The 111,049-nt window shown below is 65.4% G+C and carries 117 protein-coding genes, 1 tRNA gene, 3 pseudogenes and 1 riboswitch (2 of these 122 running past the window's edge); of the genes and pseudogenes, 41 read left to right on the top strand and 80 right to left on the bottom strand.

The genetic code is table 11. The features are described from left to right. The 15 genes and pseudogenes from AYK61_RS20255 to dacB form a co-directional block, all read right to left on the bottom strand. A protein-coding gene (locus AYK61_RS20255; RefSeq protein WP_121872144.1) for a type III pantothenate kinase crosses the window boundary here: on the bottom strand, positions 1-454 show its 5' portion. 347 nt of this gene lie to the left of the window's left edge; 454 of the gene's 801 nt are visible here — the first part of the coding sequence; it begins with the start codon at positions 452-454; its stop codon lies beyond the left edge, outside the window. A gap of 4 nt (positions 455-458) precedes the next feature. After that, positions 459-890, bottom strand: a complete 432-nt coding sequence (panD, locus tag AYK61_RS20250) for an aspartate 1-decarboxylase (protein WP_121872945.1) — start codon at positions 888-890, stop codon at positions 459-461. 4 nt (positions 891-894) lie between these two features. After that, positions 895-1,803 (bottom strand): pantoate--beta-alanine ligase, encoded by a 909-nt coding sequence (panC, locus tag AYK61_RS20245; protein ID WP_121872143.1) that lies wholly within the window; start codon positions 1,801-1,803, stop codon positions 895-897. Further along, a complete protein-coding gene (locus AYK61_RS20240) occupies positions 1,800-2,711 on the bottom strand; it encodes a Rossmann-like and DUF2520 domain-containing protein (RefSeq protein ID WP_121872142.1) in 912 nt (303 codons plus the stop codon). Before AYK61_RS20240 ends, panC begins: the two co-directional genes overlap by 4 nt. A gap of 114 nt (positions 2,712-2,825) precedes the next feature. Further along, positions 2,826-4,160, bottom strand: a complete 1,335-nt coding sequence (locus tag AYK61_RS20235) for a DUF6779 domain-containing protein (RefSeq protein WP_121872944.1) — start codon at positions 4,158-4,160, stop codon at positions 2,826-2,828. Positions 4,161-4,250: 90 nt separating this feature from the next. Further along, positions 4,251-4,721 (bottom strand): DUF3180 domain-containing protein, encoded by a 471-nt coding sequence (locus AYK61_RS20230; protein WP_121872943.1) that lies wholly within the window; start codon positions 4,719-4,721, stop codon positions 4,251-4,253. A gap of 107 nt (positions 4,722-4,828) precedes the next feature. Next, positions 4,829-5,326 (bottom strand): annotated as a pseudogene (gene folK / locus AYK61_RS20225) (2-amino-4-hydroxy-6-hydroxymethyldihydropteridine diphosphokinase); the annotation flags it as partial. After that, positions 5,323-5,727: a dihydroneopterin aldolase gene (gene folB, locus AYK61_RS20220; protein ID WP_121872140.1), complete on the bottom strand. Its 405-nt coding sequence runs from the start codon at positions 5,725-5,727 to the stop codon at positions 5,323-5,325. The pseudogene folK and the gene folB, both read right to left, overlap by 4 nt. Further along, positions 5,724-6,572: a dihydropteroate synthase gene (folP, locus tag AYK61_RS20215; RefSeq protein ID WP_183130369.1), complete on the bottom strand. Its 849-nt coding sequence runs from the start codon at positions 6,570-6,572 to the stop codon at positions 5,724-5,726. The genes folB and folP overlap by 4 nt, the downstream gene beginning before the upstream one ends. 19 nt (positions 6,573-6,591) lie before the next feature. Beyond that, complete coding sequence (gene folE, locus AYK61_RS20210) at positions 6,592-7,191, bottom strand: GTP cyclohydrolase I FolE (protein ID WP_037195562.1); 600 nt, start codon at positions 7,189-7,191, stop codon at positions 6,592-6,594. 219 nt (positions 7,192-7,410) lie between these two features. Further along, positions 7,411-10,311 carry an ATP-dependent zinc metalloprotease FtsH gene (ftsH, locus tag AYK61_RS20205; RefSeq protein WP_121872139.1) on the bottom strand — a complete coding sequence of 967 codons (2,901 nt, stop codon included), beginning with the start codon at positions 10,309-10,311 and terminating at the stop codon, positions 7,411-7,413. 289 nt (positions 10,312-10,600) lie between these two features. After that, positions 10,601-11,152, bottom strand: a complete 552-nt coding sequence (hpt, locus tag AYK61_RS20200; protein ID WP_032395535.1) for a hypoxanthine phosphoribosyltransferase — start codon at positions 11,150-11,152, stop codon at positions 10,601-10,603. 11 nt (positions 11,153-11,163) lie between these two features. After that, positions 11,164-12,120, bottom strand: a complete 957-nt coding sequence (gene tilS, locus AYK61_RS20195) for a tRNA lysidine(34) synthetase TilS (RefSeq protein WP_121872138.1) — start codon at positions 12,118-12,120, stop codon at positions 11,164-11,166. Further along, a complete protein-coding gene (locus AYK61_RS20190; protein ID WP_121872137.1) occupies positions 12,120-13,217 on the bottom strand; it encodes a zinc-dependent metalloprotease in 1,098 nt (365 codons plus the stop codon). The genes tilS and AYK61_RS20190 overlap by 1 nt, the downstream gene beginning before the upstream one ends. Further along, positions 13,202-14,605: a D-alanyl-D-alanine carboxypeptidase/D-alanyl-D-alanine-endopeptidase gene (gene dacB / locus AYK61_RS20185; RefSeq protein ID WP_121872136.1), complete on the bottom strand. Its 1,404-nt coding sequence runs from the start codon at positions 14,603-14,605 to the stop codon at positions 13,202-13,204. Before dacB ends, AYK61_RS20190 begins: the two co-directional genes overlap by 16 nt. Before the next feature lie 142 nt (positions 14,606-14,747). Here dacB and AYK61_RS20180 point away from each other — a divergent pair, with 142 nt between their 5' ends. Both AYK61_RS20180 and AYK61_RS20175 read left to right on the top strand, forming a co-directional pair. Next, positions 14,748-15,239, top strand: coding sequence for an inorganic diphosphatase (locus tag AYK61_RS20180; protein ID WP_121872135.1), 492 nt, complete (start codon positions 14,748-14,750; stop codon positions 15,237-15,239). Positions 15,240-15,302: 63 nt separating this feature from the next. Next, positions 15,303-15,752 (top strand): PAS domain-containing protein, encoded by a 450-nt coding sequence (locus tag AYK61_RS20175; protein WP_121872134.1) that lies wholly within the window; start codon positions 15,303-15,305, stop codon positions 15,750-15,752. Between the two features lie 49 nt (positions 15,753-15,801). Here the strand turns inward: AYK61_RS20175 and AYK61_RS20170 are convergent, their stop codons facing one another. From AYK61_RS20170 to AYK61_RS20160, 3 genes are all read right to left on the bottom strand, one after another. Next, a complete protein-coding gene (locus AYK61_RS20170) occupies positions 15,802-16,878 on the bottom strand; it encodes a diguanylate cyclase (RefSeq protein WP_259468131.1) in 1,077 nt (358 codons plus the stop codon). Between the two features lie 100 nt (positions 16,879-16,978). Continuing rightward, a complete protein-coding gene (locus tag AYK61_RS20165) occupies positions 16,979-17,443 on the bottom strand; it encodes a MarR family winged helix-turn-helix transcriptional regulator (RefSeq protein ID WP_121872132.1) in 465 nt (154 codons plus the stop codon). Between the two features lies 1 nt (position 17,444). Next, positions 17,445-18,272 (bottom strand): crotonase/enoyl-CoA hydratase family protein, encoded by an 828-nt coding sequence (locus AYK61_RS20160; protein ID WP_121872131.1) that lies wholly within the window; start codon positions 18,270-18,272, stop codon positions 17,445-17,447. 119 nt (positions 18,273-18,391) lie between these two features. Between AYK61_RS20160 and AYK61_RS20155 the strand changes: the two genes are divergently transcribed. Continuing rightward, positions 18,392-18,889, top strand: coding sequence for a 2-oxo-4-hydroxy-4-carboxy-5-ureidoimidazoline decarboxylase (locus tag AYK61_RS20155; protein ID WP_121872130.1), 498 nt, complete (start codon positions 18,392-18,394; stop codon positions 18,887-18,889). A gap of 13 nt (positions 18,890-18,902) precedes the next feature. On the opposite strand, the gene AYK61_RS20150 is transcribed toward AYK61_RS20155, so the two are convergent. Both AYK61_RS20150 and AYK61_RS20145 read right to left on the bottom strand, forming a co-directional pair. Continuing rightward, entirely contained in the window at positions 18,903-19,127 is a 225-nt protein-coding gene (locus AYK61_RS20150) for a DUF6480 family protein (RefSeq protein ID WP_121872129.1), read from the bottom strand. 28 nt (positions 19,128-19,155) lie between these two features. Continuing rightward, positions 19,156-19,800, bottom strand: coding sequence for a TetR/AcrR family transcriptional regulator (locus tag AYK61_RS20145; protein ID WP_121872128.1), 645 nt, complete (start codon positions 19,798-19,800; stop codon positions 19,156-19,158). A gap of 52 nt (positions 19,801-19,852) precedes the next feature. Between AYK61_RS20145 and AYK61_RS20140 the strand changes: the two genes are divergently transcribed. The 3 genes from AYK61_RS20140 to AYK61_RS20130 are packed head-to-tail and all read left to right on the top strand — an operon-like array spanning position 19,853 to position 22,328. After that, entirely contained in the window at positions 19,853-20,857 is a 1,005-nt protein-coding gene (locus AYK61_RS20140; protein ID WP_121872127.1) for a hypothetical protein, read from the top strand. A 4-nt stretch (positions 20,858-20,861) separates the two neighbouring features. Beyond that, complete coding sequence (gene alc, locus AYK61_RS20135; protein ID WP_121872126.1) at positions 20,862-21,827, top strand: allantoicase; 966 nt, start codon at positions 20,862-20,864, stop codon at positions 21,825-21,827. 27 nt (positions 21,828-21,854) lie between these two features. Then, complete coding sequence (locus AYK61_RS20130) at positions 21,855-22,328, top strand: YbaK/EbsC family protein (protein ID WP_121872125.1); 474 nt, start codon at positions 21,855-21,857, stop codon at positions 22,326-22,328. Between the two features lie 20 nt (positions 22,329-22,348). On the opposite strand, the gene AYK61_RS20125 is transcribed toward AYK61_RS20130, so the two are convergent. Then, complete coding sequence (locus AYK61_RS20125) at positions 22,349-22,849, bottom strand: hypothetical protein (protein WP_121872124.1); 501 nt, start codon at positions 22,847-22,849, stop codon at positions 22,349-22,351. A 160-nt stretch (positions 22,850-23,009) separates the two neighbouring features. Then, positions 23,010-24,341, bottom strand: a complete 1,332-nt coding sequence (locus AYK61_RS20120; protein ID WP_121872123.1) for an aminotransferase class V-fold PLP-dependent enzyme — start codon at positions 24,339-24,341, stop codon at positions 23,010-23,012. Between the two features lie 54 nt (positions 24,342-24,395). Then, positions 24,396-24,511, bottom strand: a riboswitch (SAM riboswitch). A 196-nt stretch (positions 24,512-24,707) separates the two neighbouring features. Here AYK61_RS20120 and AYK61_RS20115 point away from each other — a divergent pair. Next, the gene (locus AYK61_RS20115; protein ID WP_259468208.1) at positions 24,708-28,652 is read left to right on the top strand and encodes a Pls/PosA family non-ribosomal peptide synthetase; all 3,945 of its coding nucleotides are present in this window, start codon (positions 24,708-24,710) and stop codon (positions 28,650-28,652) included. Between the two features lie 5 nt (positions 28,653-28,657). Then, positions 28,658-29,995 carry a M1 family metallopeptidase gene (locus AYK61_RS20110; protein ID WP_121872940.1) on the top strand — a complete coding sequence of 446 codons (1,338 nt, stop codon included), beginning with the start codon at positions 28,658-28,660 and terminating at the stop codon, positions 29,993-29,995. 87 nt (positions 29,996-30,082) lie between these two features. Here the strand turns inward: AYK61_RS20110 and AYK61_RS20105 are convergent, their stop codons facing one another. The 3 genes from AYK61_RS20105 to AYK61_RS20095 all read right to left on the bottom strand — a co-directional run bounded on the left by AYK61_RS20105 (position 30,083) and on the right by AYK61_RS20095 (position 31,600). Continuing rightward, on the bottom strand, positions 30,083-30,277 hold the full coding sequence (locus tag AYK61_RS20105; RefSeq protein WP_121872122.1) for a hypothetical protein: 195 nt from the start codon (positions 30,275-30,277) through the stop codon (positions 30,083-30,085). Positions 30,278-30,287: 10 nt separating this feature from the next. Continuing rightward, on the bottom strand, positions 30,288-30,830 hold the full coding sequence (locus AYK61_RS20100) for a hypothetical protein (protein WP_121872121.1): 543 nt from the start codon (positions 30,828-30,830) through the stop codon (positions 30,288-30,290). Between the two features lie 149 nt (positions 30,831-30,979). Next, complete coding sequence (locus AYK61_RS20095) at positions 30,980-31,600, bottom strand: hypothetical protein (RefSeq protein WP_121872120.1); 621 nt, start codon at positions 31,598-31,600, stop codon at positions 30,980-30,982. A gap of 68 nt (positions 31,601-31,668) precedes the next feature. Here AYK61_RS20095 and AYK61_RS20090 point away from each other — a divergent pair, with 68 nt between their 5' ends. Continuing rightward, positions 31,669-32,358 carry a DUF6518 family protein gene (locus tag AYK61_RS20090; protein WP_183130367.1) on the top strand — a complete coding sequence of 230 codons (690 nt, stop codon included), beginning with the start codon at positions 31,669-31,671 and terminating at the stop codon, positions 32,356-32,358. Here AYK61_RS20090 and AYK61_RS20085 read toward each other — a convergent pair. The 10 genes from AYK61_RS20085 to AYK61_RS20040 all read right to left on the bottom strand — a co-directional run bounded on the left by AYK61_RS20085 (position 32,279) and on the right by AYK61_RS20040 (position 40,253). Beyond that, the gene (locus AYK61_RS20085) at positions 32,279-33,529 is read right to left on the bottom strand and encodes an MFS transporter (RefSeq protein ID WP_121872119.1); all 1,251 of its coding nucleotides are present in this window, start codon (positions 33,527-33,529) and stop codon (positions 32,279-32,281) included. The two genes, AYK61_RS20090 and AYK61_RS20085, sit on opposite strands and share 80 nt — an antisense overlap. Continuing rightward, the gene (locus tag AYK61_RS20080) at positions 33,526-34,155 is read right to left on the bottom strand and encodes a GntR family transcriptional regulator (RefSeq protein WP_183130468.1); all 630 of its coding nucleotides are present in this window, start codon (positions 34,153-34,155) and stop codon (positions 33,526-33,528) included. The genes AYK61_RS20085 and AYK61_RS20080 overlap by 4 nt, the downstream gene beginning before the upstream one ends. 158 nt (positions 34,156-34,313) lie before the next feature. Further along, positions 34,314-34,511 carry a hypothetical protein gene (locus AYK61_RS20075; RefSeq protein ID WP_032395188.1) on the bottom strand — a complete coding sequence of 66 codons (198 nt, stop codon included), beginning with the start codon at positions 34,509-34,511 and terminating at the stop codon, positions 34,314-34,316. Between the two features lie 112 nt (positions 34,512-34,623). Next, on the bottom strand, positions 34,624-35,034 hold the full coding sequence (locus tag AYK61_RS20070; RefSeq protein ID WP_121872117.1) for a DUF2752 domain-containing protein: 411 nt from the start codon (positions 35,032-35,034) through the stop codon (positions 34,624-34,626). A gap of 19 nt (positions 35,035-35,053) precedes the next feature. Continuing rightward, positions 35,054-35,401, bottom strand: a complete 348-nt coding sequence (locus AYK61_RS20065; protein WP_259468130.1) for a plastocyanin/azurin family copper-binding protein — start codon at positions 35,399-35,401, stop codon at positions 35,054-35,056. Between the two features lie 23 nt (positions 35,402-35,424). Then, positions 35,425-36,399 carry a HEAT repeat domain-containing protein gene (locus AYK61_RS20060; protein WP_121872115.1) on the bottom strand — a complete coding sequence of 325 codons (975 nt, stop codon included), beginning with the start codon at positions 36,397-36,399 and terminating at the stop codon, positions 35,425-35,427. A gap of 9 nt (positions 36,400-36,408) precedes the next feature. Next, complete coding sequence (locus AYK61_RS20055) at positions 36,409-37,080, bottom strand: HEAT repeat domain-containing protein (RefSeq protein ID WP_121872114.1); 672 nt, start codon at positions 37,078-37,080, stop codon at positions 36,409-36,411. Positions 37,081-37,093: 13 nt separating this feature from the next. Continuing rightward, entirely contained in the window at positions 37,094-38,386 is a 1,293-nt protein-coding gene (locus tag AYK61_RS20050; RefSeq protein WP_121872113.1) for a GAF domain-containing protein, read from the bottom strand. Between the two features lie 44 nt (positions 38,387-38,430). Continuing rightward, positions 38,431-39,198: an acetoin reductase gene (locus AYK61_RS20045; protein ID WP_121872112.1), complete on the bottom strand. Its 768-nt coding sequence runs from the start codon at positions 39,196-39,198 to the stop codon at positions 38,431-38,433. Next, positions 39,195-40,253 carry a 2,3-butanediol dehydrogenase gene (locus tag AYK61_RS20040; RefSeq protein ID WP_121872939.1) on the bottom strand — a complete coding sequence of 353 codons (1,059 nt, stop codon included), beginning with the start codon at positions 40,251-40,253 and terminating at the stop codon, positions 39,195-39,197. Before AYK61_RS20040 ends, AYK61_RS20045 begins: the two co-directional genes overlap by 4 nt. 228 nt (positions 40,254-40,481) lie before the next feature. Between AYK61_RS20040 and AYK61_RS20035 the strand changes: the two genes are divergently transcribed. Continuing rightward, entirely contained in the window at positions 40,482-42,323 is a 1,842-nt protein-coding gene (locus tag AYK61_RS20035) for an NAD(P)/FAD-dependent oxidoreductase (RefSeq protein ID WP_121872111.1), read from the top strand. A gap of 15 nt (positions 42,324-42,338) precedes the next feature. Here the strand turns inward: AYK61_RS20035 and AYK61_RS20030 are convergent, their stop codons facing one another. The 4 genes from AYK61_RS20030 to AYK61_RS20015 form a co-directional block, all read right to left on the bottom strand. Further along, positions 42,339-42,713: a VOC family protein gene (locus AYK61_RS20030; protein WP_121872110.1), complete on the bottom strand. Its 375-nt coding sequence runs from the start codon at positions 42,711-42,713 to the stop codon at positions 42,339-42,341. Positions 42,714-42,726: 13 nt separating this feature from the next. After that, entirely contained in the window at positions 42,727-44,097 is a 1,371-nt protein-coding gene (locus AYK61_RS20025) for an NAD(P)/FAD-dependent oxidoreductase (RefSeq protein ID WP_121872109.1), read from the bottom strand. A 63-nt stretch (positions 44,098-44,160) separates the two neighbouring features. Then, positions 44,161-45,633, bottom strand: coding sequence for a carboxylesterase/lipase family protein (locus AYK61_RS20020; protein WP_121872108.1), 1,473 nt, complete (start codon positions 45,631-45,633; stop codon positions 44,161-44,163). Between the two features lie 45 nt (positions 45,634-45,678). Next, positions 45,679-46,683 carry an aldo/keto reductase family protein gene (locus tag AYK61_RS20015; RefSeq protein WP_121872107.1) on the bottom strand — a complete coding sequence of 335 codons (1,005 nt, stop codon included), beginning with the start codon at positions 46,681-46,683 and terminating at the stop codon, positions 45,679-45,681. Between the two features lie 104 nt (positions 46,684-46,787). On the opposite strand from AYK61_RS20015, the gene AYK61_RS20010 reads away from it, so the two are divergent. Next, positions 46,788-48,344 carry an amidase gene (locus AYK61_RS20010; RefSeq protein ID WP_121872106.1) on the top strand — a complete coding sequence of 519 codons (1,557 nt, stop codon included), beginning with the start codon at positions 46,788-46,790 and terminating at the stop codon, positions 48,342-48,344. A 68-nt stretch (positions 48,345-48,412) separates the two neighbouring features. Here the strand turns inward: AYK61_RS20010 and AYK61_RS20005 are convergent, their stop codons facing one another. The 4 genes from AYK61_RS20005 to AYK61_RS19990 are packed head-to-tail and all read right to left on the bottom strand — an operon-like array spanning position 48,413 to position 51,385. Beyond that, positions 48,413-49,633 carry a hypothetical protein gene (locus AYK61_RS20005; RefSeq protein ID WP_121872105.1) on the bottom strand — a complete coding sequence of 407 codons (1,221 nt, stop codon included), beginning with the start codon at positions 49,631-49,633 and terminating at the stop codon, positions 48,413-48,415. A gap of 7 nt (positions 49,634-49,640) precedes the next feature. Beyond that, the gene (locus tag AYK61_RS20000; RefSeq protein WP_121872104.1) at positions 49,641-50,105 is read right to left on the bottom strand and encodes a MarR family winged helix-turn-helix transcriptional regulator; all 465 of its coding nucleotides are present in this window, start codon (positions 50,103-50,105) and stop codon (positions 49,641-49,643) included. After that, positions 50,102-50,701, bottom strand: a complete 600-nt coding sequence (locus AYK61_RS19995; RefSeq protein WP_121872103.1) for a DJ-1/PfpI family protein — start codon at positions 50,699-50,701, stop codon at positions 50,102-50,104. Before AYK61_RS19995 ends, AYK61_RS20000 begins: the two co-directional genes overlap by 4 nt. A 33-nt stretch (positions 50,702-50,734) precedes the next feature. Continuing rightward, a complete protein-coding gene (locus AYK61_RS19990; protein ID WP_121872102.1) occupies positions 50,735-51,385 on the bottom strand; it encodes a uridine kinase in 651 nt (216 codons plus the stop codon). Positions 51,386-51,478: 93 nt separating this feature from the next. Here AYK61_RS19990 and AYK61_RS19985 point away from each other — a divergent pair, with 93 nt between their 5' ends. Beyond that, on the top strand, positions 51,479-51,838 hold the full coding sequence (locus AYK61_RS19985) for a helix-turn-helix transcriptional regulator (protein ID WP_121872101.1): 360 nt from the start codon (positions 51,479-51,481) through the stop codon (positions 51,836-51,838). Continuing rightward, positions 51,835-52,872 (top strand): SRPBCC domain-containing protein, encoded by a 1,038-nt coding sequence (locus AYK61_RS28205; RefSeq protein ID WP_121872100.1) that lies wholly within the window; start codon positions 51,835-51,837, stop codon positions 52,870-52,872. The genes AYK61_RS19985 and AYK61_RS28205 overlap by 4 nt, the downstream gene beginning before the upstream one ends. An 8-nt stretch (positions 52,873-52,880) precedes the next feature. Here AYK61_RS28205 and AYK61_RS19975 read toward each other — a convergent pair whose 3' ends face one another. The 3 genes from AYK61_RS19975 to AYK61_RS19965 all read right to left on the bottom strand — a co-directional run bounded on the left by AYK61_RS19975 (position 52,881) and on the right by AYK61_RS19965 (position 55,843). Continuing rightward, positions 52,881-54,086: an acyl-CoA dehydrogenase family protein gene (locus AYK61_RS19975; protein ID WP_121872099.1), complete on the bottom strand. Its 1,206-nt coding sequence runs from the start codon at positions 54,084-54,086 to the stop codon at positions 52,881-52,883. A 9-nt stretch (positions 54,087-54,095) separates the two neighbouring features. Next, on the bottom strand, positions 54,096-54,917 hold the full coding sequence (locus AYK61_RS19970) for an SDR family oxidoreductase (RefSeq protein ID WP_121872098.1): 822 nt from the start codon (positions 54,915-54,917) through the stop codon (positions 54,096-54,098). A gap of 71 nt (positions 54,918-54,988) precedes the next feature. Further along, positions 54,989-55,843 (bottom strand): sulfurtransferase, encoded by an 855-nt coding sequence (locus AYK61_RS19965; protein ID WP_121872097.1) that lies wholly within the window; start codon positions 55,841-55,843, stop codon positions 54,989-54,991. 65 nt (positions 55,844-55,908) lie between these two features. Between AYK61_RS19965 and AYK61_RS19960 the strand changes: the two genes are divergently transcribed. Beyond that, positions 55,909-57,054, top strand: coding sequence for an NADH:flavin oxidoreductase (locus AYK61_RS19960; RefSeq protein ID WP_183130366.1), 1,146 nt, complete (start codon positions 55,909-55,911; stop codon positions 57,052-57,054). A 33-nt stretch (positions 57,055-57,087) separates the two neighbouring features. Here the strand turns inward: AYK61_RS19960 and AYK61_RS19955 are convergent, their stop codons facing one another. Beyond that, positions 57,088-57,297: a hypothetical protein gene (locus AYK61_RS19955; RefSeq protein WP_121872096.1), complete on the bottom strand. Its 210-nt coding sequence runs from the start codon at positions 57,295-57,297 to the stop codon at positions 57,088-57,090. Positions 57,298-57,334: 37 nt separating this feature from the next. Here AYK61_RS19955 and AYK61_RS19950 point away from each other — a divergent pair, with 37 nt between their 5' ends. Further along, positions 57,335-57,634 carry a hypothetical protein gene (locus AYK61_RS19950; RefSeq protein WP_121872095.1) on the top strand — a complete coding sequence of 100 codons (300 nt, stop codon included), beginning with the start codon at positions 57,335-57,337 and terminating at the stop codon, positions 57,632-57,634. 239 nt (positions 57,635-57,873) lie between these two features. Next, complete coding sequence (locus AYK61_RS27070; RefSeq protein ID WP_128645961.1) at positions 57,874-58,077, top strand: hypothetical protein; 204 nt, start codon at positions 57,874-57,876, stop codon at positions 58,075-58,077. A gap of 338 nt (positions 58,078-58,415) precedes the next feature. Here AYK61_RS27070 and AYK61_RS19940 read toward each other — a convergent pair whose 3' ends face one another. Beyond that, complete coding sequence (locus AYK61_RS19940; RefSeq protein ID WP_121872093.1) at positions 58,416-59,408, bottom strand: DUF222 domain-containing protein; 993 nt, start codon at positions 59,406-59,408, stop codon at positions 58,416-58,418. Between the two features lie 143 nt (positions 59,409-59,551). On the opposite strand from AYK61_RS19940, the gene AYK61_RS19935 reads away from it, so the two are divergent. After that, the gene (locus AYK61_RS19935) at positions 59,552-59,824 is read left to right on the top strand and encodes a hypothetical protein (protein ID WP_121872092.1); all 273 of its coding nucleotides are present in this window, start codon (positions 59,552-59,554) and stop codon (positions 59,822-59,824) included. Here AYK61_RS19935 and AYK61_RS19930 read toward each other — a convergent pair. Continuing rightward, complete coding sequence (locus tag AYK61_RS19930; RefSeq protein ID WP_183130365.1) at positions 59,821-60,597, bottom strand: IclR family transcriptional regulator; 777 nt, start codon at positions 60,595-60,597, stop codon at positions 59,821-59,823. The genes AYK61_RS19935 and AYK61_RS19930 overlap by 4 nt on opposite strands. 143 nt (positions 60,598-60,740) lie before the next feature. Between AYK61_RS19930 and AYK61_RS19925 the strand changes: the two genes are divergently transcribed. Together AYK61_RS19925 and AYK61_RS19920 are read left to right on the top strand one after the other, a co-directional pair. Then, positions 60,741-61,502: a CoA transferase subunit A gene (locus AYK61_RS19925; protein WP_121872091.1), complete on the top strand. Its 762-nt coding sequence runs from the start codon at positions 60,741-60,743 to the stop codon at positions 61,500-61,502. Next, positions 61,499-62,140 (top strand): 3-oxoacid CoA-transferase subunit B, encoded by a 642-nt coding sequence (locus tag AYK61_RS19920; RefSeq protein ID WP_121872090.1) that lies wholly within the window; start codon positions 61,499-61,501, stop codon positions 62,138-62,140. Before AYK61_RS19925 ends, AYK61_RS19920 begins: the two co-directional genes overlap by 4 nt. Positions 62,141-62,206: 66 nt before the next feature. Here AYK61_RS19920 and AYK61_RS19915 read toward each other — a convergent pair whose 3' ends face one another. Continuing rightward, the gene (locus AYK61_RS19915; RefSeq protein ID WP_121872936.1) at positions 62,207-63,055 is read right to left on the bottom strand and encodes an aldo/keto reductase; all 849 of its coding nucleotides are present in this window, start codon (positions 63,053-63,055) and stop codon (positions 62,207-62,209) included. Between the two features lie 54 nt (positions 63,056-63,109). Here AYK61_RS19915 and AYK61_RS19910 point away from each other — a divergent pair, with 54 nt between their 5' ends. The 3 genes from AYK61_RS19910 to AYK61_RS19900 all read left to right on the top strand — a co-directional run bounded on the left by AYK61_RS19910 (position 63,110) and on the right by AYK61_RS19900 (position 66,288). Then, positions 63,110-64,783: a phospholipase D-like domain-containing protein gene (locus tag AYK61_RS19910; protein ID WP_121872089.1), complete on the top strand. Its 1,674-nt coding sequence runs from the start codon at positions 63,110-63,112 to the stop codon at positions 64,781-64,783. 175 nt (positions 64,784-64,958) lie between these two features. Further along, positions 64,959-65,996, top strand: coding sequence for a M4 family metallopeptidase (locus AYK61_RS19905; protein ID WP_121872088.1), 1,038 nt, complete (start codon positions 64,959-64,961; stop codon positions 65,994-65,996). A 10-nt stretch (positions 65,997-66,006) separates the two neighbouring features. Beyond that, complete coding sequence (locus AYK61_RS19900; RefSeq protein WP_121872087.1) at positions 66,007-66,288, top strand: protealysin inhibitor emfourin; 282 nt, start codon at positions 66,007-66,009, stop codon at positions 66,286-66,288. A 30-nt stretch (positions 66,289-66,318) separates the two neighbouring features. Here the strand turns inward: AYK61_RS19900 and AYK61_RS19895 are convergent, their stop codons facing one another. The 3 genes from AYK61_RS19895 to AYK61_RS19885 are packed head-to-tail and all read right to left on the bottom strand — an operon-like array spanning position 66,319 to position 69,399. Next, complete coding sequence (locus AYK61_RS19895) at positions 66,319-66,978, bottom strand: NADPH-dependent F420 reductase (protein ID WP_121872086.1); 660 nt, start codon at positions 66,976-66,978, stop codon at positions 66,319-66,321. Between the two features lie 37 nt (positions 66,979-67,015). Continuing rightward, a complete protein-coding gene (locus AYK61_RS19890; protein ID WP_121872085.1) occupies positions 67,016-68,506 on the bottom strand; it encodes an NAD(P)/FAD-dependent oxidoreductase in 1,491 nt (496 codons plus the stop codon). A gap of 26 nt (positions 68,507-68,532) precedes the next feature. Further along, entirely contained in the window at positions 68,533-69,399 is an 867-nt protein-coding gene (locus AYK61_RS19885) for an SDR family oxidoreductase (protein WP_121872084.1), read from the bottom strand. A gap of 73 nt (positions 69,400-69,472) precedes the next feature. Between AYK61_RS19885 and AYK61_RS19880 the strand changes: the two genes are divergently transcribed. Then, positions 69,473-70,117: a TetR/AcrR family transcriptional regulator gene (locus AYK61_RS19880; RefSeq protein WP_121872083.1), complete on the top strand. Its 645-nt coding sequence runs from the start codon at positions 69,473-69,475 to the stop codon at positions 70,115-70,117. 7 nt (positions 70,118-70,124) lie between these two features. Here AYK61_RS19880 and AYK61_RS19875 read toward each other — a convergent pair whose 3' ends face one another. Next, positions 70,125-71,126 carry a DMT family transporter gene (locus AYK61_RS19875; RefSeq protein WP_121872082.1) on the bottom strand — a complete coding sequence of 334 codons (1,002 nt, stop codon included), beginning with the start codon at positions 71,124-71,126 and terminating at the stop codon, positions 70,125-70,127. A 39-nt stretch (positions 71,127-71,165) separates the two neighbouring features. Here AYK61_RS19875 and AYK61_RS19870 point away from each other — a divergent pair, with 39 nt between their 5' ends. Together AYK61_RS19870 and AYK61_RS19865 are read left to right on the top strand one after the other, a co-directional pair. Then, positions 71,166-71,699, top strand: a complete 534-nt coding sequence (locus AYK61_RS19870; RefSeq protein WP_121872081.1) for a CGNR zinc finger domain-containing protein — start codon at positions 71,166-71,168, stop codon at positions 71,697-71,699. Positions 71,700-71,768: 69 nt separating this feature from the next. Then, positions 71,769-72,080, top strand: coding sequence for a hypothetical protein (locus AYK61_RS19865; RefSeq protein ID WP_128645236.1), 312 nt, complete (start codon positions 71,769-71,771; stop codon positions 72,078-72,080). 33 nt (positions 72,081-72,113) lie between these two features. Here the strand turns inward: AYK61_RS19865 and AYK61_RS19860 are convergent, their stop codons facing one another. Together AYK61_RS19860 and AYK61_RS19855 are read right to left on the bottom strand one after the other, a co-directional pair. After that, complete coding sequence (locus AYK61_RS19860) at positions 72,114-73,211, bottom strand: PQQ-binding-like beta-propeller repeat protein (protein ID WP_121872935.1); 1,098 nt, start codon at positions 73,209-73,211, stop codon at positions 72,114-72,116. Beyond that, on the bottom strand, positions 73,208-74,530 hold the full coding sequence (locus AYK61_RS19855) for a hypothetical protein (protein WP_121872934.1): 1,323 nt from the start codon (positions 74,528-74,530) through the stop codon (positions 73,208-73,210). Before AYK61_RS19855 ends, AYK61_RS19860 begins: the two co-directional genes overlap by 4 nt. A gap of 199 nt (positions 74,531-74,729) precedes the next feature. On the opposite strand from AYK61_RS19855, the gene AYK61_RS19850 reads away from it, so the two are divergent. Genes AYK61_RS19850 through AYK61_RS19830 form a run of 5 tightly spaced genes read left to right on the top strand, consistent with a single transcriptional unit; the run spans position 74,730 to position 79,893 of the window. Further along, positions 74,730-75,851: an ABC transporter ATP-binding protein gene (locus AYK61_RS19850; RefSeq protein ID WP_121872079.1), complete on the top strand. Its 1,122-nt coding sequence runs from the start codon at positions 74,730-74,732 to the stop codon at positions 75,849-75,851. A gap of 47 nt (positions 75,852-75,898) precedes the next feature. Then, on the top strand, positions 75,899-77,263 hold the full coding sequence (locus AYK61_RS19845; protein ID WP_121872933.1) for an ABC transporter substrate-binding protein: 1,365 nt from the start codon (positions 75,899-75,901) through the stop codon (positions 77,261-77,263). Then, positions 77,260-78,135, top strand: coding sequence for a metallophosphoesterase (locus AYK61_RS19840; protein WP_121872078.1), 876 nt, complete (start codon positions 77,260-77,262; stop codon positions 78,133-78,135). The genes AYK61_RS19845 and AYK61_RS19840 overlap by 4 nt, the downstream gene beginning before the upstream one ends. 35 nt (positions 78,136-78,170) lie before the next feature. Further along, complete coding sequence (locus AYK61_RS19835; RefSeq protein WP_259468206.1) at positions 78,171-79,094, top strand: carbohydrate ABC transporter permease; 924 nt, start codon at positions 78,171-78,173, stop codon at positions 79,092-79,094. Beyond that, positions 79,084-79,893, top strand: coding sequence for a carbohydrate ABC transporter permease (locus AYK61_RS19830; RefSeq protein ID WP_121872077.1), 810 nt, complete (start codon positions 79,084-79,086; stop codon positions 79,891-79,893). The genes AYK61_RS19835 and AYK61_RS19830 overlap by 11 nt, the downstream gene beginning before the upstream one ends. Here the strand turns inward: AYK61_RS19830 and AYK61_RS19825 are convergent, their stop codons facing one another. The 6 genes and pseudogenes from AYK61_RS19825 to AYK61_RS19800 form a co-directional block, all read right to left on the bottom strand. Further along, on the bottom strand, positions 79,894-80,787 hold the full coding sequence (locus AYK61_RS19825) for a LysR family transcriptional regulator (RefSeq protein WP_121872076.1): 894 nt from the start codon (positions 80,785-80,787) through the stop codon (positions 79,894-79,896). It lies immediately after the preceding gene. 105 nt (positions 80,788-80,892) lie between these two features. Next, positions 80,893-82,119, bottom strand: a pseudogene (locus AYK61_RS19820) (AGE family epimerase/isomerase). Between the two features lie 28 nt (positions 82,120-82,147). Then, positions 82,148-83,854, bottom strand: coding sequence for a diguanylate cyclase domain-containing protein (locus AYK61_RS19815; protein WP_121872075.1), 1,707 nt, complete (start codon positions 83,852-83,854; stop codon positions 82,148-82,150). A gap of 175 nt (positions 83,855-84,029) precedes the next feature. Continuing rightward, positions 84,030-84,587, bottom strand: coding sequence for a dihydrofolate reductase family protein (locus AYK61_RS19810; protein ID WP_121872074.1), 558 nt, complete (start codon positions 84,585-84,587; stop codon positions 84,030-84,032). An 87-nt stretch (positions 84,588-84,674) separates the two neighbouring features. Continuing rightward, positions 84,675-85,574, bottom strand: coding sequence for an alpha/beta fold hydrolase (locus AYK61_RS19805; RefSeq protein WP_121872073.1), 900 nt, complete (start codon positions 85,572-85,574; stop codon positions 84,675-84,677). Positions 85,575-85,584: 10 nt separating this feature from the next. Beyond that, positions 85,585-86,268, bottom strand: coding sequence for a TetR/AcrR family transcriptional regulator (locus AYK61_RS19800; protein WP_121872072.1), 684 nt, complete (start codon positions 86,266-86,268; stop codon positions 85,585-85,587). 132 nt (positions 86,269-86,400) lie between these two features. Between AYK61_RS19800 and AYK61_RS19795 the strand changes: the two genes are divergently transcribed. The 4 genes from AYK61_RS19795 (at position 86,401) to AYK61_RS19785 (ending at position 88,525) form a co-directional block, all read left to right on the top strand. After that, positions 86,401-87,513 carry a DUF2087 domain-containing protein gene (locus AYK61_RS19795; RefSeq protein WP_121872071.1) on the top strand — a complete coding sequence of 371 codons (1,113 nt, stop codon included), beginning with the start codon at positions 86,401-86,403 and terminating at the stop codon, positions 87,511-87,513. 102 nt (positions 87,514-87,615) lie between these two features. Beyond that, the gene (locus tag AYK61_RS27985) at positions 87,616-87,744 is read left to right on the top strand and encodes a hypothetical protein (RefSeq protein ID WP_259468129.1); all 129 of its coding nucleotides are present in this window, start codon (positions 87,616-87,618) and stop codon (positions 87,742-87,744) included. A 122-nt stretch (positions 87,745-87,866) separates the two neighbouring features. Continuing rightward, the gene (locus tag AYK61_RS19790) at positions 87,867-88,103 is read left to right on the top strand and encodes a type II toxin-antitoxin system Phd/YefM family antitoxin (RefSeq protein WP_183130364.1); all 237 of its coding nucleotides are present in this window, start codon (positions 87,867-87,869) and stop codon (positions 88,101-88,103) included. 20 nt (positions 88,104-88,123) lie between these two features. Then, positions 88,124-88,525, top strand: coding sequence for a type II toxin-antitoxin system VapC family toxin (locus tag AYK61_RS19785; RefSeq protein ID WP_121872930.1), 402 nt, complete (start codon positions 88,124-88,126; stop codon positions 88,523-88,525). Positions 88,526-88,549: 24 nt separating this feature from the next. Here AYK61_RS19785 and AYK61_RS27660 read toward each other — a convergent pair whose 3' ends face one another. Together AYK61_RS27660 and AYK61_RS19780 are read right to left on the bottom strand one after the other, a co-directional pair. After that, complete coding sequence (locus AYK61_RS27660) at positions 88,550-88,729, bottom strand: spore photoproduct lyase family protein (RefSeq protein ID WP_220709135.1); 180 nt, start codon at positions 88,727-88,729, stop codon at positions 88,550-88,552. Further along, positions 88,726-89,457, bottom strand: a complete 732-nt coding sequence (locus AYK61_RS19780; RefSeq protein ID WP_397485283.1) for a spore photoproduct lyase family protein — start codon at positions 89,455-89,457, stop codon at positions 88,726-88,728. The genes AYK61_RS27660 and AYK61_RS19780 overlap by 4 nt, the downstream gene beginning before the upstream one ends. A 114-nt stretch (positions 89,458-89,571) precedes the next feature. On the opposite strand from AYK61_RS19780, the gene AYK61_RS19775 reads away from it, so the two are divergent. From AYK61_RS19775 to AYK61_RS19760, 4 genes are read left to right on the top strand one after another with little or no spacing between them, the layout of a single operon-like run. Beyond that, positions 89,572-90,669 (top strand): DNA alkylation repair protein, encoded by a 1,098-nt coding sequence (locus tag AYK61_RS19775; protein WP_121872070.1) that lies wholly within the window; start codon positions 89,572-89,574, stop codon positions 90,667-90,669. Positions 90,670-90,726: 57 nt separating this feature from the next. Beyond that, positions 90,727-91,818, top strand: a complete 1,092-nt coding sequence (locus AYK61_RS19770) for a transcriptional regulator (protein ID WP_121872069.1) — start codon at positions 90,727-90,729, stop codon at positions 91,816-91,818. Next, a complete protein-coding gene (locus AYK61_RS19765) occupies positions 91,815-92,765 on the top strand; it encodes an ABC transporter ATP-binding protein (protein WP_121872068.1) in 951 nt (316 codons plus the stop codon). Before AYK61_RS19770 ends, AYK61_RS19765 begins: the two co-directional genes overlap by 4 nt. Beyond that, positions 92,762-93,574, top strand: coding sequence for an ABC transporter permease (locus AYK61_RS19760; RefSeq protein ID WP_121872067.1), 813 nt, complete (start codon positions 92,762-92,764; stop codon positions 93,572-93,574). The genes AYK61_RS19765 and AYK61_RS19760 overlap by 4 nt, the downstream gene beginning before the upstream one ends. Here the strand turns inward: AYK61_RS19760 and AYK61_RS19755 are convergent. From AYK61_RS19755 to AYK61_RS19740, 4 genes are all read right to left on the bottom strand, one after another. Further along, positions 93,564-94,373, bottom strand: coding sequence for a triacylglycerol lipase (locus AYK61_RS19755; protein WP_121872066.1), 810 nt, complete (start codon positions 94,371-94,373; stop codon positions 93,564-93,566). The two genes, AYK61_RS19760 and AYK61_RS19755, sit on opposite strands and share 11 nt — an antisense overlap. Positions 94,374-94,394: 21 nt before the next feature. Beyond that, on the bottom strand, positions 94,395-95,438 hold the full coding sequence (locus AYK61_RS19750) for a zinc-binding dehydrogenase (RefSeq protein WP_220709133.1): 1,044 nt from the start codon (positions 95,436-95,438) through the stop codon (positions 94,395-94,397). A 102-nt stretch (positions 95,439-95,540) separates the two neighbouring features. Next, a tRNA-Thr gene (locus AYK61_RS19745) sits at positions 95,541-95,616 on the bottom strand. A gap of 68 nt (positions 95,617-95,684) precedes the next feature. After that, entirely contained in the window at positions 95,685-96,380 is a 696-nt protein-coding gene (locus AYK61_RS19740; protein ID WP_121872928.1) for an SDR family oxidoreductase, read from the bottom strand. A gap of 88 nt (positions 96,381-96,468) precedes the next feature. On the opposite strand from AYK61_RS19740, the gene AYK61_RS19735 reads away from it, so the two are divergent. After that, a complete protein-coding gene (locus AYK61_RS19735; RefSeq protein ID WP_121872065.1) occupies positions 96,469-96,987 on the top strand; it encodes a CGNR zinc finger domain-containing protein in 519 nt (172 codons plus the stop codon). Here the strand turns inward: AYK61_RS19735 and AYK61_RS19730 are convergent. From AYK61_RS19730 to AYK61_RS19715, 5 genes and pseudogenes are all read right to left on the bottom strand, one after another. Then, positions 96,984-98,120 carry a DNA polymerase III subunit delta' gene (locus tag AYK61_RS19730; RefSeq protein ID WP_397485500.1) on the bottom strand — a complete coding sequence of 379 codons (1,137 nt, stop codon included), beginning with the start codon at positions 98,118-98,120 and terminating at the stop codon, positions 96,984-96,986. The genes AYK61_RS19735 and AYK61_RS19730 overlap by 4 nt on opposite strands. Then, positions 98,117-98,155 (bottom strand): annotated as a pseudogene (locus AYK61_RS28300) (hypothetical protein). Before AYK61_RS28300 ends, AYK61_RS19730 begins: the two are co-directional and overlap by 4 nt. A gap of 116 nt (positions 98,156-98,271) precedes the next feature. Further along, on the bottom strand, positions 98,272-101,280 hold the full coding sequence (gene topA, locus AYK61_RS19725; protein WP_121872063.1) for a type I DNA topoisomerase: 3,009 nt from the start codon (positions 101,278-101,280) through the stop codon (positions 98,272-98,274). 109 nt (positions 101,281-101,389) lie between these two features. After that, entirely contained in the window at positions 101,390-101,977 is a 588-nt protein-coding gene (locus AYK61_RS19720; protein ID WP_121872062.1) for a hypothetical protein, read from the bottom strand. 148 nt (positions 101,978-102,125) lie between these two features. Beyond that, positions 102,126-102,329, bottom strand: coding sequence for a cold-shock protein (locus tag AYK61_RS19715; protein WP_005248460.1), 204 nt, complete (start codon positions 102,327-102,329; stop codon positions 102,126-102,128). A 400-nt stretch (positions 102,330-102,729) separates the two neighbouring features. Here AYK61_RS19715 and AYK61_RS19710 point away from each other — a divergent pair, with 400 nt between their 5' ends. Next, positions 102,730-105,099, top strand: coding sequence for a DEAD/DEAH box helicase (locus tag AYK61_RS19710; protein ID WP_121872061.1), 2,370 nt, complete (start codon positions 102,730-102,732; stop codon positions 105,097-105,099). A gap of 334 nt (positions 105,100-105,433) precedes the next feature. Then, the gene (locus AYK61_RS19705; RefSeq protein WP_121872060.1) at positions 105,434-106,696 is read left to right on the top strand and encodes an alpha-hydroxy acid oxidase; all 1,263 of its coding nucleotides are present in this window, start codon (positions 105,434-105,436) and stop codon (positions 106,694-106,696) included. 190 nt (positions 106,697-106,886) lie between these two features. On the opposite strand, the gene AYK61_RS19700 is transcribed toward AYK61_RS19705, so the two are convergent. From AYK61_RS19700 to ssd, 7 genes are all read right to left on the bottom strand, one after another. Continuing rightward, positions 106,887-107,234: an Rv3654c family TadE-like protein gene (locus tag AYK61_RS19700; RefSeq protein ID WP_121872059.1), complete on the bottom strand. Its 348-nt coding sequence runs from the start codon at positions 107,232-107,234 to the stop codon at positions 106,887-106,889. Next, the gene (locus AYK61_RS19695) at positions 107,231-107,563 is read right to left on the bottom strand and encodes a TadE family type IV pilus minor pilin (RefSeq protein WP_237669192.1); all 333 of its coding nucleotides are present in this window, start codon (positions 107,561-107,563) and stop codon (positions 107,231-107,233) included. The genes AYK61_RS19700 and AYK61_RS19695 overlap by 4 nt, the downstream gene beginning before the upstream one ends. A 2-nt stretch (positions 107,564-107,565) precedes the next feature. Then, positions 107,566-107,769 (bottom strand): DUF4244 domain-containing protein, encoded by a 204-nt coding sequence (locus AYK61_RS19690; RefSeq protein ID WP_032380048.1) that lies wholly within the window; start codon positions 107,767-107,769, stop codon positions 107,566-107,568. Positions 107,770-107,832: 63 nt separating this feature from the next. Continuing rightward, complete coding sequence (locus tag AYK61_RS19685) at positions 107,833-108,405, bottom strand: type II secretion system F family protein (RefSeq protein WP_259468128.1); 573 nt, start codon at positions 108,403-108,405, stop codon at positions 107,833-107,835. Then, on the bottom strand, positions 108,402-109,181 hold the full coding sequence (locus AYK61_RS19680; protein ID WP_121872057.1) for a type II secretion system F family protein: 780 nt from the start codon (positions 109,179-109,181) through the stop codon (positions 108,402-108,404). The genes AYK61_RS19685 and AYK61_RS19680 overlap by 4 nt, the downstream gene beginning before the upstream one ends. After that, positions 109,178-110,362, bottom strand: coding sequence for a TadA family conjugal transfer-associated ATPase (locus AYK61_RS19675; RefSeq protein WP_121872926.1), 1,185 nt, complete (start codon positions 110,360-110,362; stop codon positions 109,178-109,180). Before AYK61_RS19675 ends, AYK61_RS19680 begins: the two co-directional genes overlap by 4 nt. Next, positions 110,359-111,049: the 3' portion of a septum site-determining protein Ssd gene (gene ssd, locus AYK61_RS19670; protein WP_121872056.1), read on the bottom strand. The gene runs 425 nt beyond the window's last position; 691 of the gene's 1,116 nt are visible here — the last part of the coding sequence; the start codon falls outside the window, past its right edge; it ends in the stop codon at positions 110,359-110,361. Before ssd ends, AYK61_RS19675 begins: the two co-directional genes overlap by 4 nt.

Raw genomic sequence — 111,049 nt, 5'->3', positions numbered from 1 at the left:
TGGCACCGCCGAGAAATTCGCCCTTGGCCGAGACGACGTCGACACAGGTGGTGGTTCCGAAATCCACCACGATGCACGCCGTGCCGTACAAGTCGTGTGCAGCAAGGGTATTGACGATACGATCGGCACCGACCTCCTTGGGATTGTCGACCAGCAACGGCACACCGGTCCGCACACCGGGTTCGACCATCACGTGGACCACGTGATCCCAGTAGCGCGCGAGCATCGTCCGCATCTCCCGCAGCACCGACGGCACAGTCGACAGCGCAGTCACTCCGGTGATCCCTTCGGCGTCCTCACCCAGCAGACCGCGCAGCATCAAGGCCAGTTCGTCGGCCGTCACATGCGGGTCGGTTCGAATTCGCCAATCTCGCAGCAGTTTCGAGTGATCGCCCGTGCCGGTGAACAGACCGACCACGGTGCTGGTGTTGCGCACATCGATCGCGAGGAGCATCGAATCAGACCAGCACGGAATCGGCTCGCAGATCGCGCGGCGTGATCAGACCCGAGCCCGCAGGCGCATGAGCCGGATCGCTGCCGAGTTCGACAGACCGGTTCTTCTCGTCGACGAACACCACCCGCGGCGCGTACTCGGCAACCTCCTGCTCGTTCATCACCCCGTAGGCGATCAGGATGACCAGGTCACCCGGGTTCACCAGATGCGCTGCAGCCCCGTTGATTCCAATGACACCGCTGCCACGCTCACCGGTGATCACGTAGGTTTCCAGCCGCGCACCGTTGTCGATGTCGACGATGGTTACCTGCTCGCCTTCGAGCAGGTCGGCCGCATCCATAAGATCCTGGTCGACGGTCACCGAACCGACGTAGTGCAGGTCTGCGTGCGTGACCGTGGCGCGATGGATCTTGGACTTCATCATGGTGCGAAACATCGTGTCACTCTCCACTTTTCGGATCATCCGGGTACTCCAAGAAGCCTGTGCCGACGGCGACACCGACGTTGTCGATCAATCTCGTGGTGCCCACTTTGGCGGCCACGAGCAGTCTTCCGTCTCCACGCTCGGGAGCCGGGCCGAGATGCGGGTCGCGCACCTCCAGGTAGTCGACCTGCACCAGCGGTGCCTCGTCGAGGACGGCACGCGCGGTGGCGATGATGGCCTCCGCACCGCCGGCCGCAGCGTGTGCCCCGGCGACCAATGCCGCCGACAGCGCCATCGCCGCGTCGCGCTGCTCGGCATCGAGATACCGGTTGCGCGAGGACAGTGCGAGACCGTCCTGCTCGCGAACCGTCGGGACCCCGATGACGGCAACGTCGAAGTTCAGATCGCGCACCATCTGCCGGATCAACGTGAGCTGCTGGTAGTCCTTCTCGCCGAAGTACGCGCGATGCGGTGCGGCGATCTGCAGCAGCTTGGCCACGACGGTGAGCATTCCTGCGAAATGAGTTGGCCTGCTGGCACCTTCGAGTTCTGCGCCGAGCGGACCGGGATGGACCGTGGTGCGCGGACCCGACGGGTACATGTCCGACGCCGACGGCGCGAAGACCAGTTCGACGCCCTCGTCACGCAGCAGCGCGACATCGGCGTCGAGGGTGCGCGGGTAGGCATCGAGGTCCTCGCCCACTCCGAACTGCAGCGGGTTGACGAAGATCGACACGATCACCACGGCACCGGTGAGCTTGGCCTGCCGCACCAGCTGCAGGTGCCCGGCGTGCAGCGCGCCCATGGTCGGAACCAGAGCGACCTGCTTCCCGACGCCTCGCAGTGCTTTCGACACCGACGTGATCACCGCAGGATCGTGGTGAACCGTCAACTGCCCCTTGGTGTAGCTGCCCGCGAGGGTCATCGATTCCCTTCCAGAAGTTCGATCAGGTCTGCCTTGGCACCGATGCGCTGCGCTGATCGCAACGACAGCGCGCGGTATCCGGCTGCGATCCGCGAATCCACGGACTCGAGCACGTCGAGATGCTTGCCGACTGCAGCGGTGTCGCCGCGGGCCACCGGCCCCGTGAGCGCCGACTGCCCGTTGCGCAGCGCATTGTCCAGCGCGGCTTCGAGCAGTGGAGCCAGAACACGCTCGGGCACACCGCGTTCGGAGTCCGAACCGGGGAAACCCGGTCCGGCCAATGCAACTCGGAGCGCTTCGACCGCGTCGACCACCAGAGTGACGAGGTGATTGCTGCCGTGCGCGAGCGCGGCGTGGTAGAGCGCTCGATTGTTCTCGGGCACGTGAACCGGCTCGCCACCTATCTCCAGGACGAGAGCCTGCGCCACCGCGTAGCCGATCTCGTCGCCTGCAGTGATGCCGAAGCATGCCGCCGTCATCCGGTCGGTGTCCTCGACTCCGCCGCTGAACGTCATGGCCGGGTGGATCGCCAACGGCACGGCACCGAGAGCCGCCAGAGGCTCGAGCACCGAGATCCCGTTCGCGCCGGAGGTGTGCACCACCAACTTTCCCGGTGCAACCGCCCCGGTGGACGCCAGACCCGCGACGATCGACGCCAACTCACTGTCCGGTACGGCCAGAATCAGCAGCTCTGCGCGACGAGCAACCTCGTCGACGGGCAGAACTTGGGACTCGGGCAACCGCTCACGCACCCGCGCGATGGACGCATCCGACACGGCAGCGGCACCGACGACAACATGCCCGACGCGTTCGAGCGCCTCACCGAATGCGGTGCCGACCCGACCTGCCGAGACGACACCAACCGTCAAGCGAGCCGGAGACAGACCACCGGTGCCAGAGAAGGTCACCGAAAATTTCCTCTCGTTCGTTCCAGTCCCGCTCGGCGGGTACCAGACGTCCTGCACGGAACAATAGCGACCGCGACCCCTCGCAGGCCATGGGAGAGCTGTGTGATCTGGTTCTCAGTCTGCGCGACGGCGACGGCGACGGGTTCCCGGATCGGTCATGGCCGCATCGCCGGAACCTCCGCCTTGCAGTCCGGCCATGATCTCGGCGACGGATCGACCGTTCGAGTGTGCACCCGACGCATCCTCGTCGTCGGCCGACTCCGCGCGCCTACGACCGCGTCGAGGCGAGACGGATGTGTCCTCGGCCGGTGTCTCGTAGTCGTGATCGGCCGCGAAGAACGCGTCGGCCGATTCACGCAACGAGGCGCGAGACGTCGAGAAGGCGTCACCGTTCCGGTCCGCGGCAGGCTCGGTTTCGTACTGCTGGTCCGGCTCCGCCGAATACGACTCCGCCGGAAACGACTCTGCGGAAAACGAACTCGTGGAATACGAACCGACCGAGTCTGCCTCCGCATGCCCGCTCTCGTAGGTCTCTTCGGTGGCCTGCGGCTCGAACTCCGCCGCCGGTTCCGGCTCTGCGGCAGGTCGACGCGTCTGCTCGAAGTCGTATGCGGTGAAAGGCGAGCTGGGCGGCGTGACGCGCCCCGCCGGTCTCGGTGCGCCGTAGGGACGTGCTTGCGCTGCAGGTCGCTCGAACGGGTCCTCGTCCGCATCGGCCGCGTCCGTGTCGTAGCTCGTCTCCTCGAACGAATCCTCGGCGTACGAATCCTCAGTCGACTCGGAGGCCGCTGCGGAGGCCGTGGCCTGCGGCATCTCGTCCGGATCCTCGGGGTACACCACCGACGTCTCGGCCGTGACCGGCTCGTCGTAGGGAGTTCCGACACCGTTGAGGCCGGTTCCCGGTGCCATCGAGCCGTTCCCGCGACCGGGAACGTAGAGGCCGGACGGCGCAGGTTGGTAGCTGTCGTAACCGCGTCCGCCGAGTTCTTGCATCCTCATCGCTTCGGCACGCAGTGCGACACGTTCGGTGGGCAGATCGCCGTCGAAGAGCACCTGCAGGTTCTGGCGAAGGGCAGCGAGTTCGTTGCGCAGCGCTGCTACCTCGTCGAGCTCGAGCTGCGATTCACCGCGAACCCGAGCTTCGACGCTCATCTCGTACTCGCGCCGCGCCGAGATCTCCCGAGCCAACTGCAGCTCGTAGACCGTCTGCAGGTCCTTGGCCTTGGTCTGATCGGCGGCCGCCTCGCGCCTGTACTTGGTCATCGCGAACGCACCGATCACCGCAGCCCACAGCGCCGAGAGAACACCGACCCTCATCCACTGCACGCTCTCGGTGAAGAGCAACAACACACTGGCGATGATGCCGAACACGACGAGCGCCGCGAGGAACAGCTGGCTCGCACTGCGCCTCTTACGGCGCCCCTTCTTTGCGCGAGTCTGATCTGTCATGTTCACAAGGGTAACCGGCAAATCGTTCGCAAATAGTCATCCTCGACCGATCACTTACACAACCGAGGTAACAATCAAAAGTTTCGAGCGCTACCGAGAACGCTCGTCGTCACGGTCCTTCGGGGTACGGCAGCACTGTTCGAGCCATACCGCGGCAGCGACGACGGCCAGTCCTGCCACGAGCGCAACGACGGCTCCGGCCCGATCCGACGACGCTGCCCGCACCGTCGCCGCACGCGGCATCACGTACACCAGAAATCCGACGCACACTCCGACGACAGCGGTTCCCACCAGCATCGATGCCTTCGCCAACACCAGCGCCCTGAACACCGTCAACGGGTGTAGATCGTGCAGACCGCTGCCCACTCGATGCTCGGCGATGCGATTGCGAACGATCACGGCAGTCACCACTTGCACCACCGCGACCAGATACAACGACGCCCCGGCGTACACCGGAATCGGTGGCAACGAGCCGTAGAAGACCCGGACCAGCAGCCACGTGCCGATCGAGGCGACCAGGAAAAGACCCAAGACATCCCAGACCTTGGTGGGATTGGTCACCACAACCCATCACCGACGCCTTCTTGCTCTTCTGGTCGTTCCTGCAGGCTCCACTCCTGCTTTTCTGGTCGTTCCTGCAGGCTCCACTCCTGCTTTTCTGGTCGTTCCTGCAGGCTCCACTCCTGCTCGATCACTCCCGCACGCTCCTCCGGGCTCAGTCTCCCGAGTAACTCGGTCACCGGAACGTCGTCGTCGCCGACGCGCAGGGTGGCGTCCGGCTCGACGTCCAGCCACGGCAGCAGGACGAACGCTCGCTCGTGCGCGCGCGGGTGCGGAAGGATCAAACGAGGGTCCTCGCTGATCATGTTCTCGCACACCACCACGTCGACGTCGAGGCTCCGCGGCCCCCACCGCTGCACTCGAACGCGATCGGCCGCCTCCTCGAGGCGCTGACCGAAGCGCAACCAATCCCAGGCGTCGAACGCGTCGTCCTCGGCCACGACGACGGCGTTGAGGAAGTCCTGCTGCTCGACGCCACCCCAGGGAGCGGAGCGGTACACCGGCGAGCAGGCCACCAGCCGCGTACCCAATTCGGCTGTGACAGAGCGCAAGTGGGCGAGCGAATCACCGATGTTGCTGCCGATGGACAGCACGGCCCTGGTCACGGCCGCTCCCGGTACGCCACCACGGCAACGTCCCCGAACGTCAGCGGAATGGGGGCCGACGGCTTGTGCAGCACCACTTCCACCGCGTCGACGCGCGAGTCGTACGCCAGCACGACCTCGGCGATCTCGGCCGAAACCGTCTCGATCAGATCCCTGGACGGGCCCGCGACGACGGCCGCGGCGTGCTCGGCCAGTTCTCCGTAATGCAGGGTTCGGGTCAAATCGTCGGTCTCGGCCGCGGGCCGCAGGTCCATCCACACGGTGATGTCGACGACGAAGTCCTGCCCGTCTCGCTTCTCGAAGTCGAAGACGCCGTGATTGCCGCACACCGTCAGGCCACGCAGTTCGATGCGGTCGCCGCGACGCGTCCCGGCACCGACGCGGCTGCTGATCTCGCTCATGCCCGATCACCCTGCCATGCCCGTACGACGGCGACCGCGTCGAGTGATGCTCGGGCGTCGTGCACGCGAACACCCCACGCTCCCCCGGCGACGGCGAGCGCCGACACCACGGCCGTGGCGATCTCTCGCCCGTCCGGCGGCCGCGGAGAACCGTCGTCGTCCGCCAACAGCGATCCGAGAAAACGCTTCCTGGAAGCACCGACGAGAACCGGAAAGCCGGCCGACACCAGGTCGGGAAGGCCACGCAGCAGTTGCCAGTTGTGATCGGCGTTCTTGGCGAATCCGAGGCCGGGGTCGAGCACGAGCATCGCGGAGTCCACTCCCGCGGCCACTGCGTGATCGACCTGTTCGAGCAGTTCGCTGCGGACGTCGGCGACCACGTCGTCGTACCGGTCGGCTGGACCGGCGTGCCGGTATTCGGATCCGGCGGCTCGCCAGTGCATCAAGATCCACGGCAGTCCGCCGTCCGCAACCACCCCGGCCATGGCCGGATCCGCCCGACCGCCCGAGACGTCGTTGACGATAGAGACCCCGGCCTCGATCGCGGCCTCGGCGACCGAGGCGCGCATGGTGTCGACGCTGGTGGTCACACCAGCTTCGGCCAGCGCGGCGATGACCGGGACGACGCGCTGCGCTTCGAGAGTCGGATCGATCCGGTCTGCTCCGGGACGCGTCGACTCACCACCGACATCGACGATGTCGACTCCGCGACGATGCATCGCCAGCCCGTGTTCGACGGCAGCATCGACATCGAGGTACCGGCCGCCGTCGGAGAACGAATCGGCAGTGACGTTGAGGACACCCATGACGACGGGTGCCGGGGGGATACTCCGCGCCGGGTTCATCGGGAATCGACCGGTCGCGTCATTTCCGCAGAATCAGGTCCAGAGCTTCCGAACGCGATGCCGCGCTGGACTGCAACAGACCCCGCACCGCGGAGGTGGTGGTGCTTGCACCCGGCTTGCGAATCCCGCGCATGGCCATGCACAGGTGCTCGGCCTCGATCACGACGATCGCACCGCGCGGGTCGAGCTTGCGCATCAACGCGTCGGCGATCTGGCTGGTCAAGCGTTCCTGCACCTGGGGGCGCTTGGCGTACATGTCCACCACGCGCGCGAGCTTCGACAGGCCGGTGACCTTGCCGCTCTTGCCGGGGATGTAGCCGACGTGTGCAACGCCGTGGAACGAGACCAGGTGGTGCTCGCACGTTGAGAACATGGGGATGTCGCGGACGAGAACCAGTTCCTGGTGCCCCTCGTCGAACGTCGTGTTCAGCGCCGTGTCCGGGTCGGTGTACAGCCCGGCGAAGATTTCGCGGTAGGAACGCGCAACGCGGGCCGGGGTGTCGAGCAGACCTGGACGGTCGGGATCCTCGCCGACGGCGATCAACAGCTCACGCACGGCGGCCTCGGCGCGAGGCTGGTCGAAGACCGCGCCGGTGGCGTAGGCCACTGTCTGTTCCACTGCCTGCTGCTGCGCTGCTGGGACTTCTGCCGAGTCGATTGCCGACTCGTCGGTCCGGTTGACTGACACGAGAACGTACCTCCGGTTGGGCTCCGCGAATGTGACAGCTGGGCCGAACTGCACCTGTTCTTCGCAGAGCAGCTGCGCCGACCTGCAGCACGGTTCGAACGACGGACTGGGCCGACCGAAAGGGTCGACCCAGCCAGCCTAATGATGGACCTAGCGGTACGAACCGCCCGGCCCTTCCCAGCGTTGGGTCCGCGGACCTTCGTCGCCGTCGTCCTCGGCTCGCTCGTCTCGCCGCGAGTCCTCGGACGGGCTGTTCGAGGGACGATCGTCTCCGGGCAGCGGATAGCTCTGCGACGGAGTCGGAACCTCCCAGGTGGGAGGCGACGCCTCGGCCGGTGCAGCACCGTCCTGGTTCTGGCCGTACGGGGGCTCGTGTCGAGAGGTTCGACCCTGGTCCCGAGCGTCCGGCCGGAACGGATCCGGCTGATACTGCGGCTGCTGATATTCCGGCGGTTGGTTCGACGGCGGCTGGTTCGACGGCGCAGCGGTGGGCGGTTGATATGCCTGTGGCTGCTGATAGGTGGGGTGCTGTCGGTACGTCGGCGGCTGTCCCTGCGGCGGCTCGTACCGATTCTGGTCCGGTCGATCCGATTCCGGCTGCTCGCGGTTCGGTTGGTTCGCAGCCGGCGGCGTGGTCGGTCCCTGGTAACGGGGAACCGAGGACTGGTCACGCGGGGGCCATCCCGGAGCCGACCATCCGGCCGGGGCACCGTAATCGGGACGCGAGCCCTGGCTTGGACCGCTCGGGCGAGGTTCCTGTCGGCGATAGCCCTCGGAGTATCCGCCCCCGTTGGGAGCACCTCCGTTGACCGGGCCGCCGTAACCTCCGTTGTAGCCACCGCCGTTGAAGCCACCGGTTGCGGGGGCGCTGCGTCGACCACCACCGGTGTTCGGCGCATCGACATCACCATTGGTGGGCGCGCCGTTCACCGGTCCACCGTTCGACGGGGCACCGTTCGACGGAGCACCGTTGGTGGGCGTGCCGTTGGTCGGGGCACCGTTGTATCCGTTGCTTCCGTTCGGGTAACCACCCTTGCTCAGCTGCGGCGAACCGGCGTAGCTGGGCTGCGGAAACTGTTGCGGCGGAAGCTGCTTAGGGGCCGGCGGCACCGGAGGCCACGGCTCGCCGCGCTCGGCGGCGAGTTCGCGCGGAGTCTTGACCGGCGGCTTGTCCGAGGGCTTGCGATCACCGAAGTCGTTGAACAAGGTGATGCGCGGCCGCTTGGTGACGCTGTGGAAGATCTTCTCGAGGTCCTTGCGGGTGAGCGTCTCACGTTCGAGCAGCTCCGAGGCAAGGGTGTCGAGCAGGTCGCGGTACTCGTTGAGGATGGCCCACGCCTCGGTGTGCGCCGCCTCGATGAGCTTGCGCACCTCCTCGTCGATCTCGCGGGCGACCTCGTGCGAGAAGTCGGACTGCTGTCCCATCGAACGGCCGAGGAACGGGTCGCCCTGTTCCTGCCCGTACCGGACTGCTCCGAGCTTGCTGCTCATGCCGTACTCGGTGACCATCGCGCGAGCGATCTTGGTGGCCTGGTCGATGTCCGAGGACGCACCGGTGGTCGGCTCGTGGAAGACGAGCTCCTCGGCCGCACGGCCACCCATGGCCATGACGAGACGAGCGATCATCTCCGACCGCGTCATCAGGCCCTTGTCGTCCTCGGGCACCGTCATCGCGTGGCCGCCGGTGCGACCGCGAGCGAGGATGGTGACCTTGTAGACGGGCTCGATGTCGGGCATCGCCCACGCTGCGAGGGTGTGTCCACCTTCGTGATACGCGGTGATCTTGCGCTCGTGCTCACTGATGATGCGGCTCTTGCGGCGCGGGCCACCGACGACGCGGTCCACCGACTCCTCGAGGGACGCCTCGGTGATGACGGTGCCGTTCTCGCGAGCGGTGAGAAGTGCTGCTTCGTTGATCACGTTGGCCAGGTCGGCACCGGACATTCCGACGGTTCGCTTGGCGAGACCTTCGAGGTCGGCGTCCTGGGCAACGGGCTTGCCCGCCGAGTGCACCTTCAGGATCGCCCGACGGCCGGCCAGGTCGGGGGCACCGACCGGGATCTGGCGATCGAAGCGGCCCGGACGCAGCAGCGCGGGGTCGAGGATGTCGGGCCGGTTGGTGGCGGCGATGAGGATGACGCCGGTGCGCTCACCGAAGCCGTCCATCTCGACGAGGAGCTGGTTGAGTGTCTGCTCGCGCTCGTCGTGACCGCCGCCCATGCCTGCGCCGCGCTGACGACCGACGGCGTCGATCTCGTCGACGAAGATGATGCAGGGGCTGTTCTGCTTGGCCTGCTCGAACAGGTCACGCACACGGGACGCACCGACACCGACGAACATCTCGACGAAGTCCGAACCGGAGATGGTGAAGAACGGCACGCCGGCCTCGCCCGCGACGGCGCGCGCGAGCAGCGTCTTACCGGTTCCGGGAGGGCCGTACAGCAGCACACCGCGGGGAATCTTGGCACCGAGCGCCTGGTAGCGCGCCGGGTTCTGCAGGAAGTCCTTGATCTCGTAGAGCTCTTCGACTGCCTCGTCCGCGCCTGCGACGTCGGCGAAGGTGGTCTTGGGCATGTCCTTCGTCAGCTGCTTGGCCTTGGACTTGCCGAAGCCCATGACGCCACCGCGTCCGCCACCCTGCATGCGGCTCATCACGAAGATGATCACGCCGAGGATCAGCACCATCGGGAGGATCAGGAGCAGGAAGGAGCTGAACCAGCTCTCCTGGGTGACGGTGGTGTTGTAGCTGTCCAGGCCCTGCGAGTCGACCTTGTCGAAGATCTGCTCGGACGCGGAGTCCGGATACTTCGCGATGATCTGAGTCTGGTTGTCCGAGGCCTCGTTGGCCTCTTTCAGCGTGAGTCGGATCTGCTGTTCGCGGTCGTCGATCTGCGCGGATGCGACGTTTCGGTCGTCGAGCTGGGCGATCGCCACCGAGGTGTCGACCGTCGTCCAGTCCCGCGTGTCGTTACCGAAGTAACTGAAGGCATAGATCACCAACAGAATGCCGAAAACGATGGCAAGATTTCGTATTACTGTCTTCCGATTCATACAGCTTCAGCCGAGTCGGCCGTGTCCTTTCAGTCCGCTCCCGCGCGCTGGCTGCTCCCTGCCCGCCGGATACTCCAGGCTAGCGCGAGACTCGGACATCTGACTCGCTCATACCTGGCGCTGTGCGTCCACGCACCTGTTTGCGTCGACGCTTCTTCCCCTCCAACGACTGCACTCCCCCGGCAGTTCCCCACCTGATGGGCACCCTATCCGCATCGATGGACCATTGCATACGTCTCGGCGCGGCAATGGTCCATTCACGCGGACGGGGTGGACCGAAGGAACGGACTCAGCTGTAGACCTTCGGATCGAGCAGGCCGATGTACGGCAGGTCCCGGTAGCGCTCGTTGTAGTCGAGGCCGTAGCCGACGACGAATTCGTTGGGGATGTCGAAGCCCACGTTCGCGACCTCCACGTCGACCTTGATCGCGTCGGGCTTGCGCAGCAGCGTCACCACCGACAGCGAGGCAGGTGAGCGGGTCGCGAGGTTGCGCTTGAGCCAGCTCAGGGTCAGACCGGAGTCGATGATGTCCTCGACGATCAGCACGTGGCGTCCGGTGATGTCGCGGTCGAGGTCCTTGAGGATCCGGACGACGCCCGACGACGAGGTGGACGACCCGTAGGAACTGACCGCCATGAACTCGAGCTGCGCCGGAATGGGCAGAGCCCGGGCGAAGTCGGTCATGAACATGATCGCGCCCTTGAGGACGCCGACCAGGAGCAGATCACCTTCCGGTGAGCCTTCGGGATACCGCTGGGCGATCTCTTCTGCGAGTTCCGCAGTGCGTGCTTTGATCTGTTCCTCGGAAATGAGAACCGATTCGATGTCGCCCTCGTACACGGGGTTTCCCTTCATTCGTTCTCCAGGCCGACGCTCAGCCTGCCATGCCGACGCGAGCACACCAACCTGGCGTCGGGCGTTCCTCCTGGCAGCGCGACTCCGCCCTGACCCGTCCACCGTCCGACGAGGGCATCGACGGCCCGGATCTGCCGGTCGGTCAGCGACGTCACACCTCGGCCGAGCAACCATCGGCGCAGTACTCGCCGGCGAACGGCGGGATCGAGCGGGTCGAGCGTCGCGACCTCGAGGTCGGGGGTATCGGCGTCGACGACGGATTCGGCGAGCGCGTCGAGCACCCGGCCGTCCTCGCGCAGCTGCTCGGCGGTCCGCGCGAGCGCAGCGGCGACGCCACCGCCGAGCACGTCCTCGAGCAGGGGCAGCACCTCGTGACGCAACCGCACCCGAGTGAAGTCGGTGTCGGTGTTGTGCGGATCCTCGAACGGTTCGATCCCCAACTCGACGCAGGCGGCCCGGGTCACGCTTCGCCTGACTCCGAGCAGCGGCCGACCCCACGGCGCATCGAAGGCCGCCATCCCCGCGATCGACCGCGCCCCCGATCCGCGCCCCAACCCGAGCAGCACCGTTTCGGCCTGATCGTCGAGGGTGTGCGCCACCAGCACCGACGCGTCGCCGCGGGCCCGGTTCAGCGCGTCGTACCTGGCTCGGCGGGCGGCTGCTTCCATCCCTCCCGAACCGTTCACCTGCACCGTCAGAACACGTGCGTCCTCGACGCCGAACTCGAGAGCTCGCGCCGCCGCGGTCGAGGCCACCTCCGCCGAGCCGGCCTGCAGACCGTGATCGACGATCAATGCCAGCACGTTCGGAGCCTCGGCCACGGTTGCCGCGGTCAAGGCCAACGAGTCCGCTCCACCGGACAATGCAACGGCCACCGGCCCGGGATGGACCGCGAGCCAGCCACGCACCGCATGCCTGATCTCCAGCAGCGCGGGGCCTTCAGGGAAGAGCACTAGCCCAGAACTCGGGCGATCCAGGCGTCGGGGTCCTCGATCTCCGACAGCAACGGCAGGGTGTCGGGCCCGGTCCAGACCGTGTTGAAGCGTTCCATCCCCACCGTGGCGACGACGTGATCGACGAACGCCTTACCGCGCACGTACTGCGCCATCTTCGCGTCCATGCCCAGCAGTGCTCGGATGACGCGTTGCAGTGGGTTCACCTTGCGCCGACGGCGCTGATCGAACGCACTGCGGATCTGCGTCACGGTCGGCACGACGGCCGGTCCGACGGCGTCCATCACGTGGTCGGCGTGGCCCTCGAGCAGGGTTCCCAGCACCAGAAGTCGGTCGATGGCGTCGCGTTGGGGCTGCGGTTGGGTGGCGCGCAGGAGTCCGACGATGCCTGCGTCCTCGGACTTGGACGACCCGCTCGGATTCTTGCGGGCCTTCAGTGCGCCGGTCAGCCGGTTGGCGACATCGGTGAGCGGCTCGTCGGTGCCGTCGGAGAACACCCCTACGTTCTCGCGCATGTAGCCGCCGAGCCAGGGAGCGGAGGAGAACTGCACTCGGTGCGTCACCTCGTGCAGGCACACCCACAACCGAAAATCGCTCGGCGACACACGAAGCGCGCGCTCGACGGCAATCACGTTGGGCGCGACCAGAAGCAGGGTTCCGTTCTCGCCGGTGAACGGGTCGTACTGGCCGAGAATGGCACTGGACAGAAATGCCAGCATCGCCCCCGCCTGCAGTCCGGCCGGCTTTCCGCCGAGCAGACCGGACGGCGGCGTACCGTCGTCGTCTCCGGTCAGGTGCTTCATCGACGACGCGGCCGCGGCGATCCAGCCGGCGCGGTCGACCACCTGGGCATCGGGCACGGGGAGTCCGTCGGCCAGGCCGGTGGTCTCGCGAACCGGTCCCTCGGCCCGAATCGATGCGGCGGCGAGCTCTTCCACGGCTGCAGCGGCGGTGTAGCGAGATGTGGCCGGGCCCTTGCGGGCCAGCTTCGCTCCGGTCTTCGCCGCCACGGACCAGTCGACGGCACCGGCGAAACCGGAGGTGGCTTCGCTGTCGTCGGCCTTCGCTGCTGCGTCCGTGTTCACTGGCAACCACACAATCTCAGGGTCGATGCGACGGCATCGAGGGCGGGGCGACTGACGTCGGGCGGCCGGTCGTTGGACATCAGGGCGAAGGTCAGGATTCGGCCGTCGACGTCGACGACATATCCAGCCAAAGCACTTGCAGCAGAAAGGGTTCCGGTCTTCGCACGAACCCAGCCCGCTCCGGTTCGGTTCCCCGAGGCGTACCGATCCGTCAGAGTTCCGGTGGCACCTGCGACGGGAAGATAGTCGAGCATCGGACGCAGCGACGGCTGCTCGGTTCCGGCTGCCGAGGTCAACACCTGGTCGAGCAGCCTGGCCGGTATCTTGCCGTCGACCGACAGCCCGCTGGCGTCCTCGAGCGTGAGTCCGGCCATGTCGAAGCCTGCGGAATACAGGGTCTGCCCGATCGATGCCACTGCACCGGAAAAGCTTGCGGCCGTGTTCATCTCGAGCGAGAGTTCGCGTCCGACGGCCTCGGCGAGGACGTTGTCGGAGCGATAGATCATCTGCTGCAAGCGGTTTCGCAGCGGCGCGGATTCGACGGATGCGATCTGATCGGCTCCGTCGGTGGCCTTGCCGGTCGTCACCGCTGCCGGGTCGACGCCCAGTCCCGCGGCCAGTGCGCGGCCCGCGTCCAGCGCCGGGGTGGTGCTGCGCGGCGACTCGTCGACGAGTGGGTCCGATCTTCCGCCGTCGAGCATGATCGGTTCGATCGGCGTGATCGAACCGGCGGCGATGTCGGCGGGAAACCAGCCCTGCGCCATCGTGTCACCGGAATAGATCGAGGTGTCGACGCCGATGCTGCGCACCACCGTTCCGCTGCGCCGAATCTGCTCCACCAGGTCGTCGATACGCGCCGCGCCTGGATAGAACCCGTCGGTTCCGACCGGAAGCGCGGTGAGAGTGGGGTCGCCGCCCGCGATCAGCACGATGTTGCCCTCGCCGCTGCCCTGGACCACGCGGGTGGTGACGCGGTGATCCGCCGGGAGCCCGAGCATCGCGGCCGCTGCGGTCAGCACCTTGGTGGTCGAGGCAGGCGTCATCGGATTGTCGGGGTTCTGGGACCAGAGCACCTGCCCGGTCTGCGCGTCGGCGACGGTTCCGGTGAACGTGCCGAGGGCAGGATCGTCGACCACTCGGGCCAGCGCAGCTGCCAGACCCGCCGCGTTCGGCATCGGAGCCGATTCCGGGAACGGGGTGATCGCAGGGTTGGGCAAGACCGTCTCGGGCGGGGGCTCGATTGCCGTCTCGGCTCCGTCGGACACCGACGGCAGCACCAGGGCGGCGGTCGTCACTGCGAGGATCACCACGAACAGAGCGCACAGCGTCAGAGTCACGCGCTTCTTCCTGCGCCGTCGGCCCGCTGTGGGGCCGAGGAACCGCCGTGTCAGCCCCGCCACTGTTCCTCCGTATCTGCCGTGGTCGTACCCATGATCGTTCAGTCAACAGTATCCTCGGGTCCGGTAGCCTTGCGCCGCCACCATCTACACATTCGCAACGACTCGAGCCGCTCCGGCTCGACGACGACAGTGAGGACTGCACGTGCCGTTCGACGTCACCATCGAGATCCCCAAGGGGCAGCGCAACAAGTACGAGGTAGACCACGTCACCGGACGTGTTCGCCTCGACCGCTACCTCTACACCGCGATGGCGTATCCAGCCGATTACGGCTTCATCGAGAACACCCTCGGCGAGGACGGCGACCCGCTCGACGCACTGGTTCTGCTGCCCGAGTCGGTGTTCCCCGGCGTCATCGTCGAAGCACGCCCCGTGGCGATGTTCAAGATGGTCGACGAGGCCGGCGGCGACGACAAGGTGCTGTGCGTTCCGGCAGGCGACACCCGCTGGGACCACATCCAGGATCTTTCCGACGTCTCGACGTTCGAGCTCGATGCGATCAAGCATTTCTTCGTCCATTACAAGGATCTCGAACCCAACAAGCACGTCACCGGGGCAGACTGGGTGGGGCGCGCAGAGGCAGAGGCCGAAATCGCTGCATCATTCAAGCGCTTGGCGGACAATCCGGATCACTGATCGTTTCGGCATCACACACCTCGTCTCGGCCGAGCGCCGACGAAACATAGTTTGGGGAGACGTATGACCGACAGCACTGCCAACGGTGATCGGCGCAATCTCGATTCGCGACCGATCTCGGATCCGACGCAGTTTCCCGATCTGCCGGTGACGGTCGTCCTCGACCGAATCCCGGTGCCGATCCTCGCAGTCGATCCCACCGGTGCCATCGTGTTCGCGAACGAGGCCTTCGACGATCTGTTCGGCCTCGACCGCACCGAGCGGGAGGACTTCCACCTGCACGACATCTTCCCCGACCGGGCACCGGAGGGCGTCAATGTCGCGGACATGTTCCTCACCACGGTGGCCACCCGCGCAGATTCTCTGTGGCGGATGACCGACAAGACCGGCGATATCGTGCAGGTGCGCGCCAGCAAGTCGATCCTGCGCCGCACCGAGGACACCATCGTGCTCGTCGCGTTGGAGGACTTCACCGATCAGCTGTGGAACGACCCCAAAAGCGCTTTGCGCTGACGCACGGCACACGTTCTTCCCCGAACGACTGACGGTGTACGCAGGCGAATCATTCGCCGGCGTACACCGTTGCTCTGTTTCCGCCCGCGTGCTTGGACTCGTACATCGCCGTGTCTGCGTCGAGCAGCACGTTGTGGACGAGCTCGGCACCGTCACCGGACTCGGCGGCGGTGAACCATCGGCTTCCCTCCAACAGCGCGACCCCCACGCTGACCGTCACCGGCACGTCGTCGGCGGGGTCGTGAATCGACTCGAGAATGTCGTGGGCTACGCGGTGCACGGCGGCATCGTCGACCGGTAGCGCGATGGTGAACTCCTCACCGCCGGTGCGTGCGACACACGGGCGGGCACCCGTGACCGCAGTGAGCCTGCGGGCCGTGCGACGCAATACTCGGTCCCCCACCGCGTGGCCGTACGTGTCGTTGACTCGTTTGAACTGATCGAGATCGAGAACCATGAGAGCAACCGAGCGTTCCGCGTCCAACGAGTTCATCATGCGTTGGAGCCGCAATTCCAGGCCGCGTCTGTTGAGAAGGCCGGTCAGCGAGTCCGTGTTGGCGAGATCGAGCTGGCGCTGAATCACCGCCCTGAACGCGAGCACCGAGTTCACCACCAGCAGTGTCGCCAGCGTCCTGGTGACCGTCGACGCAGGATCGTGCGTGTCCGCGGCGAACAACAGCACTGCCAGCACGACGACAACCGCGTTGACGAACAGTATGTGGAATTCGAGCACTCGTCTCCTGGAGAAGTAGACGATGTAGATCCCGATCACCGTGAACAGAATCGCCCCGTTCAGAGCCAGGTCGCGTCCGGCGAAAGTGAGCAGCATCGCTGCGACGCCCACATCTGCGTACACGACGAACCACCCGGGCATGTGCGACGAGTCCGCCGAACGACGAAACCACCACATCCCCACGGGGACGGTGGAAATCAGCACCAGCAAGCAGGCACTCTTGGCGATAGCGCCTTCTGGTCCGTCCACCGAAAGCATCGCGATGACCCCGATCAGACCGAACGAGGGAACGAAGGCGGCGATTCCCAGGGCAACGCGGCGCTCGAGTCGCACCGAGCCGGTTCGCAGCCCGTTCGCCCGACTGTGCGGCGGTCGATCGCGATTGGATGGCACCGCGTTCCCTCCGTCCGTTCTGACTGTTCGGGCGAGCATGCGGACCTGGGCAGCGGCCGGTCGTCGAGCGAGTCAGGTGATGCGATCGTTCATTTGCGCATCAGACGTTACCGGCGCGCCGCTCGGGCAGGTCCGGCCTGATCATTTCGTAATCGGTCAAGAAACGATCGAGCAACGCGACGAGCGATTCTCGGTCCTCCCGTGTCCACCCCTCGATCACCCGGCCGAGATTGTCGGTGCGTCGTTGCTGGATCGCCGCCGCCGCTTCCTGACCCGACGCAGTGACCGCGAGTACGAACGCTCGACCGTCACGTTTGTCGGGCAGCCGCTCGACGTGCCCCCGTTCGACCAGCTGAGCCACCTGCCTGCTCACCGTCGACGGATCGGAATTCACCATGGCGGCGAGTTCACTTGACCGCATCGGTCCGTCGCGCAGGAGCCTGAACAAGCATACGTACGCAGCGCCGTCGACACCGCCCGAGGACGAGATCGCAGCTATGTTGCGCTCACGCAGGCGTTGCAGCCGAACCAGCTGCGTGCCCAGCTCCTCGGCGAACTCGACCACGTCAGCTACCGGTGAACTGCGCAGGTCGCTTCTCGAACACCGAGGTGATCGCCTCGGTGAGGTCGTGCGAGGCGAGGAAGGCGGCGTTCCAGGCCGCGACGTAGCGCAGCGAATCGTCGACGCTCGAAGATCGGGAATGATCCAGCACGGTCTTGATGCCCTGCACCACCAGAGGCGGATTGGCGGCGATGGCGGCGGCGCATTCGCGAGCAGCGGCGAGGGTGGCGTCGTGGTCCTCGAACACGTCGTTGACCAGGCCGATCTTCTCGGCGCGCGCGGCATCGATGTCCTTGCCCGTCAGGGCGAGCTCACGCATGTGGCCATCGCCGATGATCGCGGGCAGCCGGGCCAACGAGCCCATGTCCGCGACGATCGCGACCCGCACCTCACGCACGCTGAACTTCGCGTCGGCGCTCGCGTAGCGCACGTCCGCGGCGGTGATGAGGTCGACGCCTCCGCCGATGCACCAGCCCTGAACCGCCGCGACGACGGGCTTTCGGCAGTCCGCAACCGCGTTGATCGCCTTCTGCATCGTCTTGATGGTGTCGTGGAACGACGTTCGGGGACCGGCCAGTGCCTTGTCGGCCATGAGCGGACCGAACGTGCCTGCCATCGCGGCGAGGTCGAGTCCGTAGGTGAAGTTCCTACCCGAGCCCGCCAGCACGACTGCACGAACCTCGGGATCGGCGTCGAGCTGCGCGAACAGCTCGGGGCTTTCGCTCCAGAAGTCCGGCCCCATGGCGTTGCCCTTGCCCGGGCCGAGGAGTGTCACGTGCGCGATGTGGTCCGCGATCTCGACGGAGAAGGCTTTCCAGGTTCGTTCGGTCATGCCTGCGAGCCTAGCGGCAGCGTCGCACATTCCCGCACCGCATGTTACGGCGCGTAACGTCTGCGCTAAGTCCCTGCTCAGCTCTGGTACGTACGCCGAATCGGGCCCATCATCGACTCATGCTGATGCATCAGGGACTAGGCCTGGAGACGTTCAACGATCTGCCGCGCCGCAAGGCGGTGCATGCGCTGTACGAGTGCTGTTGCTCGGTGGCGTGGGCGTCCAGGGTGGCGGACGGCCGCAGGTATCGCTCTCGCGCAGACCTGTTCTCCGCCGCAGACGCGGAACTGACCGAACTGTCGGACCGCGATGTGGATTCGCTCGCCGCGACGCTGCCGGAGCCGAGCAAGGTGTGCGCGGCCATGGACACCGACACTCGCAGGGCATTGGGGACTGCGGCCAGGGCGTACGAGGACCGGTTCGGCTACCCGTACGTGTCGAGCCGATTGTTCGAGCCCGAGGGCTTCGAGCCGCGCGACATCCTGGTCGATCTGGGTCATCGACTCGACAACGACGACCAGACCGAGCGCAAGGTCATGCGCGACGAGCTGGCGAAGATCAACCACATCAGATTGGATCGCCTGCTGGGGCCCGAAGGCGGTTGGCCGGAGTACTGAGATCGGTCGGGATTCAGCCGAACAGGCCGACGACGCGGCCGATCAATCCACCGGCGATCAGGATTGCCAGCAATGCCACGACGCAGATGACGACGATCGGCATCACCCGGTTGCGCTGCGGGGGCTCGTGGTTCGGGCCGCCGATTCCGGTTTCGGCGGGCGGAGTATCTCCGGGGGTGACCCCGCCTCCGGCTTCGAGTCCTGTGGTGACGTCGGGGTCTGGATTCTGAGCGTTCATCTTCTGCGGTTACCCGGTGCGGTATCCCTCAACCGAGATGTGTCCTGGCTATCGCTCCCGCGAACAGTTCGGACACCGCGTCGGCGATGACGCCCTCGTCGATTTCCTCCGGATCCACCGAATGTTCGACGGCCAATCCGGAGATCAACGCCGCCAGTGACGTCGCGAGGCGTCGGGCATCGAAGTTCTTGCCGACGCCCCACCGGTCCGCGTGCTCGTCGATGAGGCGTTCGAGTTCGCTGCGTAGTGCGCGACGGTCGGTGCGGTAGCGCTCGGCGACGGCGGGGTCGCGTCCGGCGAGGATGCCGAATTCGACGGTCAGCAGCGGCCACCGGGGTTCGGCCACCACCCAGGACGCGATCTCTCCGCCGCCTGCTCCTGCCGCTGCACCGGAGTCCAGATCGGATACGTGGGCCAGCACGCGGGCGGCGAGGTCGAGGGAACGCCGGGCGAGCAGTTCGGCGAACAGCGCTTGCTTGGACTCGAAATTGGAGTAGACGGCACCCTTGGTGAAGCCGGCCCGGTCTGCGATGTCGGTGAGTTTCGCTGCAGCATAACCACGTTCGGTGAATTCGTCGGCTGCCGCGGCGAGCAGTCGGTCGCGTACGTCGGTGCGTTGGGGTCGTCGCCGGTCCTGTGTCGACCCCCACTTTTCTTGCTCGTTGGCATTCACGATACCTAGAGTATTGAATACCTCGGGTATCGACAAGATTCAGGAGTCACCCATGCGCAAGATGTCACTGCTCGCCGCCGCGGTACTGGTACTGCAGCTCGGCTTCATCCTCAGCTACGTCTCGGCGTTCCATCAGCCGACGCCGCACGCGATCCCCATCGCGGTGGTCACCGAGGCCGGTCTCCCCGAGGGGCTGGACCAGCAGACCGCCGACCGCCTCGACGCCATCGACGGAACCCCACTCGCGGCACGCACCGCAGCCGACACCGCGGAGGTCCGGGCACTGCTCCGCGATCGGGACATTCTCGGGGCCTACGTCGTCGGTGCCGACGGAACGGACACCCTCATCACCGCCAGCGCCGCGGGCAGTTCGGTGGCCACCGCGCTCGAGTCGATCTTCACCGAGGTGGACGCCGCACAGGGACGCCAGTTCGTGGTCCGCGACGAGATTCCGGTCGGCGTGCACGACAACCGAGGACTGTCCGGCTTCTACCTCTCGGTCGGCTGGGTCGTCGGCGGGTACCTGTTGGCCGCCGCCTTCGGGCTGCTCATCGGCGCACCGACCTCGCGCCGCGAAACCTGCTTCCACGTCGGCATTCTCGCGGTCTACGCGGCCGCATCGGGTGTGCTCGGAGCCTTCCTCACCACCCATGTCCTGGAAACCTTTGCCGGCCACTGGTTTCCGCTCACCCTGCTGGGCACCGCGGTGGTCTTCGCCACCGGGTTGTTCACCATGGGCCTGCGCGCACTGATCGGCGTCGCCGCGGTTCCAGCCGCGATCGTCCTGTTCGTGATCCTCGGAAACCCAAGCGCAGGAGGCGCTTTCGGGGCAGACGTCCTACCGTCCCTCTACGCCTCGATCGGTCGGTGGATCACCCCGGGCATCGGCACCGAGGGCGTACGCAGCATCGTCTACTTCTCGGGCACCGGGCTGGGGCAACCCGCACTCGGCCTGACGCTCTACATCGCGATCGGCGCACTGCTCATGGGCGCGGCAGCAGTGCGCCGCCGGTCCGCACACAACCCGGTGCACCAACACGAAACCAGTAAAGTGTGATTCCATGACCTCCACTTTCCCTCTGCCACTGCCCGATCTCGCCGTCCGCACTCTCGGAGGCGCAGTCGTGTGGGCGAACGACGAGACGTTCGCGGAGAAGGAGAATCTCGTCAGGCCGGGCAAAGCCGACTACTCGACCGCGACGTTCGGACACAAGGGCCAGATCTACGACGGGTGGGAGACGCGACGCCGACGCGAGGCCGGCTACGACGAGGCGATCGTGCGTCTCGGCGCGCCGGGGGTCGTCTCGGCGGTCGTCGTCGACACCGCCTGGTTCACCGGAAACTATCCGCCGGAGATCTCGATCGAGGCCGCCGAGGTCGACGGATTTCCCTCCCCGGAAGAGCTTCATACCCAGACCGAGTGGACCACCATCGTCCCGCGCAGTGCGGTCAACGGCGACAGCGAGAACAGGTTCACTGTCGCCTCCGATGCGCGGTGGACGCACGTGAAACTGTCGATCTATCCCGACGGCGGAGTGGCGCGGTTGCGAGTGCTGGGTCGCGGTAAGCCCGACCCCAAGTTCCTCGCCGCCGGGCCGGTGGACCTGGCTGCACTCGAGAACGGCGCGTACGTCTCGGCGTGCTCCAACATGTTCTACAGCTCGCCCAACAACCTGCTCTTCCCCGGACCCCCGCGCTCGATGGGTGAGGGCTGGGAGACCTCGCGTCGACGCAACGACGCGAACGACTGGGTTCAGGTGCAGCTCGCGGGTACCGGGCACATCTCTCTCGCCGAACTCGACACCACCTGCTTCCTCGGAAACGCGCCCGGTGCGGCATCGCTGCGGGGCCGGCTCGGCGACGGCGAATGGATGGAACTGTTGCCGCGCACGACGCTGCAGCCCGACACCCGGCATCGCTTCGTACTCACCCACGACACCCCGGTCTCCGAGGTGCGCATGGACATCTTCCCCGACGGCGGCATGGCGCGATTGAGACTGTTCGGTGATCTCGTCAGTTCCACGTAAGGAGCGTCAGGGCAATAGGGTTGGTTCATGTCCCGGCTACTTCATCCGAATGCAGCCCATGTTGCCGACACTCTGATTTCTCGCGGCCATCACGGTGTGGTGGTCAGCAGCCCGGAGGGCACACACACCGCCGCCGATGCTGCCGCGGCGCTGGGCGTCGAAGTAGGCGCGATCGTGAAGTCGATGGTGTTTCTGCTGGGCGACGAGCCGGTGCTGCTGCTGGTCTCCGGTGCCCACAACGTTCATCTCGAGCGCACCGGCGAACGTCTGGGCGGGACGTTGATGCGTGCGTCTCTCGACACGGCCAAGCATGCAACCGGGCAGCCGATCGGGGGGATCGCCCCGGTCGGCCACCCCACCAACCTGGACACGTTCGTCGACCAGGACCTGGCCGGCTACGCCGAGGTGTGGGCGGCCGCCGGTCACACCAACACGATCTTTCGGTCCACGTTCACCGAGTTGGTGCGCATCACCGCAGGTCTGGCGATCGACGTCACCTGACCCCTGCTTCTTTACCGGGGTCAGGACGCGAGAGTCGGGGCGATCGGTGCGCCGAGGACCGCGTCGACGACGTCGATGTCGAGTCGGGTGCCGCGGGATTCGAGCAGCGGCAGTACCCCGTCGTTGATCAGAACCGACTGTCGAGCGACATCGCCGAGCACTGTCAACGTCACGCCGTCGGCCACATCGGCCGCGGTGACATCGGAGATCAAACTGGCCAATCCAGCCGGCGTTCCGACGTAGCGGATCGACGACGGTCCGGTCGGCGCATCCAGTGCGGCGAATTCCCGACGGGCAGTCCTGGCATCGGCCGCGATGTGGATCTCGAGGTCGAGAAACACTGCTGCGCTGTCGGCAGATTCGCCGCGGTCGACTGCCTCGGCCCGCACCCGGGCCCGATGTTGCTGGGATTCCCGCAGGTCGGAGGCCTGGATTCGGACTACGTCCCCGTCCGGTGACACGGTCAGTTCGGTCCAACCTGCAGAGAATTCGACGGCTACGCGGGTGAAGTTGTGCGACATGAGTGGTGGTCCTGGTTCTAGAAGTCGGTGAACTCATTCGGTCGGAGCGGAGCGGAGCCGAACTCGAACACGACCCGGACGCAGTGCGGCACAGATCCACGTATCTGTTGCACCAGTGGCGGTTGCCCGTCCACACGACACTCACGGTCATGACGCCATGCTAACGGTCTGCGGGGCTGCACGGGGATCCAACCCCGGCGGCCCCATCAGCCAGCTCGGGGAAGGGTCGCGGGTCGGGTACAGGGTTCCACCAGCCGGCGTCCTCCGCGTAGTGCCAGCTCGGTCCCGACTCGACCAGGGCTGCGAGGGCGTCGACGAGTCGGTCCACATCGGCCGACGAGCTGCCGAGCCCGATACTGGCTCGAACCGCTCCGGCCGCGTGCCCCAGCCTGCTCAGCAGTGGGTGTGCGCAGAACTTTCCGTCGCGCACGCCGATGCCATGTTCGGCGGACAGGTATGCAGCCACCTCACCGGGATCGCGTCCGGCAACGGTGAAGGTGACGATGCCGACACTGTCGGGTGCGTCGGCCCACGCCTGGAGCTGCTCGACGCCGTCCAGTGCGGCCAGCCCGTCGCGCAAGCGGGACGACAGTTCATGTTCGTGCGCCTGCAGCTCGGCATCGTCGAATCCGGCGATTGACTCGCAGGCCGCAGCGAGTGCGGCAACGCCGAGCACGTTGGGGGTGCCCGCCTCGTGCCGTTGCGGTGCCGGAGCCCAATCGGTGTGGTCGATGCTCACGCTGCGCACCGCGCCGCCGCCGGCCAGGTGCGGCCCACCCTCGTCGAGCCAATCACGTTTGCCCACAAGCACTCCCGCGCCGAACGGGGCGTAGAGCTTGTGTCCGGAGAACGCCAGGTAGTCCACACCGAGTGCCGCGATGTCGACCCGCCGATGCGGAACCAGCTGGGCACCGTCGACCGCGATGCGTGCGCCGTGCCGATGCGCCAGAGCGGCGAGTTCCGCGATGGGCAGCACCTCACCGGTGACGTTCGATGCGCCCGTGATCGCCAGCAGCGCAGCAGGTTTCGCGGCAAGCTCCGCGTCGAGACGCGTGATGGTCTCGGCCAGGGTCGACGCGGCCACCACCACTCGTCGATCACGCCACGGGAGCAGGTTGGCGTGGTGCTCGATGTCGAGTACCACGGTCTCACCCGGCACGCATGCGGCCAGCAGGTTCAGCGAGTCGGTGGTGTTCCGCGTGAACACCACCACCGAATCGTTCTGCGCACCAACGAAATCGGCGACCGTCACCCGCGCCTTCTCGTACGCGGCCGTGGAGACCCGTGAGGCGTAGCCGGCACCGCGATGCACACTCGAGTAGAACGGCAGCAGTTCCGCGATCCGATCGGTCACCGCGTCCAGTGCAGGCGCGCTGGCGGCGTAATCGAAGTTCGCATAGGTGCAGGTGCCGCCGTGGACCAGCGGTACCTGTAGATCCGTGCCCGAAACAGGGGCAAAAGGAGCACAGGGGCGGGAAAGTACAGATGTCATGACAGATCGAGCCCTCACGTTCGAGGGACCCGCAACCGAAGGATGTGGTGAGCGAGTCCGCGCTTGCCGCGCCGGTTTTCCGGAGTCGGCCTGGTCGTCACCCGGAGCACCCCACCGCGGAGGAGGGTTGCCGACCAGCTAGCCGGGGCTTGATGCTGGTACTCGTGACCGTGAAGAAGACATTTGCAAACTCGCTGCGGTTTTGTCAAGCCGGGACTCACCCGTAGGCCGCAGTAGGATTCCCGCGGTGGGAAGGCGCGCTCGTTCACCTGCTGGCAAACAGAACGTGAGATAACCAACGGCGCTGCTGCTCACCAGCACCACAGAGTCATCACAAGAAGAAACGAGAAGGGCGCCCGGTTGTCTGTGCATCAAGAGAACGATCTGCCGGGTTCGAGCGCGGACATCGCACCTGCACCGGCGGCGTTTCTTCGCTCACCCCAGGCTCCACCCGCCCGGACGCTCATCGACATTCTCCGCGACACGGCCCATCGTTTTCCCGACGCACCCGCGATCGACGACGGTGCCGTGTCGGTCAGTTACTCGGAGTTGTTGGACGACATCGCCGAGGGCGCTCAGTGGCTCGCCAATGCCGGTGTCAGGCGCGGCGATCGCGTCGGGATCCGCATGCCGTCGGGTTCCTTCTCCCTCTACGTCGCGATCTTGTCGATCCTTCAGGTCGGTGCGGCATACGTGCCGGTGGACGCGGACGATCCCGAGGAGCGCGCCGAGTTGGTCTTCGGCGAGGCACAGGTGACCGCCATCGTCACTGCGGGCGGAATCGCCGCCGGTACTGCCCCCAAGCAGGACATTCCCCAGCACGATCTTTCCGAACACAATGCCGGACCACCGACCCCGCAGGACGACGCGTGGGTCATCTTCACCTCGGGTTCGACGGGCACTCCCAAGGGCGTTGCGGTCAGTCATCGCAATGCGGCGGCGTTCGTCGACGCCGAGGCCCGCATGTTCCTGCAGAAGGATCCGCTCGGTCCCGGCGATCGAGTGTTGGCCGGACTGTCGGTGGCGTTCGACGCGTCGTGCGAGGAGATGTGGCTGGCGTGGCGGCACGGTGCATGCCTGGTTCCCGCGCCCAGGTCGTTGGTGCGGTCCGGTTTCGATCTGGGTCCGTGGCTCGTCTCCCGCGACATCAGCGTCGTTTCGACGGTGCCCACGCTCGCATCGCTGTGGCCCGCGGTGGCGTTGGAAGCGGTACGGCTGCTCATCTTCGGCGGCGAAGCCTGCCCGCCGGAACTGGCCGAGCGGCTCGCCGTCGAAGGCCGTGAGGTCTGGAACACGTATGGCCCCACCGAGGCGACGGTAGTCGCGTGTGCGGCGATCATGGACGGCAAGGGCCCGGTCCGGATCGGTCTCCCCCTCGACGGGTGGGACCTCGCGGTGGTCGACGGCTCCGGCACCCCGGTACAGGTCGGCGAAATCGGTGAGTTGGTCATCGGCGGCGTCGGACTCGCTCGGTATCTCGATCCGGCCAAGGACGCCGAGAAGTACGCGCCCATGCCGTCTCTCGGGTGGGACCGGGCGTATCGCAGCGGCGATCTGGTCAAGCTCGAGCTCGAAGGTCTGTTGTTCCAGGGTCGCGCCGACGATCAGGTCAAGCTCGGCGGTCGACGCATCGAGCTCGGCGAGATAGACAATGCGCTGCAAGCACTTCCGGGCGTCGGCGGCGCGGCGGCCGCCATCCGCAAGACGGCTGCGGGAAACTCGGTGCTCGTCGGATATCTCGCGAGCACCAACCCCGATTTCGATCTCGAAGCCGCTCGCGAATTGCTCGCCGAGCAATTGCCTGCGGCACTGGTCCCGCGGCTTGCATTGGTCGACGAGATGCCCACGCGCACCTCGGGCAAGGTCGACCGCAATGCGCTGCCGTGGCCCCTGCCCGGCATGGCGGGGGCCTCCTCGCTCGGCGGGACGGCGGGGTGGGTGGCCGAACTGTGGACCAACATCCTCGGCGCGCAGGTGTCCGACGAGAACGCCGATTTCTTCGCCAACGGCGGCGGTTCGCTCTCGGCCGCGCAATTGGTGACGGCGTTGCGCGAGCGGTTCCCCGAGATCACCGTCGCGCAGCTCTACGACCACCCGCGGCTGGGTTCGCTGGCGCAGTATCTCGACGATCTGAAGCCGGTCGTCGAGGCCGTTCCGCGTGAGGTCGCGCCGACGTCGCGCACCGCGCAGTGGGCGCAGATCGCGGCAACGGTTCCGTTGACCACCCTGACCGGATTGCAGTGGGTCACCTGGCTCGGGCTGCTGTTCAACGTCATGTCCTGGTTCGGCGACGTGCCCTGGGCTCCGACGCTGTCGTGGTGGTGGGTGCTCGTGGCATTCATCCTGTTCATCACTCCGGTCGGCCGCATGGCGATCTCGGTGATCGGATCGCGCATCCTGTTGGCGGGCTTGAAACCGGGCGCGTACAAGCGCGGCGGCAGCATGCACATCAGGCTGTGGGCGGCAACGAGATTGACCGATGCCAGTGGTGCATCGAACCTCTCGGGCGCACCGTGGATGGTCTACTACGCGCGCGCTCTCGGTGCCAAGATCGGTAAGGGTGTCGACCTGCACACGATGCCGCCGGTCACCGGCATGCTCGAGCTGGGCGACGGCTGTTCCATCGAGCCCGAGGTGGATCTGTCCGGGCATTGGATCGACGGCGATCTCGTCTACATCGGCGGCGTCGAGATCGGCGCCGGTGCCACCGTCGGTGCCCGCTCCACACTTCTGCCCGGAACCAAGGTCGGCAAGAACTCGGTCGTCACGGCAGGCTCTGCCGTCGTCGGACGGGTGAAGGCCGGTCAGATGTGGTCCGGTTCGCCGGCCCAGAAGGTCGGCAAGGCCGATCATCCGTGGCCCGCGGAAACACCGCCGCGCGCGACGAAGTGGGTATTCGCGTACGGCGTCGCGTCGCTGTTCCTGTCCGGTATGGCACTGTTCTCGATCGGTGTCAGCCTGGTGCTGATGGGCTGGTGGATTCACACCGCGGACTCCGTGTTCGACGCCTTCGAACGTGGTCTGGTGATGTTGCCCGTCGCGACGTTGGTGTCGTTGGCGGTGTTCGCGCTGATCACCGTCGTCGCGGTGCGGTTGCTCAGCATCGGACTCGTCGGCGGCTACCACCCGGTGCGCAGCCGCATCGGCTGGCAGGTGTGGGCCACCGAACGTCTGATGGACTCGGCGCGCACGTTCCTGTTCCCGCTCTACGCGTCGTTGTTGACGCCGCACTGGCTCCGGCTGCTGGGCGCGAAGATCGGCAAGGACGTCGAGGCGTCGACGGTGCTGATGATTCCCAAGTTCACCACGGTCGCCGACGGAGCGTTCCTCGCCGACGACACCATGGTCGCCAGTTACGAACTAGGCGGCGGCTGGATGCATCTGGGCGACGCCAAGGTCGGCAAGCGGGCGTTCCTCGGTAACTCCGGCATGACCGGTCCCGGGCGAACCGTCCCGAAGAACGGGCTCGTCGCGGTGCTGTCGGCAACGCCGGACAAGGCGAAGTCCGGCTCGTCGTGGCTCGGTAGTCCACCGGTGCGGCTGCGTCGAGCCGCCGGGAGTGCGGATTCGTCGCGCACGTTCGATCCGCCGCGCAAGCTCAAGGTCGCCCGGTCGTTCGTCGAGACGTGCCGGTTGATTCCCGTCGTCGTTACGTTCGGTATCGGGCTCGGAGTGCTGTTCTCGCTCACCGCGCTCGCCGACGCCGTCGGGTACTGGTTGGCTGCGTTGCTCAGTGGCGTCGTCCTGCTCGTCGCCGGTTTCGTGGCTGCTGCGGTGTCGGCGTTGGCGAAGTGGCTGTGGGTGGGCCGGATCGGCAAGACCGATCATCCGCTGTGGAGTTCGTTCGTGTGGCGCAACGAGGTGGCAGACACGTTCGTCGAGACCGTTGCCGCGCCGTGGTTCGCGCGCGCCGCCGAGGGCACCGCGGTATTGAACATGTGGTTGCGGTGGCTCGGTGCGGATATCGGCCGCGGGGTCTGGTGTGAGACGTACTGGCTTCCCGAGGCCGATCTGGTGACTTTGGCCGACGGTGCGACGGTCAACCGAGGGTGCGTTGTGCAGACGCACCTGTTCCATGATCGGATCATGTCCATGGACACGGTCGATCTCGGCAGAGGCGCAACACTGGGACCACACTGTGTCGCGCTGCCGGCGTCGGGAATCGGTGACGGCGCAACGGTGGGGCCTGCCTCTCTGGTGATGCGCGGCGATACGGTTCCCGCGCATACTCGTTGGCAGGGCAATCCGATCGCGCCGTGGGCCAAGGGTGATCCCTTTCCGCGGATTCGCGACGACCGAAACGAGGGGTGATCGCCGTGGCAGACAGGCTCGTGGCCCCGGTGTTCGACGTCGACTCCAGTGACAACCCGATCGATACGTACCTCCCGCAGAACGGCAATCGCGGCTATCGCGTCTCGCGCTACGAACTCGACCTCGAGTACAAGGTCGAGAGCAACCGATTGACGGGCAAGGCGAAGATCACCGCGGTCACCACGGCGACGGTGTCGAAGTTCGCGTTCGATCTCGGACCGGCGATGAACGTATCCAAGGTGTCGGTCAACGGCTCACGCTCGGTGAAGTTCAGCCACCAGCGCGGCAAGCTCAAGATCACCCCCGCCAAGCCCATCGCGTCGGGCGCGGCACTGGTGGTCACAGTGGCGTACGGCGGAACTCCCAAGCCCATCAACGGTGTATGGGGTGAGGTCGGCTGGGAAGAGCTCACCGAGGGCTCGCTCGTCGCGAGTCAGCCCAACGGCGCGGCATCGTGGTTCCCGTGCGACGACCATCCGGTGTCCAAGGCCAGCTACGGCATCACCATCACCACCGATTCGCCGTATTACGCGGTGGCCAACGGAACGTTGGTGCGCAAGCAGACTCGCGCCAGCCGCACCACGTGGGTGTACGAGCAGCCCGAGCCGATGGCCAGTTACCTCGCGACCATCCAGATCGGTCCGTACGAGCATCGCATCGTCAGCCCGGGGCCGGTGCCGATGAAGGCCATCACCCCGCCGCGCCTGCGAGCGCAGTTCGATCACGACTTCGGTCGTCAGCCACAGATGATGGATACATTCGTACGGCTGTACGGCCCTTACCCTTTCGCGTCGTACACCGTGGTGGTGACCGACGACGATCTCGAGATTCCGATCGAGGCGCAGGGGCTGTCGATCTTCGGTGCCAATCACTGTTCCGGTTCCCGGTACTACGAGCGTCTGGTGGCGCACGAGTTGGCGCACCAGTGGTTCGGCAATTCCCTCACCCTCGGCAAGTGGGCCGACATCTGGCTGCACGAGGGATTCGCGTGCTACTCGGAGTGGATCTGGGCCGAGAACTCCGGCGGCGCAACGGCTCACGACAAGGCCAAACGCGCGCACACCATTCAGCGCGGTCTGGCCATGGACATGCAGCTCACCGATCCCGGTTCGGCGCGCATCTTCGACGACCGCGTGTACAAGCGCGGCGCACTGGCACTGCACGCAGTAAGGCGCACCATCGGCGACGAGCGCTTCTTCGGCCTGATCCAGGAATGGACCTCCAAGTACCGCTACTCGACGGTCGCAACGGCGGACTTCACCGACCTTGCCTCCCGCTTCGGTTGCCCCCGAAGTCTGTGGGACGCATGGCTCGTGGACAAGCAGATGCCGTCGTTGCCGTAGTTCCAGCGTCGCCAATCGGCTCCCCAGTTTCGGAAACCAGCCTGCAATCGGAGGCCTGGATCCGAGTCTGGGGAGCCGATCTGCCGGTCAGATACGGCGACGGCGCTTCTGCGCATAACCGATGGTCATCAAGCCCGCTGACATCAGCGCGAAAAGATTGATCGGCGACGCGATGGCGCGGCCGACACTCGCATCGAGTGCCACGACCTGAAACAGCACCCAACCCACGATGACGGCCAACACGGCGAAAATCGGCCAGGGTCCGGAGTAGTTGTATTTCATGCCCGCTCCCTCAGCAGAAGGTTGCTCCACCGGTGAGGCCACCGCCGACGGCTCCGCCGATTGCGCCTACCAGACCACCGCCGACCGTGCCTACGATCGGCAGAGTCACCGTACCGACAGCGGCACCGGCGAGTCCGGCTGCGGTACCTCCGGACACCGCGCCTCCACCGATTCCGGCGATGCAGTTGCCTATGCCCAAGGTTGTGACTTCACCTGGACGGGGCACAGTTACTGCGTGCACACGCAACGACGAACCTGACACTGCGTACTGAATCCCCACAGGGCTACCGTCGGCCGAGGTGGCCGAAGTCGGCAAAGCCTCTGTCGCTCCGGTTTCGATGCTGGTTGCGGTTGCGGTTCCATCGTTCGCTACTGCGACGTCGTAGCCGACGAGCGCCACAGTGAAGTCGCTGTCGCTGGTTTTGGCAACACCGAGCGCCGGTGAATCGACAACCTGGGCATGTACCGGAATATCCGTTGCTACAAAGGAAAACAACCCTGCCGCGGCCACCAAGGCTCCGGTAGCAATCCGCGATGCATTGCGCTGGTTCATTGGTCCTCCTCGATTCACCCTCCAATTATTACTTAGTCAAGGTATCAAAATCGGCTGTTTCGTCGACATGGTCGCGGGCTCGAACCTGACTGTTCACCGCATGGCTACCGAAACGACAACAGGTACGCGGGCAGTCCTCGACGCCTGCGTCAGCGATACCGGAGCGACACCGCGAGACCTGCCACTGCGTAGCCGTACAGTGCCGTCGTCGCCAGTGCCTGCAGCCAGAACCCTCTCGGGAACGACGCCGCCCAGCGTCCCTTGCCGTCCAATTGCAGATCACAGGGGAAGTCGCTGATGGCCATGGCAGACGACGGCTGCTTCGAGTGCGCGAGCACCACCCCGGTGGTGAACGGAAGTCCCCGAACGAACAGGTGACCGCGCGCTTCTCCGGCCCGGTACCGAACCGTGGATTCGCTGACAACCCCGGTGTACCAACGCCGTTGGACGTTCCATCCGGTGGCGTGCGCGAGCCGAAGGTTGCGGTCGCCTCGCAGAGCGGTGTCCACGGTCTCGACGTCGGCGATCAGTCCCCAGCGCAGCATCGACACCCACCAGACAATCCGTCTGCAGCGAAACACCAGGGCACCGAAGAGAAGGACCGCGAAGACGTACGGCACCACCGTCGGATATCTGGACCAGCAGGCGGCCGGCACGATCACAGCGATCAGAAACCAGTACGCCTCATGCCGGTTCCATACGGTCGCACCCGCGAGCGCCACCGTCGGAGGTACCCGATGCGGCGGGACCGTGCGCGAAGACTGCAGCATGATGCCGCTGATCCTAGGGCCGAACCTGTCTCTCGTGCGCGCCGAACGGCCCCGAGTACTGTCTGTCCATGGCGCAACGGTGGTGGGGACTTGTCATTGCAGCCGCGATCACCGTAGCTCTGGTGTCGCTCGCCTCGAATGTCACGAGCGAAAGCCAGTTGTCCGCTCAGGCAAACACTTTGCTGGCCGTGCGCTCGACCCTCAGCAAATTGGCGAATTCGGGAGCCGTGTGGGCCGGCCTGCCCATCCTGTCCGGCTGGCTGGTCCGCCGTCCGCTGCACGCAGTCGCGGCAGGGATCGTCGCGAGTCTGCTGGCGTTGGTGGTGCACTACGGTGTCGGGCAGTTGTTCGGGATGTTCGACGAGACCGTATGGGCGGGCAACCGAATGTGGTTCGCTCTGGCACTTGTCGTTGGCGGCCCGTTGGGTCTGGTCGGTGCCGTGGCGCGAGGCGGCGGCCCGTCAGGCTTGATCGCGCGTCTGATCGTCCCCGCCGGCGCGATGATCGAGCCGTTCTACCGGGGCATGTTCAGGGTGCCGACCATCTTGCCGTGGCCCGAGCGCGTCGCCAGTGCGACCGCCGGAGCAATTCTCGTCGTAGCCGGCCTGGTGGGGGCGGCGATGCTGATCCGGCGGCAGCGTAGACAGCCCGGAAAACAGAACGGATCCAACCTCCGTCCTACGGCAAGTGAGCAGACGTCTTCGACCGAACCACCAGGCCGCACAGAGCCGCCATCACCGCGCCGAATCCGAAGATGATCGGATACGTGACCACCCCGGGCCAGGTCTCGGTGAGCGCCGACAGAACGGCAGGCACCGCGAAGCCCAGATAGGTCAGAGAATAGAACACTGCGGTGAGGCCGGCGAGATCGTCGGGGCCCGCAATGCGTTGCACCTCTTGCAGACCCGAGACCAACGCCATGCCGTACCCACATCCGAGAACCGCTGCCGCGATCAGCGCCGCGGCAATGGTGAGCACCGACGCCGCCCACGCCGCGACAGCCATACCGATCACCAGCAGAGTCAGCGCCACCAGTGCGCCTCGGGCGTTGGCGGGTGTGTCGATGCGACGCCCGACGGCCTGGATCGCGAACCCGGAGCCGAGAGCGATCACGGCCATCGCCGCGGAGAGTGCGACGGGATAGCCACCACCGGGCTCGTCGGCCAAGGCGTCGGCCATCAGTGACGGCAGCACCGCGTAGGCGACGCTCGCCGCACCGAAGACCCACGGCGCCAACGGCAGCACGACGAACAGGAACCGGCGATGCGAGGCGGATGGAATCCTCAGGTCGTCGAGCAGCTTCTTGTTCTTCGATGCCGCTGTGGCAGTACGTGTTTCGGGCACCGAGAGCATGCCCACACCGGCGACGATGCAGATCAGCACGTGCACGCTGTAGGCGAGGTGCGTCGGCCAGGGTGCCCACTGCGCGAGCACGCCGGCAACTCCGGCACCGAGGGCGAAGCCCGCCGTCAGCGACATCGCGGCACGGCGCGCGCCGGCACCGGGTTTGGCCGTGGCATCTCGGCTGGAGAGCTCCTTGACCCAGCTGCCGCCCACAGCCATACCGATTCCGAGCGCGATTCCGCTGAGCACGCGGCCGCCGAACAACAGGTACGCGTTGTCCGGTCCGAGCGCAATCAGGATCGAACCGGCCGCGGCAATTGCTGGGGCGGGCAACATGATCGGGCGTCGACCGAGCCGATCCGAGAGCGGACCGCAGATCAGCATCGCCGGAATGATGCCCAGGACGTAGGCGAACAAAAACGTATCGACCACCACGGCCGAGAAGCCATGATCGAGCCGATACATCACCAGCAACGGTGTGAACTCGTTGCCGCCCCACGCCACGGCGAACATGCCCGACGCGACCAGCAGCCAGCGTCGTGCAGTCAGCTCGATGTCTCGATCGTTCGTGAGCGTTTCGCTCATCGTGCTCCCCCTCTGTCCGGTCGTAGGCCGTGCACCCCGAGCATGTGTTGTTCGACGGCCCGCTCGAATCCGTCTGCGTCGCCGGCCTCGATGAGGTCGGTGAGTCGGCGATGGTCGTCGACGATGCGTGAGATCTGACCCGGATCACGCGTCACCGAGGCTGCCGTCATCCGCCGCTGACGCTCGCGAAGTCCGTCGTAGAACGCGTCGAGCAACGGGTTGCCGCCGGCACGGACGACGATGCGATGGAAGTCTGCGTCGACGGCGCTGAACTGTGCGGCAGTGCCGTCCACGGCCAGCTGCTGTTGAAGCCGCAGGTTCTCGCGTAGAGCGGACACCACCGATTCGCGGGCTCTCGCGTCGTCGATGAAGGCGCGGACGCTGCCTGCCTCCACGAGGCGACGTGCGTCGACGACGCTCTCGGCCTCCCCTACCGCGATCGGCACCACCAGTGCGCCGCGCTTGGGATACAGGCGCATCCACCCCTCGACCTGCAAGCGCAGAAACGCCTCACGTACGGGGGTGCGGCTGATCTCGAGGCGGGTTGCGATCTCGCCTTCACTGACGAGCTCACCGCCGGGAAGTTCTCCCGACACGATGAGCTCCTTGACCGTCACATACGCCATGTCGGCAGCAGATTTCGTCTCGGACACAACATAGATACTAGATGCACTTCAACTGTGCACCAATTTCGCCCACCAAAGAAGTCCACTCAACGTGACATTGACCGTCGAAAAGGCCACTGAACGTCACATTGACTCCCCAAGGGCGGGTCAGGGGTCGGTCAGGGCACCCAGTGCCGTGCGGCGATGTCGTCGATCACCGGATCCCCGTCCTGCGCCGCGTCGAGTGCGTCGAGGTCGTCGCGCAGGGCGTTCAGGCGTGGGTCGTCCCCCTCGGCCTGTTCGGCGGCGGTGCCTCCGTCGTCGGCGAGTTGCGCGAGGAGTTTCGCGCGGACGCGATCCCGCAGAGAGTCGCTCATTCGTCGTCACCCTTCTTGAACACGCGGCGGGCCGTGGGGATGAGCGCGATGAGCACGCCCAGCAGCACGATGATCGAGAAAATTTCCAACAGCACAGCTACTCCTAGTCGTTTCAGGTCGGGGCGATAGCGGTGCCCCACGGGGTGTTGCGCACCACGGTGAAGACGGTCAGGGCAACGACGAGCACAGCCGTGGTGGGGCGACTCGGTCGTGGAAGTGCCAGCCGAGTTCCGGTCCATCGAGCTCGGAGCCATAACCCCCACAACCCGACGGCCACGACTACGCACACAACCGCAACGACATTGCTCGACGCGGCCGCGGCGACATCTCCGCGGGTGAGGTCGCCGAGAGCCCGGGTCGTGCCGCATCCGGGGCACCACAGTCCGGTCAGAGCGTGGAGCGGGCAGGGAAGATACGTCGAAGTTTGTGGGTCGCGGACATGCAACAGCACCAACCCACCGACAGCGGCAGCGGCCACGCCGAGGGGAGCGGCGATGCTGCGTCCTCGGGTCGGTGCCGTCATGCCCCTGAGCCTAGGAGTTTCAGGGCTCGACGACGATAGATGCCGTCATGTCCGGATGCGGGGTGCAGTGGTAGGTGAAGGTGCCCGCGGTGTCGAAGGTGTGCGTGAACTGTCCGGTCTCCATCAACGCGCTCCGAAACGAGTTGTCGTCGGCGACGACGTTGTGGGCCATGCCGCGATCGGCGAACACCCAGGTGACGGTGTCTCCCACCGAGATCGTCAACGTCTTCGGCGAGTACATCCGATCGGCGACGGTCACCTGGTTCTCGGCGACGGGTTCGGCGGGTGCGGCCGGGGTGGTTGCGGTGGAGCAGGCAGTCAGGGTCGAGGTGATCATCAGTGCCGCGAGGAGTCCGAATGCCTTCATGCGTCCGACGGTACCCAAAGGGCTCATTCCCGCCGGCCGAGGATGTATTCGGCCGTCAGGGCAATCGAACGGTCGGTGTCTCGGGTCAACTCCTGCAGGGCGCGCGAGGCTGCCGGCCCCGGGATACTCGCCAGAGCCTGGGTCACTCGTAGACGCGTCGGCACATCGCCCGGCCCGTCCATCAGCGCCGCCACGATCGAGTCTCCGGACCCCAGCACGCCAAGGGCATCGGCGGCATCCACGTCGTTGGTGCCTTCGAAGACCATCTCGATCAGCGTCGGGACCGCATCGGTCACCCCTCGCGAACCCAGTTCCAGCGCAGAAGACCGTCTGACCTGCCCGTCGTCGTGAGTGAGCGCCTCCCGCAGAACATCGGTGGCGGCGGGATCGCGAATCTCGACCAGGGTGACGACGGCGCGGCGTCGGACCTCGGGGTCCGATGAGTCCAGGCCTTCCCTGAGCGGCCCGATCGCTTCACCACCCGATCGAGCGAGGGCCCACCGAAGTGCGCCTGCCACGTTGGGCGCAGGCTCGCGCAGCACTGCTTCGGCCAATGCGTCCGCCGGAATGGGTCGATCTCCGGCAGAAGACAACGCCGCCTTCTGCCGCTTCCCGGCACTGACCGACTGCAGATCACCGAGCAGCGCGACGGTTCCGAGTACGTCCTCCCAGTCCTCGGGCCGCGGGTCGCCGATGCGACGCAACCGCGTGAGCAACTCGGTATCGCGCGCGATGCGTTCCTCCGCTCGGGCGGCGAGCTCGTCGACGAGTCCGGAGGCCGCGAAACTCGGGTCGTCGAGCGCGCGACCGACGTCGTTCAGCGACAACCCGAGCGAACGCAGCGACTCGACGTGGAAGAGGCGTCGAACATCCTCCGGGGCGTACTCGCGGTAGCCGCTGCTGCTGCGCGAGGTCGGGCGCACGAGCCCCAGCCTGTCGTAGTGCCGGAGCATGCGCGCACTGACGCCCGACCGCTGCGCCACCTCACCGATCAACATCGTTCCATCTCACCCCGCCGTGTCGACTACGCCAAGAGCATCGACACGCTTGGCCTCGAACACTGCGAACCCCGCGTCCGGATCTCGGAGCAGCGCCTCGGTGGCCAGCGCGTGGGCGCGAACGGCAACATCCTTGCTCGACGCGGCCTGGCGCACCATCGGTTCGATCACCGATCCGAGAGCAACCAGCGCGCGGCTGAGGCTTCGCTGAACGTCGTGCCCACCTCGGCCGAGTTGCGTACTCAGCATCGCCGCCAGCTGCCCTTCACTGCCTGCCGGCACCAGGACCACCGCTGCTCGCCAGGAGCTTCGTGCCACCTCGTCGTCGGCGTCGGAGATCAGGTCCTCGGTGATCACGGGCCACGCCGACGGGTCCTTTATCTTGGACAACGTGTGCAGCGCCTGGCTTCGAGCGAGGACTCCTCCGGTGCGTACCTCCTCGATCAGCCGCGGCACCGTCAGCGATGCGGGGTGGCGAATCAAGGCCCAGGTCAACATTTCCCGCACCTGAAAATCGGGTTCGACGGCGCACCGCTGCACCAGGGCGTCGAAATCCCGTGGGTCCGGTGCAGTCCCGATGTCGAGCGCGGCCCGGAGGCGGACCGACGGATTGCTGTGCTGCAGCGCTTCGTTCATGACGGTCAGCCAAGACCTTGTCACGGTGTGAAGGTCAAGCCCCATTCCGCAGCACCGATCAGAGCCGTGCGACGCAGATCGCCGGAGCCGACGAATGCGGTAGCAACCGACTCATGTCCGACGGCGTGATCACCTCCACGGTCGCCGATTCGTCCAACCGATACGGCTGCGTGGAGATGATGCCCGCGAGGTGTTTGCGTAGCCGCGACATCTCGGCCCGCACGGTGATCGCCCGGCCGTCGTCGCCGAAGAGATCGGCCGCCATCTGTGAGGCAGTCCGCCCCTGGCGATGGATGGCGAGCAGGTACAGAATTTCGGCGTGCCGGGGCGTGGGTTCGTGGGTCCACTCCCCCACCTCGCTGCGCACTTCGATGCGAGGCTTCTGCGAATTGCGCAGGTCGATGCGAATTCTCGTCGATCCGATGTCGGTGACGGACGAGTCCGCCGGGCTGGTAGGGCGCACCAGCCATCCACCGGGCAGTGGTTCGAAGTCGCACACGCCGAGGGTCGGCAGCCAGAAGCGTCCGGTCGCGAGATCCTCGGGCAGCAGGATGCGATTGCGCAGCGCCACCGATTCGACGGCCGCGACCCAGCCGTTCGCGTCGACGGCCAGGGCCGGGGACTGCAGTCGCGCGAGCATCGGTGCGGCCACCGACCGCAGTCGATCGAGTGTGCTCCGATGTAGTTCTCGCAGTTGGGATTCGGCCAACCGTGCGACGGCGTCGACCAGCGCGATGGTGGTGGGGTGCACCGTCTTGGCCGGTCCGCTGACGTCGATGGCTCCCAGTACCTGGCCGGTTCGCGGATCACGGATGGGCGCTCCGGCACAGGTCCACGAATGATGGCTGCGCACATAGTGTTCGGCCGAGAAGATCTGCACTGCACGACGAGAGACCAGGGCAGTTCCGATGGCGTTGGTGCCCACCGAATCCTCCGCCCAGTTGGCCCCTTCGACGAAGCCCAGACCGTCGGCCCGGTCCAGCACCGAAGTCGATCCGCTGCGCCACAGCACCCGGCCGTTCCTGTCTGCGACGACGAGGATGTTGTCCCCGTCCTGCACCACCGATTCCAGGCCGCGAGCCAGATCGTCGAGAATGTCGAACAACCCCGATTCCCGTCGGCTGTGCTCGAGGTCGGAGACGTCCATCTGCGTTTCGGCTGGGTTCCCCAGCTCCGGGTCGATACCCAGAGTCTGCAACCGTCGCCACGAATCGCCGACAACCTCCCTCGGGCGTGCGGGCGACTTGCCGCCGTTCATGGTCGCGTCGTACACGGCAGTGAGAATCTGCGCGTAGCGGCGCGGGTCTTCGCCGGCCGCCAGCGCAGGTTCGGGACCTGTCGACTGCGTCATCACAGTCAATTGTGCTCCAGCTCACAAATCGGCATGAACGGGGGTTACCGATAGACCAGACCACCGTCGATAAACGGCGCCTGGCCCGTCATGTAGTCCGAGTCCGGTCCGGCGAGATACGAGACGAAGGCCGCGACGTCCTCGGGGGTCTGCGCGCGACCGAGAGCGATTCCGCCGACGAACTTGTCGTACGTCTCGCCTTCCGCAGCGCCGGTCAACTCGGCGAATCGCTTGTCGATGGTGACCCACATGTCGGTACCGACCACTCCGGGGCAGTAAGCGTTGACGGTGATTCCCTCGGCCGCGTACTCCTTCGCCGCCGCCTGGGTCAGGGCACGAACCGCGAATTTCGTTGCGCTGTAGACCCCGAGCATCGCGAACCCGTCGTGGCCGGCGATCGAGGACGCGTTGATGATCTTGCCCTTCGAGCCCTGTGCTTTGAATTTGGCTGCGGCAGCCTGGATTCCCCAGAGCACACCGTCGACGTTGACGGCCCAGATCTTCGCGACGTCCTCCGGTCGGACGTCGTCGAGCGGGGCGACCTGCGCGATTCCTGCGTTGTTGACGATGACGTCGAAGCCGCCGAGCGCCTCGTGGGTGTGTTCGACGGCGGCGAACACCTGATCGCGACCACTGACGTCGGCCACGAATGTCGTTGCCTTCGAGCCCGTTCCACGCACTTCGTCGGCGACGCCTGCGATCTTGTCCTCGTTCAGGTCCGCCAGGGCGATGTCGTGACCGTCGCTGGCCAACCGCAACGCGATGGCCCGGCCGATGCCCTGCCCGGCTCCCGTCACCAATACCGCGCTCATGCGGATGCTCCGGTGGAGGGGTCGACCAGGACCTTCATCTTGGTGCCCGCGTGCAGCGCCTCGAACCCGTCGTCGATGACTCCGTCGAGGGCGATCTTGTCCACCCACCCCGTCGTGTTGTAGTGGCCCTGGCTCATCAGCTCGATGACGGCCTCGTAGTCGGCAGCGGTGTAGCAGAGCGAGCCTTGAATCCGGGATTCGTTCATCACGAGCTTCTGCAGCGGTGTGGTCAAGGGCTTTTCGTAGATCGCGACGCTGACCAACGGCTTGCGCGCACCGATGCACCCGAGCGCAGTCTCGACGGCAGGTTGTACGCCTGCTGCGTCGTAGATGGCGTCGGCACCCTTGCCGTCGGTGAGGTCGGCGATGTAGGCGGGAATGTCGACGGCCGTCGGATCGAGAGTCTTCGCGCCCAGGGCCTCGATCGATGCTCGACGCGTCGGCGACGGCTCGACGACGTACACGTTGCCCAGTCCCTTGCCGCGCAGGGCGAACCACAGTCCGATGCCGATGGGGCCGGCTCCGAACACCATCGCGGTGTCCGCGGGTTTCGGATCTCCCAGTGTCGCAGCATGATAGGCGACCGACATCGGTTCGACGAGGGCTCCGAGTTCGAGGGAGACATTGTCGGGCAAGGCGTGAATCATGTCGGTGGGGACCACGGTGTACTCGGCCATTCCGCCGTCGGACATCAGTCCGTGGAAGCCGATCTGAGCGCAGATGTTGTAGTTGCCGGCCCGGCACGGTCCACAGTGGCCGCAGCGGTACAGCGGCTCGATGGCGACGCGGTCGCCCACGGCGATGCCGGTCACGCCTGTGCCGAGTTCGGTGACGGTTCCCGAGAACTCGTGCCCTAGTACCAGCGGCATCTCCTGTCCGGTCAGCGGATGCGGGGAGGTGGGGATGAAGATGGGGCCTGCGTAGTACTCGTGCAGGTCGGTTCCGCAGATTCCGTTGAACCCGACCTTGATCTTGACCTGGCCTTCACCGGGATTCGGCTCGGGTACGTCGGTGATCTCCACCTTGTTGGGGCCGTAGTACACAGCTGCACGCATCGCTTCACTCCTGATCGTCGGATGCATTCATGTCTATGTGATGCCGACCACTTCGGACAGGGTTGCAGCCTGTTGCAGTCGCGGACTCGAAATCGGGTGCAACCAGCCGCGGTGAGCGCGGTCAGCTGCACCCGATTCGCACTGCAACCCACTGCAACTCTCGCCTCCCCTGCTCAAAGGGAGTGTGCTGGGTCACATCGCTTGAACCACGAATCGCTAGGAGTTTTGATGACCCAGACAATCGAGCCGATCGAGATCACCCGCACGCGCAGTCCTCAGGAACGGGTCGACGCCTGGCTGTCGAAGTTCGAGGAGGCACTGGTCGCACGCGATGTTCCTCGCGTTGCCGGCATGTTCGCCGTCAGCAGCTTCTGGCGCGATCTCGTCACGTTCACCTGGAATCTCAAGACCGTCGAAGGCCGTGACGGTGTCAGCGACATGCTCTCCGAACGGCTCGACGACACCGATCCGACGGGCTTTCACACCACCGAGGTCCCCGACGAGGCGGACGGCGTGGTCTCGGCGTGGATAGAGTTCGAGACCGCCACGAGTCGCGGCAAAGGACATCTGCGACTGACCGTGGACGCCGACACGGGCGAGGACGTGGCCTGGACTCTGCTGACCACGATGCAGGAACTCAAGGGCCACGAGGAGCGTCAGGGCCCCTCGCGCATCAAGGGCGCGGTGCACGGCTCGAATGCCGATACCCAGAACTGGGCGGAGAAGAAGGAGATCGAGGAGAAGGAACTCGGGTACAGCGTGCAGCCGTACGCCCTCGTCGTCGGCGGAGGCCAGGGCGGCATCGCTCTGGGCGCGCGGTTCCGGCAGCTCGGTGTGCCGGCGATCGTCGTCGACCGCGCCGAGCGCCCCGGCGACCAGTGGCGGGGACGCTACAAGTCGCTGTGCCTGCACGATCCGGTCTGGTACGACCATCTCCCCTACCTGCCGTTCCCGCCGAACTGGCCGGTGTTCGCGCCGAAGGACAAGATCGGCGACTGGCTCGAGATGTACACCAAGGTCATGGAGGTCCCCTACTGGACCAAGACCACGGCGAAGTCCGCTACTTACGACGAGCGGGCGAAGGAGTGGACGGTCGTCGTGGACCGAGACGGCGAAGAGGTGATTCTGCGGCCCAAGCAGCTGGTGATGGCCACCGGAATGTCCGGCAAGAAGAACGTCCCCAACTTCCCCGGCATGGACGAGTTCGAGGGCGAGCAGCACCATTCCAGCGAACACCCCGGTCCCGACGCGTATGTCGGCAAGCGCGTCGTGGTGGTGGGCTCCAACAATTCTGCGCACGACATCTGCAAGGCGCTGTACGAGACGGGCGTCGACGTGACGATGCTGCAGCGTTCGTCGACGCACATCGTCAAGTCCGATTCGCTGTGTGAGATCGCACTCGGGGATCTGTACTCCGAGCGGGCCGTCGAGTCCGGAATGACCACGGGCAAGGCCGATCTCACATTCGCGTCGCTGCCCTACCGGATCATGCACGAGTTCCAGATTCCGGTGTATCAGCAGATCGCGGAACAGGACAAGGACTTCTACGATCGGCTGGAGAAGGCCGGGTTCCAACTCGATTTCGGTGACGACGGATCCGGGCTGTTCATGAAGTACCTGCGTCGCGGCTCGGGCTACTACATCGACGTCGGTGCATCCGAGCTGGTCGCGGACGGCAAGATCAAACTCGTTGCCGGACAGGTCGACCGGATCAGCAAGACCGGCGTCGTGCTCGACGACGGCACCGAGCTACCGGCGGATCTGATCGTCTACGCCACCGGCTACGGCTCGATGAACGGCTGGGTCGCCGACCTGATCGATCAGGAGACCGCGGACAAGGTCGGCAAGTGCTGGGGCCTCGGCTCCGACACCACCAAGGACCCCGGTCCGTGGGAGGGCGAGCAGCGCAACATGTGGAAGCCGACGCAGCAGGAGAACTTCTGGTTCCACGGCGGCAATCTGCATCAGTCCCGGCACTATTCGCTCTACCTCGCACTGCAGATCAAGGCGCGCTACGAGGGCATCGACACCCCGGTCTACGGGCTGCAGGAAGTGCATCACCTTCGGTGACCGATGTGAGCGCACCTACGACAACCGCGTCCGAAGCAGGCAGAACTCGTTGCCCTCGGGATCGGCGAGCACGTGCCACTGCTCGGTGCCCGTCTGGCCCACATCGGCCGGGCGGGCTCCGAGCGCGAGAAGTCGTTCCAGTTCGTCGTCCTGATCCCGGTCGGTGGGGTTGACGTCGATGTGCAGCCGACCCTTTCCCGTTCTCGGCTGCTCGTGTCTGCTCAAAATGATCGTGGGCTGGGGCCCGCCGAACCCCTCGGCCGGCCCGATCTCGATCAATTCCTCGCCCTCGCGATCGAGTACGACGAAACCGAGTACCTCGCACCAGAATTGAGCCAATATTTCCGGGCTACGACATTCGAGTACGAGTTCACTGATGCGGCATGCCATGCGTCCCTCTCGTCTACGTTCGGTCGTACAGGTCGATTGCCTGAGCCTTCTTGATGAGCGCATCCTCGGATCGCACCTGCGCGAGGTTGACGACCCGGGTCGGCAGCACCGAGGAATACAGCCAGTCCGTGGCCACCCGCACTCGCGCCGAGACCGTCGGCAACGCGTAGAGGTGATAGCCGCGTGCGACGAACTTCGCCACGGGTCCGGTCAGCGGAATGCCGAGAGGCTTTGCGACACCGTCGAATCCGCCGAGATCGGCGACGAGCCCCAAGTCCTTGTGCTTGTACGGACGCGACTGCCCGACGCCCATCGTCGCCGCCACATTGCGTGCGACGGCAACGCCCTGGCGCTGGGCGTGCTGAGCCGTCGGTGGAGTCGGCTTCGACGGGTCGGCGGCGAGGTCGGGGACCGCTGCCGCGTCGCCGATCGCCCAGACGTCCGATACCTCGGGGACGGTCATGTCCGCCCGCACCACGAGGCGTCCGCCCGCTGTCGGTAGACCCAGCTGCGCGATGAGCGGGCTCGGTGCAACGCCCGCTCCCCAGACCAGAGTTCGGGACGGGATGACCTCGTCGTCGGTGAGCGTCACCGACGTTGCGGTGGCCGAGGCCACCGACACACCGAGCCGAACGTCGACACCTCGCTCGGCGAGCACAGCGAGTGCTTCTCGGCCGAGTCGCTCACCGAGCTCGGGAAGTACCGCATCGGCCACGTCGACGAGGACCCAGCGCACCTCCTCGGGGTCGACGCTCGCCCATCGGGATGCTATACCCCGAACCCAATTCTGCATCTGGGCAACGAATTCGGTGCCTGTGTAGCCCGCGCCCACGGCCACCACCGTCAACCGCTCGGCGCGTTCGCTCCGGCCCTCCGGGGTATCGGGCAGGGCGTCGGCGGCGTCGAGTTGCGCGAGCACATGGTTGCGGATGTAGACGGCCTCGCTCAGCGTCTTGAGCCCGTACGCATGCTCGTCGACGCCGGGGATGTCGAACTGCTTGGTCACCGACCCGGGGGCGAGTATCAGCTTGTCCCACTCAAGCGTCGAGTCACCGTCGGGGCCGGTCACCGTCAGCTCGCGAGACTCGAAATCGACAGTGGTGACGTGACCGAGCACCAACTTCACGCGCGGCAGTGCCTGCCGGGTGGAGACGGCGATGTCCCGCGGATCGAGGACACCGGTGGCGACCTCGGGCAACAGCGGACTGTAGAGCAGGTAGTCGGTGGGGGCCACCAACGTCAGCACGGCGCGATCGGGCCCCAGCAGCTTCGTCAGCCGCTGCAGAGCGTTGAAGCCGCCGAAGCCGCCACCGACCACCACGACGCGAGCAGGCCGCGCGGGGGCCGGAGAACTCGAACCGAAACCGGGAAGGAATCTGCGCATATCCGAGATTAACCCGCCGGCGAGCGACCTCGCAGACGACGTTCGCAGGTTGCGGAAAGTAGGTCAGCGCACCCCGTCCCACACCTCGCGTGTTGCCGGCCTCGGGTCGAGGGCGACGCCGGGCTCGTTGCCGAACATCATCACTGCGCGGTCGGTACCGTACGGGTCCCAGCCGGGTGAGCCGTCGCGCACGAAGTCGACCCAGGCGCGGTGCATCCGGTCGGCCACCTGCTGCGGCGGATTCGGTCCCGTGATGCGCTCGGTCTCGGGCTTGTGCAACATGTCGAACACGAACGGGATCTCGAGTGCGTGGCAGGCGCCGAGAGCGCCGTCGAACAGCGATGAGCGCCAGGTGAATTCGTAGACGAAGGCGTTTCCGGAGCGGGCTTCGACCAGACGCGTGGCCGGAATCCGAAAGAACCAGTCGGTCATGACGGCGATCATCAGCTCACCGGCCGAGGCGTCGGGCAGCTGTTCGCGGTACTTCTCCAGCGCCGACGGGTCGGCTCGGTACCCGGCGAGGACCATCTTCACGTAGTCCTCGGTGAGGTGTGGGACCAGCCCGGCCGGGACGATGAAGAACGCGTGCTCCTCGCTGGTGGTTCCGATCAGCACGTCCACATGCGCGCTCGCACCGTCGCTGATGCGCGAGAAGGGCAGTGCTGGAACGACATCACCGTCGATGTACGGCTCGTAGGCCATCACGTTCAGGGCCAGCTCACCCCATGCTCCGGTCGGGGCCTCGGCCGTGATCCGATCGGACAGTTCGCGTTGTGCGTCCACCAACGCATCCACCGGTACCGAACCCAGTCCGTCGACCGAGGCATCGACGCCGAGCGAGGACGCCAACGCTGCGGAGACCTTCGCGGCGGTCTCGGCGGTGATGACGTGGTGCCCGGCTCCGCTCTGCAGAATCGCCCGCTGGAAGAGCCCGTCGGCACGTGGCATCGACATCAGGGTGCCGACGCTCATCGCGCCGGCCGACTCCCCCGCAATGGTCACCCGCGCGGGGTCGCCGCCGTAGGAGGCGATGTGGTCACGCACCCACTCGAGGGCCGCTACCTGGTCCAGCATTCCGCGGTTGGCCGGGGCACCGTCGATCAGCGCGAAGCCGTCGACTCCGAGGCGGTAGTTGATCACCACGGCCACGACACTGTCTCGTGCGAAGGCGGAACCGTCGTACGTGGGAATGGCGTTGCTGCCGTTGACGAATGCTCCGCCGTGGATCCAGACGAACACCGGCGCGGATCCACCGACGTCGGGGGTGAAGACGTTGACGTTCAGGCAGTCGTCACCGGGTACCACCGGTTCGCTGAGGATCTCGCTGGTCGGCGGCCGGTACCCCACCTTGGGGACGGTGGCCCCGAACTCGAGAGCGTCGCGAACCCCGTCCCACATCGGCGGCGCCGAGGGTGCCTGAAATCGACGGGGCCCGAAGGGGGCCTCGGCGTACGGCACTCCGAGGAACGAGATGATGCCTGCGCCGGTCCGACCGCGAACCTGGCCCTGAGGTGTGTCGACGGTGATCGTGTCCATACCTCATTACTACCCTGTTCGGATCGGACCGACGCCCTCAGGCGGTCAGACCAGTCGCGCCTCGGGCGAGCCTGTCTTGCCCGGGTCGCGCTCCACGGAATCGCCCAGTGCGTCGTCGATCTTGGCGAGCACGTCGGCGTCGAGGGTCACCTCGGAGGCCTTGATGTTCTCGGCGATCTGCTCCGGACGCGAGGCTCCGACGAGCGCTGCCGCGATGTTGTCGTTTGCCAGTACCCACGCAACGGCCAACTGCGCCATGGTGATTCCCAGATCGTCGGCGATGGGCTTGAGTTGCTGCACTCGGGTGAGCGTCTGGTCGTCGAGGTAGCGCGCGATCATCTTGTCGCCACCCTTGTCGTCCTTGGCGCGAGAGCCGTCGGGCAGGAGCTGTCCGGGGAGGTACTTGCCGGTGAGAACGCCCTGCGCGATGGGCGACCAGACGATCTGCGAAATGCCCAGTTCCTTCGACGTCGGGATCACCTGATCCTCGATGACGCGCCACAGTGCCGAGTACTGCGGCTGGTTCGAGATGATCGAGAAGCCGTTCTGACGGGCGAGTTCCTGCCCGGCGCGCAGTTGATCGGCGGTCCATTCGGAGACGCCGATGTAGAGCGCCTTGCCTTGGCGGACGACGTCACCGAAGGCGGCGATGGTCTCCTCGAGCGGGGTCTCGACGTCGTAGCGATGCGCCTGGTAGAGGTCCACGTAGTCGGTGCCGAGTCGACGCAGTGACGCGTCGATGCCTTCGAGGATGTGCTTGCGCGAGAGTCCGGTGTCGTTGGGCCCCTTGGGTCCGACGGGGAAGTAGACCTTGGTGAATATCTCGAGCGATTCTCGACGCTCCCCTTTCAGCGCGTCCCCGAGCACCGTCTCGGCAGCTCCGTTGGCGTAGACGTCGGCGGTGTCGAAGGTGGTGATGCCTGCATCGAGCGCCGCACGAACGCACTGGGTGGCGATGTCGTTCTCCACCTGCGATCCGTGGGTCAACCAGTTGCCGTAGGTGATCTCCGAAATCTTCAGTCCGCTGTTTCCGAGGTATCTGTAAGCCATGTAGAAAACGGTACTCCGGCCGCAATTCCGACCCCGTGTGTCACGCGGGTCGAATTTACTGATGTGTAACAGCGTGTGCATACGGCGTCGTTAGCGTCGTTACCGTGTCCATCACAGACCGCAAGGGTGTTCTCGTACTGATCACCGCTCTCACACTCAGCGCCGTCGGTTGTCAATCGACCAGCACTCCCGACGACGGTTCCGACCTGGCCTTGCAGGGACTCGGCGTCGACGATCTTCGGTTGCGCTTGGAGTCGGGTCAGTACACCAGCGCGGACATCACTCGGACGTACCTCGACCGGATCGACAAGTACGACGACACAGGCCCGACGCCGCTGCATGCTGTTGTCGACGTCAATGCCGACGCACTGGCCGAGGCGAGCACGTTGGACGACGAGCGCGCTGCGGGAACAATACGGGGCCCGCTGCACGGTATTCCGGTACTGATCAAGGGCAACATCGGAAGTTCGGAACTTGCCGCGACGGCGGGAAACGTCGATCTGAGTGCGTTCCGTCCCGTCGAGGACTCTCCGGTGGTTCGCAACCTGCGAGAGTCGGGCGCAATCATCCTCGGAACCACCAACATGTCCGAATTTGCCTGGCATGGAACGTTTACCAAGAGTTCTGTCGAAGGTACGACCGCGAATATTTTCGACCGCGAGCTCAGCGCCAGCGGTTCCAGTGGCGGAAGCGCAGTAGCCGTGGCGGCGGGCTTCGCCCCGATCGCCTTGGGTACGGACACCTGCGGCTCGGTGGTCGGGCCGGCTGCCCACGCCGGGCTGGTGGGATTTCGCCCGAGTCACGATGCGATCAGCAGGGACGGCGTGGTTCCCCTGTCTCTCTCGCAGGACGTGGTCGGGCCGATCGGGCACTCCGTCGCCGACGCAGCGGCCGTGGCCGATCTGACCAGTGGCAACGACAACGGATGGTCCGACTCCGCAGCAGCAATAGACCTGACATCCGTGACGGCGGCGTACCTCACCTGGCCGTTCGATGCTCGTGGGGCTGATCCGGACAGTCCCGACCAGGCCGTGCGGCCCCAGATCCGTACCGCTTCGGATGCGGCCGTCGAGGCCCTCGCTCAATCGGGACCGCAGTTGGTCGACCTCCCCGAGCTGAACCAGGAGTTCGCCACCGACGTTCTGACGGACAGTGGTTACAAGGATGCACGGCCATCCATCGACCAGTTTCTCAGTTCGACGAACGCCGCCTACGATCCCGAGGTCGCCGCGAAGGCTCTCCCTTCGGATGTTCTGACTTTCGAGGATGTGGCCGAAGGCAGTGCGCTGGAAGCAGACACGATCACCGAGTGGTTGGCGGCACCCCCGTTGCCCAATCCGGCGCAGGATGCGATCCTCGAGAAACAACAGGCGGGCACGCAGGCGCTGACCGACCTCATGGCCACCCGGAATGTGGACGTTCTCATCTACCCGACGACGCCGGAAACAGCATCGGCGGAGTGGGCGGGCACGGCAGCGTGCGGTATCAGTGCGAACACCGGTGCGCCCTCGGTTCAGATCCCTATCGGTAGCACGACGAGCGGCTTGCCTTTCGGTTTGACCGTCGCGGCCGCACCTGGGCAAGATGCCATCGCTCTCGCAGTTGCGGCCGCTCTCGAAGCCTCCGTCGACGCCGACATATCGGCTCCAGCCCTGCCGTGACCCCTTCGGGACGCGACAGCATTCGAGCGAACGGACACAGTGGGATCGGAACAGGTGCTACACGTCGTCTACCGCGCAGTCCGGTAGCGGTTCAGAGCCCCGATCCCGACGCCGGCGAGTACGACCGTTGCGAATGCACCACCCGTCGAAAGCCACATTTCCGGCCAGGACGTGCTCCCTATGGCAGACGTCAATGGCGTGTACGCCGTCCAGCCGTAGGTGACGACCATCGGCACGGTGATCGCGACCGGCACCGCGAGGCCGAGGGCCGCCGGTGTGGGGTCGGGCGGTGTGCACGCTACGTACAGGTAGGCCGCGGCGGCCGGAAAGACGATCAGACTCGCCACATAGTGAATGTTGTCCAGCGGCGGCTGCTCGAACAGTGCCGTCGAGCAGACCACCGCCAGAGCTGCGACACCGATCAGCGGACGCCCCCAACGCAATCCGAGTGCGGCACCCGCCGCCACCGACACTGCAATGACAGCTACGAGTCCGAGTGTCCAGACCCAGGCCGAGACACTGATACCCACCCCCGACGTGGTGGTCGAGGTGAGCAACACGGCTGTTCCGGCGAGAACCATGATGCCGCCTCGCCCTGGCAGCAGAGCAGCGGCAGCGAACAACACAGGGATGACAAGTAGGCCGAAGTACCAACCTCCACTTGTCTGGAAAACGTTGTACACGAACACTATATTGAGCAGTAGCCCACCGATTGCCACCAGCAGTATCGCCGCGACTGTGCGAACGCTGCGATCGGTCGCCGGACTTTCGGCCTGGTGTTCGACGCGAGCTGCCCACGCCACTGCCAACACCACGAGTACACAGAGCACCGGCACGACCACCGGTGTGCCCATATCGGATTCGGTGAGGTAATCGGCGTAGCGCCGGGGAATGTCGGGGTAGTGCAACGCCTCGACCGCGCCGGCAGACAGTAAGCCGAGAAGGAACGACCCGATCAGCAGCGCCTGATGAACTCGTTCACGATTCGCTCGTACTGCACTGGATCCCAACAGGACTCCGCCTGCCACCACCTCGGCGAAGTCGGACGAGAACAACAGTGCCGAGCCCCCGATCACGACAGCCGCGGCGATGGACAGTGCGGCCAGAATGCTGCGTCGACGAACCACCATTGCCAGAACCGACGCCAGAATCACTGCGATCGCGACTCCCCCGCCGCCACTGGAGAACAGCAGCCCGCCGAATCTGGCGTCGCCGAAGATGTCGATGCCGTCGGACTGCATGGACAATCCGGCCAGCAATCCGGTCAGAAGTACCCCGAGCGCCACCATGCCCGAATTATGCACTGCCGCCGCGATAGTCCCGTGATGCCGCAAGGATCCTGCTGAGAGTGGCCGCGAAGGCATGCAGTTCACTCTCTCCCACGGCGGCTCCCACGGCATCGGACCATGCATGTTGCGCATCCCGCAGCTCTGCAACGGTGTCGCGCCCTTTGGGAGTGGGTTCCAACAACTTCGCGCGCTTGTGGTTCGGGTTGTCGACGTACACGGCCCAGCCTTTGTCCACCAACAGATTTGCCGTCCGCTGCACGCTCTGCCGTGCCAACCCCAGTCCGACGCGTCGCGCGATGTCAGCGACCGACAGCGGCTCGTCCAGGGTGGCTCCGAGAACCTGCCACCACGCCGGAGTCAGACCCGCAGGCTCGGTGATGTCGTGCGCGGCAGCGAGGAATTCGCCGTTGAGCTCGAAGATGGGCAACACCAACGCTGTCAGCGCATCGCCCTCGGGGGTGCGTTGTTTCATGCGCCCGCGAGCTGGTCGTAGTACTTGCGTTCCCCTGTCGTGTAGAGGCCGTACCAGGCGTCGACGACGGGTTGCGGAAACACGTTCAGCCGCTCGAACACCAGCTTCGCGAACTCCAACGGGTGAACGCCGCCTGCGGTGATCACGGTGCCATCGGTGACCGCCTTCTCCTCGCGATAGTGCTCAGCTCCCCGATATTCGGTTGCCTGCGTGAGGAACTCGGCGGCATTCGAGGTATGTGGCCGATCGTCGAGCAGACCCGTTCGAGCCAAACCCAATGTTGCGCCACAGATCGCGGCGACCGGATTCCCCGCCGCAACCAGTTCGACGGCGACCTTCAGTACCGTGTCGTGCCCGGAGTCCCAAGTGTCCGCGCCCGGCAGAATCAATGCATCGAGGATCGGAAGGTCGGCGAGCGCGACGTCGGGAGTGATTCTCAACCCTCCCTTCGTCGTGACGGCCTCCCCCGTTTCGGACACGACGATCAACCGGTTGGCGTCCGGGTCCTGTTCGCGGGCCATGGCCAGGCCCGCGGTGAGGTACCCGTACTCCCAGTCGGCCATGGTGTCGGTGGCATAGAGCGCAATGGTGGTCATCGGAACGTCCTCGCATCGATTGACAGGATGCTGTCAATCATCGCTTTTGGACAGCATCCTGTCAATACCGGGCAGCACCCGAGTGGCCCGTGCACGAGGATCCACCTCGTCCAGATAGATCCGGCATGCCGCGTGATAACGCTGATCGAAGGCCCTGCCTGCCGCCTCCGTGCCACCGAGCGCCTCCGCATCCCTGGCCGTACCTCGAGCCCGTGCGACGTCCATAGGGGTGTCGACGAAGACGGTGTAGTCCCAGTAGTCGGGCAGCGGCGGCCGATGCAGAAAGGTTCCGTCCACCACCACGATCGCGTCGGCCGGCACCGATTCCAGCGGATCGTCGACCGGCTCATCCGTCGCCAGATCGATGATTCGACGGCGAATTTCGCCGCTTCCGTTCGGCCCCAACGGGATCAGCACGTGTGCACGAAGCGCGTCGAAGTCATATGCGTCCCGGTAGTAGCCGAGAGCCGACGCCCGACCCTGTCGATACCGGTGGGCGCGCCGGTGATGAAAGCCGTCCATTGTCACATGAAGTGCCGGACGAACCTGCGCTGCAATGGCATTCACCAGCCACCGCGCACAGGTGGACTTACCCGAAGCCGTCACCCCGTCGATCGCCACCCGTAGCGGATACCCCGGAGCCCGGGAGAGTACGTCCCGCACCATGTCATCACCGACGCTCATGCGGCCAGGGTAGGCGACCGCTTTATCAACCAAACGGTTGACTACGACCGGTGAGCGGCCTACTCTCGACCACAACGCACAGCGAGGAACCCCATGAACGATCCAACAGAGCAGCTCAACAGAACGTTCGCGGCCCTGGCCGATCCCACTCGACGTGACATCGTCGCCCGCCTCGCCGGCGGTGACGCGAACGTCAGCGAATTGGCCGAGCCGTACGAGATGAGCCTGCAAGCGGTGTCGAAGCACGTGAAAGTGCTCGAGGAGGCCGGATTGGTCACGCGCAGCAAGGATGCCCAGCGTCGACCGGTGCATCTCGACGCCGAGGTGTTCGGCCTGATGACGAAATGGATCGAACGTTATCGCCAGGAAGCAGAGCAACGTTATCGACGCCTCGATGCCCTGCTGGAAACCATCGCAGACGACAAGACCACCGAGACGAAAGAAGTGTCATGACTGCACACGAAACCGAGATCGTTGCGGACGAGAAAGTCCCCACGATCGAGATCATCCGAGAGTTCGATGCGACGCCGGAGCGGGTGTTTCGCGCTCATATCGACCCGGAGCTGTATCGCCAGTGGGTGGGGCCGCGATCGTTGACGACCCGAATCCTGAAGTGGGAGGGGCGCACCGGAGGTGCATGGTCGTTCGCCAACGACCGGGACGGTGAGGAGATCGCTGCCTTCTACGGCAGCTTCCACGAGGTGCGTGCGAACGAGCGAATCGTGTGGACCTTCACCTGGGAGGGCGCACCCGACTCGGTCGCGCTCGAGACGCTCACCTTCGAGACCCGAGACGATGGCGGTACACGACTGAGGGTACTGAGCGTGATGTCGGACTTCGCCTCTCGCGACGGCATGCTGTCCAGTGGCATGGACGTCGGAGTGAAGGAGGGCTACGACAAGCTCGACGAACTGCTCGTGCACAGCACAGGTCCGGCCCAGCAGCACCGGCAGGACGCAGCGATGTTCACCGCGCTGGTCGAGTCCTCCTCATCCGAGGACTGGTCGCGGCCGAGCCCGGTATCAGGTTGGACTGCAATCGATATCGTGCGGCACCTGATCGAGTGGTCCCGCGGTTTCCTCGCCGGCGGGGCCGGTATCGAATTCCGGATACTGGACATCGAAGCCGACCCGGCCGCAGCCTGGACCCACCACGTCGCAGACATCCAAGCAATACTCGACGACCCCGCCGACCGAATCCTGAGCAACCCGCACACCGGAGACATGCCGGTGGACAAGGCCATCGACAGTTTCTACACCGCCGACGTCTGGATGCACTCATGGGACCTGGCGAAAGCCCTCGGCCGAGAGCCCGATCTGGGTCAGGAACGCTGCGCTGCAGCACTCGAGGCCATGCGACCGATGGAACAGATGCTGCGGGACAGCGGGCAGTACGGCCCCGCCGTCCCCGTCGCCGACGTTGCCTCCCCACAGGACAAGCTGATGGCCTTCATCGGCCGTGACCCGGCCTGGGAGCCGGGTCGATAGACGTACGTTCAGAAGTACTTCTTCAGCTCCATCTTCGCGATCGACATCTTGTGCACCTCGTCCGGACCGTCTGCCAGCCGCAGCGTGCGGATGTGGGCGTACATCATGGCCAGCGGGAAGTCGTTGGACACTCCACCTCCGCCGTGGACCTGAATGGCACGGTCGATGATCTTCAGAGCCATCTCCGGTGCCGCCACCTTGATTGCTGCGATCTCGGTGCGCGCTTCCTTGTTTCCGACGGTGTCCATCAGGTACGCGGCTTTGAACGTGAGCAGTCGCGTCTTCTCGATCTCGATGCGCGCCTCGGCGATCCAGTCCTGGATGTTCGAGCGCATCGCCACCGGCTTGCCGAACGTCACTCGCGATACCGCACGGCGACACAGCAATTCGAGCGCCCGTTCGGCCACTCCGATGGTGCGCATGGCGTGATGGATACGGCCCGGCCCCAAGCGGGCCTGGCTGATGGCGAATCCTTCACCCGGCCCCTTCAGCACGTCCTTCGCCGGCACCCGAACGTCCTCGAAGAGCACCTCGGCGTGACCTTCGCGGTCGATGTAGCCGAACACCGGCAGGTTGCGCAGGACGGTGACACCGGGTGCGTCGATGGGCACCACCAGCATCGACTGTTGACGGTGGGTGGCCGCCTCGGGATCGGTCTTGCCCATCACGATGAGAACCTTGCAGTTCTTGTGCATCGCATTGGACGTCCACCACTTGCGCCCGTTGAGAATGAAGTCGTCACCGTCGCGGTCCATCTTCATCGCGATGTTGGTGGCGTCGGAACTGGCCACGTCGGGTTCGGTCATCGCAAAGGCTGAGCGAATGGTGCCGTCCAGCAACGGCTTCAGGTACTTCTCTTTGTGCTCGTCGGTGCCGAAGAGCGTGAACACCTCCATGTTGCCGGTGTCCGGTGCGTTGCAGTTGCATGCCTCGGGGGCGAGCAGGCTGCGTCCCATGATTTCTGCCAGCGGTGCGTATTCGAGGTTGGTCAGACCGGGGCCCCACTCGGGATGCGGGTGGAACAGATTCCACAGTCCACGCGAACGCGCTTCCTTCTTCAGGTCCTCGATGATCTGCGGCTGAAAGTGCGGGTCACCCGACTCGAGCATCTGCTGCTCGTACACCGCCTCGGCCGGGTAGATGTGAGAGTCCATGAACTCCAACAGATCCGATTCGAATTTCTTCGCACGGTCGGAGGTCTCGAAAAATGCCACGGTGGGCCCCTATCGGTTGTTGTCGAGCAAGCTGTCCTGGTAGCGACGCATGCCGCGCAACCACCGGTCGTAATCGGCACCCTTGTTGCGGTACATGTCCAGTACGTTCTCGTGCGGCAGGATGAGGAACTGCTCGCGGTCCATTGCGTCGAGCACCACATCGGCGACATCGAGCGGCTCGAGTACGGCGCCGGCACTGAGGACCGCGGCAGTTGCCGCCGCTCCCAATGCATCTCCGGATTCACGTCCCTCGTAGAGCAGTTTGGTGTTGACACCCATCGGGCACAGGCAGCTGACGCGAATCCCGCGGTTGCCGTAGGTGACGTTCATCCATTCGGCGAATCCGACGGCCGCGTGCTTGGTCGTCGCGTATGTGGCCGAGCCGATCTGGGTGAGCAAGCCGGCCGCGGACGCGGTGCTGACGAAGTAGCCCTCACCGCGCTCGAGCCAACCCGGCACCAACAGTTGCGCTGCGCGAATATGTGCGCGCACGTTGACATCGAACGAGAGGTCCCAGTCCTGCTCGGCGGCGTCGAGTCCGGGTGCGCCGCTGATGCCTGCATTCGCGAAGTAGAGGTCGACCGGTCCGAACGAGTCCTCGGCCACCGCGATCAGCCGTTGGATGTCCTCTGTGTTCGACGCGTCAGCCGCAGCGGCGACGGCTGTTCCCGGCCGGTCGCGTTCGATGGCGTCGGCCACGGATCGGGCCGTGGCTTCGTCGAGGTCGGAGACGACGACTCGCGCCCCGTGTTCGGTGAGCCGGGCAGCGATGGCCCCACCGATTCCGCCACCACCTCCGGTGACGATGGCGACTTTACCTTCTACCTTCATGCCCCAGGTATAGTTGAAGTCGGATTCAAGTTCAACCCTGGTTGCATGAACACGCTGCTCAGAGGTGCACTCTAGGCCCGCGGACGCGTCGGATCTGTGATCCATCCCGACCATGAGCCCGGATACAAGGCAGCATCGATGCCCGCCAATTCGAGCGCGAGAATCTGATGTGCCGCAGTCACCCCGGATCCGCAGTAGACGGCGACGTCCTTCCCCTCCGGCACAAGTCCACTGAATGTGCCATTGAGTACCTCCGGCGCCAGGAACCGCCCGTCCGCATCGACGTTCTCGGTCGTCGGCCGATTGACCGCGCCGGGGATGTGACCAGCCACGGGATCCACCGGTTCCACTTCCCCGCGGAATCGCTCGGGTGCCCGGGCATCGAGCAGGATGTTGTTCTGCGCGAACTCGAGCACATCGTCGACCTCGAGAACCGACGCCAGGGGTGGCCTCGCAGTGAACGATCCGGCCGCGACGATCGACGGTTCGGTACCTATCGGGAATCCGGCGGCGGTCCACTGGGCGAGGCCACCGTCGAGGACACGCACGTCGCGGTGCCCGAAGTAGCGCAGCAACCACCACGCGCGCGCCGCGGCAGTTGCGGGTCCCGCGTCGTAGACCACCACGGAGGAATCGTCACTGACCCCGGCACCGCGCATCGCTGCGACGAACGTCTCGGCGTCGGGCAACGGGTGGCGGCCGCGACCAATTGGGTCGTTCCTGCCGGCTCCACTCCCGTGATCCGGCGGAGCCGCCAGCTCCGCGTCGAGGTCCACGAATTGCGCGTTCGGGATATGACCGGCCTCGTATCCGGCTCTGTCGCTGCCGGTCTGCAGCACGAATCGAATATCGAGGACGACCGGGCCGCGTCCCATCTCGAAGAGGTCGTGCAATTGCGCGGCAGAAATCAGCGGCGAAGGGCTCATAAGGCTCCGACGCTAACAGCCCTGTGCCGGGAATAGCTCGGTGTGGATGCCGGTTGTGGGCAGGCGTGACCGAAACTGCATCCACGACACAGCATCTGTCCACCGCCGGGCTCTTCGAGCCGTTCGAGGTCAAGTCGCTGAAGCTGCGCAATCGCTTCGCCATGGCCCCGATGACGCGCGCCTTCTCTCCCGACGGCATTCCCGGCCCGGATGTCGCCGAGTACTACCGCAAGCGCGCAGCCGGTGGCACCGGCCTCATCATCACCGAGGGCACCTACATTCCCGATCCCGCCGCCGGCCCTCACACCCGCGTCCCGCGGATCTACGGTGACGCCAGCCTCGAGGGTTGGAAGGGTGTCGTCGACGCCGTGCACGCCGAGGGCAGCGCGATCATCCCGCAGCTGTGGCACCTCGGCGTCGAGCGCGGCACCGAGCCTCGCCTGTTCCCGGACGTCACCACCGTGAGCCCGTCGGGCATTGCACTCGACGGTTCTTCGGTGGGTCGGGCATTCACCGACACCGATCTCGACGACCTCACCTCGCAGTGGGTGCAGGCTGCGGTCAACGCGAAGAACACCGGCTTCGACGGCCTAGAGCTGCATGGCGCGCACGGGTATTTGCTCGACGAATTCCTCTGGGCCACCACCAATGTGCGCGACGACGAGTTCGGCGGTTCCCTCGAAGCCCGGACGCGCTTCCCCGCGCAGGTCGTTGCCGCGATCCGCGCAGCAGTGGGCGAAGACTTCGCCATCGTGTACCGCTTCTCGCAGTGGAAGAGCAACCACTTCGACGCGCGGATCGCGCAGAATCCGGAGGAACTCGGACGAGTCCTGACTCCTCTGGTCGACGCCGGGGTGGACATCCTGCACGCCTCGACCCGTCGCCACTGGGATCCGGCGTTCCCGGAGCTGGACGGCAACGACGGAAAGCTGGGCTTGGCCGGGTGGACCCGCAAGCTCACCGGCGTCCCGACGATCACTGTCGGATCCGTGGGCCTCGACTCGGTGTTCACGTCTGCATGGTCGGAGGATGCCGCGTCCGGTGTCACCGGACTCGATGCACTGGTCGGTCAGTTCGAGGACAACGAATTCGATCTGGTGGCCGTGGGACGTGCGCTGCTGTCCGACCCCGAGTGGGTGAACAAGGTCGGGGACGGACGCGTCGACGAGCGCATCGAATTCACCCGCGACCACATTCAGCACCTGATCTGACAGATCGAGTGCCGAGATCCACGGCAGCATCGCCTAGAACGGCGGTGCTGCCGTTTCGTCTGTCTCGGGCTGTTGGTTGTCGGCTGGGTTGGGGTAGGCGATGACGCCGGATCGTTTCGGTTTGGTGGGGATGTGTGGTCTGAGGTCGTTGCCGAGGATGGGTACGGCTGTGCCGTTGGTGGGCAGGGTGATTCGGGTGGTCTTCGAGGTGGAGGTCCAGAGGATGGCTCCGCCGGGGAGCATGACTGCTGTCCAGTAGCCGGCCGTTTTTTACGGTGTGGTGGAACTCGCACAGACATTGGAGGTTGCCCACGGTGGTCCAGCCGCCGCCGAGTGGGTTGGTGTGGTCGAAGGGGGTGATGTGGTCGAGTTGGCAGCGTGCGGCGGGTCGGTGGCAGCCGGGGAAGCGGCAGTGTTTGTCGCGGAGTCGGACGGCGGCGGTGGTGAGGGTGTCGGGTCGGTAGATCAGTGCTCGGTCGGTGAGCGGGTCGCGTCCGATGGATTTGCCGAGGGTGGGGTCGGCGGCGATGGCGGCTTCGAGTGCTGCGGCCAGCGATGCGGTGCCGAGGTAGATGCCTGAGGGTGTGCGGTGTGCGGGAGTGTGGCCTGCAGTGGGGATCGTCCGGTTGTTTCCCCGGATTGTGGAGGGCAGGTCGAAGGCAGAGCTGTGCCGTGCGCCCCGGCCGACGGGTGTGTGGGTGCAGAACAGGGCTGCGGCGGAGGTCAGTGACTGCGTCCGTCGTTGGTTGTCGCTGCGATCAGGTGTGGGTGGGGATGTGTCTGCGTCTGGACAGGTCGCCGCGTTGTTCGTTGCCGGCGGTGGCCCAGATATCGGCAGGGCTGTCCTGGTTTGCTCAGGTCGATCTGAAGCAGTGCACGACTCGGTTCGATCGGGTGCAGTGCTGGGCGGCATCGGCGTCGGCGCAGGTGCTGGATCCGGTGTTCGAGGTGGTTCGCCGGTCGGGTCGTGCGGTGAATCTGATGTGCCGACCGGACCTCGAGCCGAAGCTGCGGATTCTGTAGCCGTCGGCGGTGCTGAGGCAGTCGTGGTTGCCGCTGCTGTCACGGTGGTCGGTGAGGGCGAGGGCGAGGTGGGCGTGGTCGTTGCCGTCGCACTGGTCGGAGAGGGCGCGGGGGTTGGTGATGGTGCTGGGTTTGATTCGGTGTCGGGGCAACTGCGCGTGGCGGACTCGTTCGCCGGTTCCGTTCTCGGTGCAAAAGTCGCCTCGGAGTCGGTGGAAGCGTCTGTGGCACTACAGGCCTCGGACCCAGACTCGGCCTCGGTCCCCGGTTCCGAGTCGCTGCCGGTGCGGCTACGCGTCTCGGTCCCGTGTGCTGCCGAGCCGGTGTTCGTTGCCGTATCAGCATCTTCGTCTGTATCCGACACTGAGTCCGGTTCCTGCTTCTGGTCCTTCGGTGCTCGTTCCCAATCCCCCGTCTCCGGGTTCTGCACGGCGAGGCCCAGCTTCTCGGCGAGGGTCACTGCTTCGGTGAGCAGGATCTGCCACTGACTGTTGCGGGCCAACTCCCGCGCGAGATCGGGGTCGATGGAGCCGTGCCCGGCCAGGTAGGCGGGGTTGGCGAGTAGTCCGATGAGGGTGGCGATGTCGACGGTGATCATCGTCAACGGCACTCGCCGATCCGGCAGCACCGCATCCTTCTTGGGACAATCTTCCCGTTGGCACAGGCATGCCAGTCGGGGTTCGCCGTGCATGCGGGGCCATGAACGCATCGCACAGGCGTTCCTTCTTCCCGCGCGGGTCTTTCGGGCAGAGGGTGTCTGCCATCTCCTCGAGGAGTTGCCATGCGGCGGCGGCTTCGGGTGCGGTCAGCTCCGCTCGGATGCGGGTGAGTTCGCCGGCCGGGGTGTAGGTGACGGTGCGGAACTTCTTCGCGAACTCCCGCAGTGCCGCTGCTTCCTCGGGTGCGACCCGCAGCAGGATGTCCCAGATCGCCTGCTCGAGCGGACCCGGTGACGACCGCCGCGCTGCTTCGACGACCTCGGCTTCGACGCGGGTAACGATGTTGTCAGAGAGATTGTCGAGGATCCGGCATGCGGTCCGCACGCGGGGGAGGTCGATCTCCCCGGCCTCGAACGCTGCCTTGAGCAGTGGCAGTCGGGTGTGCAGAGCAACGCCGACGGAGACGTACGATTCGGCGACCATCGCCGAACAGCCCAACGCGACAGCCATCTCGGTCCGTCCGTATCGGCTGTAGTGCTTGTGCTTGGTGTCGCGGGTGATCCAGTCGTAGTGCACCCGATAGCAGGAGGTGATCTTGCGTGCCGCCTGCCGATTCTCCTCACGCGCGGCAGCGGTCAACGCCTCCAGTGACACGGTCGGTACTGCCCCCATTTTTCACCCCCCGGTGAGCAACAATTTCAGAACGTGCGTTCGAACCAGGTGAAGACTATCTCGACCCACCGACAAGAACGCTCGAGCTGAAAATGATGCAGCTGACCTGCAGCTATCCGCCGAATCGTTCTACACTCCACTCCATGAGCGAGCCCGATTCCACGTCGTCGGAACCAGTCGAATTGCGCCGGCGTGCCGCCCGCGGCGATCAGGATGCCATCGACGAGTTGGTCGAACTCGCAGGCTCTCGACACGACCTCGACGAACTCCGCTCTTTCGCCGATGCAGGCAGCAGCGATGCCGTCGACATCCTCGTCGAGCTCGCCGGTGAACGTGGCGACCGCGCCGAGCTGCAGAGATTGGCCGCCGCAGGTAGCCAAGACGCCGCGGACATCCTGGAGGAACTCGACAGCTAAGCGGGCCGCTCCCCCAATTGCACGGTGAGTCGGTGTGCCGCGTCGAGCAGCAGCTTGCCCAACTCCCGACGTCGGTCGTCGCGAAATCGCGTCTCGACACCCGTCAGGCTCAGTGCCCATGCAGGACCTCCGGCACGGTCGAACACGGCAGCGCCGAGGCCCCAGCTGCCTTCCACCAGCAACGCCGGGTTGACGGCAAATCCGGTGGTGCGGGTGTGTGCGATGCGGCGTCGAATCTCGTTGTCGGAGTGACTGTCTCCCCACTCGGGCACGAGATCGACTCCGCTCAGGTACCCGTCCACCTCCCGATCGGGAAGGTGCGCAAGAATTGCCAGGCCTGCGGACGCCACCCCGAGCGGTAGCCGAATTCCCTCGTACAGCACGTGGGAGCGCAGCGGAAAGCTCCCTTCCACCCGAAGCAGGCACACGGTCTCCACCCCTCGCCGGGCCGACAGAAACGCACTTTCTCCGCTCTCGGTGGCCAACGCCTGCACTATCTTTCGAGCCTGGTCGGTGATGTCGTACCGCAATGCCGCCATCGATCCGAGCAGATAGATCTCCGGGCCCAATGACCAGTGGCCGGTGGCGGAGTCGCGGTCGACGAATCCTTGGTCGGCCATAGACGCCAGGAGGCGATGTGCGGTCGGTCTCGCGATACCGGTCGCCCGAGCGAGCGCGGTGGTCGAGGCACCCGACGGCTCCTCACTTCCCGCTGCGCGCAGCAACGAACAGATTTTGCCGATCACACTTGCGTTGGCATCCGCTGAGGTCACCCGGCCATCGTACGTCCACTCAGCGGACGCCAAGTTCGCATCCGTTCACCGAACGAGCAAAAACCGGCATTCACTTCACCTGTACGCACAGCTCAGGTTCACTGACTACAACGTTTGCTCAACGAACACATCAGGAGCTACCAGTGACTGGAAAGACCTACGCGTCCGCCGCCGAGGCGGTCGCGGACATCGGCCGAGGAGCGACCCTCGCGGTCGGCGGCTTCGGATTGTGCGGCATCCCCGACGCCCTCATCGACGCCATCGCGAACACCGACGCCGACGAGCTCGAAGTGTTCTCCAACAACTGCGGCGTCGACGGCTACGGGCTCGGAATCCTGCTGGCCGCCGGACGAATTCGCCGTGTCACTGCGTCCTACGTCGGCGAGAACAAGGAGTTCGCCCGGCAGTACCTGGCCGGCGAGCTCGAGGTCGAACTGACCCCGCAGGGAACTCTGGCGGAGCGACTTCGCGCCGGAGGCACCGGAATTCCCGCGTTCTTCACCCCAGCAGGAGTCGGCAGTCCCATCGCCGACGGCGGAATGCCGTGGCGCTACGACGCCGACGGTTCCGTCTCGATCGCGTCGCCACCCAAGGAGACTCGGGTGTTCGGCGACAAGCGCTACGTTCTCGAGGAGTCGATCAACGCCGACTTCGCGCTTGTACACGCCGAGATCGGTGACACAGCAGGAAATCTCGTGTTCGACAAGACTGCGATGAACTTCAATCCCCTCGCCGCGATGGCGGGCAGGATCACCATCGCGCAGGTCGAGAATCTGGTGGAGCCGGGCGAGATCGATCCGGCCCACGTACATCTTCCCGGCGTGTTCGTCCAACGTGTCGTGCATACCGGGCCACAGGACAGGCGCATCGAAAAGCGCACCGTCAGTTCAGGAGTTCGAGCATGAGTGCAGGATGGACACGCGACCAGATGGCCGAGCGCGCCGCAGCGGAAATGGTCGACGGGGAATATGTCAATCTCGGCATCGGACTGCCGACGTTGATCCCGGGGTACCTGACCGACTCGGTCAAGGTCACCCTGCACTCGGAGAACGGCATCCTCGGCACCGGGCCGTACCCCACCGAGGACGAGGTCGACGCCAATCTGATCAACGCGGGCAAGGAGACGGTCACCATCAATCCCGGTGCGGCGTACTTCGATTCGTCGCTGAGCTTCGGCATGATCCGCGGCGGCCACATCGACACCGCCGTGTTGGGCGGTATGCAGGTCTCGCGAACCGGCGACCTCGCCAACTGGATGGTGCCCGGCAAGATGGTCAAGGGCATGGGCGGTGCGATGGACCTCGTGCACGGCGCCCGGCGCGTCATCGTAGTCATGGAACACACCGATCGCGACGGGAACCCGAAGATCCTGAACGCCTGCACTCTGCCGTTGACCGGCCAAGGCGTCGTGAATCGCATCATCACGAACCTCGCGGTCATCGAGGTCGTCGGCGACGGAACACTCGCACTCGCCGAGCTCGCACCCGGGGTGACATCCGAAGAGGTCACCGCCGCAACGGGATCGGCGCTCACGATCACGTGAGTCAATCACGTGACACAACTGTGGGCTCGAACGTGACGAACACGTTCGAGCCCACAGTTCGAGGTACTAGTCCGGAATCATGTCGAAGGTATCCGGGTTCGGGCCGTTACGGCCCTGCTCACCCTTGTCAAGGGCTGTGATGGCGTCGACATCGGCAGAACTGAGCTCGAAGTCGAAGATCTCGAAGTTGGCCTTGACGCGCTCCGGCGTCACCGACTTCGGGAAGATGATGTTGCCGCGCTGAATGTGCCAGCGCAGAACCACCTGTGCGACGGATTTGCCTGTGGCGTCGGCGATTCGCTTCAGTTCCGCGTCGTCGAGAACGTTGCCCTGGGCGATCGGTGACCACGCCTCGGTGGGGATGGCGTGTTCACGGCCGTAGGCCCACACGTCGTTGTTGACGAAGTACGGGTGCACCTCGATCTGGTTCACCGCGGGGACCGTCTCGGTCTCCTCCGCCAACCGGTCCAGGTGGGCGGGCTGGAAGTTGGATACGCCGATATTGTGAGCTCGGCCGTCGGCGACGAACTCCTCCAGCGTCTTCCAGGTGGAGACGAAGTCGCCGTCGTAGCGGGTCGGGAGCGGCCAGTGGATCAGAAAGAGGTCCACGTAGTCGGTGCCGAGGTCGCTGAGCGTCTTGTCGAATGCCGTCCGCGCATCGTCGGGCTTGTGGAAGCCGTTGTTGAGCTTGCTGGTGACGAAGACCGATTCGCGGTCGATGCCGGAGTTGCGGATACCTTCGCCGACCTGCTTCTCGTTTCCGTACATCTCGGCGGTGTCGATGTGGCGGTAGCCGATCTCGAGGGCCGTTTCGACGGCCTGGGCCGTCTTCTCGGGATCGATCTGGAACACGCCGAAGCCGAGCTGCGGGATCTGCTTGCCGTTTCTGAGCGTGACGTTGGGTACCTGAGTCATATCGCTCGGGTGCCCGACCTCCCCCCGCTTCAAACCGGATGGAATGATGCCAACGTGATAGTGCAGCGCATCCGGCGCGTCGTCGATGGGGTTGCCGAGAATCTCGGCCGGTCCACCGCAGCTCTGACCGCCCCGACTCGGCACTTCGATCCTGCGCACCCGTGGTTCCTCACCGCGACCGAGCGCGGCAACGACGACACTCGAATCACAGCCTGGACCGAGGGCAACCGCGTCGAGAACCTCGTGCACGGCAAGACGTATTTTGCGGCGCTTGCGCAGGCACTCGCGCGGACGGAACGCGACGATCTGGTGCTCTTCACCGATTGGCGCGGCGACCCTGAACAGCTGCTCACCGACGACGGCGTGACCGTCGAGGATGCGCTCACCGGCGTGGCGCACCGCGGTGGCGTCGTCAAGGGCATGGTGTGGCGCTCGCACATGGAGACGTTCGGCTTCACCGGCCCGAAGAATCGCAAGCTCGCCCTACGGCTCGAGGAGGCCGGCGGCGAGGTGATCCTCGACCAGCGCGTGCTGGTAACCGGAAGCCACCACCAGAAGTTCGTCGTCGTGCGGTACGGCAGGAAAGATCTGCCCGACGTCGCCTTCGTCGGTGGTATCGATCTGGCCCGCGCCCGACGCGACGACGCCGATCATTTCGGCGATCCGGTCTCACGTCCCTTCCCTCCCGAGTACGGCGAGATCCCGGCCTGGCACGACGTTCAGGTCCAGCTCGAGGGACCCGCAGTGCGGGACGTCGAGGATGTCTTTCGAGAGCGCTGGGAGGATCCCGCAGCGCTGTCCCGCCTCCCCTGGCACGCCGTACCCGACATGCTGCGCGGGGTGACTCGGGAACCGTCCGAGCTACCGACTGCGGCTGCGCCGCCGGATCCGCAGGGCACCTGCTCGGTGCAGCTGCTGCGCACCTACCCGCGTCGGCGACCCGCCTACCCGTTCGCCACCAAGGGCGAGCGCAGCGCGGCACGTGCATACGCCAAGGCTCTGCACCGAGCTACCGAGTTGATCTACATCGAAGACCAGTACCTGTGGTCGGTCGACGTGGCGCGGGTGTTCGCCGCGGCACTGCGCCGCAAGCCGAACTTGCGGTTGGTGGTGGTGGTTCCCAAGCACCTCGACGACGACAGCCCACTCACCATTCCCTCTGCGCTGCTGGGACACTCGGCCGCGCTCGAGGTGATCCGCGCTGCCGGTGGTGATCGTGTGCTGGTTCTCGATATCGAGAACGACCGCGGGATACCGGTGTACGTGCACTCGAAGGTCTGCATCATGGACGACGTCTGGGCAGCGGTGGGCTCGGACAACTTCAATCGCCGCTCCTGGACCCATGATTCGGAGCTGACTGCGGCGATCGTCGACGAAGAACGAGACACCCGCGAACCTCTCGACCCGGCGGGTCTGGGCGACGGTGCGCGTGTTCACGCCCGCAACCTGCGTCTGGAACTGACTCGCGAGCACCTCGGCCGCGCCGACGGTGACGACGCCGATCTGGTGGATCCGCAGCAGTTCTTCGACGCCATCTCGGCGAGCGCAACCGCGCTCGACGAGTGGCACCGCAACCCGTCCTCGGGCCCGCGCCCCGCCGGCAGGCTTCGCCGACACGAGATCTCCGTGCCACCCGTGTGGCAGCAGCGACTGGCCGCATTCGCCTACCGCCTGTTCGTCGACCCCGACGGCCGCCCGATCGGAATGCGCCTGCGTCGTCGTTTCTGACGAGCCCCGGTCGGGATCGATGTCGGTCCGAGTCACTCAGATCGACTGAATGGGCCATTCATCCCTTCGGCAGGGACAGGCCGGGGGGCGAACACGGGCGAACCGCCATTCGAGCTCGCGGACGTGTCGGTGGTCTCGTGCACACTGGGGTCACGCCAACTCGTAGGGGGTCCGCATGACGTTCCATTCCGTAGTTCCACCGTTTCTGCTCGAGCGGTTGCAGGGTCCCGGTGCTCGCGCCACGCTGCTCGCCGATCGTGAGATGCGCGCCGGACGCGAGGTGGTGCAGGCTCGCACCGCCATCGCTCCGCGCACCGGCGGCACGCTCGAGCGCACGATCTCCGATGCCAAGTCCACTCGCGATCTACCCGGCCAGCAGGTGCGGGCCGAGGGCGAGGATCCCACCGGCGACGCTGCGACCGACGAGGCCTACGACGGCCTCGGGGCCACCTATGCGTTCTTCGAGAAGGTCTACGGGTACTCGAGTCTCGACGGCAGCGGCCTGCCCCTCGACGCGACGGTGCACTACGGCCAGGACTACGACAACGCGTTCTGGGACGGCTCGCGCATGGTGTTCGGCGACGGTGACGGCGAGGTCTTCGCTCGATTCACCGTCTCGCTCGGCGTCATCGCACACGAACTCGCGCACGGGTTCACGCAGTACACCACCCCGCTCGAGTACAAGAACCAGGCCGGCGCGCTCAACGAGTCCATCTCCGATGTGTTCGGCGCACTGGTCGAGCAGTACACGGCAGAGCAGAACGCCGAGGACGCGTCGTGGCTGATCGGCGAAGGCCTGTTCCTGCCCGCGGTGCAGGGCAAGGCGTTGCGCTCGCTGATCGAACCCGGCACCGCCTACGACGACGACGTTCTCGGTAAGGATCCGCAGCCGGCCAGCATGGACGATTTCGTCGTCACCACCGAGGACGACGGTGGGGTGCACATCAATTCGGGCATCCCGAATCGCGCGTTCGCCGTGGCTGCCACCACGCTCGGTGGCCCGGCCTGGGATCGCGTCGGGCAGGTCTGGTTCGACACGATGACCGTCGGCGGACTCTCCCCGACAGTCGATTTCGCCGGGTTCTCCGCCGCGACCCTTGCAGCAGCAACCAAGCGATTCGGGGCCGGTTCCGACGTTGCCAGGGCCGTGGCCCAGGGTTGGTCTACCGTGGGAGTTCAGTCAACACGGGAGCCGAGCGACGATCGGGTGTGATCGAGGGCAGATGAGCCTGCGCATCGAGGTACTGCGAACCGGTGGTATCGCCGGGATGTCCAAACGCGGAGTCGTCGAGACCGACGAGCCGGAATGGCAGTCGTTGGTCGAGGCAGCGCAGCCGTACATTGCCGATCAGCAAGCCGCCGACGCAGCCGAGTCGAACGCCCGCGACACCTTTGTCTGGAGCGTGTCGGTGGGCGAGCACTCGTGCCGGGTGGGCGATTCGAACCTGACCGGGCCACTACGCGACCTCGCGGAGCGCACACTCCGCGAAGGCCGCGTCAAGTAGTTGCCGCGTCGAGTAGCCCGAGAATCGAGCTCAGGCCTTCCACTCCGCACTGCGTTCGTCGGTTGCCTGCCCCAGCGCCTCGACGAGGGCGTCGACTCCGAAGTCCTTGCCGTACGAGGGCGTTCCTGGCTGCTGACGCCATGACTGGGCGAGGGTTCCGCCGTCGACGGGGTCGAATCCGAGCTCGTCGATCACCGAGAACACGATCTTCTTGGAATCGTCGTCGTCCCCGGCGATCGGCAGTGCGATCCGACCTCTGGTTCCGGCAGGCACGCCCTTCTCGAGCAGGTGCTTGTACCAAATTCCGTTGAACGCCTTGATCACCGGCTCACCGAGTTGCTGGGACACCCACACACTTTCGGGCGTCCCACCCTCGATGTCCTCGATCAACCCGTCGCGCTGCTGCGGGTAGTAGTTGTTGGTCTCGATGATCGGGGCCCCCGGCTTGCGGGCGCTGAAAATTCCCGGGGCAAGATCGGGAACGTTCTTCTGCGGGATGCTCAGCAGCACCAGGTCGGCGTCCTGCACTGCGTCGGCGGCCCACACTGCCATCGCCCCGGTTTCCGCAGCCAGATCCGCCAAGGTCTCCGGGTCACGTGAATTCGAGAATCGAACCTCGTGACCGAGCGCTGCCCACCGACGAACGAGGGTGCCGCCGATGAATCCACTACCGATGATTCCAATTTTCATATCGAGAACCAACACACCCGACCCGAAACAATTCCCGTCAGGATCCGACGGAGACCTTCGACCGCGGACGGCCGAACTTCATGGCCTTGTCCACGACCTTGCCGTAGCGCAGCACCGGCAGGTCGCGGAAGTAGTTCATCCGCAGTTTCCACGGGGTCTCGCTGCCCTGCCTCGGGAAGTTGTCCACCGCTCGCAGCACGTAGCCCGCTGCGAAGTCGAGGAACGGCTCTTCGTCGATCGACGGGTCGCGCTCGAGTTCGACGGTGCTGTATCCCTTCTCGTCCATGTGCGCGAGCAGTCGCATCACGTAGTTCGAGACCATGTCGGCTTTGAGCGTCCACGAGGCGTTGGTGTATCCGACGACGAAGGCGAAGTTGGGGATACCGGTGAGCATCATGCCCTTGTAGGCCATCGTGCTGGGCAGTTCCACGTCCTCGCCGTCGACACGGAACGTCGCGCCGCCGAGCGCGGAGAGGTTCAATCCCGTTGCCGTGACGACGATGTCGGCGTCGAGGTGCTGGCCGGACTTCAGCTTCAAGCCGGTCTCGGTGAACGTCTCGATGTGATCGGTGACGATCGAGACTTCGTCTTTGCGAATCGAACGAAACAGATCGTTGTCGGGCACCAGGCACAGACGCTGATCCCACGGGTTGTAGGACGGGGTGAAGTGGGTGTCGAGGTCGTAACCCTTGGGCAGCCACCCCTCCTGCATCGTCCGGATCCGCTTCTTCATGAACTCCGGGTACTTCTGGCTCAAGGTGTAGATCAGCATCGCCATGGACACGTTCTTGAGCCGAGTGACGCTGTACGCCAACTTCTTCGGCAGGCGCTTGCGCAGGGTCTGCGCAATCGGGTCCTGCGACGGAAGCGAGAGAACGTAGCTGGGCGAGCGCTGCAGCAGCGTGACGTGCTCGGCGTCGCGAGCCAGGTTGGGGGCCAACGTGATTGCCGTTGCGCCGCTACCGATCACCACTACCTTCTTGCCGGAGTAGTCCAGATCCTCGGGCCAGTGCTGCGGGTGGATCACCTGGCCGCCGAAGTTCTCGCGACCGGCGAACTCGGGGGTGAACCCTTTGTCGTAGTTGTAGTAACCGCTGCAGGAGAACACGAACGACGCGGTGATGGTAACCGTCTCGTCTGTATCGGTACGCTGCGCCGTCACCGTCCAGAACTGCTGCTCGGACGACCATTCGAGAGCGACGACCTTGTGATGGAACCGAATGTGCTTGTCGACGCCTGCTTCTCGTGCGGTCTCGACGATGTAGTTGCGGATGTCGGTGCCGTCGGCGATGGATTTCTCACCCATCCACGGCTTGAAGCTGTATCCGAGGGTGTACATGTCGGAGTCGGAGCGAATCCCGGGGTAGCGAAACAGATCCCACGTTCCGCCGATCGCGCCGCGGCTCTCGAGAATGGCGTAGGTCTTGCCGGGCAGATCGTGCCCGAGGTGGCGCGCGGCCCCGATCCCGGAAAGGCCGGCACCGATGATGAGGACGTCGACCTCGGGAGAGGACAGTACTGCAGTCATGTCAACGATTCCTTCGATGTCTTGGGTCAGCTGGTCTTGTTGCGAGCGCTCTCGGACCTGCCGAGGCGGGCTACTTCTTCGTCCATCTTCGGCAGGATCGTCGGCACGTGCTCGAGCATGCTGCGATCGCCGACCCGCGAGGTGATGACGGCCTTGAACCACGACGCTGCGCCCACCCACCGGGGCACGTAGACGCGACGCTTGCGCTTGGCCAGGCCGTCGACGAACGCGTCGACGCACTGTTCGACGGTCATGGTCTTGCCGAGCGGGCCGGGCAGCACCGCGAGCAGATCCTGGAATGCGGTGAGATCGGATTTGGCGTCCTGCACCATCGGTGTGTCGATCCATGCCATGTGCGCGGAACCGACGTCGACGCCTCGGTAGTTGACCTCGAGCCGGAGGGCATTCGCAAAGTGTTCTGCTGCAGCCTTACTGGCGTTGTACGCGGCCAGGCCGGGGCACGGAGTGAACGCAGCGAGCGAGGAGACGACGAGGATGTAGCCGTTGCGCTCGATCAGCGACGGCAAGGCGGCGCGGACGGTGTTGAACACGCCCATCACGTTGATGTCCATGACACGTTGGAACGTCGCGGGATCGACCTGCATGATCGATCCGTAGCTGGCGATTCCGGCGTTGGCGAGCACTAGATCGATGCCGCCGTACGCCTCGATTCCGCCGTCGACGGCCCGCTGCATGTCGTCCAGATTCCGTACGTCTGCCACGAACGCCTCGGCCTTCAGCTGCGTCGCCAGCTCTCGCAACGGGGCCTCGTCGACGTCGACGAGTACCAGCCGGGCACCTTTGCCCGCCAGCGTCCGCGCGGTGGCGGCACCGATTCCCCGCGCTGCTCCGGTGATCAGAACGACCTTGTTGCGTAGCGTCGTCGCCGCCATGTGCTCCCCCTCGATCGGAATGCTTGTCTGCGAACACTTTGCATCTGATACCGAGCGGTGTCAAGATCTGTGTGTGACCACTCATCACAGTGAAGTCGGCCGCACCTACCGAGGTGCCGACCCGCAGCAGAGGCAACAGGAGCGTCGAATCCGCCTGCTCGACGCGGCCGTCGAAGTCTTCGGCACCACCGGCTACCGGACGGCAACCGTGGAGAAGGTCTGCAGCGAGGCAGGCCTGACCAAGCGCTACTTCTACGAGTCGTTCACCAACAGCGAGGACCTGCTGATGGCGACCTACGCTCGCGCCACCGACGCGATGCGCGAGAGCATCCTCGTCGGCGCAGCCGCAGAAACGGATTCCAGCGAACAGGTGCTCAGAGGGGCCCTCACCGGCTTCTTCACGTTCGTCGCCGAGCAGCCCAAATCGGCTCGAATCGCCTTCGTGGAAATCCTCGGCGTATCCCCTACCGTCGACGCGCTGTATCGCAAGACCACCAACTCGTTCTCCACGACGGTGCTTCAGGTGGCCGAGACCGTCGGGTCCAGCCGTGGCCTCGCCGGGCCCAACCGTCGAACATTGGCCATGGGCCTGGTGGGCGCGGTCCTCACCATCGCCCAACAATGGCTGCTCTCCCCAGAACGTGAGCCGTTGGATTCGGTGATCGCCAGCGCCCACACCATCCTGGCCGCGGTGGTGTTCGGACGCGTCGACGGCTAGTGAGTTTTCAAGCCCTGCTCTGCAGCGGCTCCACCGGCTCCTCCGCCGTGGCCCGCTCGCCGGACTTGACGACGACCACGCCGAGCAGAACCAGTGCGCCACCGGCCAATTGGATCGGTGCCGGAGCCTGCCCGAGCAGCAGCCACGCGAATACAAGTGCGGCAACGACTTCCATCAATCCCATGAACGACGCCAACCGCGACCCGAGGCGTCGGCCCGCGGCGATCCCGAGGACATAGGCCAGCGCGGCGGTCACGACGCCGAGGCCGATGATCGGAACCCACCACGGCACAACCGCGTCGACGAAGGTGACGTCGGTGAGCGGGGCGGCGAACGGGACTATGCCGACGAGTCCGGCGACCAGCAGGATGAGCCCACCGGTGAGCAGGCCTGCGCCGGCGAGCACGATCGGCGGGAGTCCGTTGCTCTCGTCTGCCGACAGCACCCAGTAGACAGCGGCACCGGCCATCGAGCCCAGCGCCCACAGCACGCCGACGCTGTCGACGTCGGCACCGGAGATCAGGTCGAGCACGAGCACGAGACCCATCGCGGCCAGCAGTGCGCCCACCACGGTCAGGCGGCCCGGACGCTGCTGGTGACGGAACCACATCCAGCCGATGACGGCTACGGGCGAGGTGAACTCGATCAGCAGCGCCACCCCCACCTCCATCCGTCCGACGGCGTTGAAGAAGGCGAGCTGGCACCCGGCTACCGCGAAGGCTCCGTACGCGAGGAGCAGCTTCCAGTTCTTCGCCAGCAAGCTCCACCGCCCGCGCAACGCGAGGATCGACGGAATCAGCAGGACGGCTGCGGCGAGCAGAATCCGCGCGGTGACCGCGGCCCCGGCCGTCCAGCCGGCGTCGAGCAATCCCTTGGCGAGTGAGCCGGAAAGCCCGAAGGACGCCGCGGAGAGCAGCGCGAAACCGAGTCCCGAGAGTCGACGCGACCGTGCGGCAGCATCGCGGGTAGCCGCGAGATCCACGTTCGCGTCATGAGTGTAAGCCGTCATGACATGTGACAGTAGGGAGTGACTTGGTAAGGTGTCAACATGCTTTTTGCTCATGACGCGGAACTGTCACTGCTGGCGGCCGTGGCTCTGGTCAATTCCGCCGAGGAGCCGGACACGTTGACCACACGAGAGCAGCTCGCCGAGTTCTTCACCGAACAGGGTTATTCCGGCCGCTTCGACGGCGACGACGCCGAGCTCGAGGCGGTGAGGGCACTGCGGCCGACCCTGCGCGCGCTGCTCACCAGCAGCCGTGACGGCGCCGTGGTCGAGGTAAACCGTCTGCTCGCCGAGTCCTCGGCCCTACCCCGACTGGTTCGGCACGGAGATCTCGACTGGCACATCCATGCCGTCGCCGACGACAGTCCACTCGCGACCCGCATCGTCGTCGAGACCGCGATGTCCATGATCGACGTCATCCGAGCGGACGAGCTCTCGCGCTTCGACGTCTGCGCCGATCCGGACTGCAACGGGCTCGTCCTCGACCTCTCGCGCAACCGGTCGCGTCGGTTCTGCAGCACCACCTGCGGTAACCGCGCGGCCGTCGCCGCGTATCGGGCACGTAAGGCCCAATAGCACTACGGGGGCTTAGACGACGGGCTTTCGGGTATCCGCCGTCCGAGCTGATGGAAAGGAATTGCCCCTATGGTCGAGAAAAGGCCTACCAAGACAAGCTGGGCCAGAGCAGTCGAGAACATGCTGGCCGTCGTACTGATCTTCGCCGGGATCGCCGCCGCAGGCGGTCTGATCGCCGCATTGGCGGGCGGTTTCGAAGGTTGGGCGATCATCGCCGGAATCGCCGTGATCGTGCTGTTCGCAGGCGGATTCTTCGCCATTCGGGACGGCGCCAGGCGACGCGCCCTCGAATCGAACACCGTCGTCTACGCCCCCGACAACACCGACCAACTGTTCGACGTCGACCCCAATACGGGTGAGAGAACTCCGCACCGCGAGTAGTTCCACATGATGCCGTTTCGGTCGATCAATCAGTCATGATGGAACCGATTCGAGACGAACCATCGAATCGGTTCCGAGGAAGAGCACCCCCGACGCGGTCTCGACGATCGAACCCGACTCCGTGAAACCGTCGGACCTTTCGGGAAGTGGCCACCGCCATCGCACGTCACGCGAATTCGCGGTGGCCACGAGTGCGTTCTCATCGAACGAGTAGACGGTGTTTCCGACGAAAGTTTCGGACGCGTACGGATCGCGCAGCGTCCACACGTCCGAACCGCTCTCGTCGACGACGGTTGAATCGGAGGTCAATTCGAGCCCCTCGATCGCGGTGCCGGTGCGGGGATCGAAGAATGTCGCCTCGCCACCGAGGGTGACGAGACCGCGCCCGTCGGACACATGAATCAGCTCGCTGCCGACGCCTTCCCACCCCGCGGAGGAGGTGATCGGACGCGACCACATGTCGTCGAGAGCATCCACAGAACCGCCGTACAGTACAGATTCGCCGTCCTCCGGGTTGCCCTCGAGCAGGAAAACGGACTTCCCGTCGCTCTCGATCGCGTACGGGAACCAGGCTTCGGGAAACGGCGTTCTTTGCGCCTCCCCGTCGTCCACGCCGATCCTCACGATCGACGGGGCGTCGGAATACGAATCCAGACAGACGATGTCGTCGCGAACCGGCTCGCTCGCGCACTGATCGACACTGCCGGGAGACTTCTTCCAGCGGACATCGCCGTCCTCGGCATCGACGGCCACGAACTCGATCGCATCCACCGAGTACGAACGCGGATTCGGTAGGCCGATGGCAGTGACGAGAACATCACCGGCATCGACCGCGCCGGTGATACCCGAGTCGAACAAGAGGTCTGCTGCAGGAGAACGAAATTCGGCGAACCGACGTCCGTACACCGTTTCTGCGTCGATCTGCCAGCTCGGGTCGAGGACGGGCCCGGACGGCACCTGCGTGGTGATCGTCTCCTCCGAGAAAGTTGGTGTCATCGCCTGGCTGTCCGACGGCTGTTCGACGGACACGTCCTGCTTCGACACCACGACGACTGCAGCGACGACGGATACGGCGGCGACAGCCACCGCAACTCCAGCTCTGATGTTCGGGCTCCATCTCGAATTGATCATGGCCACTGCACAATCGGGGCCTGTGCCACGGCGTCGAGGACGTCGAAGGGCAGTGGGTCCGGTAACACCAGCGGTGCGGACTGGGTCCAGTCGAGAGCCACCGACGACCGCACCGACACCTGCACGCCGGACGGGCGGGTCACGGTGACCGACCGAGTGAGCTCAGTGGTTCCGTCCTCGGACACGAGACTGTTCGCGATATCGACGTCGTAGCTCTCGACCACCGAACCGTCGGGCAGCGTTCGGAACTCGATGACAGGTCCGTATGCGGACTCGGGATCGTAAGGGTCCAACGCCACCGGAAGTGCCGATCCCCCGGACACGGAAATCGACAGTGCAATATCGGTGCCGACGACCTCGAGATCGGTGCACACCCCGGAACCGTACGAACCGGGAACAAGAGACCCGATCGGTCGGTTCAACGGCGGTGCGTCGGGCAGCGACTCCCACGTGGTCGTCAACGCGTCGTCGGCCGCCTCGACGGACCCGGGCCGAATGTCGGCCACAGTTCCGGTCTCGCCCGAAGAGACGTAGCAATCCTGTCGTGGCGCAGAGGCACCAGCCGGAGCCGGAACCGTGAGTCGCAGATCCGGCAGCGCCGCGACGGTGGCCAGTTCGGATGTCTCCAGCGGGAATTCGCCCGATGCGCCGGTGAGACTGGCGGTCACCTGAGTCCCGTCGGGGTGATAGGCCGTGGCCGTCCGGAAGTGCGTTCGCTTACCGCCGTACTCGTACCAATTGTCGTTGGTGTCGATGACGGTGCCGTCGGAATCGGCGATTCGCGCATCGAGAGCGCCAGCGACGCACGCGGGGATACCGGCTTCGGAGGGCCGGACGTCGATACTCGTGTAGGCGGACGAGTCGGCCCTAGCCAGCTCTCCCCGTGCGCTGGTGCTGGGCTCGAAGCCGTCCGGTGCTGCATCGCCGAAGTCATCGACCGGCTGAAAGGTCACGGATTGGGAAGGAGCAGCCAACACGACGGTGACATCGGCCGGTAGAGCGGCGAGAACGGCGTCGGACATTGCACCCGCCTTGCCCGAAGTGAGCCATGGAAAGGCGGGATCGTCGTACGACGGGGTGCCATCCACGATCGACGACGACATGACCAGATCACCTTCATCGGACGGGGGCGGCTCGACCTCCGGGCAGCCCGGGATGTCCACCGGGTATTCGATCGGCTCGGACACGACAGCGGAATCACCCTCGGCCACAGCGGACTCCGGCGATCGAAGCAGCCCCGCCGCGACGACGCCGAGGGCTACCACCGTGACTATCACGGATATGTCGATGATGACGTCGTGTCTTCTACCTTCGGGCACGAGGAAACAATACAGACCCATCGGAAGGTTCTCACGTTCTTGCGTCGACGATCGGTCGAGTGCGAGAACCTATCGTTCCAGCTCATCGCAGCTGCTGTGGGTCCCACCGACCGTGACGACCTCACTCCGTTCATCTTCGATACATCACCGGGTGTTGGCATATGGCCATCGATTCGACAGCACCAGGTGAGGGGTTGCGGTGGGCCGCATACAGCTCGAGTCCGTGTCCAAGAAGTACGGCAACACACACGCAATCGAGGACGTCGATCTCGATATCGCAGACGGCGAGTTCCTGGTTCTCCTCGGACCGAGTGGCTGCGGAAAGTCGACCCTGCTGCGCCTGGTGGCCGGACTGATCCAGCCGTCCGGCGGCCGAATTCTGCTCGACGGCAACGACATCACCGCCGCTCCACCGCGCAACCGCGATCTTGCGATGGTATTCCAGAGCTATGCGCTCTATCCGCACCTGAGCGTTGCCAAGAACATCGGCTTTCCGCTTCGATCGCGCAAGTTCTCCCGAACGGTCATCGCGAACTCGGTGGCAGCGGTCGCCTCGACCCTCGACCTGAGCGAGTTGCTCGACCGCCGACCGGCCGAGCTCTCCGGCGGACAACGACAACGAGTTGCACTGGCGCGAGCCATGGTTCGAGACCCGGGCGCATTCCTGATGGACGAGCCTCTGTCGAATCTCGATGCCAAGCTCCGCAGTGCCACGCGTACCGAGCTGATCGAACTACACGAGCGGATCGGCACCACCTTCCTCTACGTCACACACGATCAGGTCGAGGCCATGACCATGGCGACCCGAATCGCTCTGATGGACAACGGCCGGATCGAGCAGGTCGGCACCCCTGCCGAGCTCTACGACACCCCACGATCGACGTTCGTCGCCGGTTTCCTCGGTGCCCCACCGATGAACCTGTTCGACGCGACCGTCGCCGAGCATCGCGGCGAACTCCACGCTGTCGCTCCCGGAGTGAAAATTCCCCTGGGAATCGAGGCCGGCTCGCACACCGAACACCCGATCGTGGTCGGAATTCGGCCCGAGAAGATGCAGATCGCGGACTCACACGCCCACGTGGACGCCGTCGTCGCCACGGTCGAAAACCTCGGCAGTGAGGAGCTGGTTCATATTCGAGCGGGCTCGAACCCGTTGTGCATCAGAGCACCTCGCCCGTCCACCGCCCGCGCCGGAGCTCCGATCACGGTCCGCATAAATCCTGCGGACGTGCATCTGTTCGACCGCGACAGCGGTCGACGCCTGACGTGGAGGCCCGAAGACGCACCCGTGCGCACCGGCACACCCCTGTACGTCGCCTGACCGACCATCCCCTGTTATCGAATGGAGTACCGACAGTGAAACGCACCATGACCGGATCGGGGGCGCTCGTCGTGAGCGCTCTGCTGTTGACCGCATGCGGAGGACTTGGCAGTACCACTGCATCCACCTCGGCCGCAGGATCGGCACCGATTCCCGAGCTCGCGCCGGATCAACCGGTATCCATCGTCTTCGAGAGCTACAACTACGGACTGGCGGGTGCGTGGACGGATACCTTCGACGCCCTGATCGCCGAGTTCGAGGAGCAACACCCGAACATCACCGTCACGGCACAGAAGCCTCAGGGCAACAGCCCCAATCCAGCCACCGACACGGTGTCGAGCATCCAGAGTCAGATGGTCGCCGGGGCCGCTCCGGACGTGGCGCAGCTCGGCTTCAGCGACCTCGACTTCACCATCAACCAGTTGGGTGCGAAGTCGCTCGACGATCTCGTCGGCAAGGACGAGGTGCAGCGCAACTTCGACGGAGCACGTCACCCGTACGCTGCTACCGCGCGAGTCCTCGCCGACTGGGACGGCGAGACCTACGGAGTGCCGTTCGTCTTCTCGACTCCTGTCTTCTATTACAACGCAACATTGTTCGAGCAAGCCGGCCTCGATCCAGCCGATCCGCCCACCACCTGGGACGAGGTCGCGTCCGCGGCGTCGGCGATCGCGTCGAAGACCGGCAAGGGCGGGGTGTACCTGGACTGCCTCACCAAGTCGGCAAAGGACTGGTGCTTCCAGAGCCTCGTTCGATCCAACGGCGGCCGGGTGCTGTCACCGGACCGGTCGACGCTCGAGTTCGACGGTGAACCCGCCGTCGAAGCGACCACCATGGCCCGCAACCTCGTCGACGCCGGAGCCACCCCGACGCTCAGCCAACAACAGGGGTACGAGGCCTTCGCTCGCGGCGACATGGGGATGATCCTGGAAACCAGTGCGATTCAAGGCACGTTCATCAAAGGCGCACAGGGCAAGTGGGACCTGCGCGCGACCACGATGCCATCGTTCGGCTCCAAGCCCGTCGTGCCGACCAACTCCGGGGCATCGCTGTTCACCTTCGCATCCGACCCCGCGAAGCAACGTGCGTCGTGGGAGCTGATCGAGTTTCTGACCAGTGAGGAGTCCTACACCGCGATCTCGAAGGGAATCGGCTACCTGCCCTTGCGCACCGGCCTCGTCGACGATCCCGACGGATTGAAGGACTGGGCCGAGTCCAGCCCGTTGATCGGCCCCAACCTGACGCAGCTGGAATCGATGGAGCCGTGGATCTCGATGCCCGGCAACGACTATCTGCAGATCCGGGACGGCATGATGGACGCCGTCGAATCGATCGTCTATCAGGGGGCGGACCCGGCTGCGACATTGACTGCCGCCCGGGAGCAGGCGACGACCCTTCTCCCCGCGTCATGACGGAGGAACGACCGATCGACGGGCACTTCACGTTGGTGCAGCTCACCGACACGCATTTGCGCGCCGAGGGCGAGCTGGTACACGGCAGGGTCGATACCTTCGCGAATCTGACATCCGTTCTCGAGCTGCTCGTGGCCTCGGGTCAACGCGTCGACGCGTTGGTTTTCTCCGGAGATCTGGCGGACGACGGTGACCCAGCTGCATACCGTCGGCTGCGCGACGCCGTCGAACCCGTTGCCGAATCGTTGGGCGCTGCCGCGATTTACGCGATGGGCAATCACGACGAACGGGCCGGGTTCGCTCGCGAACTGCTAGCCGACGGTGCGGCAACGGATTCCGATCGCACGTTGGACGCGGTGCACGTCGTCGACGGCGTCCGCATCGTCGTCCTCGACAGCTCCACACCGGGCCGGCACGACGGCCGGATCGAGCCGCACCAATTGCGCTGGCTCGCAGATCGATTGGCGACACCATCCCTGCGCGGGACGATTCTGGTGCTGCACCACCCGCCGATCTCGTCGCCGGTGGTGACGGTGGACTATCTGAGGTTGCAGAACCCCGACGAGCTTGCGGACGCGATCGCGGGCTCGGATGTGCGCATGGTTCTCTGCGGCCATGCCCACCACACCGGGGCGGGGGCCATCGACGGAGTCCCGGTGTGGATCGGGCCCGCAATGTCGTATCGGGTCGACACTGCTCCCCCGCTGGGACGGCACCGCGGGCTCACCGGGTTCGGTTTCACTCGGATCGATCTACTCGAATCCGGCTTCACCGCAACCGCTGTCGAAGCGAGCCCCGCAGCTACGGTCTACGACGAGTCTCAGCAGTCGGTACTCGCCAAGCTGGCGGATCTCTCGCGCCGGGCCGGGTGAGAAGAGTGTTCGTCACCGTCGAGGATCCACCGCGATTGCTCGTGGTCGACCCGGATCGGGAGCAACAAGCCCGGCCCGGCCGGTGGCGGCGAGTGGCCAGGTCGGCGCAGCCATACCTGTATCTGACGCCTGCCGTCGCATTGTTGATCGTCTGGACGTATCGGCCACTGATGCAGGCAGCGGAGCTGTCGACGTATTCGTGGAATTTGTTGCCGACCACCCCGATGGTGCCGGTCGGTGCCGACAACTATCGGCGGTTGCTCGAGCTTCCTGCCGTCGGCGACTCTCTCTGGCGTACAGCGATTCTGATTCTCGGACTGCTGCCCTTCTCCATCGTTCTCCCGGTGGTCATCGCGTTCGCCACGCGCAACGTGAACGGACGTGCGCGAGTGGTCTATCAGAGTGTCGTGTTCGCGCCGTTTCTCATCGCGCCCGTCGCAGGCGCGGCCGTCTGGCAGTGGCTGCTCGATCCCGGTGCCGGAATCGTCAATCGCATCATCGGATCCGATCGCAATTGGATCCAGGATGCCGACACCGCGCAGTTCGTCATCATCGTGATCACCGGTTGGCATTTCCTGGGCTTCGCGGTCCTCGTGGTATCGGCTGGGATGGCCGGTGTGGACGCCTCCTACCAGGAGGCAGCCGAGATGGACGGCGCGTCGAAGTGGCAGATCGACCGCTGGATCGTGCTGCCGCTGCTGTCGCCGACGTTGGTGTTCCTCGCCCTGATGACCGTGCTGCTCAGCGCGCAGTGGACCTTTCCGCTCATCGACACCCTGACCCAGGGTGGCCCCTCTCGATCGACGACGAACATCTACTACCTGCTGTGGGACTACGGCTTCCGCACCTTCGACGCCGGCCTGAGCGCCGCCGCGGGGATCGTACTGTTCCTCGGATTCGGCGCGTTGGCCGGCGGACTCGTCTGGCTCTCGGAAAAGGTTGCATTCCATGATGATTGAATTCTCTCGCCTACGTGGACACCTGGTACTGGGCATCACCGCACTCGGGTGCGCGTTCCCGATCTACTGGTTGTTCGCGACATCGTTGCGTCGACCCGAGGACGTCTACTCCCTCTCTCCCGTGCCGTGGCCACTCTCCCTGGCCAACTACTTCGACGCAGCGACCAAGGTGGACCTGCTCGGGCTGTTGGGCAACACGTTCGCTGTCGCTCTGGTCTCGTCGACGGCACAGTTGCTGATCGCCCTGCTGGCGTCGTATGCCTTCGCGATGTACACGTTCAGATTCCAGAAGGTGCTCTATCTCGCGTTCGTCGGCACGTGGCTTGTGCCGTTCCAGGTGACGATGTTGCCGAACTACGTTCTGCTGTACCAGCTGGGACTGATCAACACCCTGGCCGGCGTCGTCGTACCCACGCTCTGTTCCGCGTTGGCGGTGTTGCTGCTTCGGCAACACATGGCGAGCTTCCCGAAGGAGCTGATCTCTGCAGCCCGGATGGACGGGCGTTCGTCGTGGTCGATCCTCTGGACGGTGGTGGTACCCAACCTCAGGCCTGCACTCGCAGCTCTGTCGATCCTGCTGTTCATCAACTCCTGGAACGAATACTTCTGGCCTGCAGTGGTATTGCAGCGGAGCAACGCAGTCCTGCAGTTGGGTCTGCGTAGCTTCATGGGTACCGAAGGCACCGACTGGGGACCGATGATGGCCGTCGCGGGAATGGCGTGCCTACCGGTGTTTCTGCTCTATGTCGTGCTGCAGCGGCACATCGTCGACGCGTTCGTCAGGTCGGGCCTGAAATGATCATGCCGGTTCGATGCAGCGCACGAAGGCGTCGACTGCGGGGTTCGACTCGTTGCCTCGCCAGACGAGATACAGATCGATTGTCGGAACGGGGTCGAACAGCTTGACGGCCACGGTGTTCGATCCAACGGCTCCCATCCCCGCCGAGGTCGCCCGCGACCACGAGGCGAAGCCGACCAATGGCTTCACCGACACCACGTGAGCCGTCGCACCTGGGTCATCGGCAGTCTGGGCCACGTGGAGTCCGATACGGTTGTCGGCGGCAGCCGCGAAAATGGAGTCGTACATCGCCGGGCACTGTTCCCTCTCGAACAATACGCAGGATTGACTTGCCAACTCCGCGAACGGAACTCCGGACCGATCCGCCCAGCTGTGCGCTCGACCGACCACGGCCACGAGCGGCACCCCCTGCAGCACTCGGCGGTGGCGAAGCTCCGGTGAGCCGGGTCGGCCGTACACGAACGCGACGTCGAGGGTGCCGTCGTTCAGTGCCGCCAGCTGAGGTCCGGTTCGTTTCTCCCACAACGAGACCACGACGTCGGAGTGATCACGGCTCATCCGAGACAAGGCGTCGGGTAGCACGTGCCGACTCGCAGGCAGGTTGTATCCGATGTTCAGCGAGCGTTCTTCGCCGGTCGCGATCGCCCTGGTGACCTTCGCCGCCGTCTCCATCTGCCGAACGATGAGGCGTGCCTGACTCTCGAATTCCCGCCCCGCACGCGTCAACCTCACCTCGTGGGAAGTCCTGGCGACCAACGTCACCCCCAGCGACTTCTCGAGCTTCTGCAGTTGCGCGCTGAGCGACGGTTGGGTGAGATGCAGGCGGGCGGCAGCGCGTCCGAAATGCAGTTCCTCGGAGAGGGCAATGAACGCCGTCAGATGCCTGAGCTCCATGATCTGCCCTTCGAGGTGGGTTGGTCACGCCAGGGTATAGACCGCACACAACGACACCTGAACACCAGATTTCCAGGTGATGCATTCTTCGGGTGAGGTGTGCCCTCAGTCCGAATCGGCCTGCAGCGCCGCCAGCATGCTCGAGTTCGGTGCATATCGGCTGATCCACGTCGCTTGGACGGCGTGGTAGAGATCGGGTTTACCGCTCCACACCGTCGCCGCCGGTACGTTGTCGGAATCGAGTTCGTGATGCCAGGAGCCGTCGACACGGTCGATGAAGTAGTCGGCCGCGACGTCCCACCACGTTCGATAGTCGTTGCCGTACCGGTCTTCTCCGGTGCAGCGCGCGAGCGTCGCCGCCGCTCCGATCGCCTCGCACAGCACCCAGTGCAGACGTCCGGTGACAACCGGCTGCCCTGTCCAGTCCGTGGTGTAGACGAACCCTGGCGTCGGTCCGGGCTGCCAGCCATCGACGGCAGCGCGGTCGTAGAGGGACTTGGCCGCGTCGACGTAGTCCCTCCCGCCCGCGACGAGACTTGCCTGCACGAGGAGTCGTGCCCATTCGAAGCCGTGGCCGACGGTGGCCCCGTACGGCTTGAACTGATTCGCTACGTCGTCGCGATTGTGTTCGAGTTGCGGGATCCACTCGGCCGTGAAGTGCTCCGGGATGCGCCATTCGTTGGCCGCCGACCATCGACATACGTTGTCGCAGATACGTAGTGCGCGTTCGCGCCAGATCTCGGGGGCACCGGTGTCGGCGGCCGCCAGCAGCGCCTCGACCATGTGCATGTTGGCGTTGATGCCACGATACGGATCGAGCTCGGTCCAGTCGACAGTCCAGGTGTCCGAACACATTCCGTATCGTTCGTCCCAGAATCGAGAGTCGACGATGTCGAGTACCTCGTCGAGAAGAGCTGGGCCGCGTGGGTGCCCCACAGCGGTGGCAGCCGACGCGGCGAGCACCACGAAGGCATGCGTGTAGGCCGATTTCACTGCACCGGGCGAGGACGCGTCGGCAATGGACTCGAATCAGCCGCCGTTCTTGTTGTCCCGCAACGTCGTCAGCAATCCGTCGAACACCCGATCGGCCTGCCGTCGGGACCCCGGACGACCCAGCAACGACGCGAGAAAATGCACATGCGCCATCCGCGCGGTGATGTACGTGTGCGCCGGATGATCGAGATCGGGGTGCCCGCGTTCGTCCAGCCACACAGCTCCACCGGCTGGGTGGTCGAGCGTGCTTCCGAAACCGAGAAGGCGAGTCGATTCGGCGTCGAGCCACAGTCGATGCGAGGGAAGCGTCCACCAGCTGCCGGGAACTCCTGGAGTCATGCGTTCATTGTGCGGTGCCCGCGATCGCCTATTCGACGGAAGCCACAGTTTCCTGCGATTCGTCGAACAGTTCCACTCGATCCTTGCCCGTCTGCTTGGCCCGGTACATCGCGGAATCTGCGTCCCGAAGCACATCCTGAGCCGTGGCACCTCTGCGAGCCAGAACCATTCCGATGCTCGCCGACACCTCGTACTGCTGTCCCTCGAACTCGATCACCGAGGACAGCGCGGCCTTGATCCGCGCGGCCACGCTGCCGGCGAGTCCGTCCGCGTCCGAGGCCGGGTCGTCCATCTGGGCATCGAGGACGAGGACGAATTCGTCACCGCCCACTCGGGCGATGAAGTCGTCGGTTCGCAGTATCGCGCGCAGACGCCGAGCCACCTCGACCAGCACCGCGTCACCCGCCGCATGCCCGCCGCTGTCGTTCACGTCCTTGAAACCGTCCAGGTCGCAGAACATCACCACCGCGGCGGTACCGGTACGCGCGCCACGGTCGATCGCGGAGCCGATCCGGTCCAACAGCAGCATGCGGTTGGGTAGTCCCGTCAACGGATCCTGCAGCGCCGCTCGTTCGAGAGCGCGCTCGGCCTCGACGACGTCGGTCACCTCACGGAGGACCGAAAGCACCTGCAGCACTTCTCCCGACGGTGTCCGGCGAAAGGGCGTGGTTCGTCGCGACAGCCACCTCGTCTCCCCGCCGGGGCCGCGCACTCGGTACTGGATCGTGAGACTTTCCCCATCGGCCAACGATGCAGCGTCCCGGTCGGCCGCCGCGACGATGTCGAGGTCTTCCGGTAGCACCGCGATGTCAGAAGAATCCTCGGCACCGTCCACCGTCGAATTACTGTCGCGACGCCCCTCCGCATCGTCGGTGGTCGGGATACCGATCAACGAGCGAAGGCTGCGCGACGCCCACGTCAGGTTCCCCGTGTCGACGTCGACGACCGTCGCGACATCCGGCGAAGCGGTCAACACGGCGTCGCGAAATGCTCGCGCCCGATCCAGCTCCGCCCGCGCCTCACGCTCTGCCGTCACGTCCTCCGACAGCACCATGGCACCGACGATGGCGTCGGCCTCGTCGCGCAGCGGCCGGGCTCGTACCTGGAAGATTCTTCCGGTTCCGGCGCTGACGGAATCGAAGGAGGATTCCTTCCCCTCGACAGCTGCCCGGTAGTACGGCTCGACGTGCGCGAAGACCGCCGGTGGCACCGTGTCCTCGAGCAACTTCCCTTCCATCCGGAGCGGGTCGTAGCCCTCGGCGACCAGATCGGCACCCTCGACCAGGACGAATCGAAGATCGCGGTCGACGATGAACACGGTCGTATGGGGCAGGTTCACCGCGAGCTGACGGTACCGAGCCTCACCGGCGTCGTCGAACATCGCCGGCGAACGAAGCAGTGGCCCGTAGGAGCGGCGCATTCCGAGATACACGACACCTGCCAACGCTGTCGACAAGGTCACCGCGATATCGAGACCGCCGCCCATGGATTCCCGCATGATCGCGATCGTTCCGCCGCCGGCGTGTTCGCCGTGCCCGGCCCCTGCGAGCAGGTGAACCGCATGCAGCACGTGGTGAGCCGCGCAGGTGGTGAAGATGGCGGCGGTTGCGAGCGCCAATCGGTTCTTCCGAAGCTGGGCTGTGCGACTCAGCCCGCGAACGATGAACAGTACGATCCCGAGGTACGCCGACGCAGTGATCGCGTTGAAGATCACGACCCAGAGCCAACCGCTCATGCGACGGACTCACTGTCGGTTGCGTCCCGGTCCGCGTCGAAAGGGAAGTGCAGCATCGATGACCTCCGCGGGTCTGGAACTGCTGGGGTGTGGGCCGGACCGAGAACGCGGACGAGCCCGCCCGCCGGTGTCGTGCAGCGAGGTTATCTCAACCCGGCCCCGTACCCGCGAGATGTCAGCGAGACACGCTGTAGCGCAAATACAGCCACCCCGTCGCGGCGAACACCTTCTGCTCCGCGAGTGACAGATCGAGGTGATGACCGGCCGGAAAAAACGGTTTGCCGCCGCCCAGGATGGTCGGCAGGAGGATGACCTCGAACTGATCGATCTCGTCGACCAGCGACTCTGCCAATGCGGCACCGCCCACCGCCAACGTCCCTTCGGTCTCCCGTTTCAGACGCTGGACCTCGGCGACGGCATCGGCACTGCGCACCAACCGGCACCCGTCGGCCACCGAGTCGAGAGTGTCGGAGAAGACGATCCGCGGGGTGTCCACGTACAGTCGCGCAAACTCCACCTCGACGTCGTCGCCCTCTGCTCGTTCCGGAGCTGTCCAGTAGTCCTCCATGGCCTCGTACAGTCGACGTCCGAAGAGAAAAGCAGCAGTGGCCTCCGTCTGCCGGTTGGAGAAGCTGTGTGTCTCGTCGTCCGGCATGGAGAAGTCGAGACTGCCCGCGGAATCCTCGATGAAGCCGTCGAGAGAAACGTGCATGTTGTACGTCAGAATTGCCATGTCACTCCTGAAGTCGGATGGGATCGTGGGTACTGACCTCGTCGAGCCCGACTATTCACCGGCCACGACGCATTCGATCGATGCCGACTACCGAGGCTCTGCTTCTACACGCTCCGATAGCGCAGTGATGAACTGTGCGATCTCCTTCGGCTTCTCCTCGGCCATGAAATGTCCCGCGTCGATGGGTTCGTAGGTCAGATCCGACGCCCAGGCACCCCACAGCGACGCCGCGTCGAAGCCCAGTTGCGAACCCCAGTCCTGCGAGATCACTCCCACCGGCATGGTCAGTCGCGCTCCATCGGCTCGGTCCTGCAGATCCATCGCGAGATCGACTCCCGCAGTGGCCCTGTAGTCGGCGACGACGGAATCCACTGCGTCGACCGAGCTGTCGATGTAGTGCTGCCGAACAGCAGGCGGAAAGGTCGAACCATCGGGATCCCACGCGTCGAGGAACGAGCCGAAGAACTCGGGAGCGACAGCCCTGATCATCTTTTCCGGCAATCCCGAGGGCTGAGCCATGAGATACATGTGCCAGGCCACCCTCGCATCGACCCCGCGCAACACTTCCCAGCTGTCTGCGGTGGGAAGCACATCGAGGATGCCGAGGTACCGCACAGCAGATGGATGATCGAGTCCTGCGCGGACTCCGACGAGCGCCCCGCGATCGTGTCCCACCAGCCCGAAACGATCGAATCCGAGCGACCCCGCAACCCGCACGATGTCCCGCGCCATCGTCCGCTTCGAGTACGTGTCCGAATCACGTTCTGCCGGCTTCGCACTCGCACCGTACCCGCGGAGATCCGGCACGATGACGGTGTGCCGCGACACGAGCTCACTCGCCACGTCTCGCCACATGTAGTGGGTCTGCGGAAAGCCGTGCAGCAGAACCAGAGCCGGCCCGGTCCCGGCAACCGCCACGTTCAGTTCGACGTTCTCGTCCACGGGGACCATTCGATACCGGAATCCGTCCATGGTCAGCGAATTCATTGTGGCTCCTTCAGTTCTGGGGGTCCGACGCACGGGCAGGGTGGCCGGAGAATATCCCCGGCGGTAGTTCGTCGGTGTCGAGGGCAGTTGAGCGCAGGGCCGGAAGGATCACCGAATCGATGAGTGCTTCGAGGTAGCGGTCGCCGATGTCCAAACCATTGAGCCGACGAAGCAGAATGACGGAACCGACGACCTCATCGAAGGGGAACGGATCGGTTCCTTCGAGGAGTTCGCCACGCTCGACGGCGGCCGCGATGACCGCAGCGGGAAGACGGGCACCGGTCGTGCCCACGGACCTCTCCATCTCATCGCACAGTTCGGGATCTTCCAGTCCTGCTTGCAACAGCAGTAGAGGCATCGACCCGTCGGCGGCCGCCATGGTCTGTGCCAGGCGCTTGCAGAGAACAAGCAAGTCTCCGCGCAGAGTGCCGGTATCGACGTCATCAGAACCTACGTGAGAGGCGGGTCCAGCCTTGACGGCCGCAATGACCATCTCCCGCTTGGTTTTCCAGCGTCGGTACAGCGTCGATTTGGACGCTCCCGCACGACGCGCCACACCCTCGAAGGTGACGCCGTCGTATCCCACCTCACCCAGTACGGCGTTGACGACCGCGAGGATCTCGGACTCACGCTGATCATCCCGTGGACGCCCGGCGCGAGCTTCTGGGACGACGACAGCCTTACGATACGACACGGTTCGTATCGTATCAGCAATCGACTACATCGATCGGCCGACCATAGAGCGCCGCCGCCACCCGTGGGAGGGTGAGTTCGCCGAACGCACGCGCAGCAACTCTCACATCGAGGACGTCCGAAAGGAGCCACAGTGTCCGCCAGTTCCTGGGATCGCATCGACAGCTCGTTCGAGATCCTGTCCGGCCTCGTGAGACTGCTGCGACCGACGAGCGTGCTCAGCGTCGGCTCCGGGAGTTCGACGCTCGCTCTGGCACGCGCACTCGAATCGGTCGGTAGCGGGATCACTCCCCGACTCCTGAGCTTCGCCGACGACGACGGCGGTGATTCCGGCGTCGAACGTTTCGCTCGGGAGAATCGACCGAGGTTCGATTTCGTCGAGCCGATCGACGGCTCGCTGTTCGACATGCCACCGCGACACTTGCGAGACGTCGGCCCGTTCGATCTCGTGTGGATCGACGGCGAATCGCTCGTTACGGATGCACGATTCGTGCGTGCACTGTGGCCACATGTCGGGCCGAACGGCATTCTCGCCATCGAGAACTCGTACCTGCCGGCTGAGGCGAACCCGCTGTGGAACGCGATACTGCGGTTCTGCGCAGACGACGTCGAGGCCCTGACGCTCCCGAGAGTCGACGGCGAGGATTCGATGGGGGTCGGCCTTCTGAGGAGACGATCCGACTCCGTACGAGAGGTGAGTTTCACCGACGACATGGTGGCCGCCACCGGGGTTCCCTTGCGGTTCGAGTCCATCGGGGTCCACGACGATGCGCCGTTACTGGACCGCGCCACCGGAGTCCTCCATGTTCTCGCAGATCCCGATCTTCGGACGGTCCTGTTCGCGATCGGCACTGGACTCTCGACAGTGGTTGCGCTCCAGACCCACACCGGACTGCCGGGCCGTGCACTACACAAGGCCATCGCGCGCCTGTTCGCTATGTCGGTGGTGACTCGGGTGGACGATCGACTCGTCATCGACGAGAAGACATTCGAGGAATTTCTGAAGCTTCCACGAACGAAGCCGCAGCCGACGCAGATACCTCGATACAGCCGTGATCGAGCCGAATTCCTGAAGGTGATTGCACAGCAATTGAGTTCGACGACGTGGTCCTCGGAGCATCAGGTGAACGAACTGTGCCGGTTCTTCGACGACGACTACGCCACGTTGCGACGCGAACTCGTCGACACCGGATTCCTCGAGCGAAACAGCGCCGGTTCGATGTACCGGGCGCTGGGCAAGGAATAGATCGCCTGGTCGACGGCCATGCCGAGGGGGCCCAGGATTCGAGTGCAGACATACGGGGCACCCACTACTTGAGCGCAGCAGCAGGCCCCCGCCGGCGCTCCGATGGAAATCTCACCGGAGCGGCTCGAGGAGTTCGCTCCCGGCCTGGACACCGACCTCATGGAGCCGATTCAGCAGACCGCCGAGATGGAGATGGCAGATATCGACGCCACGTTCGGAAAGATGAGTTAGCCCCTCCCGTTTCCCATCCCGGCCTCCACCCCACGACGGTGGAGGCCGGGCGACTTCGCACGCCGACAATGCGACCTGCAGGAACCCTGACTTACCCGTATCACCGGTGATACAGTCACAGCATGGAACCGGTCAGCATGCGCGATCTGAGGAACCACGGTGGCGACGTCCTCGCACGTGTCGAGCGGGGGGAATCACTGATCGTCACCCGAGACGGAACGGAAATTGCCGAACTCCGGCCGATTCCCCGTCGCAGCGTCTCGACGGCGCAGCTGATCAGTCGGCGCAGAAATTTGCCGCAGGTCGACCCTATGTCGATGCGCAGAGACATCGATTCGGTCTTGGACGCTTCACTGTGAGCGCTCGGCACCCGCGGGGCATGCTGGATACATCCACCGTGATCTTGCTCGGAAGGATTCGCGACGTTGATGCACTCCCGGCCGAGTGTTCCATCAGTACAGTGACCTTGGCAGAGTTGTCGGTCGGTCCACACGTTGCTGGCTCTCGAACTGAACGCGCGGCAAGGCAACTACACCTTCAGCAGGCCGAGTCGGACTTCGACGCGATGCCGTTCGATGCAGCCGCTGCTCGAACTTTCGGACGCGTCGCAGCCTCTCTTCGCGAATCGGGGAGGAAGCCGGCTGCACGAGCGTACGACGCCCTGATCGCAGCATCAGCGCTGTCCCTCGACTTGCCTCTTTTCACATGCAACCCCAACGACTTCACGGGAATCGACGGGCTGACGGTCATCTCCGTTCCACATCCCGATCACGATTTTTGACCGGGGAACACTAGCCGGGCGTCTTCACGTCCAGTAGAGAAGCTGCGCTTCGGGGAGCACGGACTCGAGTTCTTCCACGAACCATGTACGCATCTCCGACATGGTGTCCTTGGGATAGACGTACTTGACGCCGCCGAACTTGTTTCTCTTTGCCGTGCGGGCACTTTCGTCCATCTCGAGCTTCGTCCCCGGGTACCAGCTCAACAAGACATCCTTGCTGGACGGCGTGAATCGATGGGTGATGATCTCGGCGGTCGATGCGCGATGCCATCGGCGTTGACCGACAAGCGAACTCGGGTCTTTCGCCCGTGATCGAGCGTCACCAACTCGGTGACGTCGTCGAACTTGGTGGTGAAACGCAGCGACACGTCGTCGCCGTAGGTTCCTGCGCCGACCCTGCGCACGGCCTCGGCGAGCGATCCCGTCACGTGCTCGATCCCCAAAGGGTCGGTGTAGCAGGAGAGTTCGAAGGTAGTGCCCTCGTGTCCACGCTCCTCGGTTCCCGTGGTGATGGTGCCGCGGCCGGCATGGGTGCCGATACCGGCCAGGACGTCGTCGAGGTTGGCGAACACCCGGGTGATCGGCGGCCCGGACAACGAGCCCGCCAGATAGCAGTACTGACAGTGCGCCGGGCATCCCTTCGCCAGGTCGATACGCCAATCTGCACTCGGCGGAATCGGTTGTGGTTTCAGCACACTCGGTGGTGCCACCACCACCGCCATCGTCGTCTTGGCACGCGCATAGTTCTCCCGCTCCGACTCACCGCGCAGGCCGGTCAGACGGTCCCCCGGCAACACATCGATCTCGGTCACTCCGGCTGCTTCGCATCGACGAATGATTTCCGCGGTATGGGGAAGCTCGGACGCAGACCGGGTGACCAGGACGCGAGAGGGCGTCCACAGTCGAGCAGGGGCGGAGAGAACGTTGTCCATTACCTCTGGTCAACGCCCGGGGACGGTCAAACCTTCCCGATAACAGCAGCTCAGATTCTGTCCAATTCAGCTCCGGTAATTTCGCGGTTCATGGATCTCGGGTAAGAAGCTCTCATGCCCTTTGCCGACGAACTCATCGGCCCGGATGCAGCCCGCACTCTGTTGCGGACCATCCGGACCGCCGCACCGAGCGCAGATCTGTCTGTACTCGAAGGATCGATCGACCGGTTGCGGCCGCTCGCGCTTCGGGCCCGCGCCGATCTGTTGCGCGATGCCCTTCTCACGGGACTACCCGGCGACTACGCGGAGTTCGCTCGCACCATCCGCCGGGCTGCCGAGAATCCGGACTTGCAAGGCTGGTCGATCTGGCCGGTGACGAGCGCCGTGGCCATGAAGGCCGTGGACGAACAGACATCCGCCGCGTTCGACGACGGAATGTCGCTGCTGGCCGAACTCACCGGGCGACTCACCTCGGAGTTCGCCATCCGCACTTTTCTGCGAGCCGATGCGGATCGGGCTCTCGCGATCGCGCTCGAATGGACGCAATACTCGGACGAGCACGTGCGTCGTCTGGCATCGGAAGGCACCCGGCCGTACCTGCCGTGGTCGGTGCGCGTCCCCGAGATTCTTGCGCGGCCGGGCGTCACGGTCTCGATCCTGGACCGGCTTTACCGAGACGACAGTGACTACGTTCGACGGTCGGTGGCCAACCACCTCAACGACTTCAGCCGAGATGTCGCGGACTTGGTCGTCCGGACCGCGGCCCGGTGGCTCGACGACCCGGACGCACACACCGACCGGCTCGTGCGACACGCGCTTCGGACGGTGATCAAGAACGGAAACACCGACGCCCTTGCACTATTGGGCTTCGCTCCGGCCGACCTGGAGGTGACAGGACCCACCCTCGACGTTGCGGAGCTACGGATCGGCGGCAGCGTGCACTTCGATGCGTCGATCCGCAATGTCGGCACCGAACCGGCAAAGGTCGCGATCGACTACATCGTCCACCACACCAAAGCCAACGGTGGGGTGACAGGGAAGACGTTCAAGTTGACGACGAAAACGATCGCACCCGGTGAGAGCATCGACGTTGCGCGGCAACACTCGTTCAAGACGCTGACCACACGGAAGTACTACCCCGGTCCGCACTCGATCGAGCTTCAGATCAACGGTGTGAGTTACGGTCTCGCGGAGTTCGTGCTCGTCGGCTGACGCGGGCTTTGTACCGCCCACCTGCGGCACAACGGGTACGTCCGTACGGTCGATGTAGTGCACAAGAAGTGGCGGTGGCTGGCAGTGGTGCTCGGCATCGCCGTGCTCGTCGCCACGCCCTCGGTGATCGAGCGCTTGCCCGTCGACGCGTCGGACATCGGTGCGGCCGAACTGCTCTCCCGCGTCCAGTCCTCCACCGCGACCCCGTACTCGGGCTACGCCCAGTCGGTCGGCGGTGTCACCCTGCCGGTCACCGACGGACTCGGCGGGCTACCGGATCTGTTGGGCGACACCACGACCCTGCGTGCCTGGTATCGCAGCCCGGACAGCTGGCGCGTCGACACCGTGCGCCTCGCCGGTGAGCGCGGTCTCTACCGGAGCCCGGCGCGACTGTGGAGTTGGGACTACGAACAGAACACGGCCGTGGTGACCCCGGTCCCCGAGCCCAGTCTGCGCCTGCCTCGCCAAGCCGACCTGCTACCCCCGGAGCTCGGGCAGCGGTTGCTCAGCGAGGCGACCGCCGACGAGGTCACCCGGCTGCCGACCCGTCGGATTGCCGGCCGGGACGCCCCCGGCCTGCGGCTGATTCCCAACGAGCCGCAGAGCACCATCACGGAGGTCGATGTGTGGGCCGACCCAGAGACTGGGCTGCCGCTGCAGGTGGACGTGCTGGGCGACGGGGCCACTCGCCCTATCGTCAGCACCGGATTCCTCGACTTCTCCTCCGCGACCCCCGACGCCGATACCGTCCGTTTCGTCCCACCACCGGGTACCGATGTGCAGCAGCAGGACGGTCTCGACATCGCCTCGTTCGCCGACCGGATCGACTCCGCCCGTCTTCCTTCGACTCTCTCCGGCCTGGGTCTGAGGGACCGCGGCGGCCAGGGTGCGGTGGGAATCTACGGCCGCGGAGTGACGGCGTTGATCGCCGCTCCGCTGCCGCGTCGCGCCGCCCGTGGGCTCGTCGATCAGCTGTGGGCAGCTCCGGGCGCGGTCGTCACCGGCAGCAGCGTCGCTCTGACGATCGGCCCGCTCAACGTCCTGATCACCGAGCCAACCGCCGACCGGCGTCGCTACCTGCTCTCCGGCACCGTCACCGCGGAAACCTTGGCCACCGCCGCCCAGCAGCTCGAAGGAGCAGTCGCATGATCCGCACGACCGGCCTGACCAAGAGCTACGGATCGGTGCAGGCTGTCGACGGCGTGGACCTCGACGTGCGCGCCGGCGACATCTACGGCTTCGTCGGTGCCAACGGCTCCGGCAAGACGACGACCGTGCGGATGTTGCTCGGGCTGGTCCTGGCGACCTCCGGGCAGATGCAGGTGCTCGGCGAGGAAATGCCGCGGCGACGAAGAAACGTGCTGCCGCGGGTGGGGGCGCTGATCGAGAACCCCGCCGCCTACCCCAACCTCTCCGGCCGCCGGAACCTCACACTGCTCGACGCGGCCGGGCCGGGCGGGTCCCGGCGCACCAGGAACGCCCGCGTCGGCGAAGCCCTCGAGCAGGTGGGCCTTGCCGGGGTGGGACGCAGACCGGTCAAGCAGTACTCGCTCGGTATGCGGCAGCGCCTCGGCTTGGCCGCGGCGCTCATGCGCACGCCCGAGCTGCTGATCCTCGACGAGCCGACCAACGGTCTCGACCCACAGGGAATCCTGGAGATTCGAGAATTGCTCCTGGGTCTGCATGCGGCGGGCACCACGGTGTTCCTCTCCAGTCACCTGCTGGCCGAGGTGGAGCAACTGTGCGACCGAGTGGGAGTGCTCGATCGGGGTCGCCTCGTTCTGCAGGATCAGCTCTCCGCGTTCCAGCAGCCCACCGGCCGGGTGCTGGTGGGCACCCCGGACCCGGCCGAGGCCGTCACCGTGCTCTCGGGAGTCCAGAACGCCACCGTGCTCCACCGTGAAGGGCAGCAGCTCGTGATCGAACACCCCGACTCGGCCCTGCTCAATCGACTGCTCGTCGAAGGCGGGGTGCGGGTGAGCGAGCTGACGACGCAGCAGATGAGTCTGGAGCAATCCGTGCTGGCCGTTACCGGCTCGAGTGCCGACCGAATCGACGGTCCCGTCCGCTCCACCCGGACGGAGGTGACCGCATGATCGGCGTCGAGCTGCGCGCGATGCTGAGCCGACCCCGCACCTGGGTCGTCATTCTGCTGCTCAATCTGCTGCCCACCATCGTCGCGGGTCTGCTGGCCCTCACCGACGTCGGTCCGCGCCCCGGCGAAGGCCCTGCGTTTCTGTCCGCGGTGCTCACCAACGGCCAGCTCTATCCGCTCGCCGCGCTCGCCATCGTGCTGCCGTTGTTCCTGCCCGTCGCCGTCTCCGTCATCGCAGGCGATTCCGTTGCCGGTGAGGCTCAGGCCGGCACCCTGCGCTACCTGCTCGCCCGCCCGGTGGGACGCACCAAGCTACTGGTGGCGAAGCTGATCTCGGTGGCCGCCTTCGTGATGCTGGCCGTGGTCATCGTGGCCGCTGTCGCGTACTTCGTCGGTACGACGCTGTTCGACACCACGTCGTTGGCCGGCGTCTCCAGCGTGTCCGGCACGGTGCTGACCGATCAACAGGTCGCCGCGCGCACCGTCATCGCCGTGCTCTACGTGACCATGTCCATGCTCGGAGTCGCCGCCATGGGCCTGTTCCTGTCGACCCTGACCGACTCCCCGCTCGCCGCGACATTGGGCGCGTTGGCGTTCCTCATCGCGAGCTCGCTGCTGCTGACGCTGGACGCCGCCGACGCCATCGCGCCGTACCTACCGACGCGATACTGGTTGGCTTTCGTCGACCTGTTCCGCGACCCGGTGCCGACGCGGGACCTGATGCGCGGCGTCGGTGTGCAGGGCGTCTACGTCGTCGTTCTTCTCGGCGCGGCGTGGGCGAACTTCACCACCAAGGACATCACGAGCTGAGACGGCTGCAATCACCTGCGCCGAGCTGGGTGGTGGAGTCGCCGTCCAACTGGGCAGAGACCATCGCGCCGACCAGAGGATCGCGGGGCAGGTTCCCGTGATCGACGGTCGAGTCCGCACACACGCTCTGGACAGGGATGTTGACGGCCCCGTCGAGTTCGGCCGACGTCGGCGGGGTCACCACCTGATCCAACTCGGTCCAGATCGACACCCATTGCGGCCCCTCCGGGGTCTCGTCCCCGGAGTTCAGGGCGGCGAACACGGAACTGTCCGGGGCGAGCTGCTGACAGGCGGTGGCGCACTGGTCGGGCACGAACTGGGCCGCCAGAGCCGCCACCTGAGTGCCGTGGTGCGGGGAGCCGAGAGTGACGATGCGTCGGGCCTGCTCGGCACCGCCCAGGTCGGCGGCCCAGAGCCGGGCCACCACCCCACCGGCGGAATACCCGACGACGTCGACCGAAGTCGCTCCCGTCCGAACCAGAGCCGCGTCGACGGCGTCGCGCAGGGTCTGCGCCTGCACGGTCAGATCGCCGACGCCACCGTCGGGCAGAGCTACGACGGTGGCGTCGCGACCGTCCTCCCGTAGTTCGGCCGCGAGCACCTCCAGCGAGTCGGTGGATCCGCCGAACCCGGGGATCAGCAGCACCGGGCCGGGAACGGACTGGTCGACGCTGGCGACGGGGTCGTTCGCGGGGCGTGATGCGACGAAGGCCGCCACAGCCGCGACGATCCCGACCAGAACGAGAGCGAGTAAGACGAACACGAGACGACGGCGAGCCGGGGCGAGGGAGGCGAACACTCTGTCCAGTGTGCCTGCAGATCACGCCTGATCGCGGACCACCGGAGGAACGAGCACGAACTTCCCCACGTGGTCCCTCTCCAGGAAGCGCTGCTGCGCGGCCGCGATCTGCTCGAGCGGAAACGACTCGGCCAACAAGGGACGAATCTCACCGGCTTCGATGTACGACACGAGGTTCGGAAACACGTCCTCGTCCCACGCTGTGCAGCCAAGGAGAGTCAGGTCGTTCAGGTACATCGTCCGTAGATCCAACGCGACGACGGGTCCTGCGATCGCGCCGGAGGACACGTATGTTCCCCCACGAACGAGGACGTCGAGCAAAGGGCCGAAACCGTCGCCCGCGACATTGTCGATCACCACATCGACGCTGCGCTTGCCGAGGGCGTCCACCACGTCGACATCGCGCCCGTACACCTCGTGGACGCCGAGTTCGCGGAGCTGGTCGTGCTTGGTAGGGCTCGCGACGCCGATCACGCGGGCACCGCGTCGAACAGCCAGTTGCACTGCGGCAGAACCGACTCCGCCCGACGCGCCGGTGATGAGCACTGTCGACCCTCGATGCACTCCCGCGCGAGCGATCATGTTCTCCGCCGTGCCGTAGGCACACGGAATGGTCGCCAGCTCGGCGTCGGTCCACCCACAGTCGACCGCGAAGATCTCGCTCGCCGGAACGACGACGAACTGCGCGAACGCGCCGTCCATGTCCGAACCCAACCAGCGCGTCTCGCCCGACGAGAAGCCGTCGACACGCATGCACGGTCGAACCAGGACTCGGCTACCGACGATGGATTCGTCCGTCCCGGGACTCGCACACACCAGACCGCAGCAGTCCGTGCCCTGAATCAGCGGAAACGGCGTCGCGTCGTTCCACCCGCCGTCCGCGTACCAGCCCACGCGTGTGTTGATCTCGGTGTTGTTCATCCCCGCGGCCAACACTCGAACGAGCACCTCACCAGGGCCCGGCACGGGTATCGGCACCTCGGACACGACGAGTTTGTCGTACCCACCGATGCCGGTGGTGACGATGGCTGTCATCAGGTCACCGCTGGCTCTTCCGGTTCGCATGAAGTCATCTTGCAGGACCGACGTCACGAACAGGCCGATGCAGCGCTGGATCGACAACCAAAAAGGCCCCCGACGCGCTGGTGCGTATCGAGGGCCTGCTGGTGGAGCCGCCTAAGAGAATCGAACTCTTGACCTTTTCATTACGAGTGAAATGCTCTACCGACTGAGCTAAGGCGGCGTGCCTTTCGGCGTTGGTGAGTCTAACGGAGCAGCACATCGAAACGAAAATCGCCTCCCGCGACGGGGTCAGCCGGCGAGACCTAGTCCCTCCACCGGCCCACCGAGAAGCGACTTGACGTGCCTGGTCACAGCGTCGGCGAGCACTTCGTTCTCCCCTGCCTCGACGGCGTCGAGCACCTGGCGTACTACATCGCGTGGGTCGTTCTTCGGGACATCCAGCTCGGCGATCATGTCGGTGTCGGTGTACCCCAGATGCACCCCGACGACGAGGGTTCCCTGCGGCGCAAGCTCGAGCCGAAGCGAGTTGGTGACCGACCAGATCGCCGCCTTGGACGCCCCGTACGCGCCTGCGCCGCCGAGCCAGGACAGCACCGAGTGGATGTCGACGAGCGCGCCGCCGCCGTTGGCCTTCAGGATCGGCGCGAATTCCTGAGCGATTCGCAGCGCGCCGAACACGTTGGTCTCGAACACTGCGCGAACGTCGTCGATCGACGTCGTCAGCAACGGTGTCGTTCCGGGAGCACCGGCGTTGTTGAACACGATCGACACGTCGGACGCGATATCACCAAGCGCTGCAACGGAATCAGCTTCGGCAACATCGAGGGCAACCGGCACCACCCGAGGATCGGAGTCCTCGCGCGGGTTCCTCGCCGTTGCGTAGACCTTCGCGGCCCCACGCTCGAGCAACGCGTCGACCGTCGCTCTGCCCAGGCCGCGCTGACCGCCGGTCACCAACACCGTTGCTCCTTGAATCGACACCATGAAGTTCACCCTTCGAGACAGAGGTCAATTGCTTTTGATTCTGTCATTCATAGTTGACCGCTTCGACATAGTCAAATAGTGTTCACCTATGTCGCCGACACCCACCGAGCGCTTCCACCTCGCTTCTGCACCCGATGGGCTGCACGTCGTCCAGGATCTGCTGAATACGCGCGCCATCGCCCCCTACGGACTACCCGACCTCATCGCCGACGGTGAAACCGCATCGACTACCTGGGGGACGACGCTCTCGGACGAGGATGCAGCGGCGCTACGGACATTGCGATCCGACGTGGAAGCGGCCATCGCAGGCGACATGGCCGCACGGCCGGCCGTTCGAGTCGAACTCGTAGCGGACGCCGACGGCAGCGTCCGGCTCGCGCCCACCGGCACCGGGGCCGATTACATCGCGTCACAGATCTGGGCGGAAATACTGCTCGCCCAGCAATCGGGTACCTGGCCCCGGCTCAAGAGATGCAAGAACGAGGCGTGCGGATCGGCGTTCTACGACCGCTCCCGCAACAACAGCGGCGTCTGGCACGACGTGAAGACCTGCGGCAACGTGGCCAATCTCCGCGCCTCGCGGGCGCGCAAGAAAGCGCAGACCTAGCGGAGCACGTCGCCCAGCGTCGCCACCATCGCATAGATCGCGAACTTGGGTTTTGCATTGACTGCCAACGACTCTCGGCATTCGAGGATCGCCTCGATGCTCTTCAGCAGCGCCTCGGGCAAGACGGCCTTCGCCATGCGCTCGACCTGCTCGGCCATGTCGGGATGGGTTGCCGTGGCGGTCGATCCGTACGAGCGAGCGAGCGCATCTCGATACAGGCCCACCAGATCCATCAGCGCGCGATCGAGTGAATCGCGACCGGTCCTGGTGGCACGCGACTTCTGCCGCTTCTCGAGATCCTTGAGCACCCCGGCCGAGCCGCGCAGCGCACCCGCCGCGCCCTTGCCTGTACCGCCCGCACCCAGAGCCGTACGCAATTCCTCGGTTTCGGCCTCGTCGCGCGAGGCACTCATCTCCTTGGCCTCATCCTCGGCCGCCTTCACCAACTCCTCGGCCGCGAGGTACGCCTGATTGGGCCGAGCTGCAGCCGACGCCAGCGCCAGGGCACGTTTGCGACGCGCCCGCGCATCCTCGTCGGTGGCGAGGCGACGCGCTCTGCCCACGTGACCACCGCTGATCGACGCGGCCCACTCCGCCGTCTCGGCGTCGAGCTTGTCGCGAGTCTGCAGCACCTGCGCGATCGCCGGCACCGTGGGCGTGACCAGCGAGACGTGACGGCACCGCGAGCGCAGAGTCACCGAGATGTCCTGCGGATCGACCGACGGCGCACACAGAAGGAACACCGTCTTGGCCGGCGGCTCCTCGACGACCTTGAGCAACACGTTTCCGGCACCCTCGGTGAGCCGGTCGGCGTCCTCGACCACCACCACCTGCCACAACCCGGTGCTGGGTCGACGCGAGGCGATGGAGACGATGTCTCGCATCTCCTTGGTGCTGATGCTCAACCCCTCGGGCACGACGCGTCGCACATCGCCGTGAGTGCCAGCCATGGTGGTCGAGCAGGCCTGGCAGTGCCCACACCCGGGAGTGCCCTCGGTGGTGCACTGCAATGCCGCAGCGAAGCACAGGGCAGCGATGGATCGGCCGGACCCGGGCGGGCCGGTGAACAGCCACGAATGCGTCATCGCCGACGAGTCGACGCCGGTGCGCGCAGCCACCGCAGCGGCCGTCAGATCGGCCTCGACATCTTCCTGACCGACCAATCGATCGAACACACCCGCCATGCACGCAACCCTAGTGGTTGGGGCCGACAACCCGAACCCGCGAACTCGAAGTTACGGCGGCTTTGAACCGTTTTCACATCCATAACTTCGAGCTCGGCGGTTACTCGGTGTCGGTCTTCTTCGCCGGGGCCTTCTTGGCCGGTGACTTCTTCGCGGCAGTGGTCTTGGAGGCAGTGGTCTTGGTGGCCGTCTTCTTGGCAGCAGCTTTCTTTGCCGGAGCCTTCTTCGCTGCGGCCTTCTTGGCCGGAGCCTTCTTGGCGGCAGCCTTCTTCGCCGGTGCCTTCTTCTTCACCGGACCACGAGCACGCCTGTCCGCCAACAACTCCGACGCACGATCGTCGGTGATCGACTCGACCTCGTCGTCCTTGCGCAGGCTGGCGTTGGTCTCGCCGTCGGTGACGTACGGCCCGAAGCGACCGTCCTTGATCACCATCGGCTTCTCACTGATCGGGTCGACGCCCAGCTCGCGCAGCGGCGGCTTGGCTTCGCCCTGACGACCCCGACGCTTGGGCTCGGCGTAGATCTTCAGCGCCTCTTCCAAGGTGACGGTGAACATCTGATCCTCGTCGGCGAGCGAGCGAGAGTCGGTGCCCTTCTTCAGGTACGGGCCGTAGCGACCGTTCTGCGCAAGGATCTCTTCCTTCGACTCCGGATCGACTCCGACGACGCGAGGCAGCGAGAGCAGCTTGAGCGCATCCTCGAGCGTGATGGTCGCCAGGTCCATGGACTTGAGCAGAGAACCGGTGCGCGGCTTGGGGCCGGTCGCCTTCTTCGCAGCCGCCTTCTTGGCCGGAGCTTTCTTGGCCGCCGCCTTCTTCACCGCGGTCTTGACTCCGCCGCCACCGTCACCGTCGTTGCCGGACGGCACCGGGACGATATCGGGCTCGGGGGGCGTGGGTTCGGGTTCCGGCTCGGGCAGGATCTCGGTGACGTATGGCCCGAAACGGCCTTCCTTCGCGACGATGTCGTGACCGGTCAGCGGATCGACACCGAGCTTGCGCCCCTCTTGCGGTGTGGCGAAAAGCTTTTCGGCGAAGTCGATCGTCAACTCGTCCGGCGGAAGATCGTCGGGCAGGTTGGCGCGCTGGCTGATCGGATCGCCGTCCGGATCGTCATCGTTCTTGACCATGCGCTCGAGGTACGGACCGTAACGGCCCACGCGCACATGGATTTCGCGACCCTCGGAGTCGTCGAACAGACGGATGGAGTTGATGGTGCGGGCGTCGATCTCTTCGAGATTCTGGCCGACCATCTTCTTCAGGCCACCGGAGCGAGCCACCGAGCCCTCGGCACCGGTGTCGCCGCCGAAGTAGAAGCTCTGCAGCCAATTGCCGCGTCGCTCACGGCCTCCCGCGATGGCGTCGAGGTCGTCCTCCATGCCTGCGGTGAAGTCGAAGTCCACCAGACGCCCGAAGTGCGCCTCCAACAACGCAACCACCGAGAACGCCACCCACGACGGCACCAGTGCACTGCCGCGCTTGTAGACGTAACCGCGGTCGAGAATGGTCTTGATGATCGACGAATACGTCGACGGCCGACCGATGCCCAGTTCCTCGAGCGTCTTGATGAGCGACGCCTCGGTGAAACGCGCGGGCGGGTTTGTGGTGTGACCGTCGGGATCGAGCTGGGTGGCGGTGACGGCCTGACCCTGAACCAGTGCGGGCAAACGTGATTCGGCGTCGTCGGACTGTCCGCCGGCCTGATCGTCGACGCTCTCCACGTAGGCCTTGAGGAAGCCGGCGAACGTGATGGTGCGCCCCGAAGCGGAGAACGTGCACTCCTCGCCGGTTCCGACCGTTCCGGTGATGCGCAGTGTCAGCGTGGTGCCGCGCACGTCGGCCATCTGCGACGCGACCGTGCGCTGCCAGATCAGCTCGTAGAGGCGGAATTCGTCGGTCTGCAGGGCCGAGTGCAACTGACCGGGCGTCTGGAAGACATCACCGGACGGGCGGATGGCCTCGTGGGCTTCCTGCGCGTTCTTGACTTTGCGGGTGTACTGACGCGGCGAGGGATGGACGTACTCCGGTCCGTAGAGCTCGGTCGCCTGGGTTCGTGCCGCCGAGATCGCCGACGCGGAGAGCGTCGTCGAGTCGGTACGCATGTAGGTGATGTAGCCGTTCTCGTACAGCCGCTGCGCGACACGCATGGTGCGCTCGGAGCTGAAGCGCAACTTGCGGGCGGCTTCCTGCTGCAGCGTCGACGTCATGAACGGCGGGTACGGCTTGCGGGTGTACGGCTTGTCCTCGGCGGACGCGACTGTCAGATCGACGCCTTCGAGAGCCTCGGCGAGGCGTCGGGCACGGGGTTCGTCCAGGACGGTCACCGCGTCGGACTTGAGCTTGCCGTCGGCCCCGAAGTCGCGTCCGGCGGCGACGCGATTGCCGTCGACATTGACCAGACGGGCACCGAAACTGCGCGGCGCGGCCTCGGCTCCGGCGTCGAGCGTGGCGGAGATGTCCCAGTACTCGGCACTGCGGAAAGCCATCCGCTCGCGCTCACGCTGGACGACGATGCGGGTGGCGACGGACTGCACGCGGCCGGCCGAGAGCTTCGGCATGACCTTCTTCCACAGCACCGGGCTGACCTCGTAGCCGTAGAGACGGTCGAGGATACGACGGGTCTCCTGGGCGTCGACCAGGTCTTGGTCCAGGTCGCGAGTATCGGCCGCAGCGGCGAGGATGGCCGGCTTGGTGATCTCGTGGAACACCATGCGTCGAACGGGGATCTTGGGGTTCAGGGTCTCGAGGAGATGCCAGGCGATGGCCTCACCCTCGCGGTCGGGGTCAGTGGCGAGATAGAGCTCGTCGGCGTCTTTGAGCAGGCTTTTCAGCTCTGCGACCTTGCCCTTCTTCTCGGGCGAGACGACGTACAGGGCCTCGAAGTCGTGGTCGACGTCCACGCCGAGCCGCGCCCAGGGCTCACCCTTGTACTTGGCGGGAACGTCCGCGGCACCGCGGGGAAGGTCGCGAATATGGCCGACGGAGGCCTCGACGACGTAGTTGCTCCCGAGGTACGGGGCGATCTTCTTTGCCTTGGTCGGAGACTCGACGATGACCAGACGACGTGGCTCGGCGGAGCTGTCCCCCGTGCCGTTGTTACGTGCTGCCACCTTGCTGCCGAACCTTCCCTAGTGCGTTTTCACAGGCAGATTTGCCTGTCCCACTACTAACAGACTGACATACGTCGGCCAAATACTCGCAGATCAGTCACAGATCGTCCTACTCGGCGCGGGGCCAATTGGTACGTGCGTCCACGTTCCGTGGAGCCTCGCCGACGTTCTCGGTGAGGCGCAACAGCCGACGTCGACCGGTGATTCTGAGGCCCGGATTGGATCCACGCGTGCCGATGAGCGTCGGCGCGATACCCGCGCGCATCAGCGACTGAGCGAGAACGGCGTGAGTCTCCGGCGCATGGGGATCCAGGCCGAGCACGTACCGCTCCCCCTCCGCCTCGGGACGACCCGACGCGAGCACCCAGGCGCGCAGTTCGCGAGAACCCGGTACCCAACCGGGCGGGACGGCTTTGACAGCGCCCTTGGTCCACAGAGACGCCAACGCGGACAGTTCGGGCACCGATGCGGTACGCACCAGTGGCCTGTCCTCTTCCGATCGACCGAGCTCCGGCGTCAGACCGCATTGCTCGATGAGTTCGGCGATGGCATCCGCGCGCCACTGCGCGTCGACAACGACGGAGATTCGGGCCGCACCCGCGGAGGTGACGACATGGCCGGTTGCAGCCAGCAGCCCACTGAGATCGGTCACCGCGGGCGGCAACGACTCGGCGGAGAAGAAGGACAGCTGGTTCACAGCATGGACATTAGGACATCGACGCCCGCGCTCACTGTTTTCGACGCTCCCCGGTGGTTCGCGGAAACGAAACATCCCCCTTTTCCACCGGACTTGTACGACCGATGAAAAAGGGGGATGACGGTTCTCGTCTCCGAAAAGAAGAGAATCAGACTGCGCGAACGCCCGTTGCCTGAGGACCCTTGGTGCCCTGGCCGACCTCGAACTCGACGCGCTGGTTCTCCTCGAGGGTGCGGAAGCCGCTGCCCTGAATCTCGGAGTAATGGACGAAGACGTCAGCGGAGCCGTCTTCTGGTGCGATGAATCCAAAGCCCTTTTCGGCGTTGAACCACTTCACAGTTCCCTGAGCCATGCTTTTCCTTCTCTTTCTAACACCGGATTCGATGGAGCGCACTTTCGGTCCATCGGGCCGGTTCCGACCGCTGCACTTTCCAACAATCCCCCACAGGATTCCCCCTGACGGACGAGCTCTTCCAGTACCGCGCCCGCAACGATAGATCCTGCGAGCGTAGAACGAACACAGAAGCTGCGACCGGCTCAAGTGAACCATGAGATTCGCGTTCGCAACAGTCGAAAGTCGACCGTTTTCGAACATTTTGTCCGTGTTGTCGAAACGGACAACCTCGGACAGGTGAAAAGCAGCTTTCACCAGGGCGCGAAGGAGCCCAGCAGGGTCCGCGCTAGCATGGGGATCCCAGGTCGCGAAGAGCCCGACGGCACTTGTAGATCGAACGAATGCATGGAGACCGGCAGTGAGCGAGGAACATCCGCACGGCGGTGCGGATGCCGGGAGTTACGGGCAGCGGTTGCTGGATCGAGTGTTGGCTGGATCGCCCGCGAGCGAAAGCCCGTTGACCCACGTCGCCGAACTGCCGGCACGGGCCTCGCAGTTCGCCTCCTGGCCGTCGTGGGTGGGCCCGGAAGTGGTGCAGGTGATCACCTCTCGTGGGATCTCACAACCGTGGACGCATCAGGCACAGGCGGCAACACTCGCGGCCGAAGGCAATCATGTGGTGCTCTCGACGAGCACCGCTTCGGGTAAATCGCTGGCGTATCAACTCCCGATTCTGACGACACTGTCCGCCGATGCCCGAGCAACCGCGCTGTATCTGGCCCCCACCAAGGCCCTCGGTGCCGATCAGCTACGCACCACGATCTCGATCACCGACGAGTTACGTTCGGTGTCAGACGAACTCGCCGAGGTGTTCCCCAGCGCGTACGACGGCGACACCCCGATCGAGATACGTCAGTGGGCCCGCGCCAATGCGCGGTGGATCTTCACCAACCCCGACATGCTGCATCTAGGCATCCTCGGCTCGCACGAGCGGTGGTCGCGGTTCCTCCGCAATCTCCGTTACGTGGTGGTGGACGAATGCCATTACTACCGCGGCGTTTTCGGATCCAATGTGGCATTGGTGCTACGGCGGTTGCGACGCCTCTGCGCACGGTACGGAGCATCGCCGGTATTCGTTCTGGCCAGTGCGACGACATCCGAACCGGGGCGAGCAGCCGGTCGCCTCATCGGAGCGCCGTGCGCGGAAGTCACCGAAGACGGATCCCCACACGGAGCCCGCACCGTCGCACTGTGGGAACCGCCGCTGCTCAAGGAGATCACCGGCGAAAATGGCGCTCCGGTAAGGAAGTCCGCGGGCGCGGAAGCGTCGCGCATCATGGCCGATCTACTGGTGGAGGGCGCGCGAACTCTGGCATTCGTGCGGTCCAGGCGCGGAGCCGAGGTGACCGCGCTGGGTACCCAGAGAATTCTCGCCGACGTCGATCCGCAATTGGTACGACGCGTCGCCGCCTATCGCGCAGGGTATTTGGCCGAGGATCGGCGCAAACTCGAATCCCATCTGTCCGACGGCACCCTGCTCGGCGTCGCCACCACCAATGCGCTCGAACTGGGCGTGGACATCGCCGGTTTGGACGCGGTGATCGTCGCCGGCTTCCCCGGCACCGTCGCGTCGTTCTGGCAGCAGGGCGGCCGGGCCGGACGACGCGGGGAGGGCTCGCTGCTGGTGCTGGTGGCGCGCGACGATCCACTCGACACGTATCTGGTGCATCACCCGGCGGCTCTGCTGGACAAGCCCGTCGAGGCCACCGTCACCGATCCCACCAACCCCTACATTCTGGCTCCGCAATTGCTCTGCGCCGCAGTCGAACTACCGATCACGTTGGCCGAGGCCGAGTCGTTGAGCGCTGAATCGGTACTCGAGGAACTCGAGCTGAAGGGCTACGTGCGCAGGCGTCCGCACGGGTGGTTCATCACGCCCGAGGGTCAGCAACTCTCACCGCACGGTGCGGTGAACATTCGCGGCGGCACCGGTGTGCAGGTAGCCATCGTCGACGGCGAGTCCGGCCGCATGCTGGGCACCGTGGACGGCGGTAGAGCTCCTGCCACCGCCCACCCCGGTGCCGTCCACATTCACCAGGGCGAGTCATTCGTGGTCGACGAACTCGATCTCGATGCCGGACTCGCACTGGTGCACGCCGAGCAGCCCGAGTGGAACACCTCGGCCCGCGAGATCACCGACATCTCGATCACCGCGGTGCACGAATCCGTCGATTACGGCGAGGCACGCGTCGCGCTGGTGCAGGTGAACGTGACGCATCAGGTCGTCGGATATCTGCGACGCTTGCTCTCCGGCGAGGTACTCGATTCGATCGAACTCGACATGCCCGCACAGACACTCGACACTCGAGCCGTCATGTACACCATCACCCCGGAGTTGTTGGAGCACAGCGGTGTTCCGTACGAACGATTCCCCGGATCGCTGCACGCAGCAGAACACGCCGCCATCGGGTTGCTGCCCCTGGTCGCGACCTGTGATCGCTGGGACATCGGTGGAGTCTCGACGGCCCTGCACCCCGACACCGGCCTGCCGACCGTCTTCGTCTACGACGGATACGACGGCGGAGCGGGATTCGCCGATCGCGGTCACGTGGCCATCGCCGATTGGCTCACCGCTACGAAAGACGCCATCGTCTCGTGCGAATGCCAAACCGGTTGCCCGTCCTGTGTGCAATCACCCAAATGCGGAAACGGCAACGATCCCTTGGACAAAGACGGTGCCGTTCGAGTGTTGACCGCAGTGTTGGCGGCCATCACTCGTGAGGGGTGATCGGCCGCCTCAGATCGGCCGCAAACGCGCGCGCACTTGCTGAACGCGCGCAAAATTGCGACCAGAACGGGGCCAATCCGCGCGCACCTGACGAACGCGCGCGCGTTTGCAAGCTCGAGGCGAGGCGCGCTGTCACCCGGATCCGGTGCAGAGCCCTGGCGAATCTCCAGCCCACCGCCGACTCGACTGTGACCGATCGATTGACAGACCGGGCGGTCGATCGGCGACGACAGCTACCAGCTCGGTCGCATGGGTGCGCCACCCTGCTCGTCGCTGCCGACACCTCGGGTGGTGTGGTGGGACGAGGATCAGCCCACAGAATCGAGACCATGACATGCCCATAAACCGGCAGATTCCCAAAGCTACCGACCTGCGCGAGGTCCTCTCGTTCAAGAAGCCCGATCTGAACCTGCGCCGACGACGCCTGAACGCCGCACTCACCATCGATGATCTGCGCACCATCGCCCGTCGACGCACCCCACGGGCTGCATTCGACTACACCGACGGCGCTGCGGACGCCGAGATCTCGCTCTCGCGTGCTCGTCAGGCCTTCCGCGACGTCGAGTTCCATCCCTCGATCCTGCGGGACGTCTCTCACGTCGACACCTCGACGACGGTGTTCGGCGGGCCCTCCGCGCTCCCGTTCGGAATCGCACCGACGGGATTCACCCGCCTGATGCAGACCGAGGGTGAGTACGCCGGGTCTGCGGCAGCCGGTGCTGCCGGAATTCCGTTCTGCCTCTCGACTCTGGGCACCACGTCGATCGAGGACGTCAAGGCCACCAATCCGAATGGGCGAAACTGGTTCCAGCTCTACGTCATGCGAGACCGCGACATCTCGTTCGGGCTGGTCGAACGCGCCGCGAAGGCAGACTTCGACACCCTCCTGTTCACGGTCGACACACCGGTCGCCGGAGCTCGCCTGCGCGACAAGCGCAACGGATTCTCCATCCCGCCGCAGTTGACCGCGTCGACGATCGCCAACGCCATTCCGCGTCCCTGGTGGTGGTGGGATTTCCTCACCACTGCCAAGCTCGAGTTCGCATCACTGTCTTCGACCGGCGGTACGGTCGGAGAGCTGCTCAACTCAGCGATGGATCCGTCCATCTCGTTCGAGGACCTCGACGTCATCCGTGAGATCTGGCCCGGCAAGCTGGTCGTCAAAGGTGTTCAATCGGTGGCAGATTCGGCCCGTCTCGCCGAACTCGGAGTCGACGGGATCATTCTGTCGAACCACGGAGGCCGACAACTGGACCGCGCTCCGGTCCCTTTCCATCTGCTGCCGCAGGTGGTGCACGAGGTCGGCTCCGACTTCGAGGTCGCCGTCGACACCGGCATCATGCACGGTGCCGACATCGTCGCCTCCATCGCGATGGGAGCATCGTTCACCCTTGTCGGCCGGGCGTACTTGTACGGTCTGATGGCCGGAGGTCGCGCCGGCGTCGACCGCATGATCGAGATCCTGCGCGAAGAAATAGTCCGCACCATGCAACTGCTGCAGGCCAATTCACTTGCCGAGCTCACCCCGGAGCACGTCACTCAACTCACTCGGTTGGCCCCTCTGCAGTTCGACGCACGCACGTTCACACCACGCTGACCGTTGGAGACAGACCGTCGAGGCCGGGATTCGACGCCGGGTTTCGACGCAAACGCGCGCGCCTTCGCTGAACGCGTGCGAAATCGCCAGCCAGACGGGGAGATTTCGCGCGCACCTGGCAAACGCGCGCGCATTTGCGGATTCGACCAGCGGGCGAGCGGGCGGTTCGGGCAGTTGGGCGGGCGGACCCTCACCCCGGACCCGCCCGCGCCGAGGCGATGGCGTCGGACATTCCGAAGCGTCCGAGGAACACCGGCTGGCCCACCGTGACGATCACGTCCCACGCCTCGATCGTGCACTCCCGCAACTCAGTCGACATCCTGCTCGCCACTGATCGCGCCGTCTCGCACGCATCGGCCACCCCACGGTCCAGGGCCCCTGCCCCGGCCAACGCCGCGAGATCGGCCGCCGACTGCGCCTGATGACGAGCACCCACCGCCGAGCCGACGTGGACCACCATCACGACGACCGCAATCAACGCCGACATCGCCATCGCCGCCAACACCGTCGCCCCACCCTCGTCGTCCTGCATTCTCATTCGGGCGCACTCGGTTCCGCAGCAGCAACCGCCTCCGCCGACAGCGTCAATCCCGGCAACGGACTCGCCACCTCCACCCGCGCGACGAAGTACTCCCCATCATCCGTGACGGTGACCCGCGCACCGTCTGGCGCAACCCGCTCCCCCACCGAGACAGCCCGGGCCGCATCCCCTCTCGCCGCCAACCGAGCTGCCTCCCTGGCCGCATCGACGCACCCGATATGCATCGTCACCGACACGATCGCCCCGATACACACCACGATCACCGCGACGATGGACGCGATCGCGAACGCCGCCTCCACCGTCACGGCACCGTCGTCATCGCCCAAGCTCAGACGGCTGTGTTCAACGCTCGATCGATGATCCCGGTCAACGCCGACACGATGCTGTCGCCGGTCACCACCGTGTACAGCACCGCCCCGAATGCCGCGGCCGCGATGGTGCCGATCGCGTACTCCGCCGTCGACATGCCATCGTCCTCCACTCCGAACAGAACGATTCGAGTCTTCAACTCCTGCAATGCGTTCTCGATCATCTCGATTTCCCTCCCTGTTCTCCGACGCGGCATCTCCGCATCGGAATTCTGTGTGCGCGGCGGTCACAGCAGACCGCCGCCCAGTACGTTGCCCGCCAGTCCGATCACCACGGGGATGATCCCGAGACAGATGAAGGCAGGCAGAAAGCACAGCCCCAACGGCCCACTGATCAGCACACCCGCACGCTCGGCCGCAGCGGCCGATGCGTCTTCGGCGCGAGTTCGTTGGGTAGCAGCGAGTTCCGTCATCGCCGACGCCATGGACGACCCGGCTCGGGCCGATCGCCGTGCCATCCTCGCCAGAGCCTCGGTCTCGGGATCTTGCGCGACGGCGTCCCACGCGGTCGCGGCGTCGGCACCGAGTTCGAGCAGATCGGCGGCCTTGCGGAGCGCGATACCGAACGAGATCGGTGCGGAATGCGCTGCGGCCGCAGCAGCAGTCGAGACGGGCAGCCCCGAACGCAGACATGCGGCGAGCAGGTCGAAGGTCGTGGCCACCGCGAGCGGGTCGGGTGTCGGCGCATCGACGGTGTCGGCGACCGCCCGGCCCTCAGGTGTCAGCCTGTGCAACCCGCCCGCAACCGAGGGCAGCGTAATCAACGCCGTTGCCACACAGAGCACCGTCACCCACATCACGTCGTCACCTTGCCGGTGATCGCATCCGTCCACAGCAGTCCCGCGCAACCCAGTGCCGTGCCGATGAGCAGCAGCATTCCGCCGAGCCCACCGCCGAGCAGAATCTGCAGCGGATTCGCGCCCATCAGCTGGCCGAGGGCGACTCCGAGGATCGGCAGACCGGCCAGCACCAACGCAGTGGCACGGGCACCGGCGAGCGATGCATCGGTTCGTTCGCGAAACCGTCTGCGCCCCAGCATGTCCTCGCGGACGGCGTCGAGCAGTTCGGCGAGCGCGAGTCCGTGCTCATCGGCTACCCGCCACGCTGCGGCCAATCGCGCCAGCTCCGCGTCCAGCAACGGATCGGACGCAGCGATGCCGTCGGCAGCCCTGCCGCCCAGTCGGGACCGCGATGCCGCACCTCGCAGCGCGGACGACGCGACGCCGCCACACTCGTCCGCCGCAACTGCGCTGGCCGTGGCCGGATGGGACCCGACGCGGAGCTCGCCGATGACCACCTCGATTCCGGTTGCGAGCCAGTTCAATTCCTCGGCACGCCGGTCGCGTTCGAGTCGCCGACGATAGCGCCGCCATCCGGTACTGCCCGCCACCGCTGCTGCGCTCACAGCCCAGATTCCGCCGAACCACCACACCGCCCCTGCCGCAACCAGAGCGCAGTACGCCGGCACCAGCCATCGCGGTGCGCTCGACGCCGTCCGCACTTCGCTGGGTAGCCGACGGAAGCTGTTCGGCCACAGAGCAACTGCCACAGCGAGGGCCATCACCGCGGCCGTCATCGGGCGTCACCGCAGCGGCGGTCGAGCAGTTCGAGGAGCCGACCTTCGCCCGGCGTCGGGTCGGCATCTACCGACCAGGCCGGCGCAATGTGCACCCGACCGGTCGCGTCGACGTCGACCACCCCGATCTCACGGAGGCGTCGGGTACCGTCGGCGCTGCGGTGGACGTGCAGCACCACCTGAACCGCCGCGGCGAGTTGACTGTGCAGCGCGTCTCGCCCCATTCCACCCAGTGCTGCAAGAGCTTCGAGTCGAGCGGGTACCTCGGCCGGGGAGTTCGCGTGAATGGTTCCGGCTCCACCGTCGTGACCTGTGTTGAGCGCCGTCATGAGGTCGATCACCTCCGCCCCGCGCACCTCACCGACCACGAGGCGATCAGGTCGCATTCGCAGCGCCTGACGCACCAGTTGCCGCACCGATACCTCACCCACCCCTTCGACATTGGGTGCGCGGGCCACGAGTCGAACCACGTGCGGATGGGCCGGTGCCAACTCGGCCGCGTCCTCGACGCAGACTATTCGCTCCGCCGGATCCACCTCCCCGAGAAGTGCCGCCAAGAGTGTAGTTTTTCCTGCGCCGGTACCGCCGACGACCAAGAAAGCCAAGCGTCCGAACACGATTCGACGCAGCAGCTCGTACCCGTCATTGGTCACAGCTCCCGATGCACGGAGCGCGGCCAGTCCCTGCGTCGCGGGTCGCAGCACCCGCAGCGACACACATGTTCCCCCGCTCGCGACCGGTGCCAGCACAGCGTGCAGGCGGACGCCGAACGCCCCCTGCCCAACGCCCGGCAGTCGCCCGTCGACCCAGGGCTGTGCGTCGTCGAGTCGACGGCCGGCAGAGAGGGCGAGCCGTTGCGCGAGCCGCCGAACGGCAGCCTCGTCGGCGAAGCGAATGTCGGTGCGCTCGAGTCCGCGCCCACGATCTATCCACACCTGATCCGGTGCAGTGACCAATACATCGGTCACTCCGGGCTCGGACAACAGCGGCTCCAACGGCCCCGCGCCGGTCAGCTCGGTTTGCAGAACGCGAAGGGCTGCAAGCATATCGGTGTCGCCGATGACTCCACCTGCTTCCGCTCGGATGGCCGCGGCGACGGTGGCGGGAACCGGAGCGTCGGCCGATGCAGCCAGGCGATCGCGAACGCGGTCGAGCAGATCAGCGGTGACGACGGCGCTCATGCCGCCCACCGCTGACCACCGGGCTTGTGCGCGAACGTATCGAGCACTGCGTTGGCCGCTGCGGCCAGCGGCGAACGTCGGCCCAGCACCAGACCTCCTCGTTCGAGGCGCTCGGCCAACGCGGGCTCTGCGCGCATCGACGTCAACAGCGGAAGCCCGAGGGCGAGAGCGATGTCGTCGGCCCTCAGCCCACCCGGCGCAGGCCCACGAACGACCAGGCCGACGTTGGCATTTCGATCCACGACATGCGCTGCCACCGCCTCGGCCGACGTCACGGCTCGTAGTTCGGCCGGAAGTACCAGCGCGACGAGGTCCGCCGCGGCATACAGAGCGTCGGAGACGTCGCTGGGATGACGCGGAGCGTCGCACACCACCAGATCACCCGCTGCGCGTCCTGCATCGAGCACAGCCGCCACTGCGACGGCGGAGAGTCCGACGCTCCGGTCGTCGGATCGGCCCAGTGCCAGCACCGACAGTCCGGCGCGGGAGGGCAGCGCCCCGTGCAGAGCGTCGCCGGAGACTCGGCCACCTTCGACGACCAAGCCAGACCACCGCAAACCTGGAGCACTCTCCCAGCCGAGCAACAGGTCCAGGCCGCTGCCGTACCGGTCCCCCTCGACCAAGAGCGCACGTCGACCCGAGCGGCTGCTGCATAGTCCGAGTGCGGCGGCGAAAGTGGATGCGCCC

The organism is Rhodococcus sp. SBT000017 (assembly GCF_003688915.1).
GTDB lineage: Bacteria > Actinomycetota > Actinomycetes > Mycobacteriales > Mycobacteriaceae > Rhodococcoides.
The sequence above is the reverse complement of the archived record's forward strand: the minus strand, read 5'-3'. Positions and strand labels throughout refer to the sequence as shown.

What these genes read in the sequence shown, in the direction of transcription:
- AYK61_RS20020 (WP_121872108.1), bottom strand. Translation starts at nt 45,633, where the DNA reads ATGGACACGATCACCGTCGACACACCTCAGGGCCAGGTTCGCGGTCGG.
- AYK61_RS19740 (WP_121872928.1), bottom strand. Translation starts at nt 96,380, where the DNA reads ATGGTGTCGATTCAAGGAGCAACGGTGTTGGTGACCGGCGGTCAGCGC.
- AYK61_RS19735 (WP_121872065.1), top strand. Translation starts at nt 96,469, where the DNA reads ATGTCGCCGACACCCACCGAGCGCTTCCACCTCGCTTCTGCACCCGAT.
- AYK61_RS20095 (WP_121872120.1), bottom strand. Translation starts at nt 31,600, where the DNA reads ATGCTGCAGTCTTCGCGCACGGTCCCGCCGCATCGGGTACCTCCGACG.
- AYK61_RS19690 (WP_032380048.1), bottom strand. Translation starts at nt 107,769, where the DNA reads ATGATCGAGAACGCATTGCAGGAGTTGAAGACTCGAATCGTTCTGTTC.
- AYK61_RS19815 (WP_121872075.1), bottom strand. Translation starts at nt 83,854, where the DNA reads ATGAGCGGTTGGCTCTGGGTCGTGATCTTCAACGCGATCACTGCGTCG.
- AYK61_RS19790 (WP_183130364.1), top strand. Translation starts at nt 87,867, where the DNA reads ATGGAACCGGTCAGCATGCGCGATCTGAGGAACCACGGTGGCGACGTC.
- AYK61_RS20000 (WP_121872104.1), bottom strand. Translation starts at nt 50,105, where the DNA reads ATGAAACAACGCACCCCCGAGGGCGATGCGCTGACAGCGTTGGTGTTG.
- AYK61_RS20100 (WP_121872121.1), bottom strand. Translation starts at nt 30,830, where the DNA reads ATGAACCAGCGCAATGCATCGCGGATTGCTACCGGAGCCTTGGTGGCC.
- AYK61_RS19955 (WP_121872096.1), bottom strand. Translation starts at nt 57,297, where the DNA reads ATGCTCCCCGGCGGAGCCATCCTCTGGACCTCCACCTCGAAGACCACC.
- AYK61_RS19895 (WP_121872086.1), bottom strand. Translation starts at nt 66,978, where the DNA reads ATGAAAATTGGAATCATCGGTAGTGGATTCATCGGCGGCACCCTCGTT.
- alc (WP_121872126.1), top strand. Translation starts at nt 20,862, where the DNA reads ATGACCTCCACTTTCCCTCTGCCACTGCCCGATCTCGCCGTCCGCACT.
- AYK61_RS19885 (WP_121872084.1), bottom strand. Translation starts at nt 69,399, where the DNA reads ATGGCGGCGACGACGCTACGCAACAAGGTCGTTCTGATCACCGGAGCA.
- AYK61_RS20025 (WP_121872109.1), bottom strand. Translation starts at nt 44,097, where the DNA reads ATGCGCAGATTCCTTCCCGGTTTCGGTTCGAGTTCTCCGGCCCCCGCG.
- AYK61_RS19935 (WP_121872092.1), top strand. Translation starts at nt 59,552, where the DNA reads ATGAGCGAGCCCGATTCCACGTCGTCGGAACCAGTCGAATTGCGCCGG.
- AYK61_RS19825 (WP_121872076.1), bottom strand. Translation starts at nt 80,787, where the DNA reads ATGGAGCTCAGGCATCTGACGGCGTTCATTGCCCTCTCCGAGGAACTG.
- AYK61_RS20045 (WP_121872112.1), bottom strand. Translation starts at nt 39,198, where the DNA reads ATGAGCGCGGTATTGGTGACGGGAGCCGGGCAGGGCATCGGCCGGGCC.
- AYK61_RS19715 (WP_005248460.1), bottom strand. Translation starts at nt 102,329, where the DNA reads ATGGCTCAGGGAACTGTGAAGTGGTTCAACGCCGAAAAGGGCTTTGGA.
- AYK61_RS19760 (WP_121872067.1), top strand. Translation starts at nt 92,762, where the DNA reads ATGATCGGCGTCGAGCTGCGCGCGATGCTGAGCCGACCCCGCACCTGG.
- AYK61_RS19680 (WP_121872057.1), bottom strand. Translation starts at nt 109,181, where the DNA reads ATGACGGCCGCGGTGATGGCCCTCGCTGTGGCAGTTGCTCTGTGGCCG.
- AYK61_RS20015 (WP_121872107.1), bottom strand. Translation starts at nt 46,683, where the DNA reads ATGGCTTACAGATACCTCGGAAACAGCGGACTGAAGATTTCGGAGATC.
- AYK61_RS19765 (WP_121872068.1), top strand. Translation starts at nt 91,815, where the DNA reads ATGATCCGCACGACCGGCCTGACCAAGAGCTACGGATCGGTGCAGGCT.
- folB (WP_121872140.1), bottom strand. Translation starts at nt 5,727, where the DNA reads ATGAGCGAGATCAGCAGCCGCGTCGGTGCCGGGACGCGTCGCGGCGAC.
- AYK61_RS19840 (WP_121872078.1), top strand. Translation starts at nt 77,260, where the DNA reads ATGACGGAGGAACGACCGATCGACGGGCACTTCACGTTGGTGCAGCTC.
- AYK61_RS19965 (WP_121872097.1), bottom strand. Translation starts at nt 55,843, where the DNA reads ATGAGCCCTTCGCCGCTGATTTCTGCCGCGCAATTGCACGACCTCTTC.
- AYK61_RS20080 (WP_183130468.1), bottom strand. Translation starts at nt 34,155, where the DNA reads ATGGCGTATGTGACGGTCAAGGAGCTCATCGTGTCGGGAGAACTTCCC.
- AYK61_RS20050 (WP_121872113.1), bottom strand. Translation starts at nt 38,386, where the DNA reads ATGACGCAGTCGACAGGTCCCGAACCTGCGCTGGCGGCCGGCGAAGAC.
- AYK61_RS19990 (WP_121872102.1), bottom strand. Translation starts at nt 51,385, where the DNA reads ATGAGCGTCGGTGATGACATGGTGCGGGACGTACTCTCCCGGGCTCCG.
- AYK61_RS19890 (WP_121872085.1), bottom strand. Translation starts at nt 68,506, where the DNA reads ATGACTGCAGTACTGTCCTCTCCCGAGGTCGACGTCCTCATCATCGGT.
- ftsH (WP_121872139.1), bottom strand. Translation starts at nt 10,311, where the DNA reads ATGAATCGGAAGACAGTAATACGAAATCTTGCCATCGTTTTCGGCATT.
- AYK61_RS19905 (WP_121872088.1), top strand. Translation starts at nt 64,959, where the DNA reads ATGACGTTCCATTCCGTAGTTCCACCGTTTCTGCTCGAGCGGTTGCAG.
- AYK61_RS19705 (WP_121872060.1), top strand. Translation starts at nt 105,434, where the DNA reads ATGCCCATAAACCGGCAGATTCCCAAAGCTACCGACCTGCGCGAGGTC.
- AYK61_RS19810 (WP_121872074.1), bottom strand. Translation starts at nt 84,587, where the DNA reads ATGGCAATTCTGACGTACAACATGCACGTTTCTCTCGACGGCTTCATC.
- AYK61_RS20085 (WP_121872119.1), bottom strand. Translation starts at nt 33,529, where the DNA reads ATGAGCGAAACGCTCACGAACGATCGAGACATCGAGCTGACTGCACGA.
- AYK61_RS20125 (WP_121872124.1), bottom strand. Translation starts at nt 22,849, where the DNA reads ATGTCGCACAACTTCACCCGCGTAGCCGTCGAATTCTCTGCAGGTTGG.
- AYK61_RS19845 (WP_121872933.1), top strand. Translation starts at nt 75,899, where the DNA reads ATGACCGGATCGGGGGCGCTCGTCGTGAGCGCTCTGCTGTTGACCGCA.
- AYK61_RS20055 (WP_121872114.1), bottom strand. Translation starts at nt 37,080, where the DNA reads ATGGGGCTTGACCTTCACACCGTGACAAGGTCTTGGCTGACCGTCATG.
- AYK61_RS19970 (WP_121872098.1), bottom strand. Translation starts at nt 54,917, where the DNA reads ATGAAGGTAGAAGGTAAAGTCGCCATCGTCACCGGAGGTGGTGGCGGA.
- AYK61_RS20150 (WP_121872129.1), bottom strand. Translation starts at nt 19,127, where the DNA reads ATGAACGCTCAGAATCCAGACCCCGACGTCACCACAGGACTCGAAGCC.
- AYK61_RS28205 (WP_121872100.1), top strand. Translation starts at nt 51,835, where the DNA reads ATGACTGCACACGAAACCGAGATCGTTGCGGACGAGAAAGTCCCCACG.
- AYK61_RS19985 (WP_121872101.1), top strand. Translation starts at nt 51,479, where the DNA reads ATGAACGATCCAACAGAGCAGCTCAACAGAACGTTCGCGGCCCTGGCC.
- AYK61_RS20105 (WP_121872122.1), bottom strand. Translation starts at nt 30,277, where the DNA reads ATGAAATACAACTACTCCGGACCCTGGCCGATTTTCGCCGTGTTGGCC.
- AYK61_RS20120 (WP_121872123.1), bottom strand. Translation starts at nt 24,341, where the DNA reads ATGACATCTGTACTTTCCCGCCCCTGTGCTCCTTTTGCCCCTGTTTCG.
- AYK61_RS20040 (WP_121872939.1), bottom strand. Translation starts at nt 40,253, where the DNA reads ATGCGTGCAGCTGTGTACTACGGCCCCAACAAGGTGGAGATCACCGAC.
- AYK61_RS19675 (WP_121872926.1), bottom strand. Translation starts at nt 110,362, where the DNA reads ATGAGCGCCGTCGTCACCGCTGATCTGCTCGACCGCGTTCGCGATCGC.
- AYK61_RS19915 (WP_121872936.1), bottom strand. Translation starts at nt 63,055, where the DNA reads ATGACTCAGGTACCCAACGTCACGCTCAGAAACGGCAAGCAGATCCCG.
- AYK61_RS19865 (WP_128645236.1), top strand. Translation starts at nt 71,769, where the DNA reads ATGGTCGAGAAAAGGCCTACCAAGACAAGCTGGGCCAGAGCAGTCGAG.
- AYK61_RS20075 (WP_032395188.1), bottom strand. Translation starts at nt 34,511, where the DNA reads ATGAGCGACTCTCTGCGGGATCGCGTCCGCGCGAAACTCCTCGCGCAA.
- AYK61_RS20175 (WP_121872134.1), top strand. Translation starts at nt 15,303, where the DNA reads ATGACCGACAGCACTGCCAACGGTGATCGGCGCAATCTCGATTCGCGA.
- AYK61_RS19900 (WP_121872087.1), top strand. Translation starts at nt 66,007, where the DNA reads ATGAGCCTGCGCATCGAGGTACTGCGAACCGGTGGTATCGCCGGGATG.
- AYK61_RS19860 (WP_121872935.1), bottom strand. Translation starts at nt 73,211, where the DNA reads ATGATCAATTCGAGATGGAGCCCGAACATCAGAGCTGGAGTTGCGGTG.
- AYK61_RS20140 (WP_121872127.1), top strand. Translation starts at nt 19,853, where the DNA reads ATGCGCAAGATGTCACTGCTCGCCGCCGCGGTACTGGTACTGCAGCTC.
- AYK61_RS19830 (WP_121872077.1), top strand. Translation starts at nt 79,084, where the DNA reads ATGATGATTGAATTCTCTCGCCTACGTGGACACCTGGTACTGGGCATC.
- panD (WP_121872945.1), bottom strand. Translation starts at nt 890, where the DNA reads ATGTTTCGCACCATGATGAAGTCCAAGATCCATCGCGCCACGGTCACG.
- AYK61_RS19700 (WP_121872059.1), bottom strand. Translation starts at nt 107,234, where the DNA reads ATGAGAATGCAGGACGACGAGGGTGGGGCGACGGTGTTGGCGGCGATG.
- AYK61_RS19805 (WP_121872073.1), bottom strand. Translation starts at nt 85,574, where the DNA reads ATGAATTCGCTGACCATGGACGGATTCCGGTATCGAATGGTCCCCGTG.
- AYK61_RS19920 (WP_121872090.1), top strand. Translation starts at nt 61,499, where the DNA reads ATGAGTGCAGGATGGACACGCGACCAGATGGCCGAGCGCGCCGCAGCG.
- AYK61_RS20235 (WP_121872944.1), bottom strand. Translation starts at nt 4,160, where the DNA reads ATGACAGATCAGACTCGCGCAAAGAAGGGGCGCCGTAAGAGGCGCAGT.
- AYK61_RS20065 (WP_259468130.1), bottom strand. Translation starts at nt 35,401, where the DNA reads ATGAAGGCATTCGGACTCCTCGCGGCACTGATGATCACCTCGACCCTG.
- AYK61_RS19775 (WP_121872070.1), top strand. Translation starts at nt 89,572, where the DNA reads ATGCCCTTTGCCGACGAACTCATCGGCCCGGATGCAGCCCGCACTCTG.
- panC (WP_121872143.1), bottom strand. Translation starts at nt 1,803, where the DNA reads ATGACCCTCGCGGGCAGCTACACCAAGGGGCAGTTGACGGTTCACCAC.
- AYK61_RS20160 (WP_121872131.1), bottom strand. Translation starts at nt 18,272, where the DNA reads ATGACCGAACGAACCTGGAAAGCCTTCTCCGTCGAGATCGCGGACCAC.
- AYK61_RS20155 (WP_121872130.1), top strand. Translation starts at nt 18,392, where the DNA reads ATGCTGATGCATCAGGGACTAGGCCTGGAGACGTTCAACGATCTGCCG.
- AYK61_RS19785 (WP_121872930.1), top strand. Translation starts at nt 88,124, where the DNA reads ATGCTGGATACATCCACCGTGATCTTGCTCGGAAGGATTCGCGACGTT.
- AYK61_RS19750 (WP_220709133.1), bottom strand. Translation starts at nt 95,438, where the DNA reads ATGCGAACCGGAAGAGCCAGCGGTGACCTGATGACAGCCATCGTCACC.
- AYK61_RS20005 (WP_121872105.1), bottom strand. Translation starts at nt 49,633, where the DNA reads ATGGTGGCGCTCGGGGTACTTCTGACCGGATTGCTGGCCGGATTGTCC.
- folP (WP_183130369.1), bottom strand. Translation starts at nt 6,572, where the DNA reads ATGAACCCGGCGCGGAGTATCCCCCCGGCACCCGTCGTCATGGGTGTC.
- AYK61_RS20130 (WP_121872125.1), top strand. Translation starts at nt 21,855, where the DNA reads ATGTCCCGGCTACTTCATCCGAATGCAGCCCATGTTGCCGACACTCTG.
- AYK61_RS19870 (WP_121872081.1), top strand. Translation starts at nt 71,166, where the DNA reads ATGCTTTTTGCTCATGACGCGGAACTGTCACTGCTGGCGGCCGTGGCT.
- AYK61_RS20090 (WP_183130367.1), top strand. Translation starts at nt 31,669, where the DNA reads ATGGCGCAACGGTGGTGGGGACTTGTCATTGCAGCCGCGATCACCGTA.
- AYK61_RS19780 (WP_397485283.1), bottom strand. Translation starts at nt 89,457, where the DNA reads ATGGACAACGTTCTCTCCGCCCCTGCTCGACTGTGGACGCCCTCTCGC.
- AYK61_RS20070 (WP_121872117.1), bottom strand. Translation starts at nt 35,034, where the DNA reads ATGACGGCACCGACCCGAGGACGCAGCATCGCCGCTCCCCTCGGCGTG.
- AYK61_RS19875 (WP_121872082.1), bottom strand. Translation starts at nt 71,126, where the DNA reads ATGACGGCTTACACTCATGACGCGAACGTGGATCTCGCGGCTACCCGC.
- AYK61_RS20030 (WP_121872110.1), bottom strand. Translation starts at nt 42,713, where the DNA reads ATGGCATGCCGCATCAGTGAACTCGTACTCGAATGTCGTAGCCCGGAA.
- AYK61_RS20060 (WP_121872115.1), bottom strand. Translation starts at nt 36,399, where the DNA reads ATGTTGATCGGTGAGGTGGCGCAGCGGTCGGGCGTCAGTGCGCGCATG.
- AYK61_RS20035 (WP_121872111.1), top strand. Translation starts at nt 40,482, where the DNA reads ATGACCCAGACAATCGAGCCGATCGAGATCACCCGCACGCGCAGTCCT.
- AYK61_RS19940 (WP_121872093.1), bottom strand. Translation starts at nt 59,408, where the DNA reads ATGGGGGCAGTACCGACCGTGTCACTGGAGGCGTTGACCGCTGCCGCG.
- AYK61_RS27985 (WP_259468129.1), top strand. Translation starts at nt 87,616, where the DNA reads ATGGAAATCTCACCGGAGCGGCTCGAGGAGTTCGCTCCCGGCCTGGAC.
- AYK61_RS19995 (WP_121872103.1), bottom strand. Translation starts at nt 50,701, where the DNA reads ATGACCACCATTGCGCTCTATGCCACCGACACCATGGCCGACTGGGAG.